General features: G+C 54.2%; 90 protein-coding genes and 2 pseudogenes (2 of these 92 running past the window's edge). 52 read left to right on the plus strand and 40 right to left on the minus strand.

What is annotated here, in order from left to right; all coding sequences use genetic code 11:
• The 5 genes in view from R5R33_RS07500 to R5R33_RS07520 are tightly spaced (at most 39 nt apart) and all read left to right on the plus strand, a layout consistent with a single transcriptional unit that may run on beyond the window.
• Positions 1 to 2,201, plus strand: the 3' portion of a protein-coding gene (locus R5R33_RS07500) for an LPS-assembly protein LptD (protein WP_318955401.1). Its footprint begins 424 nt before the window's first position; 2,201 of the gene's 2,625 nt are visible here — the last part of the coding sequence; its start codon lies off the left edge, out of view; the stop codon is at positions 2,199 to 2,201.
• Complete coding sequence (locus R5R33_RS07505) at positions 2,201 to 3,568, plus strand: peptidylprolyl isomerase (RefSeq protein WP_318955402.1); 1,368 nt, start codon at positions 2,201 to 2,203, stop codon at positions 3,566 to 3,568. Before R5R33_RS07500 ends, R5R33_RS07505 begins: the two co-directional genes overlap by 1 nt.
• Before the next feature lie 33 nt (positions 3,569 to 3,601).
• On the plus strand, positions 3,602 to 4,603 hold the full coding sequence (pdxA, locus tag R5R33_RS07510) for a 4-hydroxythreonine-4-phosphate dehydrogenase PdxA (protein ID WP_318955403.1): 1,002 nt from the start codon (positions 3,602 to 3,604) through the stop codon (positions 4,601 to 4,603).
• 39 nt (positions 4,604 to 4,642) lie between these two features.
• Positions 4,643 to 5,464 carry a 16S rRNA (adenine(1518)-N(6)/adenine(1519)-N(6))-dimethyltransferase RsmA gene (gene rsmA / locus R5R33_RS07515; protein ID WP_318955404.1) on the plus strand — a complete coding sequence of 274 codons (822 nt, stop codon included), beginning with the start codon at positions 4,643 to 4,645 and terminating at the stop codon, positions 5,462 to 5,464.
• Between the two features lie 12 nt (positions 5,465 to 5,476).
• Positions 5,477 to 6,301, plus strand: a complete 825-nt coding sequence (locus R5R33_RS07520; RefSeq protein WP_318955405.1) for a symmetrical bis(5'-nucleosyl)-tetraphosphatase — start codon at positions 5,477 to 5,479, stop codon at positions 6,299 to 6,301.
• A gap of 129 nt (positions 6,302 to 6,430) precedes the next feature.
• On the opposite strand, the gene galE is transcribed toward R5R33_RS07520, so the two are convergent.
• The gene (gene galE / locus R5R33_RS07525) at positions 6,431 to 7,456 is read right to left on the minus strand and encodes a UDP-glucose 4-epimerase GalE (RefSeq protein ID WP_318955406.1); all 1,026 of its coding nucleotides are present in this window, start codon (positions 7,454 to 7,456) and stop codon (positions 6,431 to 6,433) included.
• A 417-nt stretch (positions 7,457 to 7,873) separates the two neighbouring features.
• Between galE and R5R33_RS07530 the strand changes: the two genes are divergently transcribed.
• The 3 genes from R5R33_RS07530 to R5R33_RS07540 all read left to right on the plus strand — a co-directional run bounded on the left by R5R33_RS07530 (position 7,874) and on the right by R5R33_RS07540 (position 13,044).
• The gene (locus R5R33_RS07530; protein WP_318955407.1) at positions 7,874 to 9,796 is read left to right on the plus strand and encodes a PrkA family serine protein kinase; all 1,923 of its coding nucleotides are present in this window, start codon (positions 7,874 to 7,876) and stop codon (positions 9,794 to 9,796) included.
• A gap of 405 nt (positions 9,797 to 10,201) precedes the next feature.
• Positions 10,202 to 11,482 carry a YeaH/YhbH family protein gene (locus R5R33_RS07535; protein WP_318955408.1) on the plus strand — a complete coding sequence of 427 codons (1,281 nt, stop codon included), beginning with the start codon at positions 10,202 to 10,204 and terminating at the stop codon, positions 11,480 to 11,482.
• Positions 11,482 to 13,044 (plus strand): SpoVR family protein, encoded by a 1,563-nt coding sequence (locus R5R33_RS07540; protein WP_318955409.1) that lies wholly within the window; start codon positions 11,482 to 11,484, stop codon positions 13,042 to 13,044. The genes R5R33_RS07535 and R5R33_RS07540 overlap by 1 nt, the downstream gene beginning before the upstream one ends.
• 63 nt (positions 13,045 to 13,107) lie before the next feature.
• Here R5R33_RS07540 and R5R33_RS07545 read toward each other — a convergent pair whose 3' ends face one another.
• Entirely contained in the window at positions 13,108 to 13,671 is a 564-nt protein-coding gene (locus R5R33_RS07545; protein ID WP_318955410.1) for a response regulator, read from the minus strand.
• 486 nt (positions 13,672 to 14,157) lie between these two features.
• Here R5R33_RS07545 and R5R33_RS07550 point away from each other — a divergent pair, with 486 nt between their 5' ends.
• The 4 genes from R5R33_RS07550 to R5R33_RS07565 all read left to right on the plus strand — a co-directional run bounded on the left by R5R33_RS07550 (position 14,158) and on the right by R5R33_RS07565 (position 18,090).
• Positions 14,158 to 15,390 (plus strand): multifunctional CCA addition/repair protein, encoded by a 1,233-nt coding sequence (locus R5R33_RS07550; RefSeq protein ID WP_318955411.1) that lies wholly within the window; start codon positions 14,158 to 14,160, stop codon positions 15,388 to 15,390.
• 53 nt (positions 15,391 to 15,443) lie between these two features.
• The gene (locus R5R33_RS07555; RefSeq protein WP_318955412.1) at positions 15,444 to 16,169 is read left to right on the plus strand and encodes a pteridine reductase; all 726 of its coding nucleotides are present in this window, start codon (positions 15,444 to 15,446) and stop codon (positions 16,167 to 16,169) included.
• 24 nt (positions 16,170 to 16,193) lie between these two features.
• A complete protein-coding gene (locus R5R33_RS07560) occupies positions 16,194 to 16,769 on the plus strand; it encodes a phosphoribosyltransferase (protein WP_318955413.1) in 576 nt (191 codons plus the stop codon).
• A gap of 211 nt (positions 16,770 to 16,980) precedes the next feature.
• Positions 16,981 to 18,090: an NADH:flavin oxidoreductase gene (locus tag R5R33_RS07565; protein WP_318955414.1), complete on the plus strand. Its 1,110-nt coding sequence runs from the start codon at positions 16,981 to 16,983 to the stop codon at positions 18,088 to 18,090.
• A gap of 216 nt (positions 18,091 to 18,306) precedes the next feature.
• On the opposite strand, the gene folK is transcribed toward R5R33_RS07565, so the two are convergent.
• The 3 genes from folK to tsaD are packed head-to-tail and all read right to left on the minus strand — an operon-like array spanning position 18,307 to position 20,246.
• Positions 18,307 to 18,807, minus strand: a complete 501-nt coding sequence (gene folK, locus R5R33_RS07570; RefSeq protein ID WP_318955415.1) for a 2-amino-4-hydroxy-6-hydroxymethyldihydropteridine diphosphokinase — start codon at positions 18,805 to 18,807, stop codon at positions 18,307 to 18,309.
• 2 nt (positions 18,808 to 18,809) lie between these two features.
• Entirely contained in the window at positions 18,810 to 19,178 is a 369-nt protein-coding gene (gene folB, locus R5R33_RS07575) for a dihydroneopterin aldolase (protein ID WP_318955416.1), read from the minus strand.
• A 24-nt stretch (positions 19,179 to 19,202) separates the two neighbouring features.
• The gene (gene tsaD / locus R5R33_RS07580; protein ID WP_318955417.1) at positions 19,203 to 20,246 is read right to left on the minus strand and encodes a tRNA (adenosine(37)-N6)-threonylcarbamoyltransferase complex transferase subunit TsaD; all 1,044 of its coding nucleotides are present in this window, start codon (positions 20,244 to 20,246) and stop codon (positions 19,203 to 19,205) included.
• A gap of 367 nt (positions 20,247 to 20,613) precedes the next feature.
• On the opposite strand from tsaD, the gene rpsU reads away from it, so the two are divergent.
• The 8 genes and pseudogenes from rpsU (at position 20,614) to R5R33_RS07620 (ending at position 30,449) form a co-directional block, all read left to right on the plus strand.
• Positions 20,614 to 20,829, plus strand: coding sequence for a 30S ribosomal protein S21 (gene rpsU, locus R5R33_RS07585; protein ID WP_010133379.1), 216 nt, complete (start codon positions 20,614 to 20,616; stop codon positions 20,827 to 20,829).
• 190 nt (positions 20,830 to 21,019) lie between these two features.
• A complete protein-coding gene (locus R5R33_RS07590) occupies positions 21,020 to 21,463 on the plus strand; it encodes a GatB/YqeY domain-containing protein (RefSeq protein ID WP_318955418.1) in 444 nt (147 codons plus the stop codon).
• A gap of 18 nt (positions 21,464 to 21,481) precedes the next feature.
• Positions 21,482 to 23,491 (plus strand): DNA primase, encoded by a 2,010-nt coding sequence (dnaG, locus tag R5R33_RS07595; protein WP_318955419.1) that lies wholly within the window; start codon positions 21,482 to 21,484, stop codon positions 23,489 to 23,491.
• Positions 23,492 to 23,703: 212 nt separating this feature from the next.
• Positions 23,704 to 25,581 carry an RNA polymerase sigma factor RpoD gene (rpoD, locus tag R5R33_RS07600; protein WP_318955420.1) on the plus strand — a complete coding sequence of 626 codons (1,878 nt, stop codon included), beginning with the start codon at positions 23,704 to 23,706 and terminating at the stop codon, positions 25,579 to 25,581.
• 136 nt (positions 25,582 to 25,717) lie between these two features.
• Complete coding sequence (locus R5R33_RS07605) at positions 25,718 to 26,107, plus strand: diacylglycerol kinase (RefSeq protein WP_318955421.1); 390 nt, start codon at positions 25,718 to 25,720, stop codon at positions 26,105 to 26,107.
• Between the two features lie 169 nt (positions 26,108 to 26,276).
• Positions 26,277 to 28,202: an autotransporter family protein gene (locus R5R33_RS07610; RefSeq protein ID WP_318955422.1), complete on the plus strand. Its 1,926-nt coding sequence runs from the start codon at positions 26,277 to 26,279 to the stop codon at positions 28,200 to 28,202.
• A gap of 919 nt (positions 28,203 to 29,121) precedes the next feature.
• Entirely contained in the window at positions 29,122 to 29,346 is a 225-nt protein-coding gene (locus tag R5R33_RS07615; protein ID WP_318955423.1) for a helix-turn-helix domain-containing protein, read from the plus strand.
• A 110-nt stretch (positions 29,347 to 29,456) separates the two neighbouring features.
• Positions 29,457 to 30,449: pseudogene (locus tag R5R33_RS07620) on the plus strand (DEAD/DEAH box helicase family protein).
• Here the strand turns inward: R5R33_RS07620 and R5R33_RS07625 are convergent.
• Positions 30,446 to 30,673 carry a helix-turn-helix domain-containing protein gene (locus tag R5R33_RS07625; protein ID WP_318955424.1) on the minus strand — a complete coding sequence of 76 codons (228 nt, stop codon included), beginning with the start codon at positions 30,671 to 30,673 and terminating at the stop codon, positions 30,446 to 30,448. The pseudogene R5R33_RS07620 and the gene R5R33_RS07625 sit on opposite strands and share 4 nt — an antisense overlap.
• Positions 30,674 to 30,769: 96 nt before the next feature.
• On the opposite strand from R5R33_RS07625, the gene R5R33_RS07630 reads away from it, so the two are divergent.
• The 3 genes and pseudogenes from R5R33_RS07630 to R5R33_RS07640 all read left to right on the plus strand — a co-directional run.
• A complete protein-coding gene (locus R5R33_RS07630; RefSeq protein WP_318955425.1) occupies positions 30,770 to 31,318 on the plus strand; it encodes a hypothetical protein in 549 nt (182 codons plus the stop codon).
• Positions 31,315 to 32,751: a DEAD/DEAH box helicase gene (locus R5R33_RS07635; protein ID WP_318955426.1), complete on the plus strand. Its 1,437-nt coding sequence runs from the start codon at positions 31,315 to 31,317 to the stop codon at positions 32,749 to 32,751. The genes R5R33_RS07630 and R5R33_RS07635 overlap by 4 nt, the downstream gene beginning before the upstream one ends.
• 263 nt (positions 32,752 to 33,014) lie before the next feature.
• A pseudogene (locus tag R5R33_RS07640) lies at positions 33,015 to 33,374 on the plus strand (DDE-type integrase/transposase/recombinase); the annotation flags it as partial.
• Between the two features lie 53 nt (positions 33,375 to 33,427).
• On the opposite strand, the gene R5R33_RS07645 reads toward R5R33_RS07640, so the two are convergent.
• The 3 genes from R5R33_RS07645 to R5R33_RS07655 all read right to left on the minus strand — a co-directional run bounded on the left by R5R33_RS07645 (position 33,428) and on the right by R5R33_RS07655 (position 36,143).
• A complete protein-coding gene (locus R5R33_RS07645) occupies positions 33,428 to 34,579 on the minus strand; it encodes an MFS transporter (RefSeq protein ID WP_318955427.1) in 1,152 nt (383 codons plus the stop codon).
• A 196-nt stretch (positions 34,580 to 34,775) separates the two neighbouring features.
• Positions 34,776 to 35,543, minus strand: a complete 768-nt coding sequence (locus R5R33_RS07650; RefSeq protein ID WP_318955428.1) for a DeoR/GlpR family DNA-binding transcription regulator — start codon at positions 35,541 to 35,543, stop codon at positions 34,776 to 34,778.
• Between the two features lie 6 nt (positions 35,544 to 35,549).
• Positions 35,550 to 36,143: a sugar O-acetyltransferase gene (locus R5R33_RS07655; RefSeq protein WP_318955429.1), complete on the minus strand. Its 594-nt coding sequence runs from the start codon at positions 36,141 to 36,143 to the stop codon at positions 35,550 to 35,552.
• Positions 36,144 to 36,413: 270 nt separating this feature from the next.
• On the opposite strand from R5R33_RS07655, the gene R5R33_RS07660 reads away from it, so the two are divergent.
• A complete protein-coding gene (locus R5R33_RS07660; RefSeq protein ID WP_318955430.1) occupies positions 36,414 to 37,490 on the plus strand; it encodes a 4-oxalomesaconate tautomerase in 1,077 nt (358 codons plus the stop codon).
• A 10-nt stretch (positions 37,491 to 37,500) separates the two neighbouring features.
• On the plus strand, positions 37,501 to 38,202 hold the full coding sequence (locus R5R33_RS07665; RefSeq protein ID WP_318955431.1) for a 4-carboxy-4-hydroxy-2-oxoadipate aldolase/oxaloacetate decarboxylase: 702 nt from the start codon (positions 37,501 to 37,503) through the stop codon (positions 38,200 to 38,202).
• A 24-nt stretch (positions 38,203 to 38,226) separates the two neighbouring features.
• On the opposite strand, the gene R5R33_RS07670 is transcribed toward R5R33_RS07665, so the two are convergent.
• Entirely contained in the window at positions 38,227 to 39,108 is an 882-nt protein-coding gene (locus R5R33_RS07670; protein WP_318955432.1) for a helix-turn-helix domain-containing protein, read from the minus strand.
• A gap of 138 nt (positions 39,109 to 39,246) precedes the next feature.
• Between R5R33_RS07670 and pobA the strand changes: the two genes are divergently transcribed.
• The gene (gene pobA / locus R5R33_RS07675; protein ID WP_318955433.1) at positions 39,247 to 40,428 is read left to right on the plus strand and encodes a 4-hydroxybenzoate 3-monooxygenase; all 1,182 of its coding nucleotides are present in this window, start codon (positions 39,247 to 39,249) and stop codon (positions 40,426 to 40,428) included.
• On the opposite strand, the gene R5R33_RS07680 is transcribed toward pobA, so the two are convergent.
• On the minus strand, positions 40,425 to 41,678 hold the full coding sequence (locus R5R33_RS07680) for a LysR family transcriptional regulator (protein ID WP_318955434.1): 1,254 nt from the start codon (positions 41,676 to 41,678) through the stop codon (positions 40,425 to 40,427). The genes pobA and R5R33_RS07680 overlap by 4 nt on opposite strands.
• A gap of 210 nt (positions 41,679 to 41,888) precedes the next feature.
• Between R5R33_RS07680 and R5R33_RS07685 the strand changes: the two genes are divergently transcribed.
• The 7 genes from R5R33_RS07685 to R5R33_RS07715 all read left to right on the plus strand — a co-directional run bounded on the left by R5R33_RS07685 (position 41,889) and on the right by R5R33_RS07715 (position 48,017).
• Positions 41,889 to 42,797 carry an NAD(P)-dependent oxidoreductase gene (locus R5R33_RS07685; RefSeq protein ID WP_318955435.1) on the plus strand — a complete coding sequence of 303 codons (909 nt, stop codon included), beginning with the start codon at positions 41,889 to 41,891 and terminating at the stop codon, positions 42,795 to 42,797.
• The gene (locus R5R33_RS07690) at positions 42,790 to 43,821 is read left to right on the plus strand and encodes an amidohydrolase family protein (protein ID WP_318955436.1); all 1,032 of its coding nucleotides are present in this window, start codon (positions 42,790 to 42,792) and stop codon (positions 43,819 to 43,821) included. The genes R5R33_RS07685 and R5R33_RS07690 overlap by 8 nt, the downstream gene beginning before the upstream one ends.
• A 1-nt stretch (position 43,822) precedes the next feature.
• A complete protein-coding gene (locus R5R33_RS07695; protein WP_318955437.1) occupies positions 43,823 to 44,737 on the plus strand; it encodes an amidohydrolase family protein in 915 nt (304 codons plus the stop codon).
• Positions 44,724 to 45,131, plus strand: a complete 408-nt coding sequence (gene ligA / locus R5R33_RS07700; protein WP_318955438.1) for a protocatechuate 4,5-dioxygenase subunit alpha — start codon at positions 44,724 to 44,726, stop codon at positions 45,129 to 45,131. Before R5R33_RS07695 ends, ligA begins: the two co-directional genes overlap by 14 nt.
• Positions 45,132 to 45,133: 2 nt before the next feature.
• A complete protein-coding gene (locus tag R5R33_RS07705) occupies positions 45,134 to 45,976 on the plus strand; it encodes a class III extradiol dioxygenase subunit beta (protein ID WP_318955439.1) in 843 nt (280 codons plus the stop codon).
• Between the two features lie 71 nt (positions 45,977 to 46,047).
• Positions 46,048 to 46,992, plus strand: coding sequence for a Gfo/Idh/MocA family oxidoreductase (locus R5R33_RS07710; protein WP_318955440.1), 945 nt, complete (start codon positions 46,048 to 46,050; stop codon positions 46,990 to 46,992).
• 38 nt (positions 46,993 to 47,030) lie between these two features.
• Positions 47,031 to 48,017, plus strand: a complete 987-nt coding sequence (locus R5R33_RS07715) for an aldo/keto reductase (protein WP_318955441.1) — start codon at positions 47,031 to 47,033, stop codon at positions 48,015 to 48,017.
• A gap of 470 nt (positions 48,018 to 48,487) precedes the next feature.
• Here the strand turns inward: R5R33_RS07715 and R5R33_RS07720 are convergent, their stop codons facing one another.
• A complete protein-coding gene (locus R5R33_RS07720) occupies positions 48,488 to 49,345 on the minus strand; it encodes an SDR family oxidoreductase (protein WP_318955442.1) in 858 nt (285 codons plus the stop codon).
• Positions 49,346 to 49,426: 81 nt separating this feature from the next.
• Entirely contained in the window at positions 49,427 to 50,695 is a 1,269-nt protein-coding gene (locus R5R33_RS07725) for an LLM class flavin-dependent oxidoreductase (protein WP_318955443.1), read from the minus strand.
• A gap of 205 nt (positions 50,696 to 50,900) precedes the next feature.
• Here R5R33_RS07725 and R5R33_RS07730 point away from each other — a divergent pair, with 205 nt between their 5' ends.
• The gene (locus R5R33_RS07730) at positions 50,901 to 52,625 is read left to right on the plus strand and encodes an arylsulfatase (RefSeq protein ID WP_318955444.1); all 1,725 of its coding nucleotides are present in this window, start codon (positions 50,901 to 50,903) and stop codon (positions 52,623 to 52,625) included.
• Between the two features lie 302 nt (positions 52,626 to 52,927).
• On the opposite strand, the gene R5R33_RS07735 is transcribed toward R5R33_RS07730, so the two are convergent.
• The 5 genes from R5R33_RS07735 to R5R33_RS07755 form a co-directional block, all read right to left on the minus strand.
• On the minus strand, positions 52,928 to 56,389 hold the full coding sequence (locus R5R33_RS07735; RefSeq protein WP_318955445.1) for an indolepyruvate ferredoxin oxidoreductase family protein: 3,462 nt from the start codon (positions 56,387 to 56,389) through the stop codon (positions 52,928 to 52,930).
• A 2-nt stretch (positions 56,390 to 56,391) separates the two neighbouring features.
• On the minus strand, positions 56,392 to 57,294 hold the full coding sequence (locus R5R33_RS07740) for an alpha/beta hydrolase (protein ID WP_318955446.1): 903 nt from the start codon (positions 57,292 to 57,294) through the stop codon (positions 56,392 to 56,394).
• Positions 57,295 to 57,396: 102 nt separating this feature from the next.
• Positions 57,397 to 58,524: an ABC transporter substrate-binding protein gene (locus R5R33_RS07745; RefSeq protein WP_318955447.1), complete on the minus strand. Its 1,128-nt coding sequence runs from the start codon at positions 58,522 to 58,524 to the stop codon at positions 57,397 to 57,399.
• 21 nt (positions 58,525 to 58,545) lie between these two features.
• Positions 58,546 to 59,520 carry a quinone oxidoreductase family protein gene (locus tag R5R33_RS07750; RefSeq protein ID WP_318955448.1) on the minus strand — a complete coding sequence of 325 codons (975 nt, stop codon included), beginning with the start codon at positions 59,518 to 59,520 and terminating at the stop codon, positions 58,546 to 58,548.
• A gap of 42 nt (positions 59,521 to 59,562) precedes the next feature.
• A complete protein-coding gene (locus tag R5R33_RS07755; protein ID WP_318955449.1) occupies positions 59,563 to 60,693 on the minus strand; it encodes a cupin domain-containing protein in 1,131 nt (376 codons plus the stop codon).
• Between the two features lie 245 nt (positions 60,694 to 60,938).
• On the opposite strand from R5R33_RS07755, the gene R5R33_RS07760 reads away from it, so the two are divergent.
• A complete protein-coding gene (locus R5R33_RS07760) occupies positions 60,939 to 61,559 on the plus strand; it encodes an NUDIX hydrolase (RefSeq protein ID WP_318955708.1) in 621 nt (206 codons plus the stop codon).
• Between the two features lie 95 nt (positions 61,560 to 61,654).
• Positions 61,655 to 62,170, plus strand: coding sequence for a flavin reductase family protein (locus tag R5R33_RS07765; protein WP_318955450.1), 516 nt, complete (start codon positions 61,655 to 61,657; stop codon positions 62,168 to 62,170).
• A gap of 195 nt (positions 62,171 to 62,365) precedes the next feature.
• Here R5R33_RS07765 and R5R33_RS07770 read toward each other — a convergent pair whose 3' ends face one another.
• The 9 genes from R5R33_RS07770 to R5R33_RS07810 all read right to left on the minus strand — a co-directional run bounded on the left by R5R33_RS07770 (position 62,366) and on the right by R5R33_RS07810 (position 72,732).
• The gene (locus R5R33_RS07770; protein WP_318955451.1) at positions 62,366 to 64,006 is read right to left on the minus strand and encodes a long-chain-fatty-acid--CoA ligase; all 1,641 of its coding nucleotides are present in this window, start codon (positions 64,004 to 64,006) and stop codon (positions 62,366 to 62,368) included.
• 101 nt (positions 64,007 to 64,107) lie between these two features.
• Positions 64,108 to 64,962 carry a fumarylacetoacetate hydrolase family protein gene (locus R5R33_RS07775; protein ID WP_318955452.1) on the minus strand — a complete coding sequence of 285 codons (855 nt, stop codon included), beginning with the start codon at positions 64,960 to 64,962 and terminating at the stop codon, positions 64,108 to 64,110.
• Between the two features lie 354 nt (positions 64,963 to 65,316).
• On the minus strand, positions 65,317 to 66,801 hold the full coding sequence (locus R5R33_RS07780) for an AMP-binding protein (protein WP_318955453.1): 1,485 nt from the start codon (positions 66,799 to 66,801) through the stop codon (positions 65,317 to 65,319).
• A 38-nt stretch (positions 66,802 to 66,839) separates the two neighbouring features.
• Positions 66,840 to 67,676 carry a p-hydroxycinnamoyl CoA hydratase/lyase gene (locus R5R33_RS07785; protein WP_318955454.1) on the minus strand — a complete coding sequence of 279 codons (837 nt, stop codon included), beginning with the start codon at positions 67,674 to 67,676 and terminating at the stop codon, positions 66,840 to 66,842.
• Positions 67,677 to 67,720: 44 nt separating this feature from the next.
• Positions 67,721 to 69,118 carry an aldehyde dehydrogenase gene (locus tag R5R33_RS07790; RefSeq protein ID WP_318955455.1) on the minus strand — a complete coding sequence of 466 codons (1,398 nt, stop codon included), beginning with the start codon at positions 69,116 to 69,118 and terminating at the stop codon, positions 67,721 to 67,723.
• Between the two features lie 14 nt (positions 69,119 to 69,132).
• Complete coding sequence (locus R5R33_RS07795; RefSeq protein WP_318955456.1) at positions 69,133 to 70,461, minus strand: MFS transporter; 1,329 nt, start codon at positions 70,459 to 70,461, stop codon at positions 69,133 to 69,135.
• Positions 70,462 to 70,790: 329 nt separating this feature from the next.
• On the minus strand, positions 70,791 to 71,834 hold the full coding sequence (locus R5R33_RS07800) for an AraC family transcriptional regulator (RefSeq protein WP_318955457.1): 1,044 nt from the start codon (positions 71,832 to 71,834) through the stop codon (positions 70,791 to 70,793).
• Between the two features lie 72 nt (positions 71,835 to 71,906).
• Positions 71,907 to 72,344, minus strand: a complete 438-nt coding sequence (locus R5R33_RS07805; protein WP_318955458.1) for a nuclear transport factor 2 family protein — start codon at positions 72,342 to 72,344, stop codon at positions 71,907 to 71,909.
• Positions 72,345 to 72,432: 88 nt separating this feature from the next.
• Complete coding sequence (locus R5R33_RS07810) at positions 72,433 to 72,732, minus strand: hypothetical protein (protein WP_318955459.1); 300 nt, start codon at positions 72,730 to 72,732, stop codon at positions 72,433 to 72,435.
• Positions 72,733 to 73,083: 351 nt separating this feature from the next.
• Between R5R33_RS07810 and R5R33_RS07815 the strand changes: the two genes are divergently transcribed.
• From R5R33_RS07815 to R5R33_RS07825, 3 genes are all read left to right on the plus strand, one after another.
• Entirely contained in the window at positions 73,084 to 73,584 is a 501-nt protein-coding gene (locus R5R33_RS07815) for a nuclear transport factor 2 family protein (protein WP_318955460.1), read from the plus strand.
• Positions 73,585 to 73,620: 36 nt separating this feature from the next.
• A complete protein-coding gene (locus R5R33_RS07820; RefSeq protein ID WP_318955461.1) occupies positions 73,621 to 74,052 on the plus strand; it encodes a VOC family protein in 432 nt (143 codons plus the stop codon).
• Positions 74,053 to 74,389: 337 nt separating this feature from the next.
• Entirely contained in the window at positions 74,390 to 76,798 is a 2,409-nt protein-coding gene (locus R5R33_RS07825; RefSeq protein WP_318955462.1) for a TonB-dependent receptor, read from the plus strand.
• A gap of 147 nt (positions 76,799 to 76,945) precedes the next feature.
• On the opposite strand, the gene R5R33_RS07830 is transcribed toward R5R33_RS07825, so the two are convergent.
• Positions 76,946 to 77,590, minus strand: coding sequence for a GntR family transcriptional regulator (locus R5R33_RS07830; RefSeq protein ID WP_318955463.1), 645 nt, complete (start codon positions 77,588 to 77,590; stop codon positions 76,946 to 76,948).
• Between the two features lie 1,396 nt (positions 77,591 to 78,986).
• On the opposite strand from R5R33_RS07830, the gene R5R33_RS07835 reads away from it, so the two are divergent.
• The 4 genes from R5R33_RS07835 to R5R33_RS07850 all read left to right on the plus strand — a co-directional run bounded on the left by R5R33_RS07835 (position 78,987) and on the right by R5R33_RS07850 (position 86,889).
• Entirely contained in the window at positions 78,987 to 81,143 is a 2,157-nt protein-coding gene (locus R5R33_RS07835) for a tetratricopeptide repeat protein (RefSeq protein ID WP_404810395.1), read from the plus strand.
• Positions 81,144 to 81,769: 626 nt separating this feature from the next.
• Positions 81,770 to 82,996 (plus strand): tyrosine-type recombinase/integrase, encoded by a 1,227-nt coding sequence (locus R5R33_RS07840; protein ID WP_318955465.1) that lies wholly within the window; start codon positions 81,770 to 81,772, stop codon positions 82,994 to 82,996.
• 18 nt (positions 82,997 to 83,014) lie between these two features.
• Positions 83,015 to 86,227, plus strand: coding sequence for a hypothetical protein (locus R5R33_RS07845; protein WP_318955466.1), 3,213 nt, complete (start codon positions 83,015 to 83,017; stop codon positions 86,225 to 86,227).
• Positions 86,227 to 86,889 (plus strand): hypothetical protein, encoded by a 663-nt coding sequence (locus R5R33_RS07850; RefSeq protein ID WP_318955467.1) that lies wholly within the window; start codon positions 86,227 to 86,229, stop codon positions 86,887 to 86,889. The genes R5R33_RS07845 and R5R33_RS07850 overlap by 1 nt, the downstream gene beginning before the upstream one ends.
• A gap of 831 nt (positions 86,890 to 87,720) precedes the next feature.
• On the opposite strand, the gene R5R33_RS07855 is transcribed toward R5R33_RS07850, so the two are convergent.
• Complete coding sequence (locus R5R33_RS07855; RefSeq protein ID WP_318955468.1) at positions 87,721 to 90,285, minus strand: arylsulfatase; 2,565 nt, start codon at positions 90,283 to 90,285, stop codon at positions 87,721 to 87,723.
• 142 nt (positions 90,286 to 90,427) lie between these two features.
• Positions 90,428 to 91,141 carry a DUF3298 and DUF4163 domain-containing protein gene (locus R5R33_RS07860; RefSeq protein ID WP_318955469.1) on the minus strand — a complete coding sequence of 238 codons (714 nt, stop codon included), beginning with the start codon at positions 91,139 to 91,141 and terminating at the stop codon, positions 90,428 to 90,430.
• 283 nt (positions 91,142 to 91,424) lie between these two features.
• On the opposite strand from R5R33_RS07860, the gene R5R33_RS07865 reads away from it, so the two are divergent.
• Positions 91,425 to 94,634: a DEAD/DEAH box helicase gene (locus R5R33_RS07865; RefSeq protein WP_318955470.1), complete on the plus strand. Its 3,210-nt coding sequence runs from the start codon at positions 91,425 to 91,427 to the stop codon at positions 94,632 to 94,634.
• 73 nt (positions 94,635 to 94,707) lie between these two features.
• On the opposite strand, the gene R5R33_RS07870 is transcribed toward R5R33_RS07865, so the two are convergent.
• The 6 genes from R5R33_RS07870 to R5R33_RS07895 all read right to left on the minus strand — a co-directional run bounded on the left by R5R33_RS07870 (position 94,708) and on the right by R5R33_RS07895 (position 105,629).
• Complete coding sequence (locus R5R33_RS07870) at positions 94,708 to 96,156, minus strand: NAD-dependent succinate-semialdehyde dehydrogenase (protein WP_318955471.1); 1,449 nt, start codon at positions 96,154 to 96,156, stop codon at positions 94,708 to 94,710.
• 61 nt (positions 96,157 to 96,217) lie between these two features.
• On the minus strand, positions 96,218 to 97,177 hold the full coding sequence (locus tag R5R33_RS07875) for an extracellular catalytic domain type 1 short-chain-length polyhydroxyalkanoate depolymerase (protein ID WP_318955472.1): 960 nt from the start codon (positions 97,175 to 97,177) through the stop codon (positions 96,218 to 96,220).
• Between the two features lie 123 nt (positions 97,178 to 97,300).
• Entirely contained in the window at positions 97,301 to 98,587 is a 1,287-nt protein-coding gene (locus R5R33_RS07880) for a dihydrolipoamide acetyltransferase family protein (RefSeq protein WP_318955473.1), read from the minus strand.
• Between the two features lie 73 nt (positions 98,588 to 98,660).
• Entirely contained in the window at positions 98,661 to 101,648 is a 2,988-nt protein-coding gene (locus R5R33_RS07885; protein WP_318955474.1) for a TonB-dependent receptor plug domain-containing protein, read from the minus strand.
• Between the two features lie 348 nt (positions 101,649 to 101,996).
• Positions 101,997 to 104,180 (minus strand): alpha-ketoacid dehydrogenase subunit alpha/beta, encoded by a 2,184-nt coding sequence (locus R5R33_RS07890; protein WP_318955475.1) that lies wholly within the window; start codon positions 104,178 to 104,180, stop codon positions 101,997 to 101,999.
• 42 nt (positions 104,181 to 104,222) lie between these two features.
• The gene (locus R5R33_RS07895; protein ID WP_318955476.1) at positions 104,223 to 105,629 is read right to left on the minus strand and encodes a spinster family MFS transporter; all 1,407 of its coding nucleotides are present in this window, start codon (positions 105,627 to 105,629) and stop codon (positions 104,223 to 104,225) included.
• A 206-nt stretch (positions 105,630 to 105,835) separates the two neighbouring features.
• Here R5R33_RS07895 and R5R33_RS07900 point away from each other — a divergent pair, with 206 nt between their 5' ends.
• The 4 genes from R5R33_RS07900 (at position 105,836) to R5R33_RS07915 (ending at position 109,465) form a co-directional block, all read left to right on the plus strand.
• Positions 105,836 to 106,396 (plus strand): VOC family protein, encoded by a 561-nt coding sequence (locus R5R33_RS07900; protein WP_318955477.1) that lies wholly within the window; start codon positions 105,836 to 105,838, stop codon positions 106,394 to 106,396.
• A 130-nt stretch (positions 106,397 to 106,526) separates the two neighbouring features.
• Positions 106,527 to 107,216 carry a GntR family transcriptional regulator gene (locus R5R33_RS07905; protein ID WP_318955478.1) on the plus strand — a complete coding sequence of 230 codons (690 nt, stop codon included), beginning with the start codon at positions 106,527 to 106,529 and terminating at the stop codon, positions 107,214 to 107,216.
• 27 nt (positions 107,217 to 107,243) lie between these two features.
• Complete coding sequence (locus tag R5R33_RS07910) at positions 107,244 to 108,371, plus strand: serine hydrolase domain-containing protein (RefSeq protein ID WP_318955479.1); 1,128 nt, start codon at positions 107,244 to 107,246, stop codon at positions 108,369 to 108,371.
• A gap of 230 nt (positions 108,372 to 108,601) precedes the next feature.
• Entirely contained in the window at positions 108,602 to 109,465 is an 864-nt protein-coding gene (locus R5R33_RS07915; RefSeq protein WP_318955480.1) for a hypothetical protein, read from the plus strand.
• A 53-nt stretch (positions 109,466 to 109,518) separates the two neighbouring features.
• Here R5R33_RS07915 and R5R33_RS07920 read toward each other — a convergent pair whose 3' ends face one another.
• Entirely contained in the window at positions 109,519 to 110,472 is a 954-nt protein-coding gene (locus tag R5R33_RS07920; protein ID WP_318955481.1) for a lipid A deacylase LpxR family protein, read from the minus strand.
• Between the two features lie 798 nt (positions 110,473 to 111,270).
• Here R5R33_RS07920 and R5R33_RS07925 point away from each other — a divergent pair.
• From R5R33_RS07925 to R5R33_RS07935, 3 genes are all read left to right on the plus strand, one after another.
• The gene (locus R5R33_RS07925) at positions 111,271 to 111,450 is read left to right on the plus strand and encodes a hypothetical protein (protein ID WP_318955482.1); all 180 of its coding nucleotides are present in this window, start codon (positions 111,271 to 111,273) and stop codon (positions 111,448 to 111,450) included.
• A gap of 78 nt (positions 111,451 to 111,528) precedes the next feature.
• A complete protein-coding gene (locus R5R33_RS07930; protein ID WP_318955483.1) occupies positions 111,529 to 112,092 on the plus strand; it encodes an NADPH-dependent FMN reductase in 564 nt (187 codons plus the stop codon).
• A gap of 23 nt (positions 112,093 to 112,115) precedes the next feature.
• Positions 112,116 to 113,033 (plus strand): pirin family protein, encoded by a 918-nt coding sequence (locus R5R33_RS07935; protein ID WP_318955484.1) that lies wholly within the window; start codon positions 112,116 to 112,118, stop codon positions 113,031 to 113,033.
• 23 nt (positions 113,034 to 113,056) lie between these two features.
• Here R5R33_RS07935 and R5R33_RS07940 read toward each other — a convergent pair whose 3' ends face one another.
• Together R5R33_RS07940 and pelA are read right to left on the minus strand one after the other, a co-directional pair.
• Positions 113,057 to 113,260 (minus strand): DUF2061 domain-containing protein, encoded by a 204-nt coding sequence (locus R5R33_RS07940; protein WP_318955485.1) that lies wholly within the window; start codon positions 113,258 to 113,260, stop codon positions 113,057 to 113,059.
• A gap of 243 nt (positions 113,261 to 113,503) precedes the next feature.
• Complete coding sequence (gene pelA / locus R5R33_RS07945) at positions 113,504 to 114,556, minus strand: pectate lyase (protein WP_318955486.1); 1,053 nt, start codon at positions 114,554 to 114,556, stop codon at positions 113,504 to 113,506.
• Position 114,557: 1 nt separating this feature from the next.
• On the opposite strand from pelA, the gene R5R33_RS07950 reads away from it, so the two are divergent.
• Positions 114,558 to 114,815 carry a hypothetical protein gene (locus tag R5R33_RS07950; protein WP_318955487.1) on the plus strand — a complete coding sequence of 86 codons (258 nt, stop codon included), beginning with the start codon at positions 114,558 to 114,560 and terminating at the stop codon, positions 114,813 to 114,815.
• 67 nt (positions 114,816 to 114,882) lie between these two features.
• On the opposite strand, the gene R5R33_RS07955 is transcribed toward R5R33_RS07950, so the two are convergent.
• On the minus strand, positions 114,883 to 115,343 hold the final stretch of the coding sequence (locus R5R33_RS07955) for a TonB-dependent receptor (RefSeq protein ID WP_318955488.1). It continues 2,545 nt past the right edge of the window; the window shows 461 of its 3,006 coding nt (coding positions 2,546-3,006); its start codon lies beyond the right edge, outside the window; it ends in the stop codon at positions 114,883 to 114,885.

A 115,343-nucleotide genomic window follows, 5' to 3' on the forward strand; every position in this document is an offset into this window, starting at 1 on the left:
ACCGGGAGGAGAGCACTGCCTACCTGAGCGGTGCCATCGAAATGCGCGAGCCCAGCCTGCTGGTACGGGGCAAGGCGGCGCAAGTGCATACGGACAGCAAGGCCGCGTCGATCGAAGACGCCACCTATGTGGTGCACGACGAGTTTGTGCACGGTTCCGCCCGCTTCGCCTCCCGCGAGGCCAGCGGCGAGCTGATTCTGACCGAAGGCAGCTACACGCGCTGCGAACCGGACGACGTTTTCTGGCGCATGACCGGTGGCGAGATCACCATCGACAACGTAGAGCGCCAGGGCACCGCGCGCAACGTGCGCCTGGAAATCGCCGATGTGCCGGTGTTCTATTTCCCTTATCTACGCTTCCCCGTGGGCAGCGAGCGCATGTCCGGGTTCCTGTTCCCCAGCATCAGCAACAGCGATGAGAACGGCTGGGATATCGCCGTTCCCTATTACTGGAACATCGCCCCGCAACTGGATGCCACCATTGTGCCCCGCTATGTACAGCACCGCGGCACCGGGTTGGAACTGGAAACTCGCCACCTGAGCCCCTGGTTCAATACCGAGCTGCGCATGGCGGGTTTACCCGACGACAAGGGCGGCGACGATGAAGATGCCCAACGCCTGATCAACGAAGGCTTCCCGGAAGACTTGGTATTGCCCGCCAAGGGCGAAGACCGCTGGTTCGTAAACCTGGACCAGCTAGGTGGCAATGGCGGCATGTGGCGCACGCGCATCGATTACACCAAGGTCAGCGACGCGGACTACTTCCGCGACCTCGGTAACGTAGAGCTGGACACCCCGCAGAACACCAATCCGCGTACACTCACGGCGCTCAACCAGTCCGCCGAGGCAAGCCTTACCAGTGAGCACTGGCAGGCGAGCATCCGTGCGCAGGAGTACCAGCAGCTGGTCAAGGATCGCTTCGAAAACTTCAGCCAGCTGCCGCGAATCAACCTCGACGGCAACTACAAGTGGGGTGACTGGCAGCTGCTGATGCAGCATGAAGTGACCAGCTTTGACCACGCCGATACCGAAACCATCCGCTTTATCGCCGATGTGGACGACCCCAACAGTGAGACCTCGCTGACCAGGAATTTCGTCAACGCCAATCGCACCCGGATCGATTACAGCTTCGGCTGGGACAAACAGTGGTTGTGGGGCTTCTTCAATCCGGAAATCACCGGGATCTACCTGGGATACGATCTCGCCGAAACGTTCCTGACGGATCCGGCGGACAATACCCCGGAAGCTTCCGCGGCGCAGTTCACCATCGACAGCGGCCTGTACTTCGAGCGCGATGGCAACCTGTTCAGTAAAGAGTATGTACAAACTCTGGAACCGCGCCTGTTTCTGATGGCGAGCACCGAAGCGGACCAGACCGACTTCCTGAACGTGAGTGATATACGCGCCACCGACCCGAAGAGCGACAACCTGCTGTACGACACGTCGCTGTTCACCTTCAGCTATGACCAGCTGTTTCGTGACAGCCGCTTCAACGGCAACGACCGCATCGACGACGCCGACCGCGCGGCCTTCGGTCTCACCACGCGCTTTATCGATCCCAGCAGCGGGCGCGACCTGTTTTCCGCCAGTGCCGGGCAGATCTTCTACTCCGAGGCCAGCCGTATCGAGCTGGCGGAGTTTATCCAGGACGTGCCCCGCTCCGAATTCGCCGCACGCCTGGAAAGTCGCCCCACCGACGCCCTGCGCATCAGCAGTGAGGCGATCTACCACGACACCGATCACACCATTAATCGCGGCAACGTGACCCTGCGCTATCTGGATGACGATTTCCGCCTGTTCAACGTGAGCTATCGCTACCTGCGCAAGGCGGAAATTTACGACTCCACCGACTCCTACCTGGTGCAGGGGCCGGTGAAACAGGCGGACGTATCCACCGCCTGGCCCATCAACAGCCGGCTGTCCATCCTGGCCCGGGCCGCTTACGATTTCACTTTCGACCGGGAACTGGAATACCTGGCGGGACTCGAATACGACACATGCTGTTATCGCACCCGGCTGCTATGGCGCCGCGAACTGGATAACGACCTGGCGGATGTGGTGCCACCGGAAGAACTTGAGTTCGACGAAGGCATCTATATTGAACTGCAGTTGAAGGGCCTGGCCGGAATCGGCGGCTCGGTCACCCGGATGCTCAGCCAGGGCATAGCCAACTTTGACCAGAGAGAAGTACTGAAACAGTGATGACAATAATGCAGATGTTCAACTTCCCCCGCCGCGGCCTGCTCGCTCTCGCCGCCCTGTGCGCCTTTACCCTGCAGGCCCATGCGCAGGTGCAGAAGCTCGACCGGGTTGTAGCCGTGGTGGACGACGACGTGGTCATGGCCAGCGAGCTGCAGCAGCGTATGCAGACCATCACCCAGCAGATCGCCGCCCAGAACGTACAGGCGCCGCCCATCGACATTCTGCGCCGCCAGGTGCTGGAACAACTGGTCATCGAGCGCCTGCAGCTGCAGATGGGCGCCCGCGCCGGTGTCACCATTCCGGAAGATGAGCTGGACCAGGCCATTGCCCGGGTACAGCAGAACATGGGAATGTCGCCCGCGGAATTCCAGCAGAAGCTGGAGGCGGACGGAATCTCCAACAATGCCTTCCGCCAGCAGATCCGCCAGGAGCTGATCATTCGCCGGGTGGAACAGGGCAGTGTCGCCCGCCGTATCCAGATTACCGATCAGGACATCAACAACTTCCTGCGCTCCAAAGAGGGCGAGTTCTGGAAATCGCCACAGTACCAGCTGGGCCACATCCTGATCCCGGTGGGCTCCAGCGCCCCGGCGGAAGAAGTAGCCGCGGCCCGCGCCAAGGCCGACGCCGTGTATGAAAAAGCCAGCAAGGGCGACGACTTCCGCGCCCTGGCCATCTCCAACTCAGCCGGTCAGAACGCCCTTCAGGGCGGCGACCTTGGCTGGCGCAAGACCGTGGAACTTCCCACCCTGTTTGCCGATGCCCTCGACGGTCTTAAAGTGGGTGAAACCACCAAGCCTTTCCGTAGTGACGCAGGCTTTCACCTGCTGAAAATTCACGAGCAACGCGGTGCTCAGGAGCAGGTAGTGGAGCAGACCAAGGTGCGCCACATCCTGGTGAAGACTTCCGCGATTCGCGATGACGATGCCGCCTACAACCTGCTGACGGAGCTGCGCAGCAAAATCGAGGCCGGCGAACTCAAATTTGAAGACGCCGCCAAGGACAACTCCGAAGACATCGGTACCATGCTGCAGGGCGGCGACCTGGGTTGGTCCAACCCCGGCCAGTTCGTTCCGGAGTTCACCCAGGCCATGAACAATACCCCGGTGGGCGAGATCAGCATGCCGTTCCGCAGCCAGTTCGGCTGGCACATCCTGCAGGTCGAAGGCCGCCGTCAGCAAGATATGACCGATCAGTACATCCGCAACCAGGCCGCCAACCTGCTACGGAACCGCCGCTACGAGGAAGAACTGCAGAACTGGCGCCAGGAAATCCGCGACCAGGCCTATGTGGAAATCAAGCTGCCGGAACTGAACAACCAGTCCGAATCCGGTGAAACCCAGCCAGGCAATACAGAGAACCAGTAACCGGTCCCCCAATTCAACGTCAATCTAGCCACGATGATCCCCCGCATTGCGTTTACTCCCGGCGAGCCCGCCGGGATTGGCCCGGAACTCGCCGTCAAACTGGCCTGCTCCGGGCGTACGCCCGATATCGCCGGCGCGCAGATCATCGCCATTGCCGACCCCGAACTACTGCGGCAGGAAGCGGCCCGTCAGGGCAAAGCCCTGCAGCTGCTACCCTTCAATCCCGCACAACCCGCAGAAATTACGCCGGATGGAAGCCTGCACCTGCTGCCGGTCGCACTCCCGGAGCCCGCCCGTCCCGGGCAGCTCAACCCCGCCAACGGCCCCTACGTACTGGAAACACTGCGCCTTGCCGCCAACGGCTGTATGGATCGCACCTTTGACGCGATTGTTACCGGCCCGGTGCACAAGGGCGTGATCAACGATGCCGGTATTCCCTTCAGTGGCCACACCGAATATTTCGCTGAGCAGGCCGGTGTCGAGAAAGTAGTGATGATGCTCGCCGCCGACGACCTGCGGGTGGCGCTGGCCACCACCCACTTGCCGCTGAAAGACGTCAGCAGTGCCATCACTGGCGAATCCCTGCAGCAGGTGCTGACCATCCTGCACCGCAGCCTGCGGCAGCAGTTCCGTATCGAGCACCCGCGCATCGGCGTCTGCGGCCTAAACCCCCATGCCGGTGAAGGCGGTCATCTGGGGCGCGAGGAAATCGACGTCATCGAACCCGCACTCGACACCCTGCGCGCCCTCGGCCTCAACCTGATCGGCCCGCTGCCCGCCGACACCCTGTTCACCCCGCCACAACTGGCCCGCTGCGACGCGGTGCTGGCGATGTACCACGATCAGGGGCTGCCAGTGTTAAAATTCAAGGGTTTCGGGCGCGCCATCAATATCACCCTGGGGCTGCCGTTTATCCGCACTTCTGTGGACCACGGCACCGCTCTCAATATTGCAGGCCAGGGCATCGCCGATACCGGCAGCCTGATCGCCGCCCTAAGCCAGGCTATCGAACTGGCACAACTGCGCCATATTTAAACCAGCGCACCGTAATCTCTCAGCCACACGAATTCATTCATGGACAATTTTTTCCAACACAAAGCGCGCAAGCGTTTCGGCCAGAACTTTCTCGTCGACGAGAACATCATCGAGCGCATTGTGCGTGCCATCGGCCCCAAGGAAACCGACAAACTGGTGGAAATCGGCCCCGGCCAGGGCGCCATCACTGCGCTGCTGCTGGACAAGTGCCCGTCGCTGACGGCGGTGGAACTCGACCGCGACCTGATCCCGATGCTGCAGTTTAAATTCCGTAACTACCCGGATTTCACCATCATCGAGAAGGATGCACTGAAATTCGATTTCGGCAGCCTCGCGCAGGGCGAAGGCGAGCAGCTGCGCATCGTCGGCAACCTGCCCTACAACATCTCCACGCCACTGCTGTTCCACCTGCTGAGTTTCCGTGGCAAGGTGAAGGACATGCACTTCATGCTGCAGAAGGAAGTGGTTGATCGCCTGAGCGCGCTACCGGGCGCCAAATCCTACGGCCGCCTGAGTGTGATGACCCAGTATTTCTGCCGCGTACAGGGACTGTTCCCGGTTCCTCCGCAGTCTTTCCGGCCAGCCCCCAAGGTGGACTCCGCCATTGTGCGCCTGATCCCGCACCAGACACTGCCGCACCCGGCCAAAGACGAAGCCCTGCTCGAGCGCATCGTCAGCGTCGCCTTCCAGCAGCGACGCAAGACCCTGCGCAATGCACTGAAGCCGCTGTTCCCGGAACTGGACCCGGATCAGCTGCCGATGGACGCCGGCCGCCGCCCGGAAACCCTGAGTGTGAAGGAATATGTGGAGCTGGCGGAATTCTGTAGCAAACTCACACCATCAGCGGATCAACCGCGGTAAACGGGGCAGGTTTTGGCAACTTACGCAATCGGCGATATCCAGGGCTGCCTGGAGCCTCTCGAGAAACTGCTGAAAAAAATCCGCTTCAACGCCGACAAGGACAAGCTGTGGCTGGCCGGCGACATGGTACACCGCGGCCCCGACAGCCTCGGCACCCTGCGCTTTCTGTACCAACACCGTCACCAGATCACCGCGGTACTGGGTAACCACGACCTGCACCTTCTGGGTATTGCCCACGGCGCCAAGCGTCTTACCGACAAGGAACACGACCTGGCAGAAGTATTGCGTGCAAAAGACGCCGACATCTTGCTGGGCTGGCTGCAGGACCAGCCGCTGATGGTGCACAAAAAAGTCGCCGACAAATACTTCTCCATGGTGCACGCTGGCATCCCTCCGATATGGAGCATGAGCAAGGCACTGGAACTGGCGGGAGAGGTACACCGCGCCCTGCGCGACCCATCCATGACCAAGGCCTACTTCTACGGCATGTATGGCAACGAGCCCCACCTGTGGAGCGACCACCTGATCGGGGTGGAGCGCCTTCGCTCAATTACCAACTACTTTACCCGCATGCGCTTCTGCAAGGCGGACGGCACCCTGGATCTCGTCACCAAGCAGGGACCGCTGGCCGCGCACCACGACTACAAGCCCTGGTTCAGTTTCAAGGAGCGTAAAACCAGAGACGACCGGATTATTTTCGGGCACTGGGCGGCGCTGGAAGGGGAAGCACACACTAAAAATGTGTACGCGCTGGATACCGGCTGCGTGTGGGGCGGCTATCTCACCGCCATGCGCCTGGAGGACGAAACCTTCTTCTGTACCGATTGCGCGTTTTAGCGATAGTGAGACCTTTCGGAACCGGCCAACCTGAGCAGATTGCCTGCACAGCCCCACTTCCTAAATCGGACACCAGCAAAAAAAACGGGCCCGCAGGCCCGTTTTTGATAACTCGGCAATACTTCAAAATCAGCCCGCATATCCCTTGGGGTTCTGCGACTGCCAGCGCCAGGTATCCTCCACCATGCGTTTGAGATCGTACTCCGCCGTCCACTCAAGTTCAGTCGCCGCCAACGCCGGGTCGGCATAATATTCGGCGACATCGCCAGCGCGACGGGGCACCACCTTGTAGGGAATCTCTTTTGCGGCGGCCTCGGCGAAGGCGTGCACAATCTCCAGCACCGAACTACCGCGACCGGTTCCGAGGTTGTAGGTGTAACAGCCCGATTGAGTCTGCGCCTGTTGCAGCTTGTTCAGTGCCGCCAGGTGGCCGCGGGCGAGATCGACAACATGGATATAGTCGCGCACACCCGTGCCGTCCGGCGTGGGGTAATCGTCGCCAAAAACCTGCAGTTGCGGCAAGCGACCGACCGCCACCTGGGCCACATAGGGCAGCAGGTTATTCGGGATACCCTCGGGATCTTCACCAATGGTTCCGCTTGCGTGGGCGCCAATGGGGTTGAAGTAACGCAATACCGCCGCTTTCCACTTTTTCCCGGGTGCGTTGCACAGATCGCGCAAGATATTCTCAACCATCAATTTACTGGTGCCGTAAGGGCTGGCGGGAGCGGTGGGGAAATCCTCGCGCACAGGAACAGTTTCCGGGTCCCCGTACACCGTCGCGGAGGAGCTGAAGATCAGTTGGTGTACGCCAAACTCTTCCATCACCTCACACAGGGTAAGGGTTCCCGCCACATTGTTCTGGTAATAGCGGAGAGGCTCGGCAACAGATTCCCCCACAGCCTTCAAACCGGCAAAATGTATTACCGCGGAAACATCATATTGGCGGAAAACTTCCCTCAGGCCATCGGCATCACGAATATCCACCTTGTGGAATTTCACCGATTTACCGGTAATGACCTCGACCCGCGCCAGAGCCTCCTCACTGCTATTGCACAGATTGTCGACTACGATCGGCTCGAACCCGGCCTCCAGCAGTTCCACACAGGTATGGCTGCCAATATAGCCGGCGCCTCCGGTTACCACTACTTTCATGAGTTTCCTTAGTTTTACATGTTCACGTCAGGTCTGCGGCCCAATGAGCGCAGGGCCGCACTAGACGTATTTATCGTGCATTTGCCGTTTCAGGCAGTGTGTCTCACATATGTGAGATGTATTTTACGCGGGATACGCCGCTCGCAAAACTGACGTCAATTTCCACCCATCTTTGATCTATCCGCCGCTGAAGGCCACAGCGCTGACTATCCTGAAAGTGCGGGGACCGCTGTCCCCCTGTCGCGACAGCTGCACCGTCGCGCATTCAATAGGTAATAACGATAGCGTTCTCGCGCGTCAGCGCTCTTTGGCATTCGCTGCGGGATGTTTTCGCGGTCATCACACGCTGCAGCGCAGTCGGCTCTCCACGGCATGAGGCCGAATTCTGACGCGGTACGCTACAGGGAGTCGTACATCATGTCGATATTCAATCACTACCTGGAACGCTACGAGTCGATCCAGGAGGAAGAGCTCTCCATTCAGGAGTACCTGGAGCTGTGCAAGAGCGACCGCAGCGCTTACGCCTCCCCCGCGGAGCGCATGTTGATGGCCATTGGCGAAGCCGAACTGGTCGATACTTCCCGAGACCCCAGGCTCTCGCGTATTTTTTCCAACAAGGTCATCAAACGCTACAAGGCGTTCAGTGAGTTCTATGGCATGGAGGAGGCCATCGAGCAGATCGTTTCCTTCTTCCGTCACGCCGCCCAGGGCCTGGAAGAGAAAAAGCAAATTCTGTACCTATTGGGCCCGGTAGGCGGCGGCAAGTCCTCGCTGGCGGAGCGCCTGAAAGCGCTGATGGAGCAGATTCCGATTTACGCCATCAAGGGCTCACCGGTATTTGAATCTCCGCTGGCCCTGTTTTCACCCAACGAGGACGGCCAGATCCTGGAAGAGGATTACGGTATCCCGCGCCGCTATGTGAACACCATCATGTCCCCCTGGGCGGTGAAGCGCCTGCACGAATACAAGGGCGATATCAGCAAATTCAAGGTCATCAAAATTCGGCCGTCCATTCTCGATCAGGTGGCGATTGCGAAAACCGAGCCCGGGGATGAAAACAACCAGGATATTTCCTCCCTGGTGGGCAAGGTGGATATTCGCAAGCTGGAAGATTTCCCGCAGAACGACCCGGACGCCTACAGCTTCTCCGGAAGCCTGTGCCGCGCCAACCAGGGCCTGATGGAATTTGTGGAGATGTTCAAGGCTCCCATCAAGGTTCTGCACCCGTTGCTGACCGCTACCCAGGAAGGCAACTACAACAGCACCGAAGGCCTCGGCGCCATTCCGTTCAACGGTGTGATACTCGCCCACTCCAATGAGTCCGAGTGGCAGTCCTTCCGCAACAACCGCAATAACGAGGCATTCCTCGACCGTATCTACATCGTCAAGGTGCCCTACTGCCTGCGGGTGAAGGAAGAGATCAAGATTTACGACAAGCTGTTGGAGCACAGCTCACTGGCAAAAGCACCCTGTGCACCCGATACCCTGCGTATGCTGGCCCAGTTCTCCGTGCTGTCTCGGGTCAAGAATCCGGAGAACTCCAGCATATTTTCCAAGATGCGGGTTTACGACGGTGAAAACCTGAAGGACACAGACCCGAAAGCAAAAACAATTCAGGAATACCGCGACAACGCGGGTGTAGATGAAGGCATGACCGGTCTTTCCACCCGTTTCGCCTTCAAGATCCTGTCCAAGGTGTTCAACTTTGACGCCACCGAAGTGGCGGCCAACCCGGTACACCTGCTGTATGTGCTGGAACAGCAGATCGAACAGGAGCAATTCCCGCCGGAGCAGCAGGAAAACTACCTGGGCTTTATCAAGGAATACCTGGGGCCGCGCTATGTGGAGTTTATCGGCAAGGAAATCCAGACCGCGTACCTGGAATCCTATGCGGAGTATGGCCAGAACCTGTTTGACCGCTATGTAACGTATGCCGATTTCTGGATTCAGGACCAGGAATACCGCGACCCGGAAACCGGTGAAATTCTCGATCGCGCCGCTCTGAACGAAGAGCTGGAAAAAACCGAGAAACCTGCGGGTATTTCCAACCCGAAAGATTTCCGCAACGAGATCGTCAACTTCGTGCTGCGCGCCCGTGCGGGCAACCAGGGCAAAAATCCCGACTGGCGCTCCTACGAAAAACTGCGCGCGGTAATCGAGAAGAAGATGTTCTCCAACACCGAGGATCTGTTGCCGGTCATCTCGTTCAATACCAAGGCGTCTGCCGACGACCAGAAGAAGCATGCGGACTTTGTGGCGCGAATGGTCGAGCGCGGCTATACCGAGAAGCAGGTGCGTTTGCTTTCCGAGTGGTATTTGCGGGTGCGTAAATCCCAATAGGTTTTATGGGCCCGGGGTGTCGTGCCTTGAAACCAGACGGTGGCGGCCCTACCACCGGTGGAGCTTTTCGAGACACGCCGTAAACCCATCCCTAGGGGCTTGTCGGCGAGGTCCCTCTCGCCGACAGTCTCGAAAAGCTCCATCGGCAACAGGACCTTCAACCCAACGCTTTGACTTCGCAACCAAATTCGCACAGTCAATGCCGGGAAAGATTGCTGGACGTGATGCGAAAGCGCTGCTGCTGGGGGCAGTTTGTGAGACTGTCCGTCGGAGGGACCCGACGGACAAGCCCCCAGGGATGGGTTCACGGCGTGTCTCACAACTGCCCTCAGCAGCAGCGCTGCCACAGAGCTCTCTTACGAGCTCCCAGCGGCACTGCAGCGCAACGCAACATAAGGCAGTACTATGAGCTACATCATTGACCGTCGCCTGAATGGCAAGAAAAAAAGCACTGTAAACCGCCAGCGTTTTTTAAGGCGTTACAAGGCCCATATCAAGAAAGCCGTCGGCGAAGCCATGAATAGCCGATCCATTACCGACATGGATAAAGGCGAGAAGATCAGTATCCCCACCCGCGATCTTAACGAACCCATATTCTCCCATGGCCGCGGCGGCCACATGGAACAGGTGCTGCCCGGCAACAAGGAATTCATCACCGGGGATCGAATCCCTCGCCCCGGGCAAGGCCAGGGTCAGGGCGGTTCTGGCAGCGGTGCCAGTGACAGCGGTGAAGGCATTGATGAATTCGTGTTCCAGATTTCCCAGGAAGAATTTCTCGACTTCATGTTCGAAGGCCTGGAACTGCCGAACATGGTCAAGCGCAAACTCGCCGGCAATGAATCCTTTCAGGTGGTGCGCGCCGGCTTCTGCAACGAGGGTTCACCTGGCCGTTTAAATGTGGTGCGCTCCATGCGTGCCGCCAACGCGCGCCGCATAGCATTGAGCGGCGGCAAGCGTCGCAACCTGAAATTACTGGAGCAAGAACTCGAACTCGAGGAAGCCAAGGATCCGGCACTGAAGGACCAGCGCAAAGTGGACGAACTTCGCTTGAAAATCGAAGACTTGCGCAACCGCGTCAACCGCATTCCTTTCCTCGATGACTTTGACCTGAAGTACAACCTGCTGATCAAGCAACCGCGGCCGCGCTCGAAAGCAGTCATGTTCTGCCTGATGGATGTATCCGGGTCCATGAACCAGGCGACCAAGGACATGGCGAAGCGGTTCTTTCTGCTGTTGTACCTGTTTTTACAGCGTAGTTACGAATATACCGAGGTCGTGTTCATCCGCCATCACACCAGCGCCAAGGAGGTGGACGAGCAGGAATTTTTCTACTCACGCGAAACCGGCGGCACCATAGTTTCCAGCGCACTGAAAATGATGCGCGACATCATGCGCGACCGCTATCCCGCCAGTGAGTGGAACATCTACGGTGCCCAGGCGTCCGACGGCGACAACTGGAACGACGACTCCAGCACCTGCCACAAGATTCTGATCGACGACATCATGCCCCATGTGCAGTACTACTCCTACGTGGAAATCACCCCGCGCGACCACCAGGCCCTGTGGGATGAATACCAGAGCGTGGCACGGGCCTTCCCCGATCATTTCGCCATGGAGCAGATCATCGACGTCAAGGACATCTACCCGGTATTCCGCCAATTGTTTACCCAGAAGGTGGCCGCCTGATGCTAGACACCACCATCAACAACAAGCGTCCCATTTCCACCACGTCCGAGTGGACCTTCGAGCTCGTCCAGGAGTACGACCGGGAAATTGCGCTGCTGGCCAAAGAGTTTGGCCTCGACACCTACCCCAACCAGATAGAGATCATCTGCTCCGAGCAGATGATGGATGCCTATTCGTCGGTGGGTATGCCGGTGGGTTACAACCACTGGTCCTTCGGCAAGCAGTTCATCAGCGTGGAAAACAATTACCAGCGCGGGCGTATGGGGTTGGCGTACGAAATCGTCATCAACTCCAATCCCTGCATTGCCTACCTCATGGAAGAAAACACCATGACGATGCAGGCACTGGTCATCGCCCACGCCTGTTACGGGCACAATTCTTTTTTCAAGGGCAACTATCTTTTCCGAACCTGGACCGATGCCAGCAGCATCATCGACTATCTACTGTTTGCGAAAAACTATATTGCACGCTGTGAAGAACGCTATGGTGTCAACGAAGTGGAGTCGTTGCTGGACAGCTGTCACGCACTGATGAATTATGGGGTAGACCGCTACAAACGCCCCTACCCGATTTCCGCTCACGAAGAGGAGCGCCGCCAGAAAGAGCGCGAGGAATATCGCCAGCGACAACTGAACGACCTGTGGCGCACCATTCCCAAATTGGGAGGTGCTGAAGAACAGGCACCTGTACGCCGTTTCCCGGAAGAGCCACAGGAAAACCTGCTGTATTTCATTGAAAAAAATGCGCCACTGTTGGAGAACTGGCAGCGGGAACTGGTGCGCATTGTGCGCAAGATGGCACAGTATTTTTATCCACAGCGCCAGACCCAGGTGATGAACGAAGGCTGGGCGACTTTCTGGCACTACACCTTGCTGAATGAACTGTATCAGCGCGGCAAGGTGACGGACGGCTTTATGCTGGAATTCCTGCAGAGCCACACCAGCGTCGTTTACCAGCCACCCTACGACAGCCCCTACTACAACGGCATCAACCCTTACGCACTCGGCTTCAATATTTTCACCGACCTGCGCCGGATTTGTGAAAACCCGACCGAGGAAGACAGAGCCTGGTTCCCTGATATCGCTGGCAGCAACTGGAAAGAGACCCTGCAATTTGCCATGCGGGATTTCAAGGATGAGAGTTTTATCCTGCAGTTCCTGTCGCCCAAGGTGATGCGGGACATGAAACTTTTCTGTATTTCCGATGACGACCGGGAAAAGGAGATCCTGGTAAATGCCATCCACAATGAAGATGGTTATCGGGAACTGCGGGCGAAACTGGCAGGGCAGTACAATCTGGGTAACCGCGAGCCGAATATTCAGGTGTATTCGGTAAATACCCGCGGCGACCGCTCAATGACGCTGCACCACACCCAGTACCAACGCCGCCCACTGGGCAGGGAAACCGGTGAAGTACTGAAGCACCTGCACCGCCTGTGGGGATTCAATGTGCACCTGCACAGCCTGAATGGCGATGAAGTTACCGCGAGTTATCACTGCCCGGAAATAGGCAGGGACAGGTCGGAAGAGGAAGAGTCCATGCTGGTGCCCAAGCCGATCTAAAGAACGCCCAGGGCACCAGAGAATTGGCCGGCTACTAAATCGGATCTATCCCGATAAAGACTGTCAGGCATCCAACAGCAGATTGACGCGACCCACCAATTCACTGCGATCACAACTGGCGGCAACCACCGCATCGGCACCGGCATCCAGCCAGCGCTGCTGGTTGGTTTCGCCCTGCGGCGCAATCAGCAGCACACTCAGCGATGAAAACTCCGCGCGGGAGCGAATGGTATCCAGCACCTGGAAACCATTGACCCCATCCAGGTTGGTATCCAACACCACCATGGTGGGTTTGCTGGTGGCAAGCAGAGCCCCGGCGCTGAAACTGTCACCGGCAATGTCCACTTCACACCCGGCCTGTTGCAGCAACTGACGACCAGCGGCAAGTTCCGGTGAATTGGCTACCAACAAGATCTTGCGCGTGGCACTGCCGAGTTCCGCGGGCACCGGCATGGCGTTGTCGCGCAGGAAGCCAACAAAGTCTTCCACACAGATGCGGTGGTCACCGCGCCCGGGAAGTTTGTACGCCTTCAACTGACCACGCTCAATCCAGCGGATCACGGTACGGAAATTCACCCCACAGTACCGGGCAGCCTCTCCGGTAGTGAGAACATGCACTTCGCTCATTTTATTACTATCCCCCAACGAATCGCGCATTTAGTTATTAATTATGCTGAATTAAACCAAATAATCAGGTGTTAATTCTATGCCTATATATATTTAACGAACCAACCGACACTTCCCTCAATAAAAGTTTGATAGCCATGGTTGACAGCTAAGACAGGTTAAATAGAATGGACAGTATGTTGTCGTAGGTCATTTAATCGCCGACAACACGCGCTATCCGCCTCGAATTCGTAGAACTCTGTAACCATCTACGGAAATCATCGGCGAACTGGCGCACACGAGCTTGTTGGGTTTCTCTCTTCACGAATACCCTAAGACCCTGGGCCCCCTTGTATTTTCGGGGCCTTTTTTTTATCTTCCCGACCCCTGAATTTCCTAGTATTTACCTGACAAGCGCGACGTTTTGTCGGGAATGACGGCATCTATGGCAACCCCTGCCCACTTTCATCCGCTTTTTGCGACCGACTTCGCCTCAGGAGCGCTGCCGTGAAGACCTATCTGGTTGGTGGTGCCGTGCGCGACAGACTATTGCAGCGCCCGATTCACGAACGGGACTGGGTGGTCGTCGGCGCCACCGAAGCCGAGATGCTGGCTCGCGGATTCCGCCCGGTGGGCAAGGATTTTCCCGTCTTCCTGCACCCGGACAGCAGCGAGGAGTACGCCCTCGCCCGCACCGAGCGCAAAAGCGGCCACGGTTACTGCGGTTTTACCGTTTACGCCAGCCCCGAGGTCACCCTCGAACAGGACCTTCAGCGCCGCGATCTCACCGTCAACGCGATGGCGGAAACCGAAGACGGCCAGATCATCGATCCCTATAACGGCCAGGCGGACATCCGCGCGCGCAAACTGCGTCACGTCTCCCCTGCATTCAGTGAAGACCCTCTGCGCATACTGCGGGTGGCGCGCTTTGCCGCGCGCTACGCACCGCTGGGCTTTTCCGTGGCCGATGAAACCATGACGCTGATGCAGGGCATGGTGGATGCAGGGGAAGTGGAACATTTGGTGGCGGAGCGGGTATGGAAGGAAGTCAGCCGCGCCCTTACCGAGCCGCGGCCGGATGTTTTCATCCAGGTTTTGCGGGACTGTGGCGCCCTCAAGGTATTGCTGCCGGAGGTCGACTGCCTGTTCGGTGTACCCCAGCCAGCGCTGCACCACCCGGAAATCGACACCGGCGACCACATACTGCGCGCCCTGCGCCAGGCGCCCGCTGACCTGCCGGTACGCTTCGCGGTGCTGGTGCACGACCTCGGCAAGGGCATCACGCCCGACCACGTACTGCCCAGCCACCGCGGACACGAGGCCGCCGGCCTGCCGCTGGTAAAGGACGTTTGCCAAAGGCTGCGGGTGCCCAACCCGATTACCGCGCTGTCACTTGGGGTGTGCGAGTACCATTTGCACTGCCACAAGGCGTTTGACCTGCGCCCGCACACCATTCTCAAAATACTGCGCGCCCTCGACGCCCTGCGCCGGCCGGAGCGCTTCGAGCAGTTCCTGGAAAGCTGTGAGGCCGACGCCCGCGGCCGCCTGGGCCTTGAGGATAGGGAGTATCCGCAAGTGGATTACCTGCGCGCCGCTCGTGAGGCTGCCGCTGGCGTAAACCCACAGGCGCTGATCGCGCAGGGATTCGAGGGTGCGGAACTGGGCAAGGCCCTGGATCGCGCGCGCCTCGACGCCCTGGCCACACTAAAGAAAACCTACGGCGCGCCGGGCCGGGCCTGAGCGCTCAGCTCTCTCGCATACCGCTAATAACCCTGCCATTAATGGATAAAACCATGGCCACAGCCCTGATCACCGGCGCCGCCGCACGCCTCGGACGTGCCATCGCGGAAGAACTGCATCTGGATCACCGGGTCATCATCCACTACCGCAACTCCGAACAGGCGGCGCTGGCACTGGTGGCAGAGCTGAACCGCCGGCGACCGGATTCTGCTGCAGCGGTCCACAGCGACCTCGCCACCGCGGCGGATTGTCGGCAGCTGGCGGAAACCGCCCTCGCCTGCTTTGGCGAGATTTCGCTGCTGGTTAACAACGCCTCCGCCTTCTTCCCCACCCCCATCGGCAACGCGGACGAGCAGCAGTGGGAAGCCCTGATGGGCAGCAACCTGAAAGCACCGTTCTTTTTAAGTCAGGCACTGGCCCCGGCTCTGGCAGGATCCCGCGGCAGCATCATCAACCTGGCAGATATCCACGCGGACAAGCCCATGCCGGCACACACTATCTACTGCGCCGCCAAGGCAGGCCTGGTCATGCTGACCAAAAGCATGGCGCGGGAGCTGGCACCGGGCGTAAGGGTCAACGCCGTCGCCCCCGGTGCAATTCTGTGGCCGGAACAGGAGAGCGAAGGCTATAACAAGGAGCAGATACTGGCGCGCATCCCCATGCAACGCAGCGGTGACCCATCGGACATCGCCCGTACAGTACGATTCCTGGCAGCGGATGCCCCCTACATTACCGGCCAGGTGATCGCCGTCGATGGCGGGCGCAGCCTGAATATCTGATTTTTTAATGCTTGAGGTAACGCAGTGAGCGAAAAGCAATTTATTTCCGCCCAGTCCCTGCTGGACGACTCTTACACCCTGGCCCTTAAGGTCGTGGAAAGCGGCTTTCGCCCCGACTATATCGTCGGCGTGTGGCGCGGGGGTGCCCCCATCGGTATCGCCGTGCAGGAGATGTTCGACTTCCTCGGGTTCCACGCCGACCACATCGCCATTCGCACCTCCTCCTACGCCGGCGTGGACCAGCGCCAGAAAGAAGTGAAAGTGCACGGCCTCACCTACCTGATCAAGCAGGTGGAGTCCCATGAAAAGATGTTGATCGTGGATGATGTGTACGACACCGGCCTCAGCATCCAGCAGGCCATCAGTGACATGCGCAAGGCGTGTAAGAAAAATACCCCGGAAATCCGCATAGCCTGCCCTTACTTCAAACCTAGCCGCAACCAGACCGAGTTCGTGCCGGATTACTATCTGCACGAAACCGACAAATGGCTGGTATTCCCCCATGAATTGAAAGGATTGAGCATGGATGAAATCCTGGAAAACAAGGAAGAATTGCGCAAGCACAAGGAAAGACTGCTGTCCCTGAGAAACGGTGATTAATTAATGCGGTGACTTGCGACACCCTGGCGCATGTCTGCGGGCGAATGATCGGATAACCCGGTCTTTCGCTCGCAAGCGGGCTCCAACAATGTCAAATCGCACCCCAGACCAACCGTTCGCCCGCAGCCCCTCCCGTACATCGCAGATAATTACGCGAAAGCCCCGATCGCGGTAGCGTGCTCAATTCGCCCAAAGACTATTGGAGTCCTCAATGAGTCATTCCCTGGACAGCCTGTTGCGTCCTTTCGAACACAAATCCCTGCAACTCCGCAACCGCGTGGCCATGGCCCCAATGACCCGCACTGCCTCCCCGGGCTATATCCCAAATGACCAGGTGGCCGGTTACTACCGCCGCCGTGCCGAAGGCGAAGTAGGCCTGATCATTACCGAAGGCACCTTCGTCAGCCCCGCTGCCAACGGCTATGAAAACGTCCCGGCGATCTATGGCGCCGAAGCGCTGGCGGGCTGGAAAAAGGTGGTCGACGAAGTACATGCGGCCGGCGGCCAGATTATTCCCCAGCTGTGGCATGTTGGCTCCGTGCGCAAGGAAGGCATCGGCCCGGATAAATCCATCCCCGGCCAATCCCCGTCCGGCCTGTTCAAACCCGGCAAGCCCAACGGCCACGCCATGACCAAGGCGGACATTCAGGAAACGATCAAGGCATTTGCGGACGCGGCGAAAGCGGCCAAGGACGTGGGCTTTGACGGCGTGGAACTGCACGGTGCCCACGGCTACCTGATCGACCAGTTTTTCTGGGAAGGTACCAATGTGCGCGACGACGAATACGGTGGCTCACTGGAAAACCGCACCCGCTTTGCGGTGGAAATCGTCGAAGCCGTACGCAACGCCGTGGGTGAGGATTTCGCGATTGTGCTGCGCTACTCCCAGTGGAAACAGCAGGACTACGAAGCGCGCCTCGCGCACACTCCGGACGAACTGCAACGCTTCCTGACACCGCTGGTCGAGGCCGGGGTGGATATTTTCCATGCGTCCACAAGACGCTTCTGGGTACCGGAATTCGAAGGTTCCGACATGAACCTGGCGGGCTGGACCAAGGAACTGACCGGCAAACCGGTGATTTCCGTGGGCAGCGTCGGCCTCGACGACGATTTTATCGGCGGCAATAACCAGGGCATGGGTGGCACCGCCAATCCCACCGGCATCGACGAGCTGGCCCGTCGTATGGATAACAACGAGTTTGACTTGATCGCCGTGGGTCGCGCGCTGCTGCAGGACCCGAACTGGCTGGTGAAGATGAAGGAAGGTCGCGAAGAAGAGATCGTTTCTTTTACCAAGGAAGCACTGGCAGGCCTGAGCTAAGCCCGCTACCGCGTAAAGAGCGTTATGCGAAGGTGCTGATATCGGGTGTAGCTTTGTGAAACCTTCCGCGAGAGGGGCCGAAGGCGCCGCGAAAACATGGAGCGGCCGGGCCACCTCGCGGAAGAGCCCCCATGGATGGGTTAAGGGGGGGGCGCCCAGCCCGTGTTTCACAAACTTGCACCCGGTAGCAGCGCCGCCACTGCGCGATCTACAAAGTCACGCATCACCAGGCCAATTAAACTCAACCGCCCACAATTTCTGCGAAGCCTGGTCGTACTCTTCCCACAACTGCTGATAACTCTTCCCCTGAACCGGATGCACAAGATCTGGAGCAAGTTCCGACAGCGGCAGCAAAACAAAAGCATTTTTGAGAATTTCCCCACGCGGCAGTTTTACCCCGTCCACCTCACCGGTGAGATCGTCGTAAGTGAGAATATCGATATCCAGCGTACGCGCACTGAATTTCGGGCCGCTGCGCACTCGACCGTTTGCATCTTCGATATTACGCAAACGCAGAGCGAGCTCCCCAACCGGCAAATCGGATTCGATGGCGGCAACGAGGTTGTAAAAATTGTCCCCATCGAACCCCACCGCTTCACTCTCGTAAACCTGTGACATCCGCAGGTCGCCGAACGTCTCAACCAGCGCATCCAGCCCGGCACTCAGGTTTTTCTCGCGATCAATATTGCTGCCAAGACTCAGATAGACCGTTACCATCCTCAGGCCTCCAACGTCTGCTTTTGGCCGCGCTCAATGATCACGCCCACGTCGCGCGCGCCGCGTACCGCTCCGGGCTTGGACAGGCGCAGGCGCAGCCAGCTCACATTGAATTCGCTGCGCACAATCTCCGCCGCCTGCTCCGCCATGGTCTCCACCAGCAGGAACTCGCTGCCCTCGATAAATGCGATCAGGCGCTTGGCCACCGCTTTGTAATTGAGGGTGTGCTCGATGTTGTCGGTACGCGCGGCTTCGCGGATATCGAAGGCCATTTCGATATCCAGGCTCACGGTCTGGCGCACCTCGCGCTCCCAGTCGTAGATACCGATGATGGTGTCCACCTTGAGGTCGCGGATATAGACGATGTCCAAAAGTATTCTCCTAGCTTCCCGTTGCTACTTATGGGTGCCCAGTGCACCGGTCAATTCGGTCAGCGGCCAGCGCGGACGCACATCGATGTCGAGGCCAGTCCGCTGTCCCGCCTGCAGGCGCAGACAGCCGGCATAGGCAATCATGGCGCCGTTGTCGGTACAGAACTCCTGGCGCGGGTAATACACGCTACAACCGTCTTCCGCGAGCCGCGCTTCCAGTCGCTGCCGCAGCAGTTTGTTGGCAGAAACGCCACCGGCAATCACCAGGGTCTTGCGCCCGGCCTGCTTGAGTGCGCGGCGGCACTTGATCACCAGGGTGTCCACCACCGCCTCCTGGAAGGCCGCGGCGATATCCGCACAGGTCTGCTCGTCCGGCAAACCATCTTCCAGCGCGTGCTGCTGCACCGTGGTCAGCGTGAAGGTCTTCAGACCGGAAAAACTGAAATCCAGCCCTGGTCTGTCGGTCATCGGGCGCGGAAAGGTAAAGCGCTGCGGGTCGCCTTTCTCCGCCAGGGCGGCGAGGCGCGGACCGCCCGGATAGTCGAGGTCGAGCATCTTGGCGGCCTTGTCGAAGGCCTCGCCGGCGGCGTCGTCCAGGGATTCCCCCAGCAGTTTGTACTGGCCCAGCCCCTGCACATCCACCAGTTGGGTGTGGCCACCGGAAACCAGCAGGGCCACGAACGGAAATGCCGGCGGGTTTTCCTCCAGCATAGGCGCCAGCAGGTGACCTTCCATATGGTGAACGCCCACCGCCGGCACATTCCAGCCGAACGCCAGCGCGCGACCGGCACAGGCACCCACCATCAGGGCACCGATGAGGCCGGGGCCCGCGGTGTAGGCAACACCGTCGATGTCTTCAGGACTGGTATTGCTCGCGGCCATCACCTCGCGGATCAATGGCAACAGTTTGCGCACGTGATCGCGACTCGCCAGTTCCGGTACTACCCCGCCGTAGTCCGCGTGCAGTTTGACCTGACTGTAAAGGGTGTGACCCAGCAACCCCTGTTCGCTGTCGTACAGGGCGACGCCGGTTTCGTCACAAGAGGTTTCTATTCCGAGTACTCGCACAGTTATCTCACATTCATCAAACGGTCCCCGAACGGCGTCTGGAGCGGACAAATGACCACTGCGATCCGGGCGGAGGGGGCGCTATCATACTCTTTAGCGCGCATACCTGCGCAGCGCTGAGCCGATAGCACCTGACCCGCGCGTCACACAAAACGCGCAGGCAGCCCTCAGGCGCGATAGTTGCTCTCCCGGGCGGGGATGCCGCCACAAGGCTTGCGAAGGCCAAATCATCTGTATAGAATTTGCGCCCTCGCTGTGAACCGGCCTCCGGATTGCATCTGCGAGAAGAGCAATTTGCCGGACAGGCCACGCCAGAAGTCCTTAGTTTGGACGCTGGCAGAGAGAAACGAATTTTACAGGTAATCTAATGCCCTCAGTACGCATCAAAGACAACGAGCCCTTTGACATCGCTCTGCGCCGCTTCAAGCGCTCTTGTGAAAAAGCTGGTGTACTTTCTGAAGTACGTCGTCGCGAGTTCTACGAAAAGCCCACTTCCGTTCGCAAGCGCAAGGCTGCCGCTGCTGTTAAGCGTCACGCCAAGAAAATGCAGCGCGAAAACCGCAAGTTCCAGCGTCTCTACTGAGTTCGAGCTTAATCTCTCGCTCACAGCAAGATGACGTGAACCCGGTTCGCGATCTGAAACGGCGCCCGAGGCAACTCGCGCGCCGTTTTTTGTTTACGGATCAATGCACTTTGCTTCACCGCGCCGATCCGCCACTATTGATCACCAATTTCGCCCGTAAACACTGGATGAGACAACTCTGGATAACATCATGAGCACACTCAAGGAAACCCTCTCCACCGCCACCAAAGACGCCATGAAAGCCCGCGAAAAAGCGCGTCTGGCGACCCTGCGCCTAATCAACGCCGAGATCAAGCGGGTGGAAGTGGACGAGCGTATTGAGCTGGACGACGCCCGCATCCTGGCCGTGCTGGACAAGATGACCAAGCAGCGCCGCGACTCCATCACCCAATACGAAAAGGCTGGCCGCCCGGAGCTGGCCGCGGTGGAACAGGCGGAAATCGACGTGATTCAGGAGTTCCTGCCGGAGCAGCTGTCTGAAGCCGAGATTCAGGAAATCGTCGCCGCCGCGGTCAAAGAGACCGGCGCCAGCAGCATGGCGGACATGGGCAAGGTGATGGCACTGGTGAAGCCGCAGGTACAGGGCCGCGCCGATATGGGTGTCGTCAGCAAACTCGTCAAAGCCGCGTTTTAATAAGCGATCGAGCAGCAAATGGCAGGCAAGATCCCGCAATACTTTATCGACGACCTGTTGGCCCGCGCCGACATCGTTCCGGTCGTCGATAGCCGGGTCAAATTGCGTAAAACCGGGAAAAACTATTCCGCCTGCTGCCCATTTCACGACGAAAAAACTCCCTCTTTCACCGTAAGTCCGGACAAGCAGTTCTACTACTGCTTCGGCTGCGGTGCCAGCGGCAATGCGGTCGGCTTCCTGATGGAGTACGACCGCCTGCCGTTTCCGGAGGCGGTGGAAAAGCTCGCCGCGAGCCTGGGGATCGAAGTGCCGCGGGAGCAGCTCGCCCCGGGCCAGATCAAGCGCCAGCAGGAGAGCCAGAACCTCTACCAGCTGACGGAAAAGGCCGCGGAGTTTTTCCGCGCGCAACTGAAAGACCACAAGATTGCCGCCCGCGCCATCACCTACCTGAAAAACCGCGGCCTGTCCGGCGCCGTGGCCAAGGAATTTGGTATCGGCCTCGCGCCGCCGGGGTGGGACAACCTGCTCAACCAGCTGGGCACAACTTCAGAGAAGGCCGAGCAACTGGAGCTCGCCGGTCTCGCCATCCGCCGCACCGACAGCGACGGCAATCCGGGCAAGAACGAACCGGGCAAGCGCCACCACTACGACCGCTTCCGCAATCGCATCATGTTCCCGATCCGCGACCAGCGCGGGCGCACCATCGCTTTCGGCGGCCGTGTACTCGGGGACGAAAAGCCGAAGTACCTCAACTCCCCGGAAACCCCGATCTTCCATAAGGGCAAGGAGCTCTATGGACTGTGGGAGGCGCGCCAGGCCAACCGCGAACTGAAGCGGCTGATTGTGGTGGAAGGCTATATGGACGTGGTGGCATTGGCCCAGTTCGGCATTCGCTGCGCCGTGGCCACCCTCGGCACCGCCTGCGGCGAGGACCATATCCAGCTCGCATTCCGCCACACCCAGGAGCTGGTGTTCTGCTTCGACGGTGACCAGGCCGGGCGCACCGCCGCCCGCCGCGCCCTGGAGGCCGCGCTGCCGCACATGCAGGACGGGCGCAGCCTGCGCTTCCTGCTGCTGCCGGAAGGCGAAGACCCGGACACCCTGGTGCGGCAGATCGGCGGCGAGCGCTTCGACCAGCTGATCGACGAGCAGGGCCGCCCACTGGAGGACTTCCTGTTCGACCTGCTGGGCGAAGGTATCAACATCCAGACCATGGACGGCCGCGCGCGCCTGTCCAAGGCCGCCGCTCCCCTGCTCGACCTGCTGCCCGCCGGTGTCTACCGCCAGCTGATGTTCCAGCAACTCGCCCGCCGCACCGGTCTCGAACAGGACATGCTGGAAGAGATTATCGCCGCGGAGAAGGCGCGCACCGCCAAGCTCGCCCTGGATGCGCGGCCTCCGGCGCCGCAACCGGTTCCCACCCAGCCCCAGGTCGCGGCGGCACCGGAACCCGCACCGGCAATCGACTATCCGGGCGCTGACGACTACCCGGCCGCACCTCCTCCGGACTACGACTACAGCGATGAGCCGCAGCCCTACCCGGACGAAGATGCTCCGCAGCAGTCAACCGCGCGACGCCGCGGCGGCCAGTACCGCCTGCCCGCCGAGCGCATGCTGATCGCCCTGCTGCTGCACCACCCGCAGCTGGCGCAGCTGATCGACGACAGCGCGCGCTTTGCCGGCAGCAACGACGCCGACCTGCAACTGTTCGGCGACATACTCAAGGTCATGCACCAGAACCCGGCGCTCAACAGCAACCAGCTGTTCGGCCGCCTGATGAACCTGGAGTGCAAGGAGGCCCGCGAACTCATCCCGCGCCTCGCCATGAGCCACCCGATCGTGGGCGGCGCCGGCCAGAAGCTGGAATACGACCCCGAGACCGAATTCCGCGATTGCCTGCAGAGCCTTGACCTGGCCGCCGAGCGGCAGCGCAAGCGCAGCCTGGTGGACCAGCTGAAAAATGCCGGCAACACCCTCGGCGCCGAGCAACTGGCACTTCTGGCGCAATTTCGACGCAAATCCGACTAGCGACCCCTTGAATTCCGGGGTGCCAGCACCATATTCACATCCCCTCCGCCAAAAGCGGCGGAAACCTGGTCAGACAAACGCCCGGAGCCCCCGAAACCACTCACCTGCCTTGACGGTCACTGTGGTTATTGCTTACGCAAATACGCTATAATCCCGCGTCTTTGTCCAGACAAAAGTCCCGACTTTCCAATCCCCAGAATTCAGGGTTGTGCATGACCGACAAAACCCAGCAGCAAAAGACCACTTCCCGCATCAGAGAGCTGATCGCCCGCGGTAAAGAGCAGGGCTACCTCACCTATGCGGAGGTGAATGACCACCTGCCGGAGGACATCTCCGATCCAGATCAGGTGGAAGACATCATCGGCATGATCAACGACATGGGTATCAAGGTGTTCGAAAGCGCACCGGATGCCGAAGAACTGTTGATGGCCGAAGGCGATAGCTCCGCCGATGAAATCGCCGCCGCCGAAGCCGCCGCCGCCCTCGCCGCGGTAGAGTCCGACGTCGGCCGCACCACCGACCCGGTGCGCATGTACATGCGCGAAATGGGTACCGTGGAACTGCTCACCCGCGAGGGCGAAATCGCCATCGCCAAGCGTATCGAAGAAGGCCTGCGCGAGCTTATGGCCGCCCTCGCCTACTGGCCGGGCGCCGTGCAGCAGGTGATCGACGAGTACGCGCTGATCGAGAAGGAAGAGCGCCGCATTCCCGACGTGATTGCCGGCTGGCTCGACCCCGCGGAAGACGTACCGCCCGGCGCACAGGCCGGCCAGGATAGCGACTCGTCCTCCAGCGACAGCGACGACGACAGCGACTCCGACAGCGATGACGATGACGATGACGATTCCTCCAGCGACGAAGAGGAAGAGACCACCAGCGGCATCGACCCGGAAGAGCTGGCCGCGCGTATGCAGGAACTGATCGCGGCGCAGAAGAAAGCCGAGGCCGCCATCAAGAAACACGGTCGCGATTCCAAAGAGGCCGGTGAGGCCATGGAAGCCGTGGGCGATATCTTCCGCTTCTTCAAGCTGGCCCCGCGCCAGTTCGACCCGCTGTACAACCAGGTACGCAACATTCTCGACGAGGTGCGCGAACAGGAGCGCGTCGTCATGAACCTGTGTATCAAGAAAGCGAAGATGCCGCGCAAGACCTTCATCAAGGAATTCCCCGGCAACGAAGTGAACGACGACTGGGTACCGTCCATCGTCAAGAAAAAGCGCGACTACTCCGACGCCCTGCGTCAGGTAGCCGAAGAAGTTCAGCGCGCCCAGCGCAAGCTGACCCAGGCCCAGGACAAGGCCCAGCTGGAAATCGGCCAGATCAAAGAGATCAACCGCCGCATGTCCATCGGTGAGGCCCGCTCCCGTCGCGCCAAGAAAGAAATGGTCGAGGCCAACCTGCGTCTGGTGATCTCCATCGCCAAGAAGTACACCAATCGCGGACTGCAGTTCCTGGATCTGATCCAGGAGGGCAACATCGGCCTGATGAAGGCGGTGGACAAGTTCGAATACCGTCGCGGTTACAAGTTCTCCACCTACGCTACCTGGTGGATTCGCCAGGCCATTACCCGCTCCATCGCGGATCAGGCGCGCACCATCCGTATCCCGGTGCACATGATTGAGACCATCAACAAGCTCAATCGTATCAGCCGCCAGATGCTGCAGGAGATGGGCCGCGAACCCACTCCGGAAGAGCTGGGCGAGCGTATGGACATGCCGGAAGACAAGGTGCGCAAGGTCCTGAAAATCGCCAAGGAACCGATCTCCATGGAGACGCCCATCGGCGATGATGAAGATTCCCATCTCGGGGATTTCATCGAAGACCAGAACCAGTCGTCTCCGGTGGACACCGCCACGGCAACCGGCCTGCACGACGCCACCCGCGCCGTACTGGCTGGACTGACCGCACGGGAAGCCAAGGTACTGCGCATGCGCTTCGGTATCGACATGAACACCGACCACACCCTTGAGGAAGTGGGCAAGCAGTTCGACGTTACCCGCGAGCGTATCCGGCAGATCGAAGCCAAGGCGTTGCGCAAACTGCGCCACCCCTCGCGCTCCGAACACCTGCGCAGCTTCCTGGACGAATAATTCGTCCATAATAAAAAGCCCGGTATTCCCGGGCTTTTTTTTTGACATTTTATTGACAGTGACGCGGCCAGAATCCGTGTTCTTACTGCCCGATCGCAGGGCGAAATACAGCCACATGGGACGCAAGAAACCAGCCATGCAAGATCAATTTGTCAACAAACCCGGCAAAACCGGCATTTCCCGCCTGATCGATGCCACCGAATATTCCCGCCAGGGGCTGCTCGCCACCTGGCGCAACGAGGCCGCCTTCCGCCAGGAAGTCACCCTCGCTATCTTCCTGATCCCCGCCGCCCTGTGGCTCGGTGAAAGTGGCATGGAGCGCGCGCTGCTGATCGGCGCCACCCTGCTGGTGATGATCGTCGAACTGCTGAACAGTGCGGTGGAAGCGGTGGTAGACCGTGTCGGCCCGGAGAAGCATCCTCTGTCTAAGATCGCCAAGGACACCGCTTCCGCTGCGGTCTCCCTGTCCCTGCTGATGTGGCTCACCACCTGGGGCTGTATCCTGCTGCCGCGCTGGCTTGGCTGAGAAACGGCCAAAAGATTACGGCGCGGCATAGACCGACAAAATTCGCCACCGCCGGGCCCTCCACCCGGCAAGCCCCGTCCCCTTGGCTAAAATTCTGGAACCATCGTACCAGTTGGTGTGTGCAACGGATCTGCACACTCAGTACCAATAACGAACCAGGGACGGATTCATGTTGTCGTACCTCCGCGCTGCCGGTGCGTCCTGCGCCAGCGCGCCGACGCCGCACCGCGTCTTGCTGTCACTCCTGCTCACCCCGCTGGCCGCCACCAGCGCCCTCGCCCAGACCGCGGCGACCCCGCTGAGCTTTGGCAGCGGCGACGATCTCTACACACTGACCGCCAGCAGCGCTGCAGGCAGCGACCAAGACCTCCAGTTCGACGGTGGCAACGGCCGCGATAGCCTGACGATCCAAGGCCTCAGCCTCGCCAATCCCGCGCGTTTGCGGCGCTGGGAAACCGTGGCACTGGAAAACGGCTCCCGCCTCACCCTCGACACTCACCTGGTCTTGGGGGACGAAGACCAGTGGCCGGGCCAGTTGAGGATCGACAGCGACAGCGCCCTGCTGCTGCCACTCTACAGCGCTGGCGTGTTTCCAAGCGGCAGCCAATCGCTCACCGTGACCAATCACGGGCTGATCGATATGAGCGGCAAAAGCGCCAATCTGCTGATGATCCAGGGGAATTACACCGGTAGCGGCACCATTCGCATGGACATGGTGGCAGGAGGGGACGACAGTCTCGCGGACCGCCTGGTGATCAGCGGCGGCAGTGCCGGCGGCAATACCCTGCTGCAGTTCAACCGCCTGACCGGCAGCGGCGCCGACACCCAGGACGGTATCCTGGTGGTGGAAACCCGCGGCGGCGCCACCACCGCCGACAACGCCTTCTACATGACCGAGTCCATCTCCGCCGGCCCTTATGAATACTTCCTGTTCCGCGGTGGCCGCGATGCAGCAAATGCAGACAACTGGTACCTGCGCTCGAACCTGTTGCCCGGCGACGCACCGGCTACCAGCCCGTCCACCCCTGCAGCCGCGTTTGCTTTCACCAGCGGCGCAGGCATTGCCGCGGCAACGGCCGACATTGGCGAAGCGGCGATCCCACTCACGGCGCCAGCGCCTTCTGCGGGCAGTGCACCAATACGCCTGTACCGCCCGGAAATTCCCCTCTATGCCCAGGCCAAATCCCTTGCGCGCCTGACCTCGCTGCAGGAGATCGGCAGCTATCACAAACGCCGGGGAGAACAGCGCAGCTGGTTTGACGGGGTCAACGACGACTGGATGCGCGTGCATCACACCAGTGCCGATTACAACTGGCGCGGGGATACCAGCAACCGCTTCGACGGTAATATCACCGGCGTGCAGCTCGGCACCAACCTCTGGTCCGGCCCCACCTGCACCGGCGGCGCCCGTGAAATGGGCCTGTTTGTCGGCAGCACCCGCGCCAGTGGCGATGTCACCGGCTTCGCGCGCGGCTTCGCCGATTACGACGCCGGGCAGAACCAGCTCACCAGCCACCACATCGGCTACTACTTCAACAACTACCGCCCGGATATGGGCTACCTCGATGTCACCGCCAAGGTCGCCTACCTGAAGCTGGAAAGCCGATCCTCGCGCGGTATCGGTGACACCGTCACCGGCCCGCAACTCACCCTGTCCATGGAAAAAGGCTTTACCTGGCAGATGACGGAGCACCTCAATCTGGAACCGCAGCTACAGGTCGTGCTCAACTACAGCAACCTCAGCGCGTTCGACGACGGCATTTCCTGGGTGGAACCGGACATGACCCCGGAGGCCAACTTCCGCGCCGGCCTGCGGGGCTATAACACCGACACACCGTGGTTCGACGGCCGGCTGCGTTTTTACCTGTTTGGCAATATGTGGCACACCCTCGGTGGCAACGACCAGCTGCTGTTCGATACCAAACTGCAGACCAACCTCGAACGCCAGGCAACCTGGGGCGAGTTCGGCGGCGGCGTGGTACTGCTGGAACACCAGCTCGGCAGCGCCTTTTTCAATGTGGGCTATCAGCGTTCGCTGGACGACCTGAACTGGTCCGGCGGCAGCGCCAACCTCGGCTTCAACTGGGCCTGGTGATATTTCACCCGCGCCCCCGGCCAACCCCGCAGCAAAGTCTCCACGGCAAAGCCGTTGATCTGCCGGGAAAAATCAAGTAATTTCCCTTCCCCTCGCGCAAGGCGCGAGCTTCCCTTTGGGCCTATAGCTCAGTTGGTCAGAGCAGTCGACTCATAATCGATTGGTCGCAGGTTCTTATGTAAGGTAGTTTCTGTTTGCACCTTTATTTGAGCCGAAAGCGAGAGGTGTCGCGGGGAAGAGCCCTGTTTTGGCTTTTGCACATTTATAATGGCCGAAACGGATAAAAAGTGTACAGATTTAGCACTTAAAATTTAGGTCGCAAGTGAGGTAAACTCACCATCCCTTGGAAATGGGCCCTTAGCTCAGTTGGTTAGAGCACCCGACTCATAGTTTTAATTGTGACCCGCTGTAGTAATACAGCGTGGAAAAATCGGATGAATTGCTGGAAAGCTAAGTTTCGTAAGAAATATGCCGATCAGCAGCCAAGCTCAGGAAGCGTCCTGAGAAGGTTCAGAGACTAGGTGGTGTGACGCGATCTCGTCACGTAAGACACCAACAGCGTCCGACACCCAAACAGATAAAGCTGAGGGTGATGATATAGTCCAGGCCATAACGAAAGTTATGGATTACCAGAATCGGTAGGTCCCCAGTTCAAGCCTGGGAGGGCCCACCATTTCCAAACCCCACCCTCCCGCTCAGTACGAAGCGAAATTCTCGGTGAAGGCCTTGCAGCAAAAGCCTGCAATCTCATTTTCTATATTTTTCCCTCAGATAGACGCCACCTCAGGGCTAGCTCTTCCAGAACACCCACGGGCCAGCTCATAAAATATCAGCTGAACTTGCAAAATAGTGCGCCAGTTCACGCTGCATGTGAATCTTTTTGTGCGTCAAACCCATACATCTAAATAAGATTAGACACATGATTCGCTGCCATCTCGTCCGCATGATGGGCGAGCACAAAACGCGTATTGCCGACGTTGCAAGAGAAACGGGGTTAAGCCGCGCCACAGTGACCTTGCTGTATAAACAGACAGCACAGAAAGTGGATCTGGAAGCCATTGAACAGATCTGCGTACTATTCCATTGCACTGTGGGCGACCTGCTGGAGTTGGTGCCAAACCCAAATGACCACGGAGTATCCTGATGGCATCTGAAGCAGATACCCGAGCAAATTTTATCGATCCAGCCTTACGGGCAGAAGACTGGCAACCCAGCAATACCATTCGGGAGCATTACTTCACCGACGGCAGAAAGATGGCTGAAGGCATACGTGGGCGACGATGCTTCGTGGATTACTTGCTTCACAAAGACAACCGCCACTTGGCTGTAGTAGAGACCAAGAAAGAATCCGAGCACCCAACTAAAGGCCTGCAACAGGCCATTGACTATGCGAACAAGCTCCACGTTCGTTTCGTCTATTCTAGTAACGGCAAACAAACCTACGAATTCGATCTGGAAACAGGTAAAGGCGATTACATTGAGTTCTACCCAACGCCTACTGAGCTGGAAAAGCGTTATGCCGGTGAAACCACAGATTTAAGTCAGGAACTGAGAAACATCCCCTTCCATTTAGAAGGGGCCATGCAGCCACCTTATTACCAAGAGCTGGCAGTTCATGCGGCTACCGATGCCATCGGCAAAGGCAAATCCCGCATTTTGCTCACACTGGCCACCGGTACCGGTAAAACCTTCATCGCCTTTCAAATTGTTCATAAGGTATTTCAGGCGCGCTGGAACCGAAATAACCCCGGTTCACGCAGGCCACGCGTTCTGTTTCTGGCCGACCGTAATATCCTGGCCGACTAGGCTATTAACACCTTCAACCCTTATGAAAAAGACCTGATCAAAATCAATGGCGAGGAGGTGCGCAAACGCAATGGTGTGGTGCCAACCAACGCCCACATTTTTTTTGCTATTTATCAGGCGATTGCAGAAAGGGAAAACATCGATGGCTATTACAAAGCCTATCCCAAGGATTTCTTTGATCTGGTTTTGATAGATGAATGTCACCTTGGTGCTGCCAATGAAGCGGGCTCCTGGCGAGCCATTCTTGATCATTTCAGTAGCGCCGTGCATATGGGCTTAACAGCCACTCCGAAACGCACGGACAACGTGGACACCTATGAATACTTTGGCCAGCCCGCTTATATTTATTCACTAAAAGACGGCATCAATGACGGCTTCTTAACGCCCTACCGGGTTAAGGGGTTCAGTGGTAGCCAGTGGTCGGAGCTCCAATCAACCTAGTCCAAAGGGGTGTTTTTAGGGGGCAATAAATCCGCTGGTTCGCAATCTATTGCGATGGCGATGCGATAGACCTTCTCAAGGGTAACCCCCACTATCCCACGCTCGATCCGACTCATATGGCTACGATCGATCCCTGCCCGCAAGGCCAGAGCTTCTTGTGAGATTCCCCTCTTCTTCCTCTCGATCTTGACCCTTTGGCCGAAAAGAGACCCTAGTCTGGTCACGTCTGCTACCCATCATATGCCAGCAGGCATTCTTCCCCTGTTGAGGACTATTCGGCCACGGCATATAATCCTCTTTTCCTTATGATGTGACCCTTTATGTCTGCTGCAGTAAGAAATGAGATCCTTTTGGAGATACTCCAAGAACTCAGGGATGAGCAAATTGTTGTAACCCGCGTTAGAGATGAACTTGCAAAAAGAGCCCCAGCTACCGGTTTAGATCGGGCAGCGCTGCGCCGCTGGGTGAATAGCAAATTTGCCAGTTTTGCCCGAAAAGGCTGGCTTGATCGCTTTCACTTTGACGGTTCGAACAGAGTCTATTTTTTAGCCGGACCGAACCTACCGAACTACAGCACCACCCCGCGAAACCCAAAGAGTAAAAGTGACTTTGCCCAAACTGAAGAATCGCTCCCCTCTCAATCCAGCTCGATATCAAAGCAATTGATGCATGAACTTAGCCAGCACAGTTTGTCTGTGGTCAGCCAATTAAGTGAAATAGAAGAGTACAAAAGGATCAGAGATTCATATCCCGAACTTAGGGAAATGGCTTCAGCACGCTTTAATGCAGCGGTTGATGAAAACTGCCGAACACTGGGAAAGGTGAAAGCTCTTGAGAGCCTCATAGAGAAGCTCGGAAATTCAGTATGAAACTGAGGAACTGGCAATCCAATTGTATTGGCCTCGCCCTTCATAAATACCAATCTGGCGAGGATAATTTCTTTGCTGTTGCCACACCAGGTGCAGGGAAGACAACAATGGCTTCAGTATTAGCCGCAGAGCTTCTAAAAAGTAATTTAGTAGATTTAATTCTATGCCTTACGCCTACACAGGCAACTAAAAACAGCTTCGCAGAAGATCTGGCTCATCATACTGGAAGAAGTATGAACGGCAGCATTGGATCGCACGGGATTGTACTGACCTATCAGTCGCTCGGATTCTTAGAGGAAGATTTTTGGTCGCTTTTTAGTAAATACAGAATCTTTGTCATATTTGATGAGATTCATCACTGCGGTGGTGACACCTCAATACTTGGAAACGCTTGGGGAGAAATAATACTCGACAAAATAAGTGACCGTGCACAATTTACCCTTTCGATTTCTGGTACACCTTGGCGTTCTGACAAATTACCCGTAGCACTTGCACGGTATTCAAATAATACTGGAATACTTGAGTCGGATTATATCTATGGCTTGCAGGAGGCCATCCGAGACAAGGTATGTCGTATTCCGCGCATAATAGCAATTGACAACAGCGGGATATCCGTAACTCGAAATTCTGAAAATAGTGAATCTCGATATAAAAGCATTAGGGATTTTCTCAATGCAGAAAAATTACCATTACAATTGTTGTTAAACAATCCCGATATACAGGAAGATATACTAGGTAGAGCTATCAGCAAGCTTAGTAGAATTAGAGAATTCGATTGTAATGCCGCAGGATTAATAGTTGCATCCTCTGTCGCGCATGCAGTATCGATCCGTAAAATATTGGAAGAAACCTATGCTGTGCCATCAGTATTAATTACACACAAAACACCCAATGCAAACAACGTATTAGAAAATTTTAAGAATTCATCGGATCAATGGGTAATATCTGTTGGCATGATTAGTGAGGGTACAAATGTTCCTAGATTGCAAGTATGCTGTCATTTATCAAGAATAAAAACTGAGTTACATTTCAGGCAGGTATTGGGAAGAATACTGCGCGTGACGCCAAACAATTATCCCTATGCTTATATGTTTATTGTAGCTGAACCGAAACTATTGGAATTTGCCAATAGGGTTCAAGACGATTTACCTTGTGAAGCTGCAGTGGTAAATGTATTAAACCCAAGAGAAGTGCGGTTGTCGTCCGGGCAAACTAAAGAGTGCATTGACTCTTCGGATTTAATTGATTCCCGAGTACACTCGTCCAGAGTTGACAGTCATCCAGGCATTTCCCTGGATGAAATTACGCCGACATCAATCCCATCACTCATTAAAATAGATGATTTTCAGAGACAGTGCGAAACAGGGATATCAGTATTTGGAAGCTTTATGGAAGAATTGATTTCCATGAAGTCTATATTTGATGAAGGGTAACTCAGTGGAAATATAATAGTTCAGAGGCATACCGAAAAATACATAGATCGCCTCCACATTCATCTGAAAAAACTGCGTAAAGCTTGCAACATTATCTTGAGGGGTTATATCAGAGACTATAGTAATCCACCAACTAGACGGGCAATCCCCCTCACCCCGTTAACATAATGCGGATTAGTTCAGACCAAATCTCACACATCTCCTCGAAGAGAAGCGGTTTACCGGTTTTGATGAAGGTGACCAAACCTGAAATCAAAACCAATGATGCCGCACTTACGGTAAAGGCGTTGGAAATGGCCTGGGAGCAGCGAGGAAAACCGCAAGGTGTCATGTTCCATTCTGATCAGGGCAGCCAATATGCGAGCCACCTTTTCCAGCAGCGCCTGTGGCGGTAGCGGATGACCCAGAGCATGAGTCGCCGTGGCAACTACAGAGACAATGCACCGATGGAAAGACTGTTCCGAAGCCTGAAAAGCGAGAGGGTAACTTCTCTCGGCTACAACTCCATTGCAGAGGCGAGCCGAGACATCAGCCACTATCTGATGTTGTGTTACAACTGGGAACATCCCCATCAACACTACGACGGCATTCCGCCTGCAAAGGCCGAAGAGAAACTTAATTAACTGTCCGGAATCAGTTGACCACTACAGCCCCATCCTTAAAAATATATACATAACTAAAGTGTATAGTTTTCATACCTTATAACATATTTTGCAAGCAGTAGAATTATTGAAATCATAGTCATTATTATCAAAATTAATGGTAATGACTGAGATAAACTCGAATTTAAAAAAATTTCAATTATTAATGGCGCCGTCAAAACACCTAAGTATCCGAATGTACCAATGGCTAATACGGCTGTGGTGGGCGGCATATCGGATTGGGAGTCTGCTCGACGAAATAGGATAGGAATAACATTTGACATTCCTAGGGCGATTAAGAATAACCCTGCGGAATAAAGAGTGACCCCTTTTTCAAAAAGTAGGAGCATACATCCAACAATAGAAATTATGCCTCCCCAAAATAGTACTGATCTATTTCCAAATCGCATGATGGTGCTATCACCAAGAAAACGACCAGTAAGAACCCCCAATACCGTTGCCAAACCGGTCAAACATACATTTGCCGTGAATGATTGAACTTTGGCAAAGTTCACAAAAACGCACCAGTATAAAATTGCACTTTCGACAAAGAATAAGACTGCAGCCAAAAGAGCGGATACTAGTATTTCCCCCCTGGGGAAAATGAGGAAGAAAGTAAGTTTTCCCTCAGTTTTAGGCAAAAAAACTAAGGCAAAGACAAATATGACCATGAGAATTAGAGAGATGGATAGAATTCCATCAAAAAATAAGTAGGTACTTATCGAACCCAAGAACAACAATAAACCACCTGAAATAATGCTTCCTAGGCTGAATAATCCATAAAATTTGGAGAGCAGCCATCGATCTGATCTCCGCTCCATTTCTGCTGAGTAGTAGTTCATCGTAAAAATTAGTACGCCGAGGGAGCTTCCATAAATAGTCAATACCCCTGTTAGTAAAATGGAAGAGCTAGCGTATGGAAGAGTCAACAGGCAAAGCACGAGAGCTAACCCGGCTGACATTAAGACCCATCTGCTATCTATGCGACTTGAGCTCAATATGGCCAAGACTGCTGTAGCTGAACTGGCACTTAAGATAGATAGCCACTGCTTGAGCGTGTAAGGATCCGCACCTAAGCGCTGATTTGTAAGTTGAATAATGAATATCCAACAGGAAAAACCCACTCCTGCCGCCATAAATAGTGCTTTTGTTGATAAATAGTTGGGTAAGAAGCTGGAAGGCTGCATACAAAACTTTCCGGTGACAGAGGCTATAAAAACCTGTAATGATTATGTTTTTTAGTTTTCTAAGAATACGTATTTATTGTGTAGTTACGCTTTGTATCCGCGAAGCCACTTACAGGAATAATGCTTGGTGAATAAATGTTTTCATTCACTTGTACATTAACTTTCCGAGTTCAAAAAATTGGGCCTATCAATAGACTCAATCTGAAAGAATGGTTTTCCCTATGCCAACTAACGCGTCAACTTCTTCTTTTGGGCAGTCCTTGTCAAGGATGAACTGATCTATATCCTCAATTTCCGAAAATTTATGTCGGGCTCTCGTCCCCATTTTCTCTGCTGTAACGATTACAGTCCTTTGGCGACTCGAGGATACTAGCGTTCGCTTGAAACTGGCATCTGCATGATCAAATGCACTGACTCCAGATTGAAAGGAAACGGCACAAGCACCGATAAACGCGCGATCAATATTCATTTGACTGAGACTGTAAATAGCTGAAGCATCAACGGATCCTCCTATTTGATTGTTAACCGTTCCTCCAATTAGGATCAGAGACAAGTCTTTTCTTGTCAGAAGCGCTGATCCAATTAGGATTGAGTTGGTGGCGACTGTTAAGTTGTAATCTTTTGGGAGTAGGCCTGCCAACACAAGGTGAGTGCTGCTGTTATCAAGAAATATAAATTCATCGGGCTGAATTGTGGAAGCTGCTATTTCCGCAAGTGCGGTTTTCTTCTCTTGCCCTTCCTTTATTCGATCCGTTATTGGTGTATTGGCGGGAGATATTGGGAGAGCTCCACCATAAACCCGGCGACATAGCCCATCGGTTGCGAGCGCTCGCAAGTCTCGACGTATCGCATCTTCCGATACGCCAAACTCGACTGCCAATGTTGCTGCGACTACAGCTTCGCCCCCGAGTAAACGTTCTGCGATTCGATCGCGTCTTGCCAGCGGAATATCACTTTTGTTCATTTCGGACTACTTTTTGTCTGATGATATTGTGCGTATCACGCGACATGGATTACCTGCCGCAAAGACATCGGAAGGTATATCTCGAGTCACAACGCTTCCTGCACCTATCACGGACCGGGAACCGATATTAACCCCAGGGCATATGATTGCTCCCCCCCCTACCCAAACGTCAGAACCGATGGAGATTGGTTTGCCAAACTCCTCTGAACGGCGCAATTCTGCATCCAGAGGGTGCATTGCTGTGTATACCTGCACAGCTGGGCCGAACAAGACATTGTTGCCGATGCTCACTTGGCATACATCGAGGACAACGCAGTTGAAGTTGAAAAAACAGTCTTTGCCAAGACTAATATTGGTGCCGTAATCGCAGAAGAATGGTGGTTGCACCCAGACACTCTCACCACCGGCTCCGAATAACTCACGCAAGATACGGCGGCGCTCCTCCTGATCCCTCTCCCTACTTGCGTTTAGATCCCGACATAGATCCCTAGCGCGTTCTCGGGCGGTGACAAGTACCGAATCTCGAGGATCGTAGAGCTCTCCTGCCAGCATTTTTTCTTGCTCATCTCTTGCCACAACTGCCCCACCTCTTGTTTGCATACATTTCTGCCTATCCCGTGCATGATTGTGCACACTTATACATGTTTGTAAACGGTTATTGTCCGAGATATGGCCTTTCCTGAAGGAAGAGCCCGTTAAGAAGCAGGCCTGGAAGATTGGGGCAAGTCACTGGACTCTAGAAAAATGTTGGCTTCATTGCGCATTCAGCGAAACTTTTTTCATACCGCTCGCAGTAAATCCCATTGCCGCTGCCTACTTGCGAAAATTTATACTGGCACCAGTTTTCAAGCCTTGTAATCCCGGTGCCCCATGAACCAACGAGCCATTCCCTATATGCATTTGCGCGGCGGCAGTTCGAAAGGATTGTATTTTCTGGCCGCGGACTTGCCCGCTGAAGCGTCGCTGCGGGACCAGTGGCTGCTGGATATTGTGGGGCGTGACAGCCGTCAGATCGACGGCCTCGGCGGCGGTGATCCGCTGTCCAGTAAGGTGGCCATTGTGGGCCCAGCCACCCGGGAAGATGCGGATGTCGATTATCTGTTTGTCCAGGTGGTGGTGGGTGAGAACCGTGTGGATACCACACCAAACTGCGGCAATATCCTCGCCGGCGTGGGGCCCTTTGCGATCGAATCCGGCCTGTTCCCGGCACAGGATTCCGAAACCCGCCTGCGCGTGCACATGGTCAACAGCGGCAAAGTCTGCGAACTGGTGTTGCAGACTCCCGGTGGAGCAATGAATTACGCCGGCAATGCCCGTATCGATGGGGTGCCGGGCACCTCCGCCCCGGTGATTTGCAATTACATGGACGTAGCCGGTTCCGCCTGTGGTTCGCTGTTGCCAACGGGAAATGTAATCGACGTGGTCGATGGTATCGAAGTGACCTGTGTCGACAACGGTATGCCCGTGGTGGTGCTGCGCGCTACGGACCTGGGGATTCGAGGCGATGAACCGCCGGCAGAACTCAACGCCAATAATGCGCTTAAACAGAAGCTGCAATCCATTCGCCTGCAGCTGGGGCCAAAGATGAATCTGGGCAACGTGGACGGCGCGGCGGTGCCGAAAATGTGCCTGATTTCGGCGCCGCAGCAGGGCGGTGTGATCAACACCCGCACGTTTATTCCCTACCAGTGCCATACCTCCATCGGCGTACTCGGTGCCGTATCGGCGGCAACCGCCTGCATTCTGCCCGGGTCTGTGGCCGAGGGTATCGCCCGACTGGTGGAAGGCAATCCACTGCAACTGTCGGTGGAGCACCCTTCCGGAGAGTTCTCTGTCAGCCTGGACATCGATCGCGACGGTGACCTGCCGGTGGTCCGCCAGGCCGGATTATTGCGTACTGCCCGCCTGCTGAGTCGCGGCGACTTATATCTTCCCGAATCCTGTTGAGGAAATTTGCATGAAAACCGTAGCCATCAAGCATATCGAGCGCGCCCGCATTGAAGCCGCAACCTCCCTGGGAAAGCTGGGTGTGGCCACGGTGCATGAAGCGCAGGGGCGTGTGGGGCTGTTGAAACCCTATATGCGTCCCATTTACCCCGGCGCGCGTATTGGCGGTACCGCGGTGACCATAATGGCGCAGCCCGGTGACAATTGGATGCTGCATGTGGCCATCGAGCTGTGCCAGCCGGGCGATGTGCTGGTGGTTGCCTGTACCACAGACAATACCGACGGCATGTTCGGCGACCTGCTCGCGACCTCGGCAAAAGCGCGCGGTGTGCGCGGACTGATTATCGACGCCGGTTGCCGCGATGTGTGCGAGCTGCAGGAAATGGATTTTCCGGTTTGGTCCCGCGCGATTTCCGCTAAAGGTACGGTGAAGAACACTTTGGGGGCGGTGAATGTACCGGTGGTGTGTGCCGGCCAGCTGATTTACCCAGGCGATGTGGTGGTGGCGGATGACGATGGCGTAGTTGTGGTTGAGCGAGCGCAGGCCGAGTCCGTGATGGAAGCCGGGATTGCGAGGGAAGAACTGGAAGCGCAAAAGCGGGACAAACTCGCCGCCGGTGTACTGGGTATCGATCTGTACAATATGCGCCCGCGCCTTGAAGAGCACGGCTTCAAGTATCTGGATACCCTGGACGATTATTTCAAATCGTAAATCCTGAAGGCGGCGCTGGCGCTTTCATGCCTGGCTGCGCCGGCGAAATTCTCTCGGTGAGGTACCGGCAAGCCGCTTGAAAAAGCGGGTGAAGTAAGCCGGCTCATTGAAGCCCAGGCTATCGGATATCTGGCTGATGGTGAGGGCGGTGTAAATCAGGTTGCGCTTGGCTTCCAGCAACAGGCGCTCGTGAATCAACTGCTGTGCCGAGCGCTCGGCGAAGCGCCGGCACAGGGTGTTGAGATGCGCAGCAGTAATTCCCAGCTCTTCGGCGTATACCTCAATCGAATCGTGCCGGCGATAGCACTGTTCTACCTTTCGCATAAAGCCTGCATAGTGCTGGCTGCCGCGATCCGGGGTCAGAGAAGTTTTTTCCGCGCGCGCACTGACGTGGCGCCCCAGCAGAATCATCAGCGCGTTTACCGTCGCTTCAATCAATACCTCCCGTCCCTGCGCCCAGTTCGCGTATTCGTGATTCAGGGTCGCAAACAAATTGTCGAATACAGACCTTTCTGCCTGAGCGTCCAGGTAATAACTGTTCTGCAATAGCGACTGCTGGTTTCCCAGGGTGCTCCTCAGTTGCTTGAGTAGCGGCGGCGCCAGGGTCACAACATAGCCCTCCACATCGTGGGAAAACTCGAAACCGTGCACGCTCATGGGGGCGGTCAGCACGACGCAGGGTGTGCGCAGTGGTTGTGTAACTCCATCCAGCGACACTTGCCCATCACCCGATTGACAGTACAGCAGGTGCACCAGATCGGAATGGCGATGGGGTTTTATTGTCCAGTCGTACAGGCGGCTGCGCTCGGCGATGGTTTCGCAGTGAATCAGATCCGGTGTGGGCCAGCTCGCATCCGTTTCTCCATACAGCTTGAACAGGGGAATTGGCGTTTTTTGGGTGCGCATTCAGACCCGCCTCGGGTTTGCAGAAATAATTCGGAGAATCTTCGAAAAGTCCAATTTTGTTTGTCTAAATTGCCTTCTAAGGCACGGGACGTCAATCGAAAATGCAAGCCGGTTAATAATAAAAAGTGGAGAACCGCGATGAAAACCCAGGTTGCGATTATCGGTGCCGGCCCCTCCGGCCTGCTGCTGGGGCAGTTACTGCACAAGCAGGGTATCGACAATGTCATTCTCGAGCGCCAGTCGGCGGAATATGTGCTTGGGCGTATCCGCGCCGGTGTGCTGGAGCAGGGTTTTGTCGAGCTGATGCGCGAAGCCGGGGTCAGCCAGCGCATGGACGCCGAGGGGCATGTGCACGACGGCTTTGAGATTGTGGTGGGGGAGCGCCGTGAGCGTATCGATCTCAAGCTGTTGACCGGTGGCGACACGGTGATGGTCTACGGGCAGACGGAAGTGACCCGGGACCTGATGGAAGCGCGCCATGCCAGCGGTGCCCCCATTGTCTACGAGGCCGGTCAGGTACAGCTGCATCAACTGAAATCCGACGCGCCCTATGTCACCTACGAAAAGGACGGTGAGCTTTGCCGCCTCGAGTGCGACTACGTCGCCGGCTGCGACGGCTTCCACGGTGTTTCCCGCAAGAGTATTCCTGGTGATGTCCTGCGCGAATACGAGCGCGTCTATCCCTTTGGCTGGCTAGGCCTGCTGTCCGATACGCCGCCGGTATCCGATGAACTGATCTACGCCAAGCACGAGCGCGGCTTTGCTCTGTGCAGCATGCGCTCCGCGACCCGCAGCCGCTACTACGTGCAGGTGCCGCTCAGTGAAAAAGTGGAAGACTGGTCTGACGAGCGTTTCTGGGATGAGCTGAAATCCCGTCTGCCCCGGGATGCGGCGGACAAACTGGTCACGGGTCCATCTCTGGAAAAAAGTATCGCGCCGCTGCGCAGTTTCGTGGCCGAGCCAATGCAGTACGGCCGCCTGTTTCTCGCCGGCGATGCCGCGCATATCGTGCCACCTACCGGCGCTAAGGGTTTAAATTTGGCGGCAAGTGATATCCATACGCTCTACAGCATTCTGACCCGAGTTTACCGGGAGGGCCGTACGGATCTGCTGGAAAAATACTCGGAAACTTGCCTACGCCGCATTTGGAAAGCCGAGCGGTTTTCCTGGTGGATGACCACCATGCTGCACAAGCTGGAAAACGACGATATTGAGCGCAAGCTGATCGAGGCGGAGCTGGATTACACCCTGAGCAGCGATGCCGGACGACGCACCATTGCCGAGAACTACGTCGGCCTGCCCTATGACAGCGTGGGCTAGCCGGGCATTGCGTCCGGGAACTCTGCGGCGACCGCGCGCAGTTCTCTGAGAAACAGTTCGGTGGCGGGCGAGAGTCGCGCATGCGCGCGGGTGGTGACGCCGATGGGACGGCTGGTTTTTTCCAGCGCGACCGGCAGCACCGTCAGGACACCGGATTGCTGTTCAAAGTAAATCTGGTGCTCTGACAGCAGGGCGACGCTATCGCTCTCCAGCAGCAGGCCGCGCACGGTGGAAAGGGAGCTGGTTTCGACGCTTTTATGCGGTTCCGGAAGCGTGTGCTCCTGCAACAACTGCCGAAACAGAAAGTGCGCCGGCGTGTGGCGGGCGGGCAGTATCCAGCGGTAATCCATCAGATCCGCCAGGGTCAGGTTGGAGCGGCGGATCAGTGGATGGCCGCAGCGCACGATGATCGCCAATTGGTCTTCGAGCAAGGTTTCACCGCAGAGCCCCTTGTCGTCGATGGCCGGGCGGGTTGCACCGACGATGCAGTCCAGGTCTCCCGAGCGCAGTGCCACTTCCAATTGGGTGTAGCGCCCCTCACTGGTGGAAACCTGCAGCTCCGGATAGGTCGCCAGCAGGCGGTTGATGGCCCGCGGAATTAGCACCGTACGGGTGTAGGGCAGCGTGCCGATGGCCACGCTGCCCCGGACGTTGCCGTCGAGACTCGCAAGTTCGTCCAGGCCGTGGCGCAATTGGGCAAATGCCAACTTGATATGCCGCGCCAGGTGCTCGCAGAACGGCGTGCAGTCGGTACTGCCGGGACCGCGCTCGAACAGTGACAGCTCCAGCAGGTCTTCGATCTGTCGCACCGCTCCGGACACCGCGGCAGGTGTCACCTCGAGCTGCTCCGAGGCAACGCGGACGTCCCGGTGATCGTACAGGGCGATAAACGAAGCCAGCCGCTTGTAGCTGATGGTCATGGAAAAAATTGGCAGGTTGGATGCGTCGGCGCTGCTGTTGCGGTAATCGCGGTAGATCCGTCCCGCGTTGAGGAATTCCGCTTCCGCAAGGGCCACCCAGCTCGCCAGGCAGTCGCCGTAGCGGGTAGGCAACATGCCTCCCGGTGTGCGCTCAAACAGCGGCAGTCCCAGCTGGGTTTCGAGTTCGCCGATGGCCTTGGTGATGGTGGTCTGGGAGCGGTTGAGTACCGCCGCGGCGCGGGTCAGATTTTTGTGCCGGGCTACGTACAGCATCGCCTTCAGGTGGCGCAGGCTGATGTGCGGTACGCCCTGGGTAAAGGTAATGTCCAAAAGGTTTTCTCATTATTGGGCGATTCTCTTCGTTGCAAGAATACCGCCGGATTTCGTCTGTATACAGTGTATTTTTAGAGTTTTCACCTGGTGTCGTCGACAGTAGAGAAGCTGCATGGACTGGGCAAACGTAAAACACAATAACTTTTTTCATGGCTGTGTAACGCTATTCCATTGGCTCGGATACAGCCCTCTGTTTAGTCTGTCGGCATGAAAAACATATCCATTACCAAAATCTGCTTACTGGGATTCGGCGAGGTGGGTCAGGTGCTCGCGCGCGGCCTGCATGCACACGCGCCGCACCTGAAGCTGCGGGTCACGGACAAATTACTGTTGAAGCCCGGCAGCCGCGCCCGTCGCGCAATGGCCGATTACCCCGGCATCGAATTCGAGGAGCTGCCAGCGCTTGCGGTGCAGGGTTGCGAACTGGTGATTTCGGCAGTCACTGCCGGGCAGGCGCTGGCTGCGGCGGAGAGCCTGCTGTCTGGGCTGGAGCCGGGGGCTTTCTTTCTGGATCTGAATTCTGTCTCCCCGGGCACCAAGCAGCGACTGGCGCAGTGCATCGACGCCGAGGGCGGGCGCTTCGTAGAGGCATCGATCATGTCGCCCATCGAGCCCGCGCGCCTGCAGTCACCGATATTGCTCGGCGGCCCCCACGCGCAGGAATTTTTGCCGCTGGGGCAGGCGCTGGGGTTCAGTGGCATGCGCTTCTGCAGTGAACAGGTGGGCCGCGCCGCCGCCACCAAAATGTGCCGCAGCGTCATGATCAAGGGAATGGAAGCGCTGATTGCCGAATCTCTGCTCTCTGCCCGTCACTACGGTGTGGAGAGCGCGGTACTGGAATCCCTCAGCAACCTGTTTCCCATGCCGGACTGGCCGGCCCATGCCCGCTACATGATTTCCCGCAGCGTGGAGCACGGTGCGCGTCGTGCCGAAGAAATGCGAGAAGTTGCCCGCACGGTACAGGAGGCCGGGATATCACCGCATATGAGCAGCGGCTGTGTGGAGCGGCAGGAATGGGCGGCGGGGTTCAAACCGGTGCTGCAGCACCAGGAGCTGGTCCCGATGCTGAATGCGATTCTCGATCAGATAAACGAGCTGGAAAAAATCCATGAATAAGCCATTGATTATCGATTGTCACGGTCACTACACCACGGCGCCGGCGCCGCACCAGACCTTCCGCGAGGCACAACTCGCGGCTTTTGCGGGCGGTCAGCCGCTGCCAAACCCGCCGTCCATCAGTGACGACGAAATCCGCGAGAGCGTGGAGGAAAACCAGCTGCGCCTGTTGCGCGAGCGCGGTGCGGACATGACCATCTTTTCCCCGCGCGCATCGGCCATGGCACACCACGTAGGCAATGAAGCGGTGTCCCAGCAGTGGACACGCGCCTGCAATGATCTGATCAAGCGCGTGGTGGATCTCTACCCGGAACACTTTATCGGCGTGTGCCAGCTGCCCCAGTCGCCGGGGGTTTCCATTGCGAACTCCATCGACGAGCTGGAACGCTGCGTCAACGAGCTGGGCTTTATCGGCTGCAACCTCAACCCGGACCCCTCCGGCGGTCACTGGACTTCCGCGCCGCTGACTGACAAGAGCTGGTATCCCTTCTTTGAAAAAATGGTCGAACTGGATGTGCCGGCCATGATCCACGTATCCGGCTCGTGTAATCACAATTTCCACGCCACCGGTGCCCACTACATCAATGCCGATACCACCGCGTTTATGCAGTTTATCGAGGGCGACTTGTTCCGCGATTTTCCTGAACTGCGATTTATCATCCCCCACGGCGGCGGCGCCGTGCCCTATCACTGGGGGCGTTATCGCGGTCTCGCCGACATGTTAAAGCGCCCGCCGCTGGCTGAGCATGTAATGAAAAATGTCTACTTCGACACCTGCGTCTATCACCAGCCGGGTATCGACCTGCTGTTCAAGGTGATCGATATCGACAACATTCTGTTCGGCTCGGAAATGGTGGGTGCGGTGCGCGGTATCGATCCACAAACCGGTCAATATTTCGATGACACCAAACGTTACCTTGAAGCGCTCGATCTCTCAGAAGAAGACCGTTACAAAGTATTCGAAGGCAACGCTCGCCGGGTTTACCCGCGTTTGGATGCATCTCTGAAAGCGCGGGGTCGCTGAGATGAGTGAAAAATTTACCATGGATGCCGACTGGCTGCAGTACCACCCGGCACCAGTTAAACCGAGTTACTGCCCACCAGCGGGGGCGGTGGATGCCCACTGCCACGTATTCGGCCCTGGCGATCAGTTTCCCTATGCCCCGCAGCGCAAATACACCCCCTGCGATGCGTCGAAGGATCAGCTGTGGGCGCTACGCGAACACCTTGGTTTCAGTCGCAATGTGATTGTGCAGGCTACCTGCCACGGTGCTGATAACCGCGCTCTGGTGGACGCCCTGGAGCACTCCGATGGGCGCGCCCGCGGTGTGGCCACGGTGACGGAGGATATTACCGAGGAAGAACTGCAGGCGCTTCACGCCGCCGGCGTGCGCGGTGTGCGCTTCAATTTCGTCAAGCGTCTGGTGGATGCGCTGCCATTCGATACCCTCGGCGCCATCGCCGACAAGATCAAACCGCTGGGCTGGCACATTGTGATTTACTTCGAATCTCAGGAGCTGCCCGAGCTGTACGATTTCTTCACCTCACTGCCCACCACCGTGGTGGTGGATCATATGGGCCGCCCGGATGTCAGCAAGCCGGTCGATGGCGAAGAGTTCAATCTGTTCGTCAAGTTACTGACGGAGAATGAAAATTTCTGGTCCAAGGTGAGCTGTCCGGAGCGCCTGTCGCAAGTTGGCCCTCACGGCTACGACGACGTGGTGCCTTTTGCCCGCCGTATCGTGGAAACTTTTCCCGACCGCGTATTGTGGGGAACCGACTGGCCGCACCCGAATATGAAAAGTCATATGCCGGACGATGGTGAACTGGTGAATATGATTCCGCGCATCGCGGTTACGGAAGAACTACAGCGCAAACTGCTAGTGGATAACCCGATGCGTCTTTACTGGCCGGAGGAAGTCGACTGTGTCACTGCATAAACCCTACGACGATGTTCCCGGCACTACGATTTTTGACGCAGATATGGGGCGCCTCGGGTACCACCTCAATCAGTTCTGTATGTCACTGATGAAGGCGGAAAACCGCGAGCGTTTCAAGGCCGGCGAGCGCGCCTATCTCGATGAGTGGCCCATGAGCGAAGAGCAGAAGCAGGCGCTTCTCGCGCGCGATTACAACCGCATGATGAAACTCGGCGGCAATATCTATTTTCTGGCGAAGCTGTTTTCCACCGACGGTCTGAGCTTTCAGCAGGCGGTCTCTACCATGACCGGCATGAGCCAGGAAGAATACGCACAAATGATGCTGAATGGCGGCCGCTCACCGGAGGGCAACCGCTATCTTTCCGAGCGTGCCGTCGGACAGGAGGAACAATAATCATGGCAAAAATTACCGCTGGCGTGGCGACTTCTCATGTCCCGGCCATTGGCGCCGCCGTTGATCTGGGCAAACAGAACGAGCCCTACTGGGCGCCGGTCTTTGCCGGCTATGAATACAGCAAAAAGTGGATTGCCGAGCAGAAGCCGGACGTGATCCTGCTGGTATACAACGACCACGCCACCGCGTTTAGCATGGATCTGATCCCGACCTTCGCGGTGGGCTGTGCGGAAAGCTTCTCCCCCGCCGACGAAGGCTGGGGCCCGCGCCCGGTACCCACAGTGCAGGGCCACCCGCGCCTCGCCGCGCATATCTGCCAGTCGGTGATTCAGCAGGATTTCGACCTCACCATCGTTAACAAGATGGATGTTGACCACGGCCTAACCGTACCGCTGTCACTGTTGTTTGGCCAGCCGGAAGAGTGGCCGTGCAAGATTATTCCGATCGCGGTCAACGTGGTGCTCTACCCGCCCCCCTCCGGCAGCCGCTGTTATGCGCTGGGCAAGGCCCTGCGCAAGGCAGTGGAGAGTTTTGATGAAGATCTGAATGTGCAGATCTGGGGCACTGGCGGTATGAGCCACCAGATCCAGGGGCCACGCGCGGGGCTGATCAACCAGGATTTCGATAACGCGTTTCTCGAGCGCCTGGTTTACGACCCGGACGGGTTGGCCAAGGTGCCACATATCGATTATGTGCGCGAAGCGGGTTCCGAAGGTATCGAACTGGTTATGTGGCTGATCATGCGCGGCGCGCTCAATACCGAGGTGGAACAGAAACACCGCTTTTACCATGTTCCCGCCTCCAATACGGCGGTGGGACATCTGATTTTGGAAAATACCGATTGACCGCTGGTGCGTGCGTCCTTACGCCGAAGCAAGCGGGAAAACTCTGATTCAAAGATTAAGGTAAATCATCCATGAAAATTGCATTGGCCGGCCCCGGCGCGTTCGGTATTAAACATCTGGAGGCCATCCGAAATATCGATGGCGTAGAAGTTATATCCCTGATCGGACGCGATTTGGACAAGACACAGGCGGTTGCAGATAAATATGGCATCGGCCACATTGGCACCAAACTGGAACAAGCGCTGGCACTGCCCGAAGTGGATGCGGTGATTCTGTGTACGCCAACACAAATGCACGCGGCCCAGGCCATCCAGTGTATGAAGGCGGGCAAGCATGTCGAAGTTGAAATTCCACTCGCGGATAGCTGGGCCGAGGCGGAGGAAGTACTCAAAGTGCAGCGGGAAACCGGTAAGGTGTGTATGGTCGGCCACACTCGCCGTTTCAATCCATCGCATCAGTATGTGAATAAAAAACTGCGCGCGGGCGAACTGAGTATCCAGCAGATGGATGTGCAGACCTATTTTTTCCGGCGCACCAATACCAATGCGCTCGGCGCACCCCGCAGCTGGACCGATCACCTGCTGTGGCATCACGCTGCGCACACGGTGGACCTGTTTGCCTATCAGACCGGTGAAAGAATCGTTGCCGCCAACGCCATGCAGGGCCCACGACACCCTGAGCTGGACATCGCCATGGATATGTCTATCCAGATGAAATCTGAATCCGGTGCCCTGTGTACCCTGTCGTTGTCTTTCAACAACGACGGACCGCTGGGCACCTTCTTCCGCTATATCTGCGATAACGGCACCTACATCGCCCGTTACGACGATCTGGTCAATGGCAAGGAAGAGCCGATCGACGTGTCCAACGTGGATGTGTCCATGAACGGCATCGAGCTGCAGGACCGCGAGTTTTTTGCGGCCATCCGCGAAGGGCGCGAACCCAATTCAAGTGTGGCTCAGGTGTTGCCCTGCTATAAGGTGCTCTACCACCTCGAACAGCAGTTGACCGATTGATTCGCAGAAAATCGTATGAACATATAAAGGTAAGCCCAATGCAGCGTCGCCGCATCTGCAATATTGAAGTGCCAGCCATCGGCCTGGGCTGTATGAATCTGAGCCACGCCTATGGCACGCCACCGGATGCACAGGCGGCAACGGCGCTGTTGCAGCGCGCGTTCGATATTGGCGTACGCCACTTCGACACCGCGGCACTCTACGGATTCGGCGCCAACGAACGTCTTGTGGGTAAGGCGCTTAGGTCCCTGCGCAACGATATCCATCTGGCGAGCAAATGCGGTATGACCGGCGTGGATGGCAAGCGGGTGATTGACGGCCGTCCTGAAACACTGTTGAAAACCCTGGATGAGGCATTGCAGCGGCTGCAGACAGACCATATCGATCTGTATTACCTGCATCGCTGGGATAATAACGTACCCATTGAAGACAGTGTGGGCGCACTCTCGCGGATGGTGGAGTCGGGCAAGATTGGGGCGATTGGCCTGTCGGAAGTTAGTGCCACGACGCTGCGTAAGGCCCACGCGGTGCACCCCATCGCCGCAGTGCAAACGGAATATTCCCTCTGGACACGCAATGCAGAAATCGCGGTGCTGGATGCCTGCCGGGAGCTGGGCGCGGCGTTTGTAGCCTTCTCTCCGGTAGCGCGGGGCTTTCTCGCAGGCTCCGTGAAGAATCCGGGAAATTTTGCCGACAAGGATATTCGCCGGCAGATGCCGCGATTTCAGTCGCCGCACTTCGACAGAAACACGCAGTGGCTGGGGGATATTGCCGCACTGGCGCAGGAGGCCGGGTGCAGTATGGCCCAGCTGGCGCTGGCCTGGCTACTGGCTCAGGGCGAGTATATTCTACCTATTCCCGGAACCACGTCCCTCGCACACCTGGAGGAAAACCTGGGCGCAGCTTCACTGCGGATTGACAGCGACATTCTGCGGCGGGCCGGAGAATTGGTAAACCACAACACCGTCAGCGGTGCGCGTTACCCGGCTGCAACTCAGGTGGAAATCGACACCGAGGAATTTTAAGTCGTGGTTGTACAAATACGCCGCTTGACTTTTGGGTGCCTGCCAGGTCGGGAAAAGTTGTTTGAAAATCAGGCTTTTTCCCCGGTGCTACCGCTGGGAACTTGAGTGCAGGTCGGCAAAAGACGTCTTTATTCCACCTATTTCTCTGCTGTTCAGCAGCGTTCAGAGTGTTGCCAGGTCCCCTTCTGAATTACTTTCTGTCTTGAGAGAGGAAATTGAAATTGATACTCAATTCAATGGGAACCTACCAGCCGATCACGCCTCTGTCGCCCCACCAAAGATCAATCGCTTGAATCTTTGGGAGCGAGATAGAGGAATACGTAAATATTTAACGATGCGGAGCAGCTGGACAGGTATCTGGAGGGTATGAAGAAACATCAGCCAGCTTCATAAACTGGATTTTTTTGTTTCTTCATCGAATTCCCGTCGACCTCTGAAAGACTAATTGGAACGAATAGATACCAATAAATCTACACAAGCAGACCTTCAGGAAGTGGTAGCTCCTCTTTCACAAATAGATCCAACTCAAGCTCTCCCTCACCGGGCACAGTTCTATATCCTCGAAGATCACTGATTCCAGCATTCGCCAGTACTGCTTCATCGATCAGGTGATGACCGGTGAACTCACGACTGGGCTTGGTTAATATAATATAAGCGGCATCAGCCATGATTTCCGGAGTTCTGCTACGTGCGATACCTTCTTCTCCAGCGACTATATTTTTTACCGCTGCAGTTGCGATCAAGGTCTTCGGCCAAAGAGTATTAAATGCGATACCTTCGTCAATAAACTCTTTGGCCATCGCCATAGAATATATGCTCATAGCATACTTGGACATTGCGTATGCCGGATAAGGAGCAAACCACTCTGGCACAAGATCAAGCGGAGGGGCAAGGGTCAGCACGTGCGCATTTTCAGCCTTCTTGAGATGGGGAATACACGCACGAGAGACCAAATAGGTGCCGCGCGAATTAATCTGATGCATCAGGTCGTATCGTTTGGAATCGGTATCCAGTGTCGATGTGAGGCTGATTGCGCTTGCGTTATTAATGCAGATATCAATTCCACCAAAATGGGCAGCAGTCTTTTCTACCGCCGCTTCAATCTGGTCTGCGTCTCGGATATCGCAAATCAGCGGCAATGCTTTTCCGCCTGCGCGTTCTATTTCCTCGGCTGCGGTATAGATTGTTCCAGGGAGCTTTGGGTTCGGCTCTGCGGTTTTAGCAGCAATTGCGATCGATGCACCATCTCTTGCGGCTCGCTTTGCAATCGCAAGCCCGATACCGCGCGATGCCCCAGAAATAAACAAGGTTTTACCGGTCAAGGACATAGTACGCCTCCTGATAATGTACGACTGTATTAAAAGGCGATGCTTGAACGAGTTCAAACATTCGCCAAGTCAATTTATGAGTTACGCGGGTTCAGGAACCCCAAGCTTGGCTTTTTGAAGGATCGGAATCACCTGGCTCCAGAGCTCGTAGTTTTTCGCCAATTGCGCCTCATCCATCGTCGGCGGGTGGTACGCCATGATATTGCCTGCCCCGAGTCGCTCACATTGATCGATAATCTGTTCTGCCACGTTCGCTGGCGTACCAAAAATGAACTCATCTTCGGAAACATCCAATCCACCTTTGGCATTCAGTGTTGGCTTGTCAACGGAAACAGAATTCGATTGGCTTTCTACTTCATGTGGTACAGCGGCAGCATCCATGACGCCACTTTGCTTAACCGAATCAGCCGGTTCAGCTTCGATTTCCTGCCCTCGGCTCAGTCTGTCATAAACTGTCTGGAAGGTCTGCGCCATACGCTCCTGGTTAGCGACTTGAAATTCAGCGTGAAGCGCTTCCGCCTCGGATTGACTTGGCCACAGCATAATCTGACGTCTAATGCCAATATCATCCACACCGACATCCCGGCCAAGATTCGCAGCTTCATCCCGATAGGCGTCAAACGCCTCACCGGCCGCCCGAACAGATTGGAACCCGGTACAAACTTTGAAATTGCGATGCGCAGCGTCGCGGCAGGAGGTGTCGGAATAAATTGTCACCCAATGACGGCGACGCGATTCCTTGCGGGGAGGCGGCATGATTGTTACTTCATCAAAATTGTAATACTTCCCATTCATCGAAATCTTCGTTTCAGTTGATGCCATCTGGAGGAAATCAAGAATCTCCTTATACCGCGGGCGAATTTGATCAATTGGCATATCAATGAAGAAAAACTCTGGAGGCACGCCGCTAGATACCCCAATCTCGAGGCGACCACTCGTGATGTAATCCAGCATCGAAATTTCTTCGGCCAGGCGCCACGGCTGATGGAACGGTAGTACGTTACCCATGACGCCGATCTTCATGTGTTTCGTTCTGGCGGCAAGCGCTGCAACCAAAAGATTCGGGCATGGACTCATCGAGTTGATAAAATGATGCTCGCTGAAAAACACGCCTTCAAAGCCTACCGACTCGAGGCTGGCAAGCAAGTTGAGATTGTTATCGAAGGTTTTTTGAACCAGATTTTGGTTGTAGTAATCCGGAAGCGCCTTGCCCGGAACCTGATTGAACTCAAAACTCCATACTTTAATCATGCTGTCGCCCTCGTGAAATTTTGAACGATGATATATCAGATGGTTTTTTCTGTCACCATTTGATCGCTTCCATGGGCTATTTTCGGTCAATTTACCCATCGTTGACGCAGAGCCCCTGTTTGCTAATATATCAGGCGTGATATTCACGATTGTATAGATCCATGGCAGCTGGATAATTAATAGCCAGTTTCATTTTGACTTGTACCAGTCAGCACAGAATGCAACTGCGCGCATGGTATGCTGCCAATAGCGATTCTCCGCCAAGAGCGAGACTTCACAACTTACCAACCAATAATGAAAACATATGGTCCGTTGCACTTTCCCTAAGTTCCTATCAATAGCTGCGGGTGCAGCCTTGCTTGCCTGTGGCGCAGGATGTGATGCCCCGAATGAAATACAACCTGAGATTTTCCAACCCCAAAAATCAGCAGAAGAGGTAAAAAACAAACCAAATATACTGGTGATCGTGGCGGACGATTTGGGCTTTACCGACTTGGGTAGTTTTGGGGGAGAGATATCTACCCCGACGCTGGATGAACTTGCTAACTCCGGCACGAGATTTTCACAATTTCACGCCGGACCGATGTGTTCGGTTACACGAGCCATGCTACTTACCGGAGTAGATAACCATATTGTTGGCCTCGGTGCATTTAACCAGGCAACGGTCGCTCGGAACCAAAAAGGGCTGGCCGGTTATGAAGGTTATTTGAACAAGAGTGCCGCCAGCATGAGCGAAATATTTAGTTCTGCTGGCTACAATACTTATATTGCCGGTAAATGGCATCTTGGCACTTCTGTAGAAAATAGCCCGCCTGCACATAAGTTCACGCGTTCTTTCGTTTTAACCGATGGTGGTGCTGGACAGTTTAACGCATTACCTGCTGAGCCCTTTTCTAGACGAGCAGGTTTTAGAGAAGATGGCATTGCTGTAGATCTTCCCGACGATTTTTATTCGAGTGATTTTTATGCGGAAAAAATGATCGAGTATATAAAGCTGGATCTAGAAGAAAATCGCCCATTCTTAGGTTACCTAGCATACACCGCGCCCCATTGGCCGCTACAAGCAAAGCAGGAAACGATTAAAAAATATGAACATCAATATCTAGAAGGTTACGATAGGATCGCAGCTTCGCGTAGGGACCGCGCTTTAAGGCTTGGGATAATCGAGAAAGATGCGCAGCCCGCGCCATATCATGGTGATGAAATTGTTCCTTGGTCTGCACTGTCGGATCAGGAAAAACGTTACGAAGCAAAACGTATGGCTGTTTATGCGGCCATGATAGATGACCTTGATTTCGCCACATCTAAAGTGATCAACTTTCTTAAGGATATTGGGCAACTAGATAATACTATTGTCGTATTTTTATCTGATAACGGCGCAGAAGGGCATACGGTTGACACCATAGTCCCTTTGGTTAGGTTGTTTACGCTATTTGGTGAAGAATGTTGCGATAATAGCTATGAAAACATTGGCAATGCTGATTCTTTTATAGGATTAGGGCCAATGTGGGCACAGGCAAGTATCGGCGCACATAGATTGTATAAAGGGTTTCCAACACAAGGGGGAGTCATAGCCCCCGCATTTATCTATTACCCTAGGTTGAAAGGACCTACAATTTACCACGCACCTCTTTCAGTAAAAGATATTTTGCCAACATTAATGGAATTGGCTGGCATTCAGGACCATGGGGCCGAATTTGATGGGCGGCCGGTACATCCAATAGAGGGCAGGTCATTCGTATCCAATTTATCTTCTCATTCAGAAACTAACGACAATGAATTCACGATGGGATGGGAAGTTTTTGGTAAACAAGCAATCAGAGTCGGTGACTGGAAGCTAGTCAAACTTCCTGATCCATATGGTGATGACGAGTGGCAATTGTTCGACCTTCAGTCAGATCCTGCGGAAATGGAGGATCTTTCAGAGCGCTACCCAGAAAAACTATCGAGCATGAAGGTTTCCTGGGAAAAATATCAACAAAGCTCTAATATTATCCTTCCGGAGGGGCCATGGTGGCTTGAATACTAGCAGCTAGTTTATAGCGGCCGGCTATGCATAATCTGTATAACAACAAGACTTCAATTGTCTTTTTGCGCGCAGAGCCGCCAATACTATTTATTCTGATGGCCTTGGGGTACCCCATGAAGATCTCGATTACATCGAGTGCTCCGACCACTTTCGAGCCGGAGGTGGGATTTGATGATGGATATTACTGAATTATATATCGATTAGACGCGGATCTATCAGTTCTAATAAGTGCTGTGAAACTTATATCGCAATAAGATTAGAAGCTACATTCCCTGTAGCTTCAATGTTGAACGACGTTGTAATTAAACCGATCTCGCTATAGCAATAATTTCTGGCGTCGGCCTTCCTTCGTAATTCTCAATCGCATCCCGAACCTGACTCTCATACGCGGCCGTTGCCCGATCTTTAACATGGCCATATCCACGTACTTCTTGTGCCATTTCTGCTATTCGGGTGGCAGCATCAAGCTTTCCTTTTGATAGTTTAGCGATCAGACGTTCTATCAGGCTTTCGTAATCCCGTATTAGGCGCCGCTCGGTCTTGCGCTCAAGGGTGTATCCGAAAGGATCCATAACTGTTCCCCGAAGACGACGTCCTTTTGCCAGCAATCGAAACGCCGACATCATCCAGCTACCGTAGCTGCGCTTGCGCAAATGACCGGTCGCCTTATCACGATTGGCTAACATTGGTGGAGCCAAATGGAAGCTAATTTCGATTGGCCCGTCGAAGGTATTCTTGATGTCCTCCATAAATCTGCCGTCGGTATAGAGCCTGGCGACTTCGTATTCATCCTTGTATGCCATCAACCGAAACAAACTCTTGGCCACGGCAATCGAGAAGCTGCCGTCTCCGCCAACTTGGGCTTCCGCATCCGCCGCACGCTGTACTGTTGCCCGGAAACGTTTGGCATACTTTTCATCTTGGTAGTCCGTCAGGAATTCAGCGCGACGCTCTATAATTTCATCGACACTGATCTCCTCCGTATCCTCTCTCACACCGGCTTCCTGCAGCACCGCCTGTGGGTCGACGGCAAGCTGTCGTCCCAAAGTAAATGCAGCCAGGTTCATTTCCACAGCCGTATTATTTAGCGCAACTGCCTCTTTGAATGCGCTCAGTTCAAGCTGAAGCCAGCCCTTCTGCCATGCGAAACCCAGCATCATCAGGTTCGACGCAATTGCGTTGCCAAGCATGCGCTCGGCGATGCGAGTGAATGGGTAAATTGCAAAGTTTTCCTCGCCGGCGCGCAGTTTCATACGCTCTGTCAAAACATCTGCGTCCGGCATGGCGTTTCGGTTTTGCGTAAAATCACCGGTAATTGAAACGTCACCATTGGCTACGACACGGGTCTGATCCCTCTGAATGGCTGCCATTACGTCACGGCTATTACCCACAACCTCATCGCAGGCAATGACAAGGGTGGCTTCACCAGCCGGGATGCGAAGCGCGTTTATTGGCTCACTGGAGACGTGGACATGACTTACCACCGCGCCTCCTTTCTGCGCCAGGCCTACCTGATCGAGAATTCCGACTTGCTTTCCGGTGATGTGCGCGGCCATTGAAATCAAGGCACCGATCGTGACAACCCCTGTGCCACCAACCCCGGCGACAACAATTCGCTCATGCGCACTATTCTGGCTATCAGGCAGGGCAATGGCCACTTCACTAAAGAGTCTACTGCGATCAGTTTGGCTACGTTTAAGCGTTCCACCTTTGACGCTCACAAAGCTGGGACAGAATCCTGTCGTGCAGCTGTAGTCCATGTTACAGGTCGACTGATTAACCCGGCGCTTGGTTCCCAGCTCCGTCTCTATCGGCTCGATAGACAAGCAATTAGACTTCGCGGAACAATCCCCGCAGCCCTCACAGACCAGCTCATTGATAAACACGCGGGTATCAGGCGTGGCGATCTTGCCTCGCTTGCGCAGCCTGCGCTTCTCTGTCGCACAAACTTGTTCGTAGATGATTACGCTAACCCCGGAGCGTTCTCTCAACTCGCGCTGTAAAGCCTCGAAATCATCTCGATGCTCCACTCTTTCGACCCTGGACCGAACTGGATCTGCCGCTCCGTAGCGCTCAGGCTCATCTGTAGAAAGAATGACACTATCTACTCCTTCGGCGCGAACCTGATCAACAAGTTGCGAGACCGAAAGCTCGCCATCCACAGCCTGCCCCCCGGTCATGGCGACGGCGGAGTTGTAGAGTAGTTTGAACGTTATATTTACGTTTGCGGCCACGGCCTGGCGGATTGCGAGAAGGCCCGAGTGAAAATAAGTACCATCACCCATATTCGCGAAAATATGCTTTTCGTCCGTGAATGGTGCGAGCCCAACCCAATGGATGCCTTCACCTCCCATCTGGGCAAAACTGCCGTGGAACGGCCGGTTGTACGCAGCCAGACCATGACAACCGATACCAGCCAAGGCGCGACTGCCCTCAGGTACAACCGTCGATCTATTGTGGGGGCAACCAGAGCAGAAAAAGGGCTTGCGTACCACCGGTGCAATCGCCAACTCTGCCATCGTGTGTAACGCCGATTCGGCCGACTCGGCGCGTTGTGCCAGACTCTCATTAGCAAGCTGGGTTGCAATCACACCGCCTACGATAGCAGCGATGGCTTCCGGCGTAATATCTGCAGTTTCTGGCAGAAGACTCTCGCCATCCTCTCCATATTTACCCCATACCACCGGCCTGGTCTGCTCAGTATAAAGAATGCTCTTGATCTGGTTCTCAATGAACGCTCCTTTTTCCTCGACCACAAGGACAGTATCCAGGTCACGGGCAAAATTCTTGAGCCCCTCTGGCTCAAGCGGCCAGACCAATGCCGGCTTATACAGTGCAATCCCAAGCTCAGCCAACCGTCCTTCGTCCAGCCCCAATAATCGGAAGGCTTCAAGCAGGTCCAGCCAGCTTTTGCCAGCCGCCACCAGGCCGATTCGCGAGTCCTGATTTTTGAGGACGACCCGGTCCAGCTTGTTGGCGCGAACATAGGCGGCAACGGCAGGGAGTCTGAACTTGATCTGCCGAGTCTCCTGTTCCAGAGGAGTTTCGGGCCAGCGATTATGGAGCCCAATGTCCGGAACGACGATGTCAGGTAATACTGGCTGATCATCCAGCTCGTCAGTATCGATAGCACGGGTAGAGTCGGCCACCTCAGTGATGATTTTGAGTGCGGCATAGGAGCCCGTGTGGCGGGACATCGCAAAACCATGCAGCCCAAATGAAATCACCTCGGCCGCATCAGATGGATAAAACAGAGGGATATTTAGTGCCGCTACCACGTCATCAGAAGAGCAGACAACTGTAGACGATTTCGCGATGTGGTCGTCCCCAACGGCGAGAAGGACCCCTCCAAGCTCAGAGGAGCCTTGCGTATTCGCGTGTCGAAGTGCATCTGAAGCCCGATCAAGGCCGGGTCCTTTCCCATACCAGAGTGAAAATACACCCTCTACTCGCGCCGCTGAAGTCTGGTTGATCTGCTGGGTTCCAGCAACTGCAGTCGCTGCCAGCTCTTCGTTTACCGCTGGGCGCACTACGATGCCACGCTCTTCGGTCAGCCTACCCGCGGTTGCGAAAGCCGAATCGAGTGTGCCAAGAGGGGAGCCTCGGTATCCGGACACAAATCCGCCGGTCTTACGCCCCGCCGCTGCGTCGCGTTCTGCCTGAAGCAACATCAGTCGCACCAGAGCCTGGACACCGCTAATCAAGATTTTTCCTGATCGTTTTTCGAGCCGATCTGACAAGCTCACTTTTTGAGATATAGACATTGTCATGGCCTACAGGGGCGAACATGCCGTGCCAGAAAGTCAAACATGAACGCGTGGCCAGCCTTCCGGCCGTCCAATGCGGGAAATTTCATAAAGTCATGAGGCATTCCCGGAATGACATGCATCTCATAGGGGATTTGGTTTTGCGACAAGCGGGTTGCAAACGCGAGAGTGTGTGGAGTCGCGAAATCGTCACTCCCAGCCATCAGCAGAATCGGAGGTAGTTCCATTCCCGATCTGAGTCCATAGATTGGGCTGATCAGGCGATTCTTGCGTTCTTCATCAGTAATGCCCTCTGGCAGAAATGCATCGATAATGAAACTGCGCTCCTCATGCAGATCGTAAAAGCCCTCCATTCCAACTACAGCGGCTATTTGCGGTGCATCTTCGTTATCGAGCAGCCGGAACATCGTGCTTATAGCGAATGAAGCGGCTAACGAGTCCCCCACAATCACAAGTTTGTTCCCATCGCCCCCATAGGTAGCAGCGTTATCTTTTATCCATAAGGCCGTTTCGTACAAATCGTTTGATCCCGCCGGATATCGATGCTCTGGTGCAAGTCGATAATCTGGCGTGACGGTAACATAGCCACTATTCGCGAAATCACGGGTAAAGCGCCGGTAGGACTGCGCACTACCTGCGCAGCCGCCATTACCATGACACAGCAGCACTACTGGCTTGTTCTCACCGCTCCCTTGGGGGGTAGCAATATCCGCAGTGAAATCCGGTGTAATCTGTACTCCTTCATGGTATGCACTGACAGCTGGCAAGGGCTCACTGTTCTTTCGATCTTCAAGGACTGCCGTCAGAAACGTTCGGTATGCTTCGATATCTGTAGGCATTCCCCGTTTCATGACATCCATGAACATGTTTTGAACGAATTCTTGATCGTTTTCGGAAATCACGCGTTTCTCCCAGAAATTTGTAATAGTTATTTGTGATAGTGAAAAGTTGGGTAAATTTCTGTTTGGGACCTGAACCGATTACTTTCCACTATGCGCTCTTTTTTACTCAGTGGTTTCGTATCTCAGTAACTCGAGCGGCAGCGTCTCTGTATCACCGGTCGGCATCCAGATACCTCCTTTCAGCTGCATTGGCTGAACGGCAGAGACACCCATGTGCCTTTTTGGAGTGAATGTGACTGGTGGCAATATTCCGGTTTCCTGAGCATCGAGCCGTTCGAATGCCGCCACGATCTGACTCGTATCGGCCTTCCCTTCGATAAGATCCAGTGCATGGGTAAATAATCTGGTATGGGCAAAAGCAGTCAAGGACATGAAATCTGGCGGCTGATCTGGAAAAAATCGCGCCATGGCTGACCGGTAGGTATCAACGGCGGGGGTAGAAGATTCTGGCCCCACAATTATCGACGCATAACCTTTCATGCCATCGAGTAAATCACCGCCGCGCGCAGCGGTGGATTGCGTCACGTTCGCCGACCAGGAATACAGCGGGATATTGTGGCCGCGACGTTGCAGCTCTTGGGTGACAGCGATCAGTTCGGGCCAATTAACCAGTACTATGATCGCGTCGGGCTTCCGGGAAAGGATCGCATCCGCCATCGCCGTACCATCGGTACAACCCAGCTGAACTTCGACACATTCGATACTAGCGTCATTTGCACACACTTCAGAAAAGACGCTACACGATTGCTGAGCCATGAGAGGCATGACTTCCGGGTAGTGCGGATGCAATACGGTAACCCGTTTATGCCCATCGCGTGCCACCCATTGACCGAGCAGATGGCCGAAATCGTTGAACGGCGCCTGCACACCATAAACCCCCCATTGCGGGGGCTGAAACCACTCATCCGCCCCTCCGAATGGGAGTAAAAGTGGGACACCCTGTGATCGAAGATAAGGCATGGCGGCCGTGATCTGAGGGGTACCGTTCGTATTCAGTAATGCGACCACTTCATCTTCTTCTACCAGCTTCCGGAACGCTGATGCAGTAACCTCAATATCGTAAGCGCTGTCCTCAACAATTAACTCAACAGGGCGGCCGTGATGACCACCTTGCTCGTTGTACAACGATATACATGCTGCGGTGCCCGCATGCATCATTGGCCCATTGACGCGTAATGCTGGAGGCCCGGTAAAGGGCACCACCATTCCAATCTTGATTGGTTTGGTCATCTGTTACTAAATCCTTGAGGTTCAGGGTAACAGCACAAGCGAGCCTGATGTCCTGCGGGACTCCAAGTCCTCATGTGCTTTTGCGGCGTCTGCGAGCTCATAACGGTGATTGACGGCAATGCGAATCCGACCGGACTCGACGTGATCCAACAGCTCCCGTGAGAGCTCCTCTCTCTCGGCGGGATCGGCGACGTAGTGCGCGACCCCGGGCCGTGTCACGTAGAGCGATCCATTGAGTACCAGTTCCATCAGGTTCAGGTCTGGCGGAGCGCCCGATGCCGTACCAAAACTAACCAGCAAACCTCTGGTCTTCACGGATTTGAGTGAGCCTGCAAACGTCAGCTTTCCGACGCTGTCGTAAGCAACGCTGACCCCTTGCCCATCTGTGATATCCCTGACTCGGGCCGCCAAATCCTCAGTGCTGTGGTCGATCACATGGTCACAACCTGCCGCTAGAGCGATCGCGATCTTATCTTTGCTGCCAACGGTGCCAATCACGGTAAGCCCCAGGGCTTTCGCCCATTGCACCGCAATCTGGCCCACCCCGCCTGCCGCCGCCGTAAATAAAATGGTGTCACCCGCTTGCAGTGGCCACATTTTGCGTAAAAGATAACCGGCGGTCAGACCCGCCGACATCATGCCCGCCGCCGCTTCGAAATCGATCGCGTCGGGCAATTTAGTCAGAACGGAGGCTGGCAAATTCCGCTCGGAAACGTAGGAACCAGGTTCGCTCGCACCATAGGCGACGCGATCGCCTGGAACAAAGGCCGTTACCCCTGGCCCGACGGCTTCGACCACGCCAGCTGCCTCAGATCCCGGGCAAGCAGGTAACGTCGCGGGAAAAATGCCCCTACGATAATAGGTGTCCGCAAAATTCACGCCGATAGCGTACTGGCGGACCCGCACCTCACCAGCGGCCAATTCAGGAAGCTCCAGCTCTTCAAGGCGAAGCACATCTGGCCCGCCTGCGGTAAAGAAACGTATGGCCTGTGTCACAACTTTCTCCAAAATCTAAACGCATTAAGCCGCTAAATTTTCTTATGCCTTTGGCGGGTGGAACTGGAAACCATGCGCCGCGATCTTCTGCATAAAATCTGGATCCGCCATCGATTTTTCGCCATATTCGAAGCCGCGTTCGTGCCCGCCCGGTGTATTTATAGAGAAAAATTTCACTGGGTTATTGCCTTTGTTGGCAAAAGAATGCGATGTAAAGCGCGGTGCAAACCCAAACGCGCCGGTTTGAGCAATTTCTGTCGTACCGTCGCCTACGGACAGAACCATCGGACCCTCGGCCACAATGAAGAGTTCGTCTTCTGTCGGCTGATGATGCGATGGAATCATTCCGCCCCCACTGAGGCTGGTGAAGAATACCGAGGCGCTGGCCCGCGCCTGTTCGGGCTCAAGGAGCACATGGGTCGCATTACCGCCAACGGCAATTGAACGATAACGCTCGGGTGTTTTTACAAGCTGAGGGGTTGGCAGAAGCTTGGACCAGCGCTTCCGAAGCGCCTGATACTCATCGAGACTGGTAATTGGTCCGTCAACACGCTCTGCTGGCTCGTTCGTGCGAACATCATTTGGCATAGGCTTACCGCCTGTGAACTGAAAACCATATCTTTCAAGAATGGCATGATATTCAGCGTCGGAGGCATCAGGGCGTTCACGCCACAAGGCATGAGCCTCGGTAAATGCGCGATCAGCCCCAGAGGGCGTATAACCGATATAGACCTCGGCAGGCTGAGTGCTTTTATTGGCAATCGCCTGAGTCGTTTGCGCTGGAATGAACGCGCTGGACAGTCGCTCCATAACATCACTGACCGAGCCCACGGTTGCAATAACTTCACCGGCTAGCACGTACCAGAAAGTGTCACTTTTCTCCAAATAGTGAGCCGGAAGCTCTGCGCCAGGAGCAAGGATCACACTATGAAAACTAAATCGCCCGCTACTCTCCTCGCCACACAGAAGCGTTCGGATGTCAAAACCTGACCAGCTGCAATCGGTGCCTTCATCGCGGGCCGTAACAAGCTTGGGAACAGATGGCATTTCAGCCCAGCGCGCACGAAGAGTCTCAACTCCATCTGGGCCCTGAACATCGCCCACCAAAAGATCAACCGGGGTGTTTACCCTTGAATCGGTTTCCTTGTTTAACTCCATGTCCGGATAATTCATCGAATGCCTCCACTATTAGTTGGGTAGGTACACAACATTTCGCGTAATCAGAAGCCAATACTGCGCACCCGCTTAAAGTTAACCTGATATATCACGTACCCTGAACACTGTAAAGCATCTATAGTAAATACTGGGACTATTCTCGGGTAGACGAGCAGACAACTTCCAATCTAATATATCATCTGTTGCTTTGAGGAGTCGTTGCGCCTCGCCCGATACCACAGAGTTAGAGGAGAATTGTGGCTATGAAATTCTGCGGAGACTGCGGAGGAGCGGTGATCCTGCGCGACATCGACGGGGATTCCCACTCAAGATTAGTTTGTACAAAGTGCGAGAAAATTCACTATCAGAATCCACGAGTAATTGTCGGCTGCCTGATCCATAACAACGACCGTGTACTCTTATGCCGGCGACGATTCAACCCTGCTGCAGGCAAGTGGGCACTGCCTGGAGGTTTCGTAGAGTGTGGTGAGACTCTTGAAGAGGCGATTGCACGCGAAGTCGAAGAAGAGACAGGAATAGTTCTCGATGAGTGCGACCTAGATTTGCATGTTGTGGCAAGCCTGCATTGGATTAGCGAAATAAATATTTTTTATCGTGCGCACGTGGACCATGCGCAGGCACTCGCTGGCCCTGAGTGTGAAGCAGTGCAATTCTTCAGTGAAGACGAAATTCCTTGGACTGCACTCTCTTATCCAGAGCTGGGGACTTACCTTAATCTTTTCTTTCAGGAAGTCCGTTCCGGAAAGTTTGCAATTTCCTCCACGCGCATTCGAGGTCAGTCTGCAATTTTACGCCGACACACAATAGAAAAAACGCAAGAATTGCTCGAGGTAAATCCGAATTCTACCGCATTCACACAATAAAATAACTGAATTGACGCGCGTAGGCATCACATCTAATATATCAGATGAGACCTTGAAACATAGATCAATAAGTAAGCCAAGAGCCAGAGGTTTTGATGGAAATAGAAATTAACAAGAGCGTTGGCTCGCTGTTTCGTACAGCTCTTCGCGGATTGGCCAGTGGTGTTGTAATCATTTCATCCAGAAATGCGGAGGGTCGGTTCGCAATGTCAGCAACCTCTATAACCTCCTTGTCAATGGATCCGCCGTCGCTTCTGGTTTGCGTTAATAAACAGGCATCGATATATCAGTCACTGCAACCAGGAAATGATTTCGCCATCAGTATTCTGAGCAAGCAAGATCAGATGCTTGCGGAGATGTGTGGCGGCAAGGCCCAGGGCGAGGCGAGATTTGCATCCAGTCGCTGGCTCGATGACAGTGGCTTGCCTATTCTAAGCGGAGCACAGGCTACGATTCGTTGTAAAATCGAGGAGCGCCTAAGTTATGGTACTCACGGTGTATTTATCGGATCAGTTAAATCTTGTGAGGTTTCCGACACGATTGATCCTCTGGTTTATCTCGACGGACGGTACGTAGGAATTGACTCAATGAGTACTTGTTCAGAAGTGTAGAGTTCGAGCCGCACTCTTTTAAGGGACTATCTCTCAGGTGGCTACCATCGCTCCATACAGACTGGTTTTCTGTATGGAGCTTTTTTTCGCCCGGGATCAATTTGAAGAACATCCGCCCGATACCCCGGACGATAAGCACAAAAGGCCTGTCGTATATCTACATAACCAAGCTCGTAGATATACGACAGTTAGTCATTACTCGCAGTCGGAAAACTGATACTCTGCAAACTGAACTCGCAGATCTTTTTTGCTGATCTTTCCTGTTGCTGTGTGTGAAATTTCGTCGACAAATTCAACACCATCCGGCATCCACCACTTAGCAATCTTGCCCTCAAGCCAACCGAGCATATCGAGTTTCTCAATTGCAGTTTTGCCTGACCGAACAATCAACAGTAACGGACGCTCGCCCCACTTGGCGTGACGAACACCAATCACCGCAGCTTCAGCGACGCCGGGATGGCCTACGGCAACATTTTCTATATCAATGGAACTGATCCACTCCCCGCCGGATTTTATGACGTCCTTGGTACGGTCGGTGATTCGCATGTATCCATTGGCGTCCATGGTTCCTACGTCCCCTGTGGCGAACCAACCATCTTCGTCGTGCGAACCATAAACACCACCAGAATCCTTGAAATAGCCACTACTGATCCATGGACCTCGGACTCGAAACTCACCTACGGACTTACCATCCCATGGAAGCTCTTCGCCATTATCATTCACGATTTTAATACTGACGCCATAAATTGGCCGTCCCTGCAACTGGCGAATAGAGTCAAGTTCCGCCTTTTCGAGCTGTTCCATACCGGGTTTCAGCGAATTAAGAGCACCCAGAGGACCGGTTTCAGTCATGCCCCACGCATGATGCACCTCCACCGCATACTTGTCTCGGAACTCATCCATGATCGAAAGAGGGCAAGCTGAGCCGCCGACAACGACACGTTGAAGCGACGGTACATTGCTGCCGCTTTCACTGAGAAACTTGAGCAGCCCAAGCCAAACCGTAGGCACCCCGGCCGAGAATGTAACTTCTTCTTTCTCTATCAAGGAATGGAGTGTCGCACCATCACCCATCTTCGCGCCGGGGAACACCATCTTAGCCCCGACCATTGCAGCCGTGTACGGAAGGTTCCAGGCATTGACGTGGAACATAGGCACAATCGGCATAACCACATCACGGATCGAAATATTCATCCCATCGGGAAGTGCAGCTCCATAGGAATGAAGAACTATTGAACGGTGTGAGTACAATACGCCTTTCGGGTTGCCGGTTGTTCCCGACGTATAACAGAGGGAGCAAGCATCAGTTTCATTGAGCTCAGGCCACGAGATCGTGCTGCGAGTATTCGCTATGAATGACTCATAACTTTCCGCACCTCGCAGGGTCGTTGTTGGCATGTGCTCATCGTCCGTCAATACAACAAATTTTTCGATGCATGCAACGCGATTTTGAATTGATTCCGCTAAAGATATGAAATCCGGATCAAGAAAGAGTATGCGGTCCTCAGCATGGTTTACGATGTACTCAATCTGTTCTTCAAACAGACGGGGATTAATTGTGTGACAGATGAAGCCGCTACAGCCTACGGCGTAGTATATCTCTAGGTGGCGATAATCATTCCAGGCTAGAGTAGCTATCCTATCCGACCGTTTGATGCCGTAGTCGATCAAGGCATTGGCAAGCTTGCGAACACGGAGGAATGCATCTTTGTAGGTAAACCGGTGTAGCGAGTTGTCCTTAGTTACTGAGACGATTTCACTATCTGGAAACTGCCTTTCGGCGAACTCCATGATGCTAGTCACGGTCAACTGTGAGTCCATCATCAGACCCTTCATACTTTGATTCCTTATTTATGTTTATTGTTTTTCATGATTCAGTCTCTTAAGAAGATGAATCTATTTTAAGACTTGTTACATTTTCAGAAGTAACGAGAAGATTAATGTTCCTGATCACGAACGCCGTTAACAAGTGTTCCTACACCCTGAACCTCGACTTCGACCTTGTCTCCCGCCTTCAGTAAATTCTTCGTGGTAAATCCAATGCCTGCGGGCGATCCTGTCACGATGACATCGCCAGGTTCAAGCCAGGTAAACTCTGAGATATACGAAACCAACTCTGCGAACCCAAAAATTAGATCCTCGATAAACATTTCTTGTACCAGATCACCATTGAGCCTTGTTGTGAGACTAAGTGCTGAGGCATCAACTTCGTCGCTGGTAACCAAATATGGACCGAACCCACCGCTTCGGTAAGCATTTTTTCCAGCTGTGACCTGATTGGATGACATCTGATACTCGCGCGCACTGCCATCGTTAAACGGTGCGAAACCTGCAACACAGTCCATGGCCTTCGATATGGATACGTTACGGGCGCGTTTTCCGATGATTAGGGCGATTTCACCTTCATAGTCAAAAGCATTTTCTAGTGCTGGCTTTTCCAGGTCCTGCCCGGACGGTACCAATGTTGCTGAACTTCGCAAAAATAGAATTGGTTTTGATGGCTTTTCCTCAAGCCGAAGTGCCGCCTTGACCTCCTCAAAATGAGAATGTGTGTTCAAGCCTACACACCAGATCGTTCCGGGATTTGGAATCGGCGGCAATAGCTCAACCTCATCGATAGAGATAACCGAATTACTAGCTGCTACGGCAGCGTGAGCGGACTCCATAGCTGGCCGTCCTGCGGCAAGAAAGCTCTTTAAGTCAGGGGCAATGTCAGTGAGATCAACGATATAGTCACCCCGAATAGCACCGAACCCGGTCTTGCCCTTATTTCTGTAACTGCCAAATTTCATTCTTCGAACCTCTGTCAATACTGAAATACCGACGCGTAATATTAATCCATGGCACATTTGCTTTATTACGGCTATGCAAGTAGCGAAATCGGCGCTCCCGAATCACGAGGAATCCAATTAGCTGGATCCCTACCGGGACAGTTCAATCGCTCTGCCCCATTGTCAATACACTCGGTGCATTAACTACTTTGCACAGTGGGGTAAGCAAGCTTGCCACCGCGGGCCAAGTTCTACATCGGCGGGTAGCCCTTCAATCGCCTGATACCGTAATTATCAAACAGAGCACGAGCCTCTCGCGCTCCCAGCTTGCCTTTGTGTGGATCTGTTGAAGTAAAAGGAATCACTAATCTACTATTAGGCAACACTCACTTCCTTGTTGTCCCGGTATTGCAGCCGAAGGCTAGACTTCAATAGTTTACCGGCACTGTTACGTGGCAATTCCGCTATTCGTTGAGTTACCTTTGGTATTTTGTAGCGGGCTAGTTTTCCGGACAAAAATTCCGAAAGTTCTACCGCAGTTACCTCACTGGTATCGCTGACGTAAAACACACAGCCTACTTCCCCCCACTTTTCGTCAGGAATACCTATCACGGCGACTTCCTTGATGCCGGGATACCGCACCAACAGTGCTTCGATTTCCGCGGGATACACGTTTTCCCCACCAGAAATAAACATATCTTTTTTGCGATCGACGATATAAAAGTAACCGTCTTTGTCGATGCGGGCGATATCCCCACTTCGGAACCAACCGTCTTCGGTAACAGCCTCTCGATAATCCTCATCCCGGCCCCAATATCCTACGGTCATGTTAGGGCCGCGAATCTGTAGTTCACCTGATTCACCTGTGGCCAGGGGGATGCCCGTAGGACCGACGATCCTGGCCTGAACACGTGGCGTCGGAACGCCAACCGATCCGGCTTTAGCGGCGATGATGTCCAGGTCGAGCGGCATACCGAACACCGTGCCACACTCGGTGCTGCCGTAGCCGTCAACGATAGGGATACCATCGTGCACCCACTCCATGATCCGAGCCGCGGAATGCGGTGCACCACCAGTAAACAGGGCCTTGAGGTATTTCAACTGAGAAGGGTCATAGGCATGCTGTGTGCGCAGGGAAAGTGCCATTTGCGGCACGCAGAAGTAGTGACTGACTCCCAGCGTCGGGTCTCCCAGTCGTTCCAAGGTGCGCTCGGGAACGAAAGCATCCGAAATTAATAGGGTTCCGCCCAACATAATCGGCGCGCGTACAGAGGTGACCAGGCCAATCACATGGAACATTGGTGACTCGCAGAGAAACACACTGCCAATACTTACTTGCCCCAGTAGAGCAAAGTTCAGTGCCGTCTCGCCGATATTGCGCTCGGTCAGCATCGCGCCCTTGGGGCGGCCGGTGGTACCCGAGGTGTATAACATCAGCGAGGGCGTATCAATGCTCACAGGCTCAGACTGATAGGGAGACAGTGCCGATGCTTGTTCAAGTAGCTCGTCGATATTGAAATACTCAATCCCCAGGGCTTTGGCCAACTGGTCAGCCACGAGTAGACGTGGCTGACAGTCATCGAGAAGACCATATATTTCTGCCTCTGAGAGGCGCCAATTTAAAGGGACAAAGATCATGCCGGTACGTGCGCAGGCTAAATGAAGAATAATCATTTCCGCACGATTGCGAGACAGGCACGCCACACGCTCGCCCGCGACAACGCCGCGGTCGAGTAGAAATGTGGCGCAACGGGCGACTAGATCTTCGAACTCTGAGTAGCTCAGAACCAGATTATGAGCCAGATCGCGGATAGCAAGCTTGGTTGGTCTTACTGTTGCGTTGTATTTAACATAATCCATGGTATCGGATCTCATCCCCGGTCATTAAAACAGCCAAATCAGGATTCCGTGGATCGATCATAGGCACCCAGTCCTGGTTTGTATGTTTTGTCATCGATAAACTGTTTAATACCTTCCTTACGCCCTTCACCATCGAAGAAGTTGGCAGCTTCCTGGGCGCGTATCAGGTAATCCTCTGCGTTGTCGTATGTCATTTCCATAACCCTTCGGACAGCGTCCTTGGTTGCTTTCAGAGCGACCGGATTCTTTCCGAGAAGCACCGTGGCTACTTCGGTTACTCTGTCTTTAAGTGATTCTGCGGGCACAGCCTCATTGATTAATCCCCACTTGGCTGCCGTTTTACCGTCAATATTTTCACCCATTAACGCGTGGTACATAGCGTTGCGCATGGACAGAAGATTGGTCGCTACCTTTGTTGCGCCGCCGCCGGGAAGAATGCCCCAGTTGATTTCACTCAATCCAAATTGGGCGTCCTCTGCCGCAAACGCGAGATCACAAGAATGCAATGGACCATAGCCGCCACCGAAGCACCAGCCATTTACCATGGCAATCGTTGGCTTGTGGTACCAGCGCAGGCGACGCCACCAACCGTAGGCTTCACTCTGTGCCTGGCGGATTGCGCCGAGGCCCCGCGCTTCGGTTTCACGGAAATATTCCTTAAGATCCATGCCGGCACTCCAGGACGTGCCCTCGCCAGTTAGCACCAGGACACCGACATCATCGCGATACTCGAGGTGATCAAGTACGCGCATCATCTGGCGATTTAGCTTGGGGCTCATACAGTTGCGCTTTTCCGGTCGATTAAACTTCACCCACGCAATACCACCTTCAATGGTGTAAGCCACGGTATTTTCTTCTGTTCTATCCACTGCCATTCTTTTCTTCCTCATTCGATATTCAAAAAATCAGTGATAACTTACTAGATAGGAAAGTGTCCGGGCTGGGTTTCCACTGTAATCCAGCGCATCTCCGTAAACTGGTCGATACCGGCCTTGCCGCCAAAGCGGCCATAACCGGAAGCCCCCACACCACCAAATGGCATTTGGGCTTCATCGTGTACGGTAGGGCCGTTCACATGGCAAATGCCGGAGTGGATTTGGCGCGCCACACGCAGCCCCCGAGCCGCATCGCCACTAAACACCGCGGCACTTAAGCCGTATTCGCTGTCGTTGGCTATACGGATTGCATCTTCCTCGTCCGCGGCGCGGATCAAGGCGCATACCGGCCCAAAACTTTCATCGGAATACAGTGCCATTTCTGCGGTGATGCCATCGATCAGAGTGGCGGGCATCAAAACGGAATCTCCTTTACCACCAGAGAGAATCTTTGCGCCCTTGTTGATAGCGTCGTCGATCAGTGCGTTCACTTTTGTCACCGTGGATTGATCAACAACGGCGCCGAGTGGTGTCGTGCCCTCGCGGGGATCCCCGGTCCGCATATTTATCACCTTCTCAGCCAATTTTTTCGCGAATTCATTTGCGACCGCGTCGACCACAATCAGTCGCTCGGTGGACATGCAGATCTGGCCCTGGTTCATGTACGCACCGAATGAGGCGGCTTTCACTGCCTCGTCGAGGTCAGCATCTTCCAGTACGAGCATCGGTGCCTTACCACCAAGTTCCAGCAGGCAGGGCTTAAGGTGCTCTGCAGCACGCTTGGCAATGACTTTGCCTACAGCGGTGGAGCCGGTAAAATTGATGCGTTTGACTCCCGGGTGATCGATCAGTGCGCCGACTACCTCTGGCGCATCCACCGGGGCGTTGGTCACTATGTTGACTGTCCCCTCGGGAAAGTCCGCTTCAGTGAGCGCCTCGATGATTAGTGCATGAGTTCGGGGGCACAGTTCGGATGCTTTGAGAATGACAGCGTTTCCGCACGCCAGAGCTGTCGCGATCGCACGCACCCCAAGAATAATGGGGGCGTTCCAGGGGGCAATGCCGAGAATCACACCTACAGGCTCGCGAATGGCAAGGGCAAGGCAGCCCGGCTTATCGGAAGGAATAACTTCACCGGTGATCTGGGTCGTAATCGAAGCGGCCTCACGTAGCATGGATACTGCCAGGGTCAGGTTAAACATGGCCCAGCCTCGGGTAGCCCCGATCTCGTTCATCATTGCCTCGACCAGTGATTCCTGTTTACCTTCCAGCGCCACGGCGGCCCTCATCAACACGGCCCTGCGAGCGTTGGGTCCCTGTGCCGACCACTGGGCAAACCCCTGCTCAGCCTTCTTGACCAGAGCGGGCATATCGGAGGCCTGCATAGCCAGTGCGGAACTCGCTGTTTCGCCCGTCAAAGGATTCTTGCGTTCAAAGTTCATGGTTGCCTCACAATTTATTGAAGTTGCAGGTTGCTGATGACTGGGTTTTGTTTCGTAGTGGGCTTAAGTATCAAAAGAGCGAGCGCAGCCACCAAAGCGCCTGTGCCCATAACAATGGAAACCGTCGGAAGATCAAAATCAGCATTAAACAGAAAGCCAGCAATGACGGGGCCGAGGGCCGCCCCACCTCGCCCCAAACCAATAACAACGCCGGTGCCACTGGCACGAATGTCCGCGGGGAAGGTATTAGCCATTAACGCGTAAAAGCCCACAACGCTGGCATTAGTGAAGAATCCGGTGGCTGCGGCCATCAGGGCGAGCTCACTGAGACCGGTCTGGCCATGGCCGAAGGCTGAAACCATCACGAAGGAGATCAACAAAACGGCAATCAGCAATTGGCGTAGAGGAACCCTGGAGGCGATGATACCGAGTAGAAATGCACCGGTCGCACCGCCGATATTGGCCCAGACCAGCACACCACCTGCCGCCGTAGCCTCGTAGCCCATGTCGACGACGATCTTCGGGATCCACTTCAGGATGAAGTAAAACGTCATGATGAGCATGAAATAGGCCACGATCATCAGAAAAACAGGCGTACGGAAGTCTGGCGAAAACAGTTTATGAAAGGTTGGTCGTTCGGCGTCTGCAGAGATGGCCTCCAGTTGAACGATAGCCTTGTGGCCCATCCTGGACAGTGTTCTGTTAATTTTTTCCAGGGCATTGGCCGGGCGTCGCGCTGCCAGGAACTGGACGGATTCGGGTAAGAAAAGCCAGGTCAGTAAGAGGAAGACGCCAGTTACAATTGAGCCAAAGACGAAAATCGCTCGCCAATCATAAAACTGCAGTAACAGGGTAGATAAGCTCCCGCCGACAACTGCACCCAACGGATATCCTGACGCCATGAAAATTACCGCTAGGTTGCGGTATCTGCGATTGGAGAACTCAGCGGCCATGGCATTCGTAGAGGCAAGCATTCCACCTATACCCAGGCCGGTAATAAAGCGTACCACCAGAAGATAGCCAACACTGCCCACAAGAGACGCGGCGTACATACCCAACGTCATTATCAGTAGGCAAAACACGATCGTGGGGCGGCGTCCGTGTCGATCCGCCAATCTGCCCAGCAGTATCGAACCTACTGCCATCCCGAACAATTCGGCCGCGAGTACAATACCAAGCTCCGCTCGATTGATAGACCACTCCATCGCTATTCCCGGCGATGCAAAACTGATTGCCAGAACATCGAAACCGTCGAGTGCATTGAGAGCAATACACATCACCACCACGAAAATTTGAAATCCGTTCATGGGGGCGTTGTCGATCATCGTCTTGGGATCAGACATCTAAGCCTTCACTTATTATTGGTGTTTTTAGGCTGCTACGATTGTGCGGGCAGCACCATCGTCGATTTCGCTTAACCTTCTGTATAAAACATTAGTGGGTCTAGTTGGTTTATAGAAGAGCGAAAAGTGACGATTAAAATGCAATATGTGACATGTACATGAGTCGTGCATACTTGACGCCAAGCGCTGACTGAAAACCTGTATTTGGAAGCCCGCATGTGTGCTCTCGCATTGCAGATTAAAAGGTACTTTTACTTCGCCGGGATAGCTCTGACGCGGAGTTAAAGTAATGGCAGTGGTAAATACAAAGTAGAAAGCGCATTCCGTAATTATTTAGAGCAGGTAGTGCTCGCCACGCTACCTGGAAGCTTGCTCCGGTAATCACTAGGACTTAGTCCGGTCCAAGTCTTGAACGCTCGGGCAAACACCGCGGAATCAGAAAAGCCAAGCTTCTCGGCTACCAGACTTACAGAAAGAGTATTCAGAGAAAGTAGCCTCTCGGCCTTATCCTGTCTGACGCTATCTTTTATCTGCTGATAGGAGGTCCCCTCATCTTTTAGTTTTCGTATCAGCGTACGCTGATTCATGCGCAAAAGACTGGCAATTCCTTCCAACGAGGGAATCCCATCCTTAAATTGTTTTACGAGCAAGAGTTGTATCTCTGAAGAAACGCTAAAGTCTGTCCGCGGCTGCTGGAAAAACTCACGCGGTGAGCTCCGCATAAAGAGTTTCAAGCTACTCGCATCTTGCCGTATTTGATGGCGCAGAAATCGGCTAGGGAAAGTAAATCCCAGCCACGAGGCGTCGAATACGTGGTCGCCTGGAAACAGATAACAATACTCTCTAACCTGAGGCGGTGGCGGGTAATCGAAGGCGACCGTGATCAGGGAAATATTCTCAGCAATTAGCCAAGACGCAAATCGGTGATAGGCCATAACCAGCATTTCGCCCAATAAGTGATTAGGGTCGAAGGTCCGGTCCTTCAGGATGATCCTGAGATCAGTGTGTTCACCTCTAACGTCCAGCTCTATGCGGTAGGCATCTGTCGCCATCCCCATAAACCAGGTGGCCAAGCGCAGCGCTTTTTCAAGATTGGGTTCATGTATCGCCATCTTACCCAATAAGTAAAAGCTACCCGGTGGGATAACTGAAGGCGACAGCGACATGGATTCATCCTGTAGTTGTCGCCACAATTCCCGCACCACCTTCGCGAGCAAGCCAGAATCAACTCGTATACCTGGGCTATCAACAATTTCCGGGGATAGCCCGATTCGTTGGAAAATCTTATTTGCGTCCAGACCACAGCGTTCTATCAGATGATAGAACTGAGTGATGTAGTAATTGGAGGCTGTCGACGGTTCAGCTTTTCTCATTCAAACTAACCTTGAAATGGCATCGAATTCCCTGATGGAAACACCAATTTCTCAGTCTCATTGGATTGGAACCTAGCAGGCTACAGGTTCCTCAAAAATGGGTGTCGCATGATATTTGGTGATTAGCCAGCCATCCCCATTTTTTCTGAAGTGAATTTTCAAGTCGCCCACCGCTTGTGGGGTCTGTGGGAGCCGAAATGGGGGCACATCGCCTTCAGCGCGGGAAACCCGATATACAGTGATATTGGCCGTCGCTTGAGCACTATCCGACCCGGTTGGCGTTATGGAAACATTGGCTGCAAGGTGCCGTGTGACGAGCGTGTCTGGGCGTGATTCAATAAATGTTCTAACGGCTGAGCCTGATAATTCACTGCCGTTAGGCGCGATTACTACCGCGTTATCATCAAAAAGTGCTGCAGCCTCCGTCCTGGCTCCTTGATCAAGTAATGAGAAAAAGTTCAGCAGTACTTCTTCGCATTGGAGCCTTGTTAGCAAATCTTGAGTATTCATCCCCGAGCCCAACCTTTGATGTGCGAAATTTCGAGTGTAAAAACACAGCCTAGGAGGCTGAGGTGCGGAATTAACTGGTTACCTGCCCCTAGCCTATGCGCTTGCCAGTAATCTCCGATGAACCCATTACTCCAGCTTTGATAATGCCCGAAAGGTTGCCATCAATAATTTCAACTTCGCCCTCAAAATTTATTGGAAATGGTTTAATCATACGCATAGTCCAGGTCAGCCTGTTCCCAACGATCTTGCCGTTCCTTAGGTCCAAGGTGCCTAGTGACCCTGTATTCGTGCCACTGAATGAGTCGCCATCCACAACAATATCGTAGATGGTTTTTTGATCGCCCATCGGCGTTTTGGTTATGCACTCATACTTTCCAGAAACTGTCATTGTTCATGATCCTTATTTAGTTTGAGCCCGGCACTAACTTCTCGGGATGGGAAGGGCTTCGTGTAACTTCATCAGCCGCCGTCACTATAATCGATCAAAATCATATGTGATATATCTGGCGGAGTCCAGATCTCGAGGCAGGACAAAAAATCTTGCGCCGCAGGTCACTTTTTGACCAAAAATCACAGTTTATTATCAAAATCCCGCTGATTTAACGTATTTATTGGCATTGTAAGTATTTTTTCCGGGTTTGAAATTAGGGGCTTGCAATTATGCAGATATATTAGATAACCTCTTTCTGTTATCAGATATATCAGAATGAAATGTGTGACATTAAGGAGGGAGGCTGTTGTGAGGACAATCGATCATGACGCCGCAAGACGTTTGGTGGAGATCCAGCAGTTCGTCTACGATTTTTGGCATGACGTTGACACCAATGGTGCAGCGAATGCTCCGAGCTATTTTAGTAAGGACTGTAGGCTCGCCGTCAGCGCTCAACTAGAGTACAGCGGGCAAGATGGTGTTAAGCGTTTCTACAGTGAAAGAGCTACCAGGGGTACTCGAACCACACATCATTTGATTTCTAATCTCCGGATTGTGCCTGAGCGAGAAAATCTCGCGACCGTAAACTTCATAATCGTTAATTTCGCTGCTGATGGTAGACCTCCAATTCAGGGGTTGACCGGGCCGGCAGTGATTTCGCGAGTAGAGGCTGTGTGCTTGCTCGGCGATAGCGGCTGGCAGTTCGAATCACTCAGCGCTACACCACTGTTTATCGGTAGTGAGCCCTATACGCGATCAGTCCTTGCAGATGGAAAAAGCCTGGTTGAAGCTAAATCAGATTTAGATTAGCGCTCATAGTATGTTTCTGCGGTTTAGGAGGATTTGATGACGGCTAGGGTTAATCATGTGGGTATTGCAGTGCCTGACCTTAAAAAGGCTACAAAGTTTTTTGCTGACGTTTTTGGTGTTACTACAGTTGAAGTCGAATCAGACCAAGTAAAGAATCTTTACCTGAAGTTCGAAAATTTTACTATTCAGATTATGGAAGACCCGGGGCGACTTTCGGGCGCACCCTTCGGAAGGTTGGATCATATTGCCATTGACGTCGATGACTTGGATGAAACTGTAAAGCGCCTAGAGGGACATGATGTCCAGATGGCGTGGGATATGCCGGTTCGTGTTGAGCAATACAGAAGTAATTTTACGACCGAGAATGGCGGGGTTGGGGTTGTTTTCCAGATATCTGATGAGCATGGCGGGGATCGCCCGTCACAAGTGTTCAGTCCGGAAATGATGGATGCTTTAGCTAGGAAGTGAGCGTCCTGGCGCTTTCCAAAGCGACCGCGACAACTAAGGCGTTGTTGTTGACTATAGCTAGGGATGTGCAACAATCAATTCACAAAATTTCTGATATATCTGTTGTTCTGTTGTTCTGTTGTTCTGTTGTTCTGTTGTTCTGTTGTTCTGTTGTTCTGTTGTTCTGTTGTTCTGTTGTTCTGTTGTTCTGTTGTTCTGTTGTTCTGTTGTTCTGTTGTTCTGTTGTTCTAGAGTTCTAATGTTCTAGTTGGCTTGGGTTTAGCAGTACCTTATCTTAGGCCACTAAATTTTAAATAATGTAAACATAATAAACATAATAAATATAGGAAACTACGCGATGAGGCATACAAAGAAAATCTTAACGGCAGCAGTTTGCTCTGTTGCTGCTTCGGCATCAACGCTGGCCCAAACGGATAAATCTAACACTTTAGCTCTCGAAGAGGTGACAGTAACCGCGCAGAAATCTACCAAAAACGCGCAAGATTCTGCAGTTGCATTAAGTGTTATCAGTTCTGACGCACTTACTCGTGCCGAGGTTGTTAGTGCGGACCAGCTAACCCAACTTGATCCATCTCTTCAGGTTGGTACAGCTGGTGGTACTAATAAATCGTTTTTTATTCGAGGAGTGGGTTCTTCAACCGTCAATTCCTACACGGAATCCGCGGTTGCATTTAGCTATGACGGAGTTTTTATCGAAAAGCCGAGTGCCACCACGGGGCTTTATTACGATTTGGAACGAGTTGAAGTTTTGAAGGGCCCCCAGGGGACGCTTTATGGTAGAAATGCGACAGGGGGAGCGATTAACGTTGTCCCTGCCAAACCTTCAGTTGAGACGACGAATGCTTATGCCACTGTCAGTGTTGGTGACTATGGCAGCATTGCGGCCCAGGGCGCTGTAAATTTACCTGTTACAGACTCTAGTGCCATACGGATGTCAGGCTTTACGTTAGAACACGATGGTTATCTGTCGGATAACTCAAGCGATGCAGATGTCCAGGGAGCAAGACTGCAATACCTATCGGAGCCGAGTGACAATCTCAGCATTCGAATTGCATCGGACTACACCCAGACTAATGGCATCGGTTCAGGTAACGTAATTATTGCCACTTCTGCGACCAACCCCTTTACTAATCAGTATGTAGTCCAGTCTTCAGGGTTGGGCAACGATGTCGGGCCAAATGACTCCAAAACTGCAGACTTGTTAATGTCGACATTTAATGGCGTTGCTGGGCGATATTTGGAACCACCATATCCTGGCTTGACTGTCGACGGCCAGTTTTGGGGGGTTAATGCAGAAATTGACTGGGAAACATCAGTGGGTACATTGTCAATTTTGCCGGCATACCGGAAAAGTGATAGTGATGATGTGACTATTGGCGCTGGCTTCTCAGCTATTGATTCAAAAAAATTCGATCAGGCTAACTTGGAAGTTAGGCTTCACGGTTTTAGTGAAAGTGGAAAAATTGAATACACAGTAGGCACGCTATATTTCGAATCGAATACAGAAGCTCTCTATGCGCCACAGCAAGGATACCTCGCAGTCTGGCAGGACTTCGATCTCTCAACTGAGTCTTATTCCGCTTTTGGTCGGGCATCATACTCGTTAACAGACAAGCTGGTCCTCGCTGCTGGATTGAGATATACGGAGGACGAGAAGTCCATAACTGGCACGTCAGATACTATGGCGTCCTATTGTACGACTACACCGACTCCATGTCTCAATGCTCCGTTCTTGCCGTTTTCTGACGGCGCACAATCTGCTATTGAAACACTCGGATTATTTCCGATAGTCGACAATTTCATTTACGGTTCAATGGCGGCGCCAGCGACCAGTTATCTGCGGACAATCGTAGATAAAGATGAGCGCATAGTGGATAGCAAGACAACGTATCACCTCGGTCTCGAGTATGACCTTACAAACTCCTCGTTGTTGTTCGCAACCTATGAAACTGGTTTTCGTTCGGGTGGCTTCTCTTTTTCCGCTGCTAGACCCAGTTTTGATCCAGAGGAAATTGCTGCTTTAACGGTAGGTTCTAAAAATCGATTTTTTGCCGATAGGCTTCAACTTAATCTAGAAGCATTCTACTGGGAGTATGAGGATCAGCAAGTCACGCATGCCGGCAACGAGCCAAACGGGAGCCCGGGTTTTTTTACGGAGAACATCGGGAAGTCCGAAATTTCAGGACTTGAAGTTGATGTTCAATTCATGGCCACGGAAAATACTCTACTCAGTGCCAATCTACTTTATCTTGATGCAGAGTGGACGGACTTTAAGTATAACGTTCCTGCAAATGAAAACCCGGTGCTCACTGGGAATGGGCCATCGGTATATTTCCCCGTGGTAACCGGATGTGACTCCGCAATTAGTGGTGCAGAGTGGGAAATAGACTGTTCAGGGCTTGATGCTACGCATTCTCCAGAATTCGCGGCTAACATAGGTGTTCAGCATACCATTCCAGTAGGTGTTGATAGCGCAATACTTGCAGGGCTGAGATCGTACTTCCAAACAGATGCTATCAATGGCTTCGATCACCTTGAGGCGCAGAAAGTGGACTCATATTGGAGTACAAACGCGGATATAACTTACGAGTGGAATGGGGGGGCTTATTATATTGCGGCATACGCTAACAACATTGAAAATAATAGGCATATTCAATCAAGTAGCTACTTTGCCACCAATTCGGTTCTCGCGGGGTCGCCCGTAAATCCAAGAACTTATGGTATCCGGTTCGGAGCATCGTTTTAACCAGTTCCAATAGTTGTCGCCCATCAGCTCGCCGATGGAGAGTTTCGGAGATAGGGTGGGCGACAACATATGCTGGAGGAATGTCACCCGCCAGTCATAGATGCCTGGTAATTATTGCGATGTTGTACTGATATTTTACTAGTTCGTTTATTCGAGTGTTTCGGCTAGAGAACTGTTAAGAATTCCTGCCTTCGAGCTTGCTATACCTAACGAAATTGTAGTGGCTGCAATTTCTGGGTCTCTTAGCCACGAAGTGTTGGCGCTACTGAATATTGTGAGCTCTTTCCAGGCATTACCTTCATCGGTTAATAGGAATAGTCGAAACAACCGCTGTAATTCACTATTAAGTCTATTACAAAGAAATATTAAATCGCGGTTATTTGTAATCCTTGCCAGAACCGTAAACATTTCATTTGAATGTTGTAGACTTTTATCTATTGAGTTTTTTGACTTGGACATTTTACTTGCAATTAAATCTAGTTCTTTTAGATCTTCTTCTGTCAGGTTTTCTGATGCTCTGCGTGCAACAAGCGGTCCGACTAAACTCCATAAATCAAATAAGTCCCCAATAGTTTTTTTATTGATCGCTGTTGCTCGGTATCCGCTGCGTGGCATGGTTTCAACTAGGCCATCATAATCTAACCTAGCCAAAGCCTCCCGCACAGGAGTGCGCCCAAACCCTACTCTTTCGATTAAAGATTTTTCGGTGAATCTCTCGCTTGGCTGGATTTCACACCTAATTAGAAGGTCTTTAATGGTCTCATAGCATTCATTAGTTAGGCTCTGTGACATGAAAAGGAGCTCCAGATAAAGAGAGGTTATGTAATTTGGCCGAAAATGTAGATAGGAATCTGGTATTCAGTGAATCGTGTATTTCATGATTAAAGTGATCGCATAATACGTAATGAGCAGTCATAAGTCTGTGCTCCACTGTACTTGATAGTAACACTTGCTTTATTTTTGGTCATGCCAAATTTATCGGGTTGGTAAGGCTTTCTCTGGCCTTACTGGTCTTTCATTCGGTATTTTCGATAGTTACACATCGGTCGTATTCTTGTGCCCCTCCTAGCATTCGATTTTCTTGAGCTGTAGCGGTCTACGAATCCCGGACACCAAATTAGGTAGTAAGGTTGCCACCTGAATCAGAGGAGTTCATTGAGTAGATAATGTCGATCCTTTTTTCCCGAATTCAAACTGGTGGCTGAACGTGGTGGTGTGACACCGGTCAGTAAAGCCCCCCACCCCCGGAGCAACAAAAATTCTAAGAGCCTGAAACTCGCATAAATCACCTGGAGCGGGAGAAAGCTGCCGCTCTCTTGATCTCCGTCGAGATGAATCGTACGCGCAGTTAGACCGATTAATAGGCCGGAGCCCGTGGAACTGGTCTGCGAAGCGTTTGAACTTCCTCGATCATGCTATTACTAATTAGGCGCCGGAAGAATGCCATAGATACACCTAGGCGTCAGCTCAGGGTCCTGCTCATTGACGTCTTCAGGCGAAAACGGAGTTCCGCGGGCAGCCGCACAATCGTAGGACTGCTTAACGATCAGCGGGTTGTTGTCAGACGTTTCAAAGTTCACAGTCTGATGCGTGAAGCCGGCCTAATCTGGAAGCAGCCCGGCCCACATAAATACAAGGGGGCGGCCGTCGAGTGACCGGATATACCGAATACACCGACGGAAAGACTATTCCGGAGCCTGCAAGGTGAATGGGTACGCTCCCTCGGCTAGGGCTCCATCGCGGGGTCAAGCCGGGACTTCAGCCACTACCTGATGACTTATTACAACCAAGGGCGTTCACATCAAAACAGCGATGGCATGTCACCCACAAAGGCTGAAGAAAATCTTAACTTACTGTCAGGAAGTAGTTGACCACTACATGATATCGGTCTTTGTCGTCCAACCGTGTGATGATTGGCAATACAATACGTTTAAGTTAAGGTGGCTTTGGTCCTGTAAGCCTTCAAGCCCAGCGGCCTGAGGGGCCTATTCAGACGCTTTTTCCTACTCTGCTTCCGACGTTTTTCATGTCTACTAGAAATGCTGTTGCCCTGTTTCTGTTATTCGTAGGAATTGGATCCGCTGCCTACATGTATCTCACGGTATCGAGTGAGTCCGTAGAACGCGAGTTAATGCAGACATCGCAATCTTCCGAAGAACAATCTCCCTCTGAGCCGGCGGCCGCTTATATGGGCAGTCAAGCCTGTGCGAATTGTCATGCTGATCAAGCTACCTTGTGGAGTGGATCCCATCACGAGGAATCCATGGCGCACGCCTCGGCACAATCTGTAAAAGGGAATTTTGAAAACCAGACACTGCACGCACTGGGCATAGAGCACCGCTTCTACCGGCAGGACGATGGCTTCTGGGTATCAACACAAGGCGTCGATGGCGGTCGCGCAGAGTTCCAGGTGCGCTACACCTTCGGCACCGAGCCCTTGCAGCAGTACCTGGTGGAGATGGATGGCGGACGACTACAGGCCCTGCCACTGGCCTGGGATACGGCTAAAAACCGTTGGTTCCACTTGCAAGAGCATCAGGTGCCGCAGCCAGGCGAATGGATCCACTGGACTCAGGGCGGGATGAACTGGAACAGCATGTGCGCAGACTGTCATAGTACCGGGCTAAAAAAGAACTTTGATACCAAGACCGGAACGTACGATACCCATTGGGCAGAAATCGATGTGGGCTGCGAAGCCTGCCACGGCCCCGGCTCTATCCATATCGCACAGGTGAGCGAGGGTAAGGCATTAAGCCAGAATACTCTCTACATGATTCGCGGAGAACCGGCCGCCCAGCTGGTCGAAGGCTGTGGGCGCTGCCATGCCCGCCGGCAGCAGCTCACACCGGTCTTTACTCACGGTTCGAACACTTTGCTCAATCACTACCTGCCAATGAATCTTCAGGCCGGCCCCTACCACAGCGATGGGCAGATCAATGAAGAAGTGTTTGTTTACGGGTCCTTCACCCAGAGCAAGATGTATCAGATGGGCGTGGGCTGTATCGATTGTCACGATCCACACAGTACGCGCATCAAGCGCCCCGGTAATACCCTGTGTACTGGCTGCCACGCACCGCAAAAGTACGACACTCCCGAGCATCACCATCATCCGATGGCGGCCACACGGCAGTCAGACGCCTATACGACCGGGAGTGGCAACCAATGTGTCGACTGCCATATGCCCGGCCAAAATTATATGACCAATGATTTTCGCCGGGACCACAGCCTGCGCATCCCGCGCCCGGATCTGAGCGTGGCGTTCGGTATTCCCAACGCCTGCAACACCTGCCACGAGGACAAATCGCCTGAATGGGCAACGCGGCAGATCGATCACTGGTATGGCAGCCCGCGACCTGCACATTTTTCGGAGACCCTCGCACGGGCAATCCAAGCGGCAACGGAGCCCACACAAATAACGGAGCCTCTTGCAAAATTGCTCGACGACCGGAATCAACCCGCCATAGCCCGTGCCACCGCAGCGGATCTGCTGGCCCCCCTGCTCAACGAGCCACACGCGTTCGAAGTGCTGCAACAAGCGCTTACCGATACCAACCCACTGGTTCGCACAGCGGCCGCACGCGCGTTCTACAGTGTGCCCATGGCATACAAACAGTCGCGACTCATTCCGCTACTGAGTGATCCCGTTGCCGCCGTGCGCATCACTGCGGTACAGAGCCTAGTGGAAATGGAAGATGCGCAGCTCCTAAGCCTCCCCTCAGAAACCCAGCGCCATTACCGGGATGCGCTGGCGGAGTACCAGCAATCGCTGGAGGTTAACGATGATTTTGTCTCATCCAGCCACCAGCGGGGGCTTGATCTCGAAAAGGCCGGCCATTTCGGGGCCGCAATACAGGCTTATGAGCACGCCCTCACCATTGACGATCGCGCAAACGCCTCGCGTATGAACCTCGCCCAGATTCACTATCAGTACCATCAGTTCGATAAGTCGGAAGAGCTGTTTCGCAAAGTTCTGTCACAGGAACCGGATGCTGCTCCAACGCGCTACGCATTGGGCCTGTTACTGGCGGAGATGGGTAAGCTGGAAGACGCAGAAAAGGAACTGGAAAACGCCGCGCTGACAGGGAACAACGCGCGGATCTGGTACAACCTCGGAGTACTAAGACACCAGCAGAGAAAATGGCAAGATTCTGAAGAGGCCTACCACCAGGCACTGGCGCTTGAGCCGACCAATGTCGAGTACATAAGTGCCCTTGCCAGTCTATTGATCCAAAGGGGAAAGCATTCGGAGGCAAAAAAGCAGCTTGTAATTGGCCTTAAAAGCTCTCCGACGGACCAGCGGCTTTTACGTCTTGATGGGTATCTGGATTCTCTCAAAGAAGGCTAGATTGTGCTGGCACAATGGCAAACCCGGGGCGTTCAGGACAGATTCTAGCGTCTTAAAATACCTATTCTCATACTCAATCGGTGACAGCCCGGTGCACATGCTGGCACAGGGTAAAAAGAAAACCCACCGCGCCTACATCTGGGCTTACTGTAGTACCTCGGCGGCACCAAAAAAATTAGGGCCGAAATCACTAGTAAATATTTTATATCTCTCAGATTTTTCCAAATCCAGTAACAATATAATTCAATCCTCCTTAAAGGTTGATGAGTCTTTCCACAGATATAAGTTACTTATCTTATTCTAAGTATCCGTCTTGCATGGCTTATCTAACAACAGCCCGCCTAAAAAAAAATGCGCATTAATTAGGTTAAATGCGCAGTAACGACCGAGTTAATGCACATTGGGATTTGAAATGGGCGATAACTAAAAATAAAAAAATTTTTTGTAGCATTTCAAGGCATCGTTCATAGAATCGACCGATCTAGGCAATTCAAGTTAACGATTCTACGTGCTTATCAATGAGACATTTCCAATTAATACGTGCTCCATCAACTAGAAACTTCAAATTTATATTGATAACAAATGAGGGAGATGAGTTTGAACCCTTCTCGATAGCAATTCGAAACATGACGCGTCAAGGGTATTCGTCAAACACCATTGAACAATATAGCGGACATATTGCTCGTTTCATCAATTACATATATGAAGCCGCACTACATATTCCAAAAGCATCACCAGAAATAATCGAGCAAGCAATTTATAGCTATAGAGACTATTTGCTATTCGGCGTCGATTCTTCGGACTGGCTCGCAAGACGTGTTGCCATTGAACTGAAACCAAAGAAAACGACGAGCCAACGTTCACTCATTCCAATTGGGGCTGCAATCAGCTACTTCCTAACGCTATCTGACGCATCAGCAATTGCTAATGGTATTCCACCCCTACTACCCAGAGTCACGCAGCCGACATTCAAACATTTATCCCCCTACGAAAAGAACCGTATTAAGCAATCAAGCATGCTGTCTGGCGTCATAAGAAATGGGACGAAGTTTACGAAAAAATCCGATGGGTTATTTCGAGTCCCCAGGGGTAATCGAGCGGCAATCAATGCTCGAGATCCCTTTCCTTTCGATAGGGCGAGAGATCTGATAGTGCAAACTAGATCGCTTCGCGACCGCGCATTCTTCAGTTTGTTAGCCGCTTCAGGCTGCAGACAACATGAAGCGCTTCAAATACGAATCTGTGACGTTGACTTCAATGACTTTTCCGTAAAATTGATCAATCCTTTCTCTAGAAAAAATACCGGATTGGAACAAAGTGAGTATGAAAAGCTAGCATGGAAAGGTAGAGCAACTGATCAGACTTTCTTAATTGAACCATTTAAAACGCTGTTTTTTGAGAATTTAAGTAAATATCTCAAGCGCGAAAGAAATCCATATTGTCGACACGATTTTATTTTCCAAAAAGATAACGGAAGGCCTTACTTTACCAGTAGTAGGCAGTCACGAGCAGAGACGTTTTCCCGAATAAAAAATGAAATAGGCCTTGGTGGAAAAAGTAACATCTCTGTCCATTCACTGCGTCATATGTATGGAACATATACTTTGAACTACATTCCAATCGGTGACGATCTCGGTCTTAATGAATCTATAGTCCGCCTTCTTATGGGTCACTCATGTATTACTAGCACGAGACTGTATGCCAGAAAGGATACGGATCAAATACGATCTGCAATTGAGTATTCGAACCAACTAGTTTCCGAGCATGCCTCGAGACTATCTCTTAGTGAAATCAGAATAAACTATCACAAAATGGAGATAAAAAGATTGCTGGATTTAGATAGTGAACGTTAAAAGTTACGGGATAGGTATATGATTAACATTTCTTTGGAAATCGAAATTAAAAAAAATAATGCGGTTTTAGAAAAATGCATTACCAAGGCAATTAGTCAGACTCGAAATATTCTTTTTCAAGAATTTAGTGAAGGAAAGGAAATCCAAAATGATGACATTTCAAGTTCTACCGCCAGATCTCCAATGACTCACACTCTTGCCTTCTGCAAGTATTTTGATAAAAAAAATTTCCAAAACATTTCTTTATCTGCGAAAGAATTTGTTCGAATTTGCCACAAAATTTACACAAGCAAGTCGACTATTAGGAAAAACGATTTTTCTTTGATAATCCCAAATTACCAAAACGTGCAAGAAAGTATATCCGCCACGTTCATAAAGCAGATAATCCGCGGGATTGGGGTAATGCTACTGTCGCTTTGGAGGCAAGATGCCGTTATTCTGACATCAAACTTTAGAATTCCATTAACCACACAAGGGACAAGAGGAGAAAAAAAAGAGATTTGCAAATCACTATATTCTGAAGTTCTACTCTTTTTCCAAAATTTTAGACAGCCAATTTCTGGAGAAAAAAATTATAAACTCAAGGTTAGTAAAGGACTCAATAAATCCCTGCAGCATCACATTCAGCAAAGTGGCTGGAAGTTTATTATCGCCACAGATTGGCACAAAATTGAAGATGTAAATGTTGACGACTCTGTTAAATTTCTAAAAGCTATCGCAGACCATAAATCAGGAAAAACTTCGTTCGTCCCGCTGACAACTCCAATTAAGGATATGCTTTTATTACTTAGGGAATCATTCGGAGAGCGTGTTTGTTACACAATGGATGATTTCTTAAACGCAAGGAAAGAAATTTTCAATAGAAAGATAAAGGATTCTAAGTATTCAACTTCGTCACTCCTTAGTCCCCATTGTTGCGGAGATATTGCAAACTTTGATGTTAGAGCAGCATCTAAAGAGTGGGCAGAAACACAAGAAAACTACGTTTCCTTGAAAAGAAAGCGAGGGATGAAGTCGTATAAGGAAATATATAAGTCCCTCAAAATATTAAATGAATTCCTTTTCTTTGAGATTCCACAATTCTATCAGGCCCAAGATAAGCCATTAATTGTCCCCAGCAAACCAAAAGAATTCACACGGAAATATATTGACGGATCGAATGGAACTCCATCTCTAATTGATTTCATATGTGATAATAGGTCCACTGATACTGCCTACGGGCACTTATTGAAAATTGATAAATATTTCGATTACCTTCAGCGAGAATCTACAAACAGGCCATCTTTACACGGTTTCGTAAACCCACTGATCCGAAAGATTGACTTTCCTTTAATAAAACGACGTTCTGGCACCTCGAAAACAATAATTTGCCAGGAACACTTTTCGCCCATGCTCTCTTATCTGTATGCGCTTGAGCAATTTATATGGTACATCGTCAAGTCACTAGTCGAGGAGAGTACGAACTTTGAGTTAAGAAGCAAGATCCTGAATGAAATAGAGAATATTTCCCCGGCTTACGACACCTTAATTGAAACTGAGCGATTCGGTTTTATTCCTTTTATTTATCACAGAGGCAGTCTTTATCCAATAAAATGGATTCACAAGTCGTCGCTTTCACTTTCCTATAGAAAGGTGAAAAACTATGAACCTTCGAAAGTTCCAAACATAATCCATCTTCACCAAACTCTGATTTCATTTGAAACAGGTATCAGGCATATCCATATTCGTTGGCTAGACAAGGATAAGTATGATGAAAGGATCAATCGTAAACTCCCACTCCCTCCAATATGTGAACTTGTTGTAAATACAGATAAAGTGAAGCATGATCCGTGGACGGCTCATGTGAGCCGGAGAGTTATAATCTTATTAGACAAACTGAAATATTTGAGAAGTAGATATAATGAAACTTGGGTAGGAAATAGTTACTGGTATGATGGACATGTACGCTCGCCATTTGGAAAAATAAAGCCACTATTCCCTATTGGCGGCGACCGCCCTGATGGAGGCAAGCCCTCTGACGACGGCGTATACATTAGGAAATTTCGTGAGTTTTTAATTGCCTTTCAAGAATTTGCTAATGATTCAAATCTTTTTGACAGCGCTATTGGACTAGCTAGCTGTTGTGAATACAGAACGTCCGATGGCCAATTAGCTAGGAAATTTGATTCTGATATTACTCCGCATAGCGCACGCGCAACAGTCGTCTCCCAACATATTAAAATACTTCCACCATGGGTTATTGGACGTTACATAACTGGGCATGAAAACGAAGCCACGGTAATTTACTATTCTGTAATTGATCCGCAAGTTATCGATAGTGCGTCGGCTCAACAAAATCTTGCTTTGAAAGGTCTTCATCCATTACTTTCGAAGCCCGGAGATGGCCTAAAAATAAAAGCAGATGATATCCATTCAAAATTGCGCCAGGCAATCAATGAGAATATATCAGAAGCATTTTCAGATTTTGGAGCGATCTCAGTTGGCCATGAACATTCTGAGGGCCGCATAGAAAGTGGGATTTCAATTGCAAAGGAAGTAAGCCGAAATCAGCTTGCCCACAACTCTACACATATTTGTCCCTACAATAATATTTGCCCAAAAGAAGTAATCCTGGAAGTAGGAGAAAGAAACTGCGGGCAATGCTGGGCCTCAATTAAAACAGTCGATCACCTACCTAGAATAGCTGCTCATATTCGAGCACTTCACTTTAAAGTGAATGGATTGACTGAACGGATTTTTTCACTAAAAGCACAGGGAGTTAGCGAAAACATTTTAGCCAATTTCGATAAGGACCGACACGGCTTAGCTAACGAAGTGGCAGCCTGGATTGCCTCGTTCACAATTCTAGAGCAGTTCAGAAAAGACTCTAGAACCCGTGATAAATACCTAATTAAAAAACCAGATATCATTGAAAAAAACCTAGAGGTTATGAAGGCAGGCAGTGACGAGCTATCTAGTATTTTAATCAGAGTTCGTGATGCTCAATTATATCCAGAGTTTTTCACCGAGCAACTTAACTCAAACCTCGTAAAACTTAGAAACAAAATTTTGGCAAAGAATGGCGATATAGATAGATTAATAAATCAGCCTACCGGCTACTCCCAGCTTGATGAATTTCGCGGAATCATAAGAGGAATCTGCGATCACGCTAACGTAAGCGTTGAGGGATTATTTAATTTTATGTTATCTGAGCCCCCCTCAGGAAATCCATCTTTAATTGAGATATTGTAATGCCGGTTAATAAAGGCACTGACAACTTTAAGGCACATCGTGATAAAAAAGTTAATAAAGTGTGTGAAATGATTGACCAGAATTTAATGCGTCTTCGCAGGTCAAAAGCCAAATTTTCAAACTTCAATTCTTTAGCAACCTATTTGTGCTCTGCAATTTCTCAAGCACTTACTATAGAGCATTCCCACAATAGCGAAGGGACTCCGCCAAAACCAATTTCAAAAAGCACTTTATATAGAAATAAAATATATAGAGAAAAAATTATATTATTTTTGAGACAAAATCACGAAAATAGTAGCCTGCCATTAAAGTCAGAAAATTTACATAGTTCAATATATGAAAAAGAAAATTTTGAGCTGCGAGCTGAAGTGGCTACGTTAAAAAATAAAATTATTTCGCTAAAGCGGTATATTGAAAATAAAAATGTAGTTGATAATCCTGAAGAGGTGGTATCAAAAAAAATATCGACATCAACACAGCATATGGAAAAATTCCATCTCACTTCATCTGCATTACAAACATTATTAGAAGCTACCGAAGGTCAATTTATAATTGAAAACGGTCAACTAGTAGCAACCTCTAGAATTATTGACAATATCGTTGTCGACAAGGGCACCCTTAGCCCATTTATTGAATGGATTAATACTAATGGGAAATATTGAAATTGATAATTTACTGAAATCCATTATTAAGATTTCATTCTGATTGGTATGTAACAACGCTCTAGATTAATCTATATCCCATGCAAAACCAGCTCGCCGTTAGAATCTCGGACACCCTATTGAATTCTAATAAAAATCATCGTTTTGTGTATATGTATCTTGGCTCTCGAAGATCCAGAAGTATTTTCGACCAATAAAACTTCAATATAGTCACAAGTAGGGCTAGCTTTCAACTCGATACTGTCACTTTCGAAACGTTAGCTACTGAAACCATACTTGATGAATATCAAGTCCGATTAATGAAAGCAAGTAGAGGTCCAATATGAGTCCGTCAAATTCCGCTAGTTCATAGACGTTCTCTAGCCTGTACGCTTCTAAAGCTTTAAATATAAGCTCACTCCCCACGCCTGCCTCACCAAAGTTGAAGTAATGAAACTCGATATTGAGTTTTTATGCTTTAAACCTATAACCCACGACTAGACGGCTAAACTAATGACTACATCATGCTTGAACTCGGCATAGTCCCGCTTTTTTTTTGAACCCTGGACAACAGAATTCGCACACTAGCGATTCCAGTGGTTAAGTTATGTTCATACGGGGGTAGATTTGGGGGTATCAAATGAATCGGGGTTGTTTTCGGAGGAATATACATGCAAATATTTGTATATTTATTCATCGTCAAGATGCGCTTATAACCTATTGTTTTTACTTAGGATTCCAGTCAAATTTAGTTTCTAGGGCGTACACAGCAATCGTGCAACCTGACATAACCGGTTCAAGTCCTGCTGGGCCCACCAACTTCCCTCCCCCGCATATCCGCTTTTGACGGCGCTATTGAATGCCCGAGGCAGCCTTTTTCATTCCGGCTTCCAGCTTGTTGATGTCTTCCGGAGACAACTGCGGACGGTCGATATTGATCGTCAGTTTGTTCAGCGTGGCTGTGAGCGGGAACGGCGGCAGGTAGTCGGCGTCGTCGATGCCGGTAATGGTGTCGGAGCCGATATCGAAGCTCTCGTCCCACTGCAGAATGATGGGGATCGTCTTCTCCATCCGCTTGGTGGCGACCACCTTGCCGTCCACTTTCAGGGTGCCGGTGCCGCCCTTACCCACACCGGCAAAGCTGTTGTATTTGATCGTGCCCAGGCCGAGGCCATCGTATTTGAAGTCAAACACGATGGTGTGCTGTCCGGGCGCCAGCGCCTGCGGCGCCTGCCATTTCACCCACTCGAGGTTAAGCAGGTTCCAGTTGAACACCGGCTTGCCGCCGAGCAGGTAGAAACCCCAGCCCGCGAAGCGCCCGCCGGAGGTGGCGATCATGCCCTCGGCGCCGCCCTGCGGCACCGTGATGTCCGCGGTGATGGTGTAGGAGGTATTGAGCAGGAAGGGCGCGTCGCCCTGCGGGGTACCGGTCATCGGCCTTGTATAGACCAGCTCGTTGCGTCCGGCGGTAAGGCTCGGACGTTCGGCCGCAACCCTGGCCGCCACCGAGGCACTCATCGGGAACACCTGATACTTTTTGGCCTCGTCGATAAACATCTGCCGCATTTGCTTTACCTTGTCCGGGTGCCTGGCGGCAACATCTTCGGACTGGTTCCAGCTCTCGTTGAGGTTGTAGAGCTGGAATGTCTGATTGTTGAGCGGGTCGGTATTGGCTTCGCCGAAGGCATCCCAGGGCGCCCGGTTGACCTTGGTGCTGAGCAGCCAGCCATCATGGTAGAGCGCCCACTGCCCCATCATCTCGAAGTACTGGGTTTTGTGCCGCGACTCGGCTTTGGCATTTTTCGCGTCGAAGGTATAGGCAAAACTGGTGCCCTCCAGAGGCTTCTGCTTGATGCCGTCCACATACTCCGGTGCGGGGATACCGATGACCTCCAGCAGTGTCGGCACCACATCGATGACGTGGGTGAACTGCCCGCGCAGCGCCCCCTTGTCCTTGATGCGCTTCGGCCACGAGATGACCATGTTCTGGTTGACGCCGCCGAGCCGCGAGGCGTTCTGCTTGAACCAGTCGAACGGGGTGTCGAAAGCCCAGGACCAGCCTGCGGACATGTGGTTGTAGGTAAACTCGGTGCCCCAGGCGTCGTGGTATTTCATCTGCACATCGACTGACGGCGCGACGCTATTGAAGAACGCCACTTCATTGAAGGTCCCTTGCGGCCCGCCCTCGGCGCTGGTGCCGTTGTCGCCGTTGATGTAGATGACGATGGTGTTGTCGAGCTTGCCCAGCTCCTCGAAGGCCTGGATCACGCGGCCTATCTCATGATCGCTGTAGGCCGCGTAGGCGGCAAACACCTCGACCTGGCGGATGTAGAGTTTCTTGGCATCGTCACTGAGGCTGTCCCAGGGGGGGAGGATGTCCTTGGGCCAGGGAGTGAGCTTCTGGTCCGGCGGGATCACGCCGAGTTTCTTCTGGTTCTCGAAGATGCGCTCGCGCAGCTTCTCGTAGCCGTCGTCAAACAGGTGCATCGCGTGAATTTTATCGACCCACTCCCTGGTCGGGTGATGCGGCGCGTGGGTTGCCCCGGGCACGTAATGCAGGAAGATCGGCTGGTTGGGGTCACTCTGGTGGATCCGGTACATCCAGTCGATGGCATCGTCGGCCATCGCCGTTACCAGGTTCCAGGTGGGCTCCTTGCCGGTTACCGGCCAGATCTTCGCCTTGGGATCGGAGCGGTCCATTTTCAGGCTGCCCTCGTGCCCGATCCAGGGATAGATCTGGGTGGTGTTGCGGAACAGGTTCGGCCCCCATTGGTTGGCGTCGCCGCCGACGAAACCGTAGAAGTAGTCAAAGCCCATGCCGGTGGGCCACTGGGTGAACGGCCCTACCTGGCTGGCCTGGTAAGTGGGGGTATTGTGGTTTTTGCCGAACCAGCTGGTGGCGTAACCGTTGTCGCGCAGGATGCGGCCGATGGTCGCGTTGTCCACGCCGATGATACTGTCGTAGCCGGGAAAGCCGGTGGCCTGCTCGGCGATCACCCCGAAGCCCACCGAGTGATGATTGCGCCCGGTAATCAGCGCGGCGCGTGTGGGTGAGCACAGGGCGGTAGACATGATCCGGTTATAGCGCAGGCCGTTTTCGGCGATACGCTCCATCGACGGCGTCGGGATCACACCGCCAAACACACTGTTGACGGCAAAGCCGGCATCATCGGTCATGATCAGCAGGATGTTGGGCGCATCCTTCGGTGGCACCACGCGCGGTGGCCACCAGGGCGTGGATTGCAGGGCGCCCTCCTCGATCACGCCGCCGAATTTCGGCGCGGGTGCGGGTAACTGGTTGCCCGGAATCGTCGTGGTCGCGCTCGGCGAACCGGGCTCTCCGGTCTGCTGCTGCGCCAGCGCAGGAATTGCGAGCGCGAGCGCGATCATTGCCGTCATCCGTGACACAAACTTCATCGTCATTCCTCGATACTTCGTTACCGGCTCAAATAACCCGTATGGCTGTAGTTGCCCCCTTAAAGACTAGTTAATAGATACCCTTCCGCTATCCAACGAGAATTTTTGCGAAGCACTGAAGATAAATCCGAAAATTTCGCGGTTAAAAGTCTTCGCGAACCACTTCCACCAGCTGCTCCCTGGGTATCAGCAGTTCCACTTCGCCCATGGAATAGGGCCCCAGGGTATACACACCGTACCGCAGCACCAGTCCCTTATCCGTGAACCGGAAATCTTCGCTGCGTGCGAACGGCCAGTTCTCCCGAAAGTCTTGCTGCGCGTTCTGCGTTTCGAGCCACTGCTGATGCGCCGCCTGTGCCAGCGACCAGAATTTTCCCTCCGCTCCCGACTTGATCACGTCTTCCAGCACGACACGCCTGTTCTCCGACAGGTCCCAGTTCAGCCACCGGGTTACCGGCATGCCGTGGGCGCCGCCGCTGTAGACATAACTGGTGATTTGCACGGTGAGCAGATTGCCGCGACGCGCCAGTGCCTTTGCATCACCGGTCATCTGCCAGCGTGCACTGGAAATATCTGCAACCTTGCCGGCGTCCTCGATAAACGCCTGCGCTACCTGCGCAAGGCTCGTATCCGCCGCCACAGTGGTTTCGCCGTTGCCCTGCAGTTGCTCCAGCAGCTGCAGGCGCACCGCCTCGTTCAGCGCGGGGCGATCGCTAAATACCTCGCGATCGACCGTCACCGAGGTGCAATCATCCGCCGGCTCACAATCCGGAGCGCGCCATTCCATGGTTTCCATTTGTGATGCAAGAGCTGCCGCACCTGCGGGTTCGCGCTTTGCACAGGCAGTCAGCGTCATCAATATTCCGCACAGGAGAATTGCACCGCCAAGCGCTGCCCCACCCCGATTGTTCCCGGTTCCCATCATCATCACTGCCCTCCATTCATTGGTCCGCCTCTGGCGGAATGCCACAGCATAGCGCGGACCGCCACCCTGCGAACCGGCAAGCGCATTGTCCGCACATTCCACCACCGCCTCTCTTGATCCCTCCTCCAGCGTGATACAGTGACCGGTTCACAGAACTGGTCCAGCTGTGCCATTGCCACACCGCAGACCAGAACAGTAGCTCCGGGAGCCGCATTTGACCGCTTTCACCCTGAACAGCATCCGCGCCATGGTCGACGACCTCACGTTTGAACGCGGGGAAGACTACTTTCTGCGCGGGCGTGTGCAGGAAGCGATCTGGGATGAGCAAGCGCAAATTTATCGCGGTCGTGTGAAGGGCTCGGCGCGCCTTGTATACCGGGTAGAGCTGGATATGGACCACGGCCGCCTGGTAGGCCTCTGCTCCTGCCCGGTGGGGCTCAACTGCAAGCACGCTGTGGCCACTGCGCTCGAACTGTTGCAGAGGGATCAAAAGCCTGCGCAGCTGCCGGAAACAGCCCCCCAGCAGAAAACCGCGGCGGCCAGGACACCCGAGTGGCAGCGCTGGCTGGAACAACTGCCGCCGGCGCCGGGGCCCACCCCCGCGGATCTGGAACACGGTCAGCACTACCTGCTCTACGTGCTGGAACAAAACCCCCAGGGGCGCCTGCAGCTCGCCACCCAAAGGGGTTACCTGAAAAAGGACGGCAGCTGGAGTCAGCTGAAGCACTTCGCCCCGGATACGGCCCGGCTGGGCTGGAACCGACCCAGTCATCTGCTGGATGAAGACGTCACCATTCTGCAACTGCTGCCACGCATCAACGCTGCCGGGCAGCTGGGGCTCGTCGGTGAGCAGGGTCGGCAGGCGCTGGTTCACCTGTTCAGCTGCGGCCGCTTTTACTTTGAAGACGCACCGATCCAGCGCGGCTCAGCAAGGGCACTCAACTGGACGTGGCAGACGCGAGACGATGAAAGCCTACAGCTGGTGGCAGAACTGGAAGGCATCGGATCTATCACGCAATGGAAGCTGATCCCGGTCACTCCCCCCTGCTATCTGGACACGGACACGGCGGAAGTCGGCGACATAACCACCGCACTACCCACCACCCAGCTGGCTCATCTGCTGGAAATGCCCGCGGTGTCCGCGGCAGACGTGGGACTGATGTCGGTGCAACTGCGCCAGCTGGTTCCCGCTACACAACTGCCGCTGCCGGTGGAACCCAGGCTGCAGCGTGTGAGCGAGTTTACCCCGCACATTACCCTGGTGGGCTGCGACCTCGGCCACTACAAATTGCCCGCACTGAAGCTGCACTTCAATTACGGCGGGTTTTCCCTGGCGCCCCCTTACAGCAAACAGTTCGAGGGAAAAGAGGCGACCTTCACGCAAGGCAATACCTACTACCAGATCACCCGCGACCTGGAAGCGGAACACCGCTGTTGCAACCAGATTCACGCGCAGGGACTCTACCTGATCGCCGAGCGTCTCGGCGGCCAGGAAGAAGTGTGGGTACCCGACGCCACCGCGCCGGAAAAGATTTTCGACAACTGGCGGGAGCTGCTGAGCCAACAATTTCCAGAATGGGAAAAACAGGGCTGGGTAATCGACAGCGATCCCAGCTACCAGTTCGAACTGACCCGCGCGAATGTCGCCATTGAACTGTCCGACAGCGACAGCCATTGGTTCGAATTCGGACTCAATATCACGCTCCCGGATGGACGCCAGTTGCCCATAGTCACGCTGGTTGAGCGCTGGCTGGAGCAGGATGCGCCACAACAACTGACCATTAATATCGATGGCGAATGGATCGGCATCGATACGGGTCCGCTGCAAAATATTCGCGGCCTGTTGCTGGATTTACTGCGGGAAAAAAGGCTCGGCGCACCGGTGCGGCTGCCGGCATTCCAGGCCGCGCAGTTCGAAGGTGCGGCGAATCTGAACGGGCTTCGCGCCCCTGCCACCCGCAAACTGATCGAGTTGCTGCACAACTTTTCCGGGCTGGAGCCCGTGCCGGCCCCGAAGCATCTCAACGCGACCCTGCGCCAATACCAGCAGGACGGCCTCAACTGGCTGGTATTTTTGCAGCGTCACGGCTTTGGCGGCATTCTCGCCGACGACATGGGTCTCGGCAAAACCCTGCAGACCCTTGCGCTCATCCAGCACATGAAGGAGGTGGGACAACTGACAAGACCCGCGCTGGTGATCGCCCCGACGAGCCTCACCGGCAACTGGTCGCGTGAAGCGGCGCTATTCGCACCGCAGTTGAAAGTGACGCTGATTCATGGCCCGGACAGAGTCCCGGCGTTTGCCGAAATCGACCACAGCGACCTGGTGATTACCACCTATCCACTGCTGGTAAGGGATCATGAGCGCTATCAGAAGAAGTCGTTCAGCCTCGTCGTCCTCGACGAGGCACAGGCGATAAAAAACCCCGACACAAAAATCGCCGAATGCGTGCGCGAACTGCGCGGCGATATCCGCCTGTGCCTCTCCGGCACCCCGCTGGAAAATCACCTGGGGGAGCTCTGGTCGCTAATGGACTTCGCGCTGCCGGGACTACTGGGCGAACGTAAGACCTTCCAGAAGGCCTATCGCACCCCGATCGAAAACCAGGGCAACCACGACCGCCAGCAGGAGCTCGCACACAAGGTGCGGCCATTCATGCTGCGCCGCACCAAGGCCGAAGTGGTATCCGAGCTGCCGCCAAAGACCGAAACCATCCAGTATGTGGAACTCGGCAGCAAACAGCGCGCACTGTATGAAAGCGTGCGTATCAGCCTGGAAAAACGCATCCGCGATCTGGTGGCGCGCCAGGGCATGGGCAAAAGCCACATCGAATTTCTCGACGCGCTGTTGAAATTGCGCCAGACCTGTATCGATCCACGCCTGGTAAAGCTGGACAAGGCGAAAGGCATTCACGAGAGTGCGAAACTCGAATGGCTCGCGGAAACCCTGCCACAGTTACTGGAGGAAGGCCGCAGCATCCTGATTTTTTCCCAGTTCACCCAAGTGCTGAAGCTGATCGAGGAACAGCTCGCGACGCAGAAAATCAACCACGCCAAACTCACCGGGCAGACCCGCAAACGCCAGCAGGTCATCGACAGTTTCCAGAACGGTGAAGTGCACGTTTTCCTGATCAGCCTCAAGGCCGGCGGGGCCGGTCTCAACCTTACCGCTGCCGACGTGGTGATCCACATGGACCCCTGGTGGAATCCCGCCGTGGAAAACCAGGCCACCGACCGCGCCTATCGCATCGGCCAGGACAAGCCGGTGTTTGTGTATAAGTTAGTGGCAGCCGATACGGTGGAGGAGCGTATCCACCAGATGCAACAGAAGAAGCAGGCACTGGCGGATGCACTGTTTGATGCCACCAGCGCAGCAGCATTACCCTCGGATAACGAGCAGCTTCTGGCATTGCTTTCCGACTAGATTCGGTTAAATATGCAAACCTCTTGCGAGCCCTGCGTGCCATCCTCCCTTTTTAAAATGGCATTTAACGCAGCTACGATATCCCCATACACAGATACTTGGTTTCGAGGTAGTCATCCAAACCGTACTTGGAACCTTCACGCCCGATACCGGATTCTTTAACGCCGCCAAACGGAGCCATTTCATTGGAAATGCCACTCTCGTTGATACCCACCATGCCGTATTCGAGCTGCTCTGCAACCCGCCAGATACGACCGAGATCGCGACTGTACATGTAGGCGGCGAGACCATAGGGCGTATCGTTTGCGATCGACACCGCTTCCTGGTCGTTAACAAAGCGAATGACCGGTGACACCGGCCCGAAAATTTCCTCGCGGCATATGGGCGATTCAGCGGCCACTTCCAGAACGGTGGGCAAATAGAAATTTCCATTTCCATTGCCACGCTTGCCACCGATCAATATGCGCCCGCCGGCAGCGCAGGCCTCCCCAACCAGCCGCGCAACCTTGCCCACCGCGTCCGCGGTAATCATCGGCCCCAAATCGACCCCGTCTTCGAAGCCGCTGCCGATCTTCAGCTCCGCCACTCTCGCGCAGTATTTTTCGATAAATTTATCATAAACAGCGTCCTGGACAAGAATGCGATTGGTACAAATACAGGTTTGCCCGGCATTGCGGTATTTTGAGGCGATCGCCCCTGCCACTGCGCGGTCGATATCCGCATCGTCGAATACGATAAACGGCGCATTGCCGCCCAGCTCCAGAGAAACTTTCTTGACCGTTTGCGCGCACTGCGCGGCCAGCAGCTTCCCCACCGGGGTTGAGCCGGTGAACGACAGCTTGCGAACGGCCGCATCGCCGGTAAACACTTCGCCAACTTCCCGTGCACGGCTGCTGACGACGACATTGAATACGCCGGCCGGCACCCCGGCCTTCTCTGCCAGTACCGCCAGGGCCAGCGCGGAAAGCGGTGTTTCTGCCGCAGGTTTGCACACAAAGGTACATCCTGCGGCCAATGCCGGTGCCAGCTTGCGGGCAAGCATTGCACTGGGGAAATTCCACGGAGTAATGGCCGCGACCACCCCTACGGGCTGCTTGAGCACCAGTACGCGGCGATCATTGTTAGGCGGAGCGATTACATCACCGTATATGCGCTTCGCCTCTTCGGCAAACCACTCGATATAGCTGGCACCATACAGGATTTCAGCACGCGCTTCCGCCAGCGGTTTACCCTGTTCCGCAGTGAGGATCAGCGCCAGCTCTTCGGTGTGCCTGATGATTTCGTCATGCCAGGTGCGCAGGATGTGTGCACGCTCTTTTGCCGTTTTGTCCCGCCACATGGGCAAGGCAAGCTCGGCGCTGCGCACCGCGGCAGTCGCTGCTTCGCGGTCGAAGTCCCAGACCGTTTCAATCGTCTCGCCCGTAGCCGGGCAATGCACCGCCAGGGTTGACTCACCTCGCCACCATTCTCCGCCGATGTACGATTCTTTTCGCAGCAACGGCGTGTTCAATAACTTATGCATAACTCTCACGTCTTGATGATGAATATCAGCTAGGCAGCCGAACCCTTGCGGGTATCACAAATCATTGCGTCACCCCAAAGAAGTTGCCAATCCAGTAGGCAGCGCAGATATTGACATCTTCCGCGTAGGCACCGGTCGCTCCGCATTGCCCAGCATCGGAGCCTGGATCCACCGCAATGGCGTGCCCCAGCCCCTGGATCGTTACGGTCTGTACCCGATTTCCCCCCGCGTCTGTGTTGTAAAAATTGCGAGGATGCCCAACTAGCTTCTCATCAGAATCCGCGATCACGTCGATGCCGTGCACACTGGCCCACTGCTCCAGCTGCTCATGCTGAGTGGACGGATAAATCAGAGGATCAACACTGCCATGCCAAATCTGAACACGCGGACGGGCGCCGTTATAGTCGGGGTAACCGCTGCGTGCCAGATCCCCCCATTGCAATGCGGTCAGGTTTTTACTGCCATTACTGCAGCTCGCAAGGTCCTTAAGTTGCATGGCGCACTTGTATGGAAAACTGGACTGTGGTGCGCCGGCGGCGATCGCATCTGGATAAGTGGCCAGCATGACATTGGTAAGATGCCCCCCTGACGACATACCCGTCATAAAAACTTTTGCTGGCGACAGAGCATATTGCGACACCATGTAATCGATCATCTGTTTGACGGAAAGCGGCTCGCCACTGCCGCGTTCCTGGTGCGCAGGCTCCCAGGTTCGAAAGCAGCCCGCGAGCGGCTCGTTGGCAGTTGAGGTCTGGGGAAATATCAAGGCAAAGTCGTAAGTGTTCGCCAACTGGATCCAGCCCGATGTATCGGCAAATCCCTGCGCGGTTTGGGTACAGCCGTGTGCCACCACCACCAGCGGCGAACCTGCCGGCATATCCGCTGGAACATACTGGAACAATTGCAGGTTCCCCGGATTGCTGCCAAAACCCGTGACCTCTGTAAGGTCTGTGGACAGCGCTTTTACAACCGGGAGGGAAAGGAACATCGCCAGGAACAGTGAAAGGTTTAACCTTTTCATTATTATTCTCCAGTGGTTCGGTATGCAGAACCTGCTGACCTCCCTTTATCGGCAACCGGTCGTCACAATCAAAAATGCAAAGCCGACGCCGGGCTGTAACACCACCCCGGCGCCGCGATTTGATCAAACCAGTAAGCGGTGCGGGCTCTGCAACAGCTTGCAGGTTTCAGACAGGAATTGTGCCGCGGGCACACCATCGAGTACCCGGTGATCCCAGGTAAGTGACAGGTTCATTTTCTTTTTCTTCACCGGTGTATTGCCGTCCCACTCCATCCCGTCATACATCCGGTTCACCCCCAGAATACCTACCTGCGGTTCGTTGATGATCGGGGTAAACGACTGCACGCCGTAGACACCGAGCGTACTCACGGTAAATGTTCCATCGGCCATATCCGCGGCAGTCAGGGTGCCGGTGCGGGCGGCCTCTGCCAACCGCGACACCTCGAGTGATATTTCGCGGATGCTGAGTTTGTCGGCATTGTGCACCACCGGTACAACCAGGCCGTCCTCCAGAGCTACTGCCACGCCGATATTCACGGCACCATTCATGACAATTTCGTTTTCGCTGTAGCGTCCGTTCATCAATGGGTACTTGCGCAGTGCCTTGGCGACCGCCTTGATAATCAGGTCGGTATAGCCGGGGCGGATATTTTCTTCCTGCCACTCTTCGATCAGTGCAGAGCGCAGCTTTACGGTTTCATCCGCGATGAATTCCATGTCCATACTGAGCTGAGCATTGTTCTGCAGGCTACTCACCATACGCCGGGCAATGGTTTTGCGCATCGCGGTGAGTGGAATGCTTTCACTCCCACTGCGTGGGGATACGGGCTGATCCGTGTATTGCCAGCCCTGCGCGCTGCGCGAGGGCGCGGCCATACTGGCGGTATCCGGTGTTACCGGTGCCGCACTATTTTTCTCGGCGGGAACGTTGGCCAGCGCCTGTTGCACATCAGATTTGATCACACGGCCGGCAGGGCCCGAACCGTTCAGACTGCGGAAATCCACCCCTTTTTCCCTTGCGAGTTTGCGTGCGGCAGGTGTAGAGCGGACCCGGTCATGCATCAGATTGCGATCCAGATCCGTAATTGCCGCAGTCTCGCCCACAAGCCCGCTCGCCGGCTGGCTGCTCGCCGCTATTTCAGCACCGGCGCACGGCGCGGATGGGTCGCTCTCGCCCGGGGCCAGAATATAACCGACGAGATCGCCGGACATTTTCATTTCGCCCTCTTTTGCCAGATGGCGGACAATACCGTCGGTTTGCGCATCGACATCAATATTTACTTTGTCGGTTTCCATGCAAAACAACGGATCGCCGGCACTGACGGGCTGCCCGTCGGAAACATACCACTCGGAGACACTGCACTCGGTCGGCGTAGCTCCAGCGCTTACAAGAATTACCTCAGTTGCCATGCGCCACCTGAATCTTTTCTGTTATTGAACGTTGTGCGGGAAGTCGGGGCCCGGCATTCCGGGCCCGACGTCATCAGAATTGTTTGCGAACTGCAAACTTGAAGGTTCGACCGTAAGGGCTCGCTATGGATGGGTCATAGCTGAGCTCGAGACGGGCCTCGGGCGGATTGGTATCCAGCGCGTTCATCACCGCGAACGACAGCGTGGTATCCCAGGGTTGCAGCTGCAGCGTGTAGTTCAGATCCAGCGTCTTGAACGCTTCCACCGGCTGACCGAAGTCAATCAGTGTGCAGCCGTCCGCTGTTGCAGTTGCCACGCTACAACCCATCGGATTGACGCCAGTCTGAGTTACTGTCGGCCCACGGTTATCGGTGACGCCATCGATGTAGCTGTAGGTTGCACGCAGGATGTGATCGCCATGCTCATATTGTGCGTAGGTCATCGCACGCAATTCAGGGATCGAGCCAGGGAAGCGGTCGTAGTTGGCAAAGCCCGCCGCATCATAGGCCTCGGATACCGTTACACCGGCGTACACAAAGTCGCTCTGGTCGTATTCCAGGATGTAGCTCAGTGTGCTGCTCAACTCCAGCGCGCCACCGGCAATGCCGTCAAAGCGATAGTTGACGCTGGCGTCGATGCCGGAGGTATTCACCGTCGGGCCGTTGGTCACATCCGAACGCACGCGCTGAATGTCATTTGCCACGGTTACGCCCTGTTCACAGGTGTTGTTGTTGGCAAAGGTGATCAGGTCACGCAGCGAGTGCGAGCAGTCGACAAACTGGGTACCGCTGCCCACACCCGCCACACCGGTGGCAATGATGTTGGCCGGCACACTGAGAATCTGGTCTTCGAGTTCGTAGGTCCAGTAATCAATACTGGCGGTCATGCTATCGGTACTGAACAGGGCACCGACGTTATAGGTAAACGCCTGCTCCGGGCCTACCGCAGGGTTGCCGAACTGGTCGACGGACTTGAACGCGTTGCCTGCAGCCGCGATACCGGTCAGCCCGGTGCGGCCGCTGTTGGCACGGTTGCCAGGGGTCGGGCCGCGGAAGGTGGTACCGGCGGAGCCACGCAGGGCCAGCCAGTCGTTCGCCTGCCACTTGGCAGATATTTTCGGGTTGGTGGTGGAACCGGTCTGGCCGCCGTAGTCTTCAAAGCGGATCGCCGCCTGAACATTGATGTCGTCGGTGAGCGGCAGGCTCAGTTCCGCGAACGCGGCATAAACGTTCTCATCCAAACGGCTCGGCACCGTTTGCCCCTGGAAGATGAATGGGCCAGTGGGGAATGCACAATTTGTCTGTCCCGGTGTCGGGCAGGGGGTAATGAGCGCGTTGGAGCTGTCATTGAGTGGATCGTAGGCGTAATCCAGGCCGCGGTACTGACCACCTACCGCATATTCGACTTCACCACCGGAAAGCTCAAATCCGGTTGCGCCGCTCACCACCGCATCCACCACCCAGTAATCGGACTGCGACTCCTGCAGTACGTCGTCGAACAGCCAGGCGTTCAGGGCATTACTGTTCGCATTGGCACTGACGTAACCCGGGTTCTCCGCGCCGGTAGCCGGATTGGCGGCAACCGCGTTGGAGAAGGGATTGAAATATTCACAACCATTGGCGCCCGGCGTGGTACCGGAGCAGTTCGGACCACCGAAACCGTTCAGTGCACTTTGCAGGCGGTTGATCAGGATATCGGGGGTGCGAGCGAAGGCGTTGTCCTGCACGTAGGTAGTACTGAACTGCCAGTGGAAGTCGTCGCCAATATCTCCATCGAGACCAGCAGATATACGCAGCAGCTCATATTCCCGCTGGGAAGCCGCACCACCAGCGCCGCCGTCGTTGGGATTTCCGCTCAGTGCAAACGGTCTCCAGAAAGTGAGACCGACAAGGCTGGTGTCTGCAATCTGTTGTGGCGTGTATCCAGCCTGTTCAAGCGCGGTGACCGCACCGGGGTTGGAAATCGGGGTGGAAAAAACCCCGACACTACCGGGTCCAAACGGACCCTGCAGCGGCGGGTAGCTTGGAGATGAACGCAACGCCGGTGTATCGTTCGAAGAGTACAGCGTTTCGAAATGGAAACGGGTAGTGTCGGAAAAATTGTAATTGGCTTCGGCGTAAACCTGATAGCGCTCTTCCTCTTCCACCAGGTTCAAAGCAGAACCGAACGGGAAATAGCACACGGGATAAATCGCGAAATATCCGTCTTCGCCGCCGAGCGCGCCGCAATTTGCATCGCGGGTCAGACCTGGACCGCTGGGTGTGAAGGACGATGTCAGCGGCAGAATGATGCCGGGATTGCCGAGCGTAGAGTAACTTGTAGGGTTGATATCCCGAGGCTGAAAGGACCAGTCACGCTCGAGCATGGATAGTTCGGAGCGCTGCTGATAACCGGCGGAGATCAGCACGTTGCCCTTTTCTCCGCTCCAGCCATAAGCCGCGGAAAAAGTAGTATCACCGTCGGAACCATCGACTGCGCGGTAATCCGCAGAAACATCAAAGCCGTCGAGATCGGTGCGGGTTACAAAGTTGGCCACACCACCGATGGCGTCAGAACCGTAAGTTGCTGCGGCGCCGTCTTTCAGCACCTCGACCCGGCCGATCGCCGCCAAGGGCAGCATATTGGTATCCACCTGGCCGTACTGGAAGCGGCGGCCGTTCAGCAGCACCAGCGTGCGCTCGGGGCCGAGACCGCGCAGGTTGATGGAACCACCGCCGATACGGCCCTGGTTGGCGGCGGGGAACTGGTTGGTATCCCCCATCACCGGACCACTCATGGTCATGGACTTGATGATATCCAGCACGGTTGGCGAACCGCGCAGTTTGAGTTCCTCGGCATCGATCACGGTAACCGGCAGCGCGGCATCCTCCGGCGTACCGCCGATGTAGGAGCCGGTTACAGTCACTTCTTCGGTAATTCTCTGATCATCGCTTTGAGGGCTTGCGACCGCCTGCACTGCGCGCTCGCTTTCCAAATCTTCACTCAGGGCAGGCACCGCCATGGAAGCCGCCATCACAGCGCTGCCAATTTTGATCGCCTGAGCCAGTTTTGATCTCTGCATCCACCGATTCATATCAGTCCCTCTTTGGTGGCCGGTGCTATCCGGCTGTTTATTATTCGAGTACTGCACCATGCAAACTTTTTGCAGGGCCTATGTGTCTCACACCCCAACCGCGACTGTCAAGCAATTGGATACAATCATTTTTCTACTGGTGTAAAAACCGCAAACTTAGCGCCAAAAACACCTGCCAATAGACGCGATTGGATACATTCATTCGGGTTGGAAAAATTTCCCGCACACAGCCGTGCTCACCTCACGAGAAGTGGCCAAGGCTCTGTTTTGTGGAATATCGATCTAGTGCGCACTACGAAAGTCCGGGGATCCGTCCCGGACTTTCACACGCAGGCTTCAGCACAGCTCCAGTGCGCGCTCCGCCAGTAGCGATCGTATACCGCGCTCCACATCGGCAGCGGCAGCGCAGGAAGCCTGCTCCAGCACTTTGGATACACTGGGGCTTGCCTCACCGCCATGCACACGCTGGATCGGCGCATCCAGCAGATCGAAATAACGGCTCTGAATCTGGTCGGCAAGGAAGCCCCCGTAGGAAGTGCCGATCGACCCCTGCTCCACAATCAGTACATTGCCGGTTTTTTCGATGGAGGCGCCGATGGTGTCCCAGTCGAGCCCGGCGCGGTCCAGACTGCGCAGGTCGATGACCTCGGCATCGATGCCCAGGCGCTCCACTGCGTCACTCACCACCTGTACCATCGACAGGTAGGTGAGAATCGTCATCGCCGCGCCGTGACGCACCACCCTGGCCTTGCCGAGGGGGATGAAATAATCGAGGTCATCTTCCGGCGCCGGGCCGCGCGCGCTGTACAGATCCACGTGTTCAATGACCAACACAGGATCCTTGCATTTAAGTGCGCTGTTCATCAGGCCCACATAATCAAACGGTGTTGACGGCGCTACGATCCGCCAACCCACTGAAGTAGCAAAAATGCCCGCGGGATCCATACAATGCTGCGAACCGTAACCGGTCCCCATCGCCACCTTGGTGCGCAGCACCAGCGGCATAGCATTTTCACCACCGAACATATGGCGGGCCTTGGCAATCTGGTTGAACACCTGGTCCGCCGCTACCCACATAAAATCCGGATACATGAATTCCACCACCGGCACATAGCGACCGTCTGCCGCCAATCCGCCGGCGAGGCCAACGAAGGCATTTTCGGAAATCGGCGTACCCAGCACGCGCTCGGGAAAGGCGTCGGACAAACCGCGGGTCGCACCGTTGGTTCCGCCCTTAAGCCGGTGCACGTCCTCGCCCATCACCACGATGCGCTCATCTTCCTGCATCCGGCGCATCATCACGTCGGCCACTACATCGACGAATCGCCCGTCCACCACCTTGCCGGAAAACGTTTCCAGCTCTTCGGTGCGCACACCCTGCAGCTCGGACAAGTCACCGCGAATACCGTAGTCGCGGAAATCCGGGGACGGCCACAACTCCGGTTTAATGCGCGCTTTACCATCTGCGCGCTCGAGAAACTCTTCGGCGACGTCGTCCATCAGTTGCGACGCACGTCGGCGCAGCTCGGCGCATTCATCTGCGCTCACCAGGCCTCGCCCGATCAATTCCACCTCCACTCGATCGATCGGGTCGCGCGCGCGCCACGCCTCCTCTTCGGACTTCGAACGGTAGCCAAAAGCGCTACCCGGCAGAGGACCGCTCTGATGGAAGTAGCGGTAGACATCGGCCTCAATAATCGCCGGGCCACCACCGGAACGCATCACCGTCAGCGCCTGCTGCGAGGCCTGGTACACGGCGAGAGGATCCATGCCGTCGATGCGCCACGAGGGGATACCAAATGCACTGCCGCGGGAAGACAGCCGGGTTTCCGCGGTAGACTCTTCCACGGTTGTGGACACCGCATAGCGGTTGTTCTCGATAAAGAAACACACCGGCAACTTCCACGCCGCTGCCAGGTTCATGGTTTCCAGTACCGAGCCGATATTCACAGCACCGTCACCGAAGTAAGTAAACACAGCATTGCCGTTTTGTGAGTGACGGTGTGCCCACGCAGAGCCCGCAGCAAATGGAACACCGCCGCCGACAATGGCATTGGTACCGAGGTTGCCCGCTTCCTGCCAGCGCAGATGCATGGAGCCGCCGCGCCCTTTGCAGTACCCCTGCGACAACCCCATGATTTCCGCCAGTGTGTGATGCACCACTTCGCGGATATCTTCAGCAAACGCCTGTCGCGGGGAAATGCCTTCCGGACGAATGAAGTGCAGGGACTTGGCGAGAAACTGATGGTGCGCGCGGTGTGAACCGTTGATCTGGTCACCCGCCACCATGGCCAGTGCAGAGCCCACCGCACCGCCTTCCTGTCCGATTGCCGAATGCGCCGGGCCGTGCACCAGGCCGGCGCCGGCAAGCGCCAACACTTTTTCCTCGAACGCGCGAATAAGCACCATGGAACTCAGCATGCTCTCGAGCAACACCGGGTTTGCCTCTGACCAGTCCGATTCCGTGGTTGCCAGTTCAATCCAGGGTGATTTTATTTTTAGCTTTTTATCAGTTGGCATTGTTTAAATCCGTACTTGATTCCTGCAATTCGTGCGCTTTGATTAAGCGATGTTTTTCTTGCTCCAACCCATATGGCGGGCGGCGATAAAATAGTGAGCAGCCGCCCAGATAAAGATAAGTAACACCATCACAATGCCATTTCTGGTACCTATGGCACTGGCGTCATGGCAGGCCTCGCGCAGAGCGCCAGTGGCATCCTGTGGCGCTATGCCACCCGGGCAGCTGGAAATGAAGTCGCCAAAACCCAAACCGGAAAACTGTGCCTGGGTGGCAAAATCAATCACGAGCCCGGTGAAATAAGGGCCGATACCAAGACCGACCAGGTTCACCACCACAAAGAACAGCGCAGTGGCGGTCGCACGCATGCGCGGCGTTGCCAGGTTGTGCATAACCCCCAGCGTCGGGCCGATATACGCGTAGTGGAAAAGACCGGGAATCAGCATGCACCACACGGCGAACATCCAGCTGTCGCGGGTGAAGGCAAAAATATAGGCGGGAGTTGCGATCAATAACCCGATCGCCGGCAGCAGGGCATACCAGCTGAGATGTCGCTTGCCAGACCAGTCACTCAGCACGCCGCCAAGCACCGTACCGATACCGGCAGACACGCCGCCGATCAGGCCAAATGCGAGGCCGAGTTCGGCGTAGCCGAGGTCGAACATACGGATGAAAAAAACCTGGGCAAAGGTGCCGGTACCGTAACCGACAAAGCCAACCAGCGTCGCACCGATGGTGATGTGAAAAAACGCTTTATTGCCAAACAAGTGCCGCGCTGTTTCACCAATAGACGGCGGCGCTTCTTTCGCCGCAGCAACCGATTGATCTGCACTGCCACGCACCGGCTCGCGTGCCACCAGCTGGAATATCAGTGCCAGCAATACACCTGGCAGCCCAACCACCACCATCGCCACGCGCCAATTGAAATTTTCGGTGAGCCAGCCGCCGCTTACCGCACCGATCATCACACCCAGCGGTATACCAATGGAGTACACCGCCAGTGCCGTAGCGCGCTGCTTGGCACCGTACATATCGGAAATCAATGAATGCGCCGGAGGCGTGCATCCCGCCTCACCGATACCCACCCCGACCCGGGCCAGAAATAGCTGGAAAAAATTTTGCGCGGCGCCGCAAAGGGCCGTCATCGCCGACCAGACCGTCAAGCACACAGAAATAAGCGTGACCCGATTGACCCGTTCAGACAAGCGCGCAAGTGGAATCCCGAGGGCGGTATAGAAGAGTGCGAAGGCCAGCCCCTGCAATAACCCCAACTGGGCATCACTGATCTGCAGGTCGATTTTGATGGCCTGGCCGAGTGTGGCCAGGATCGAACGATCCACGAAATTGCTGGTGTAAATCAGCAGCAGTAGCACCAGCATGGTTTTGCGGCGGCTGTTTGCTTTCTCTTCGACCTCGGGCATGACGGCAGGATTACCGGTGATTTCGGACATGTGCACCTCTCATCGACTGGAAAACCACCGGCTGTTTTTATGATCTGCTACCGGGGCCCTAAACACACGACACTATAAGTCTCACAGGCCGGCGCCTGCTGTCAAGCAATCGTATACAATTGAAAAGCAAAACCTTGCATTTAGGTGATTTAAACGCTTAAATCATCCGAGCAAGCAAACGATTGTATACGATTGAGCGAAAAACCATGAAAACACAGACCACTGTACTGGAGCGCCGCGGGTTACCCGGGCTACGCGGCACGGAACACATCGGTTTTACCGTGCCCGATATCGAGGCAGCGAGCCGCTTCTTTGTCGATATCATTGGCTGTGAACAGATTTATGAACTGGGCCCAATGGGCGATGACAGCGGCGACTGGATGACACGGCAGCTCAACGTGCCGGCCCGTTCGCAAATCAAGAGCCTGAGGTTTTTCCGCTGTGGCCACGGCCCCAATTTCGAATTATTCGAGTACCAGGCCCCGGACCAGAAGATGGAACCACCGCGTAACTGCGATGTGGGCGGACACCATCTCGCGTTTTACGTCGACGATTTTGATACCGCTCTGGAATATTTGCGCCAACAGAACGTTACCATTCTCGGTGAGCCGGTAGTGAGGGCAGAAGGTGCGAGCGCCGGGCAAACATGGGTGTATTTCCTTACCCCCTGGGGCATGCAGCTGGAATTGGTCAGCTTTCCAAACGGAAAGGGCTATGAGAAACTCAGCGAGCGCCATTTATGGCACCCCGCAACCCCCGAGGCGTAAGTTCCAGACTCCACAGTGGACCCGCCCTCTTGCCCTGGGTAACTCCAATTTAATTTTCCCGCATTACCAGGCGCGCAACCCTGCGACTGTTTGCGGGAAACACGCGAATCAACTGAACAGGTCCTAAAACTTGGAAAGCGTAGCCAACAAAAAACGCACAAAGAAAACCTCTGACAGTGCGCTCGTCGGTCACCGCGTTACCGAACAGATTCGGGATCTTATCCTGTCCAATGAATTGCCCCCGGGCAGCCGCATTTCACAGGAGTCACTGGCGGAACGTTTTGGTACCAGCCGCATCCCGGTACGCGATGCGCTCAATCGCCTCGAGAGCGATGGCCTGGTGGTACTAAAACCCAGTAGCGGCGCCTGGGTCGCCAAACTGGATTTCGACGAGTGTGTTGAAATTTACAAAATTCGCGAGCGCATTGAACCGCTTGCGCTGAGTGAATCCGCCAAGAAAATGACCGATGAAGACATTAACCATTTGCAGGATTTGGTGGAACAGATGGAGGTCGCACAGGATACGGAAACCTTCCTGAAACTTGATCGCGAATTTCACCTCGCCAGTTACCGCGCCTCCAATATGGACCTGTTGAATGAGATGGTGCACCGCTTTTGGAACACCACCCAGCAGTACCGCCGTGCCTTTACCGAAATCATCGGTAACGAAGGCGCTTGGGTGATCCATGCAGAACACCGCCTGATGATCGAAGCATTGCGGCGCCGGGATTCCGAGGGCGCAAGCCAAATGCTGCACGAACATATTCGTCGCACCCGCATCAAGCTGGAAGAACACTCGGAAGTGTTTAACGAAAAATAATAAAAACCCTCATTAATGGAGCCGGCCGTGATTGTTGAACGCACTTTATCGCCGGAGTTTGCAGCGGTTAAACAGCTGTTTGCTTCTCATTTCGAGCGCGACGACGAATTCCAGGAGCTGGGTGCGGCACTAGCCGTTTACAGGCATGGCAAAAAAGTTGTTGACCTCTACGGCGGCTACCAGGACCCAGATCGGCTACACCCCTGGACAGAGCGCAGCATCGTCAACATATGGTCCGCCAGCAAGGGGGTAATGGCTGTTGCCATTGCGCAGCTGGTGGATCAAGGCCTTCTGGATTACAACGCGCCGGTGGCAATCTGGTGGCCAGAATTCGGACAGGCCGGAAAACAAGGCATCACCCTAAACCAGATACTTTCGCACAGTTCCGGTCTCAATGGATTCGCCGCCCTCACCTCGACGGAAGACCTGTTTCATTGGGATCGAATCACGCAACGTCTCGCCGCCCAGGCACCATTGTGGCAACCGGGTTCGGCAGCATCCTACCATGGCATGACATTTGGCTGGCTCACCGGTGAACTGATCCGGCGTGTAACAGGCAATACGCCACGGGAATATATTCACAGCGCTATTGCCGCGCCACTGGAACTTGATCTGTCACTTGGGGTATATCTCGATCGCATACAAGATGTTGCGGAAATTGTTCCACCGCAGCCGGATAAAAACCCGATAACGCTGAATGAGATTGCACATTACGCAGCATCCAATCCAATTCCGGATGCCGCCAATGCCAACCGCCGTGAATGGCGCAATGCAGAAATTCCAGCGGTAAATATTCATGCTACCGCCGATAGCGTCGCCCGTATCTATGCCGCGCTGGCGAACGATGGAATGCTGGAGAGCATCACTCTACTCAGTCCAAATGCCATAGATGAAATGCGGCGCCCTAGAGGTGGTTGTTACGATGAGATGCTCGGTGAACGCCAGTGGGCCGCAGGTATGGCATTAAACACGACCGGCATTTACGGCCCCAATCCCCAAGCTTTTGGTCACAGCGGTTGGGGCGGCAGCTTTGCTTGTGCGGACCCTGAAAACGGTATCGGTATTGCCTATGTGGTTAACCGCATGGGTTCAGCCCTGAATGGAGACCCCCGCGCACGCGCCATTGTCAAAGCGGTGTACGACTCCATCAAATAATCTAACTGCATCGGCGCGATGAAAATGTCTACTATCGATGCGGAAAATACCAAGGGATGGCAGCGAGACAAGCATGACTCGTTGTCACCGATTTTCTGACACAAACGCCAGCCTCCATATATTGACTGTCCGACGCCGCGCTTGACACCCTACTATGCTTATTGCCTGCAACGCCCTCCCAGACAAATCCGGAGGAAGCCAAAGCCAGCGGACGATGGAGAGTTTCGGCAATGGACAGGCGCCTCAGAGTACTATTTCTGCTGCTTTTTCCCATCTTCGTGTGCACTGCCGCTGAAGATGACGACAGCTCCGCCAATGAAGTCAGCCGCGAGCTCTCCAATCCCAATACATCGCTCGCGCGTCTGACCTTCAAGAATCAGTTCCGCTGGTTTGAGGGCAGCCTGCCTGGCGCGGATAACCAGCGTGGCTATGAACTGCTGTTCCAACCCTCGTTCCCGATCAAGCTCGGTGGCGGCGATATGTTTTTCCTGCGCCCGGCCTTTCCGGTATTTTTCGACCAGCCGGTATTCGATGCTGACAAAGGGCGTTTTACCCAGGAACTGGGCCTTGGGGATATCGGCTTCGATATTTCCTACGGCCATACATCCGAATCTGGACTGATTTTTTCTGCCGGCGCCGCCGGCAGTCTGCCTACCGCCACGGTCAGCGAACTCGGCTCCGGGCAGATGACGCTCGGACCCGAGCTTTTTATCGGCAAGATGTCGAAAAAATACATCCTCGGTTTTTTCCCCAACCACCAGTGGGATGTGGCTGGCTGGGGGGACGAGGACATCAGCGTCACCACCCTGCAACCCATTGCGGTGTACCTGCCGGGCAATGCCTGGAGTATCGCCAGTTCACCAATCGCCACCTACAACTGGCGCACGGAAACCTGGACCACGCCAATCAATCTGGCGGTCAGCAAAACACTTATTTTCGGCAAAACACCCTGGCGCTTCGGCATGGAGTTCAATTATTACGTCGAACGCCCCGATGCATTCGGCCCGCAGTGGATGGTGGGTATCAATATCGTGCCCGTGGTGGAGAATGTATTTGCGCGCTGGTTCGAAAAAAATCCGCAGGAATCTAACTGACCAGAGCATTAACCCTGAGGTCACCTTGATCCACTGGAATTTATATCGGATTTTTAGAAGGACGCGGTCAGTCCGATAGCGGAAAACTGCACATCCGCGTACTGATCCACGAACTCCTGCGAGCGCCGTGCATGGTAAAGGCTCCAGCGGAGGCGGCCGGTGGAAAATACCATCCCAAAGCGCAGCTCGCCGACGGTCGGTTCCTTCTCCACACTATGGCTGTCCTTGAACGTGTTGCCGTCGAGGAATATATCCCAATGTACATAGCGCAACTGCAGATCCGAAAACAGATACCAGCCATCACCGGCAGACAATTCACTGGTCGGTGCTGAAGTGGCCGGCGACAGCGCACTGACGCTAACGGTGGAATACAGATCACGGCCAAAACGCACGCCCACGCCAGACGCCAGCGCGGTATTCACATTGCCGAGATTCCCCCCCAGAGTCCCGAAAAATTCAACATTGAACCCGGAATCTCCCACGTTGCGGATATGCGCCCATTTGCGCGCATAACTCAACATCAGTGCCGGCTCGTCTCGCAGCTGGTTGTCCCAACCATTCACTTCGTAGGTATGAATGACACGGTGTAGTGACTTTTGCGCCTGCTCGGCGCCGGAAGATGGCCCCACAATACCAGCGGAAATTTCAAATCGCTCTGCCGTCGCCAGCTGGGATTCGGGAATCAGGTTGACCGAATGCAACGCGGCGCCCAAGTACAACCAGCCGGCATAGGGGCGGTCGTATTCCAGCAGCTCCGTTTCAAAGACTTCGTAGGGGGTAAAGATGGCCTGTCCGAGAAAATACTGGGCTCTTATTTCACGGCCCCGATAGCGCTCGGGAAGTAGTGATGTCGCCCACTGTGGAGGAGAATCCGACGTGTACGCCAGGCGCATTCCCTGGGTGTAATCCGCGTCGCTGGCGCCGTCAAAAGAATCGTTTTCCAGCTGCAGGGAAAGATTGCCTGCAACAGCCGGGTTGTTAAAAGTGGCGAGCCCACAAACACCCATCCAACAGGCGCAGCTCTGCCACAGTAACGAAGTTCCATTTCGCGTTATTTTTCTCACGCATGGATTTTAGACGGGCGTTTTAGTTTCGCCAGAAATCCACGTTGAGCCTTACGCCAAGTTCAGCATTTTTCCCGTTGGCGTCGTTTTATTCCGCGCCGGTTCCTTTACTCCCATTTCCAGAAAAATTTCGGGGATACACAGTATTCTCCCGCACGCGATCCGCGGCTTTCAGGAATAAATCGACAACCAACGCCGTTACGATTTTCTCACTACACATATCTGGTCACCGTAGTAGTTGTCGGCGTAGTTGCATTCCAACTCGCTGCTGTTGGCTGGATTGGATTTGGTATCGATCATGGTCTTTTCTCCGTGGCTGGATGTTGAGAACAGCGTTAAAGATAGGTGACGCCAATTTATAGTTGAAATCAAATAAATCTCTGGCCGAGATCAAAAATATTTATCAAGCATCTGTCCGACTATTTAATAGGGATGACTATCCATTTTTGACGTCAGCCCGCTCTGGTCTGGCATCCTATGTGCGGGGCTTTTTTACGGTTACCTGCGGAAATCCACTCGCACGGCACCCGCTTGAACCTTCGCTCACGGAAATTTGCACTGCGTCTCACGGCGACTGCAAATTGCGCGCAAAGTTCACAGGAGGCGGCGAAATCCGCCAGTTTTACACTACAGTTAGAAATGTAACCGCGCCGACTATTAGTGAGATTTTCCCAGCCAGCCGCGTTACCGAGAGAGCAGCAAGGATTCAAGCAGCAGCGTATAAGTAGTAGAGGTCCCAGCATGAATACGCATTTGTCGGTAAAACCCCAAAGTTCCCCCAAACCTGCGCTGCTTGCCGAACAGCAGAAACACGAGCAGGAACAGCAGGACAAACGGCACACACCCGGCAAAGCCGCTGCAAACCTGGGGCTGCGATATCCGAAGGATCTGGAACGCTGTTTTGTGCTGGGGAATAACTGAGCACCCGCTGATTCCCGATTACCAGCCCGCTGCTATCCTGAAATCCAGACAAAACTGACCACGTTTCAGGAAGCAGCCATGGCATCCACTCCTTTAAGCATTCTCGCCATCTCCGGCAGCCTGCGTCATAGTTCGTTCAACAGCGCCGCGCTGAAAATTGCGCAGGAAATGGCCGCGGACAGTGCGGCCTTCACCTTTGCCGACCTCTCCAATATTCCCCTCTACAACCAGGACCAGCGCGACAAGGCTGTGCCGGACCCGGTGCAGAAATTGAGTGTCCAGGTTCTGGCGGCAGACGCCATCCTGTTTTCAACCCCAGAGTACAACTACTCGGTGTCCGGGGTGCTGAAGAACGCTATCGACTGGCTATCGCGCCTGGACCCGCAACCTTTCGCGGATAAACCGGTGGCAGTGATGAGTGCCAGCATGAGTGCATTTGGCGGTGCCAGGGCGCAATACGACCTGCGACGTATCCTCATCTATCTCAATGCGCATTTTGTAAATAAGCCGGAAGTGATGATTTCTTTTGCGCACAAGAAATTTGACGGCGACGGCAAGCTGGCCGATAACGATACCCGCGAGCATATTGGCAGGTTGGTCACCGCACTGTGCGAATGGACCCAACGCCTGCAACGAAAATAATTACACGAGTTGGAATTCTGCTCATGAGCAACCTGGTTCCCGAGGTCATTTCCGAGTGCAAAGTAGAAATAGGGTGCGATGCACTCGAACTGATCATTGAACCGCAGGAAAAGGATCTAGGCGGATTTTCTGTGCGCCGGGTTCTGCCCACTCGCGAGCGCAAAATGGTCGGCCCCTGGATTTTCTTCGACCATATGGGACCGGCGGATTTTCCTGCGGGCAACGGCATTGATGTGCGCCCGCACCCGCATATCGGCATCGCCACCGTCACCTATCTGTTTGAAGGGGAAATCCTGCACCGGGATTCCCTCGGCAGCCTGCAGGCCATTCGCCCCGGGGATATCAACCTGATGCTGGCCGGGCGCGGCATTGTGCATTCGGAGCGGGAAACAGACTCTCAGAGAAACTCAGATCACCGCCTGCACGGCCTGCAGCTGTGGCTCGCGCTGCCCGACGCGGATGAGGAAGTGGCGCCGGCGTTTTATCACTACCCCGGTGCCGACATTCCCACCTCTATAGTCGACGGTGTGCCGCTGCGGGTGATGATGGGCAACGCCTACGGTTGTAACTCGCCGGTGAGAACCTTTGCCGAGACCCTGTATGTGGAAGCGCACCTGCAGCCGGGTCAGCGCCTGACATTGCCGGATGCACCCGAACGCGCGGTCTATGTGGCCAGCGGCACCCTGCATGTGCGCGACACCCGGATAGCGCAATATGCCCTGGCCGTTTTCCGGCATCAGCAAGGGGTGGAAGTGGAGGCCGTAGAGGAGTGCCGCATAGCGGTTATCGGCGGCGAGCCGCTGGGCCAGCGCTTTATCGACTGGAACTTTGTCTCCAGCAGCAAGGAGCGCATTGCCCAGGCTATCGAAGACTGGCAGGCAAGGCGCTTCGACGCCGTGCCGGGGGATAGCGAGGAGTTTATTCCCTACCCCACCCGCTGACACGAACCAGCCCGTAGAACTGCTCAGCCCGCCATACAGGCTGTTGCCGCCGTTTCATCCCGATGGCCGCGGCTCCACCACTTCTCGTGGAAATAGTAGGCCACGGTATTACAGGCGGGTTCCACCAGCGCCAGCGCACTTCCGACCCAGAAGTCACCAGTCATCACAAAACCCACGGTAAACGCCACCCCCATGTGAATCACCGCGAAACTACACGTCTTCTTCATTGTGTCACCCTCCACCGGTTTTCCGGATCGCTCGATCTGATGGGTGAATTATTGATAATGATTCTCACATGGAGAAATCAATTGAAACTTTAGCCGTAATTGCACAAGGCTATGATTTGATCGCGGGAGCGCAACCGCAAAAGGAGAAGCTAAGTCAGATTGGCGAGACCAATACGGGATGGAGATGTGCAGGACGGACACGCGCTGCGCGTGCCCACCCCGCGAGAGTGCGGAAAGTTCGCGTTAAAAGTAGCCCACGCTGTCGGCGTAGTTGATCAGCGGGGTACCGTAATCACCGCCCCACTCGTAGCCGTAGCGGCGCTCTGCCTCGATGGCCATGATGTCGTACTGCTTGCCCATGCCGCCCTCGGCGACCGAGCGGCCACTGAAGAAACCGACGTCCTGACCCAGGTCGTAAAAACGGAACCACATGGTACTGCCGGCCTTGGCCTGAATCGGGTTGTAGCTGTCGTCGCTGCTGCCACTGGATCGCTTGATATAAGCCGTATCAACCTGTTTCACCGCCTCACTGCGATACCAGGCCAGCGCTGCACGCACCCCGGCTTCCACCTCAGCAGTTTGCGGCTGCGACATGAGGAAAGCAGTGACCAGCATGGATTCCTTGCCGCTCTTGGATTCCAGTTCGTAGGAGCGCGCCGCGCGCGGTGCATAGCTCACCGGGTCATGCTGGGCACACCAGACGGTCTTGGTACCGGCCTGCTCGATCTGCGCCTTGAGAATAAAGTCCACGCCCTTGTCGATGGCGGACGCCATGCGCGTGCGCTGATCCTCGGTGAAAAGGTCACCATTCAGCGGCGCCTCCTGGCGCTGCGCCTGTTCGAGCAGGATCAGCACCCTGGCCATGGCGCCATCGTTGAAGGTGACATGGTTCGAATAAGTGGTACCGGTACGCGCGGGATAGACCTGCGGCCAGCCGCCGCTTTCGTACTGCATGGTGAGCAGGAATTCGAGGGCAGCGCGCGCGGCGTCGCGGTAGCGGCTGTCGTTGCTGCGCTGGTAGACATCCGCCAGAAACATCAACTCGGTAACCGTGGCATCGTTGTCGATGGTGCCCAGTTCGACACCATCCGCACCGGTCCATTCCGCACGGGCGCTGCTGCCATCCCACGGCGCCGCGTACTTGGACACACCGAACTTGTAAAAACCACCGTGCGGCATTTGCCAGGTGATCATATTGTCGGCCAGGGTCTGGTCGGCCGCCAGGCTACTGCCTTTCCACGACTTGTAGTTATCCAGCTCGCCGTAAATCGGGTTGCCGGTCTGCGGCAGCAACACAGTGTCTGTGCCACCGGAAGACGAGCCGGAGCTGCCGCCGGAGGAAGAGGAGCTGCTGGAGGAGCTGGAACTTCCGCCGGAGGAGCTACTGCTGGAAGACGAGGAGCTGCTGGAAGAAGAGCTGGAACTTGAGGAACTGCTGCCGCCATTCGCCGGCGGAATCGTTTCACCGGAATTGCCACCGCCGCACGCGGTGAGCAGCAGGGATGCAGTGAGAGCCAGCGATGCCGCTGATAACTTCATGAAAAACCCTCGGTAACACACAGAATTTTTAGGAAAAAAAGCCCCGCAGAGCGGGGCCAAAATGGCAAAAAATATGTCGCCGCTTAGAAGTCGATGTTGAGGCCGAGCTGCACCGCTGGCCCGTATTGCTCCACGTTGAACAGCATGCGACCACCGGAGTCCTTGTTACCGGCGAAGTAGTACTGATCCACATTGTCGGTGAGGTTGACCGCATCGAAATAGGCGCGCACGCCATCCATCACACGGTAAGTGGCCTTCACGTCAAAGGTAAGCGCCTCGTCCTGGTACATATCGGCCCAGGAGCGACAACTGGCCGCGTAACCCAGCGCTGCGTCGTCAGCGATGTTCTGGGCGGTACAACCACCGATACGCTTGAGAATTTCGCTGGTGTAGTTGGCGATAAAGCGAATGGAGAAGTCATCGTTCTCCCAGCCCAGGGTCAGGTTGGCTGCAGTGTCTGCGGTTTCCGGTAACTGAATGGAACCCACGCGCACACTGTCACCCACCTTGCCGTCGCTGGTCTGCAGGGTGAGGTTTGACTGGA

Origin of the sequence: Microbulbifer pacificus (assembly GCF_033723955.1) — a bacterium.
GTDB lineage: Bacteria > Pseudomonadota > Gammaproteobacteria > Pseudomonadales > Cellvibrionaceae > Microbulbifer > Microbulbifer pacificus.

Coding starts and splice junctions, on each gene's coding strand:
- R5R33_RS07505 (WP_318955402.1), top strand. CDS start 2,201: ATGACAATAATGCAGATGTTCAACTTCCCCCGCCGCGGCCTGCTCGCT.
- pdxA (WP_318955403.1), top strand. CDS start 3,602: ATGATCCCCCGCATTGCGTTTACTCCCGGCGAGCCCGCCGGGATTGGC.
- rsmA (WP_318955404.1), top strand. CDS start 4,643: ATGGACAATTTTTTCCAACACAAAGCGCGCAAGCGTTTCGGCCAGAAC.
- galE (WP_318955406.1), bottom strand. CDS start 7,456: ATGAAAGTAGTGGTAACCGGAGGCGCCGGCTATATTGGCAGCCATACC.
- R5R33_RS07530 (WP_318955407.1), top strand. CDS start 7,874: ATGTCGATATTCAATCACTACCTGGAACGCTACGAGTCGATCCAGGAG.
- R5R33_RS07535 (WP_318955408.1), top strand. CDS start 10,202: ATGAGCTACATCATTGACCGTCGCCTGAATGGCAAGAAAAAAAGCACT.
- R5R33_RS07540 (WP_318955409.1), top strand. CDS start 11,482: ATGCTAGACACCACCATCAACAACAAGCGTCCCATTTCCACCACGTCC.
- R5R33_RS07545 (WP_318955410.1), bottom strand. CDS start 13,671: ATGAGCGAAGTGCATGTTCTCACTACCGGAGAGGCTGCCCGGTACTGT.
- R5R33_RS07555 (WP_318955412.1), top strand. CDS start 15,444: ATGGCCACAGCCCTGATCACCGGCGCCGCCGCACGCCTCGGACGTGCC.
- R5R33_RS07565 (WP_318955414.1), top strand. CDS start 16,981: ATGAGTCATTCCCTGGACAGCCTGTTGCGTCCTTTCGAACACAAATCC.
- folK (WP_318955415.1), bottom strand. CDS start 18,807: ATGGTAACGGTCTATCTGAGTCTTGGCAGCAATATTGATCGCGAGAAA.
- rpsU (WP_010133379.1), top strand. CDS start 20,614: ATGCCCTCAGTACGCATCAAAGACAACGAGCCCTTTGACATCGCTCTG.
- R5R33_RS07590 (WP_318955418.1), top strand. CDS start 21,020: ATGAGCACACTCAAGGAAACCCTCTCCACCGCCACCAAAGACGCCATG.
- dnaG (WP_318955419.1), top strand. CDS start 21,482: ATGGCAGGCAAGATCCCGCAATACTTTATCGACGACCTGTTGGCCCGC.
- rpoD (WP_318955420.1), top strand. CDS start 23,704: ATGACCGACAAAACCCAGCAGCAAAAGACCACTTCCCGCATCAGAGAG.
- R5R33_RS07605 (WP_318955421.1), top strand. CDS start 25,718: ATGCAAGATCAATTTGTCAACAAACCCGGCAAAACCGGCATTTCCCGC.
- R5R33_RS07610 (WP_318955422.1), top strand. CDS start 26,277: ATGTTGTCGTACCTCCGCGCTGCCGGTGCGTCCTGCGCCAGCGCGCCG.
- R5R33_RS07615 (WP_318955423.1), top strand. CDS start 29,122: ATGATTCGCTGCCATCTCGTCCGCATGATGGGCGAGCACAAAACGCGT.
- R5R33_RS07630 (WP_318955425.1), top strand. CDS start 30,770: ATGTCTGCTGCAGTAAGAAATGAGATCCTTTTGGAGATACTCCAAGAA.
- R5R33_RS07635 (WP_318955426.1), top strand. CDS start 31,315: ATGAAACTGAGGAACTGGCAATCCAATTGTATTGGCCTCGCCCTTCAT.
- R5R33_RS07645 (WP_318955427.1), bottom strand. CDS start 34,579: ATGCAGCCTTCCAGCTTCTTACCCAACTATTTATCAACAAAAGCACTA.
- R5R33_RS07650 (WP_318955428.1), bottom strand. CDS start 35,543: ATGAACAAAAGTGATATTCCGCTGGCAAGACGCGATCGAATCGCAGAA.
- R5R33_RS07655 (WP_318955429.1), bottom strand. CDS start 36,143: ATGCAAACAAGAGGTGGGGCAGTTGTGGCAAGAGATGAGCAAGAAAAA.
- R5R33_RS07660 (WP_318955430.1), top strand. CDS start 36,414: ATGAACCAACGAGCCATTCCCTATATGCATTTGCGCGGCGGCAGTTCG.
- R5R33_RS07665 (WP_318955431.1), top strand. CDS start 37,501: ATGAAAACCGTAGCCATCAAGCATATCGAGCGCGCCCGCATTGAAGCC.
- R5R33_RS07670 (WP_318955432.1), bottom strand. CDS start 39,108: ATGCGCACCCAAAAAACGCCAATTCCCCTGTTCAAGCTGTATGGAGAA.
- pobA (WP_318955433.1), top strand. CDS start 39,247: ATGAAAACCCAGGTTGCGATTATCGGTGCCGGCCCCTCCGGCCTGCTG.
- R5R33_RS07685 (WP_318955435.1), top strand. CDS start 41,889: ATGAAAAACATATCCATTACCAAAATCTGCTTACTGGGATTCGGCGAG.
- R5R33_RS07690 (WP_318955436.1), top strand. CDS start 42,790: ATGAATAAGCCATTGATTATCGATTGTCACGGTCACTACACCACGGCG.
- R5R33_RS07695 (WP_318955437.1), top strand. CDS start 43,823: ATGAGTGAAAAATTTACCATGGATGCCGACTGGCTGCAGTACCACCCG.
- R5R33_RS07705 (WP_318955439.1), top strand. CDS start 45,134: ATGGCAAAAATTACCGCTGGCGTGGCGACTTCTCATGTCCCGGCCATT.
- R5R33_RS07710 (WP_318955440.1), top strand. CDS start 46,048: ATGAAAATTGCATTGGCCGGCCCCGGCGCGTTCGGTATTAAACATCTG.
- R5R33_RS07715 (WP_318955441.1), top strand. CDS start 47,031: ATGCAGCGTCGCCGCATCTGCAATATTGAAGTGCCAGCCATCGGCCTG.
- R5R33_RS07720 (WP_318955442.1), bottom strand. CDS start 49,345: ATGTCCTTGACCGGTAAAACCTTGTTTATTTCTGGGGCATCGCGCGGT.
- R5R33_RS07725 (WP_318955443.1), bottom strand. CDS start 50,695: ATGGGTAAATTGACCGAAAATAGCCCATGGAAGCGATCAAATGGTGAC.
- R5R33_RS07730 (WP_318955444.1), top strand. CDS start 50,901: ATGGTCCGTTGCACTTTCCCTAAGTTCCTATCAATAGCTGCGGGTGCA.
- R5R33_RS07735 (WP_318955445.1), bottom strand. CDS start 56,389: ATGTCTATATCTCAAAAAGTGAGCTTGTCAGATCGGCTCGAAAAACGA.
- R5R33_RS07745 (WP_318955447.1), bottom strand. CDS start 58,524: ATGACCAAACCAATCAAGATTGGAATGGTGGTGCCCTTTACCGGGCCT.
- R5R33_RS07755 (WP_318955449.1), bottom strand. CDS start 60,693: ATGAATTATCCGGACATGGAGTTAAACAAGGAAACCGATTCAAGGGTA.
- R5R33_RS07760 (WP_318955708.1), top strand. CDS start 60,939: ATGAAATTCTGCGGAGACTGCGGAGGAGCGGTGATCCTGCGCGACATC.
- R5R33_RS07765 (WP_318955450.1), top strand. CDS start 61,655: ATGGAAATAGAAATTAACAAGAGCGTTGGCTCGCTGTTTCGTACAGCT.
- R5R33_RS07770 (WP_318955451.1), bottom strand. CDS start 64,006: ATGAAGGGTCTGATGATGGACTCACAGTTGACCGTGACTAGCATCATG.
- R5R33_RS07775 (WP_318955452.1), bottom strand. CDS start 64,962: ATGAAATTTGGCAGTTACAGAAATAAGGGCAAGACCGGGTTCGGTGCT.
- R5R33_RS07780 (WP_318955453.1), bottom strand. CDS start 66,801: ATGGATTATGTTAAATACAACGCAACAGTAAGACCAACCAAGCTTGCT.
- R5R33_RS07785 (WP_318955454.1), bottom strand. CDS start 67,676: ATGGCAGTGGATAGAACAGAAGAAAATACCGTGGCTTACACCATTGAA.
- R5R33_RS07790 (WP_318955455.1), bottom strand. CDS start 69,118: ATGAACTTTGAACGCAAGAATCCTTTGACGGGCGAAACAGCGAGTTCC.
- R5R33_RS07795 (WP_318955456.1), bottom strand. CDS start 70,461: ATGTCTGATCCCAAGACGATGATCGACAACGCCCCCATGAACGGATTT.
- R5R33_RS07800 (WP_318955457.1), bottom strand. CDS start 71,834: ATGAGAAAAGCTGAACCGTCGACAGCCTCCAATTACTACATCACTCAG.
- R5R33_RS07805 (WP_318955458.1), bottom strand. CDS start 72,344: ATGAATACTCAAGATTTGCTAACAAGGCTCCAATGCGAAGAAGTACTG.
- R5R33_RS07810 (WP_318955459.1), bottom strand. CDS start 72,732: ATGACAGTTTCTGGAAAGTATGAGTGCATAACCAAAACGCCGATGGGC.
- R5R33_RS07820 (WP_318955461.1), top strand. CDS start 73,621: ATGACGGCTAGGGTTAATCATGTGGGTATTGCAGTGCCTGACCTTAAA.
- R5R33_RS07825 (WP_318955462.1), top strand. CDS start 74,390: ATGAGGCATACAAAGAAAATCTTAACGGCAGCAGTTTGCTCTGTTGCT.
- R5R33_RS07830 (WP_318955463.1), bottom strand. CDS start 77,590: ATGTCACAGAGCCTAACTAATGAATGCTATGAGACCATTAAAGACCTT.
- R5R33_RS07835 (WP_404810395.1), top strand. CDS start 78,987: ATGGGCAGTCAAGCCTGTGCGAATTGTCATGCTGATCAAGCTACCTTG.
- R5R33_RS07840 (WP_318955465.1), top strand. CDS start 81,770: ATGACGCGTCAAGGGTATTCGTCAAACACCATTGAACAATATAGCGGA.
- R5R33_RS07845 (WP_318955466.1), top strand. CDS start 83,015: ATGATTAACATTTCTTTGGAAATCGAAATTAAAAAAAATAATGCGGTT.
- R5R33_RS07850 (WP_318955467.1), top strand. CDS start 86,227: ATGCCGGTTAATAAAGGCACTGACAACTTTAAGGCACATCGTGATAAA.
- R5R33_RS07855 (WP_318955468.1), bottom strand. CDS start 90,285: ATGAAGTTTGTGTCACGGATGACGGCAATGATCGCGCTCGCGCTCGCA.
- R5R33_RS07860 (WP_318955469.1), bottom strand. CDS start 91,141: ATGACGCTGACTGCCTGTGCAAAGCGCGAACCCGCAGGTGCGGCAGCT.
- R5R33_RS07870 (WP_318955471.1), bottom strand. CDS start 96,156: ATGCATAAGTTATTGAACACGCCGTTGCTGCGAAAAGAATCGTACATC.
- R5R33_RS07875 (WP_318955472.1), bottom strand. CDS start 97,177: ATGAAAAGGTTAAACCTTTCACTGTTCCTGGCGATGTTCCTTTCCCTC.
- R5R33_RS07880 (WP_318955473.1), bottom strand. CDS start 98,587: ATGGCAACTGAGGTAATTCTTGTAAGCGCTGGAGCTACGCCGACCGAG.
- R5R33_RS07885 (WP_318955474.1), bottom strand. CDS start 101,648: ATGCAGAGATCAAAACTGGCTCAGGCGATCAAAATTGGCAGCGCTGTG.
- R5R33_RS07890 (WP_318955475.1), bottom strand. CDS start 104,180: ATGCCAACTGATAAAAAGCTAAAAATAAAATCACCCTGGATTGAACTG.
- R5R33_RS07895 (WP_318955476.1), bottom strand. CDS start 105,629: ATGTCCGAAATCACCGGTAATCCTGCCGTCATGCCCGAGGTCGAAGAG.
- R5R33_RS07900 (WP_318955477.1), top strand. CDS start 105,836: ATGAAAACACAGACCACTGTACTGGAGCGCCGCGGGTTACCCGGGCTA.
- R5R33_RS07915 (WP_318955480.1), top strand. CDS start 108,602: ATGGACAGGCGCCTCAGAGTACTATTTCTGCTGCTTTTTCCCATCTTC.
- R5R33_RS07920 (WP_318955481.1), bottom strand. CDS start 110,472: ATGGGTGTTTGTGGGCTCGCCACTTTTAACAACCCGGCTGTTGCAGGC.
- R5R33_RS07925 (WP_318955482.1), top strand. CDS start 111,271: ATGAATACGCATTTGTCGGTAAAACCCCAAAGTTCCCCCAAACCTGCG.
- R5R33_RS07930 (WP_318955483.1), top strand. CDS start 111,529: ATGGCATCCACTCCTTTAAGCATTCTCGCCATCTCCGGCAGCCTGCGT.
- R5R33_RS07935 (WP_318955484.1), top strand. CDS start 112,116: ATGAGCAACCTGGTTCCCGAGGTCATTTCCGAGTGCAAAGTAGAAATA.
- R5R33_RS07940 (WP_318955485.1), bottom strand. CDS start 113,260: ATGAAGAAGACGTGTAGTTTCGCGGTGATTCACATGGGGGTGGCGTTT.